This is a genomic window from Saccharothrix sp. NRRL B-16348, from assembly GCF_001280085.1.
Classification (GTDB): domain Bacteria; phylum Actinomycetota; class Actinomycetes; order Mycobacteriales; family Pseudonocardiaceae; genus Actinosynnema.
The window spans coordinates 57,032-163,057 of the sequence record NZ_LGED01000013.1; the positions used below are offsets into that span (position 1 = coordinate 57,032).

Here is a 106,026-nt window from a genome sequence, read left to right on the forward strand (position 1 = left end):
TGTGGCAGCCGAAAAACATTTCGGCAATGCCGTCGAATTGATTCCACAGTGGATGCCCACCGGGACCGGATGACCGACCCGCCGGTGGAGGCTCGTGCCACGACCGAACGGCCGAGCGGTGGAAGTACAGGGCACCGTTCAGCTTGAGCACCGGTTGCCCACGGTCGGTAGGCGTTCCTACGGGTACGGGTGGATGGCCGAGTCGCGGTAGCCGCCGTAGTCCAGGTAGCGCCGGTGCAGCCGCGCGGGCGCGCCGGGCAGGCTCAGCGGGAGCAGGTCGGGAGACCACACGCGCGGGACGTGGAAGCCGAGGTGGCGGACGTCCGGTGTGGTCAGGTCCCCGTACAGGAGCCGTTTGCCGGTCGAGCGGAACGCGGTCAGGTACCGGTGCACGAGGGTGCGCGGATCGGCTGTGACGTCCGGCGGCAGGTCCGATGCCGACGCGGTGTCGCAGTCGGCGAAGCGCTCCTCGACGACGCGGGCGTTTTCGGGCTCGGAGTAGTGCGTGACGTTGCCGTTCAGGTCGAGGAACCGGCTGAGCTCGTCGGCGGACGGCGCGGTCTCGTCCGACGGTGGGAACGGGCCGGCGCTGAACAGGGTGATCAGCGCGGTGCCCTCCAGGAGCGCCTTGTACATGGCGGTGGTGAGGGCGGTGCCCGTGCCCAGACCGACGCTGATCGCCGGGCCGCCCACCGCCGCCGCCCGGAGCAGGCACGCCACGGTGAAGCCGGGCAGGTCGGGGCTGGGCAGCAGGTGGAACTCGGGACGCGGTCCCCTGGAGTCCCAGTGCCGGTCGACCAGGTCCGCCAATGCCTGGGTGCGCTGGTCGAGGTCGATGCGCACGCTGCGGGTGGCGGTGTGCCAGTGGCCCATCGTCGCGTCGAGCTGGACCAGTTCCTGGATGGCGTTCAGCAGCGCCGTTCCGGGATCGGTGTGCGCGGCGGTGCCCGTGGACACCGCCGGGTGCGACCACGGCTCGCCCTCGCGCGGCCGGTAGCCGACCACGGTCGACTGTGCGGGCACGAACACGTCCTCGCCGCCGGTCAGCGCGGTCATCCGCCACCAGCCCAGGGTCGCGGCGGGATCGGGCCGCTCGAACGGGAAGCCGTCGCCGGCGAACTGGTCGTCGTCGAACAGGTCGTCCGGGGTCAGCGCCGGACCGGGCGGATCGGCGCTCGGCGCGAACGCGAACCGGTGGTGGACCGCGAACGCGTAGTGCGCGTACCGCTCGATCGACTCGGCCAGGCTGCGGATCACCGCGTCGGTCGCGTCGAGGCTCGCCGCGCCGATGTGGTGGGCGCCGGGCCCGGCGGGCGCGCCGCCGACCAGGTGGTGCACGCCGGCCAGGTCGCACGTCGTGAGGACCACCCGCGTGCCGCCCCGCCCGCGGGCGTAGAAGCCGACGCCGGGCACCAGACCGGTGAGAGGGCTGACCACCCGCCGCGCCAACGCCTCGACGGCCGCCCGCCTGCTGCCGCCGCGGTGCCTCGGTCGCAGGTCACCGCGCATCGAGCCACGCCCTCACGTCGAAGCACAGCGAATCGTCCTCGCGCCGGCTGACCGGACCGCACGCCGGGCAACCGGGAATCGGCAGCACCTCGTTGACCGTCGTCTCCCACGTGGGCAGGTACAGCCCGAGCACCTTGCCCGCGGTGAACGCCGCGCCGGTGTGCGCCAGGTTCAGCACGTCCAGCGCCAGGTAGGACGAGAGCAGCGAGGTCAACGCGGGGAGCAGGGGCATCCGCCCACCGGACACCGCGGCCGTCGCGAGCGCACGCTTGTACCGCAGGTACGAGTCGGCGCCGGTCAGGTTCATCAGCACCCTGGTCTCGAAGCACGCGTAGCACGCCGTCCGACCGGGCAGGAACACCGGCCCGACGAGCAGGAACGGTCCGTCGACGGCGCCGTGCACCCACGGCGCGCCCAGGTGCAGGCTCATCTTGTTGAGCACCGCGCAGCGCACCGGGTCGACCCGCGAGCCCACCCACACCAGCAGCGAGTCCCGCCAGTGCGCGAGGGGCGCCAGCCGCTCCGCCCGCCGCAGCGGGTCCTCGGCCCACGTCGTGTCGGGGTCGTCGAGCAGGTGCTGCGCGGTCTCGTCGGTGGCGTCGAGCACCGCGAGCTTCGGGTCGCTCGCGACCAGCTGCTGCGCCAGCGGGCCGACCAGGTCCGGGTCGCCGAGCAGCCGCACGGTCGGCGGCGGACCGGGGTCGCGGTCGCGCAGCACGTGCGCGTGCTCGTCCAGGTAGCGGTCCAGCGCCGACTGCGGGCCGTCCTCGACCGCGCCCAGTTCGCGCAGCCGGTCGACGACGCCGGCGACCTCGTCGGCCGAGGCGCCGCAGTGGATGGCCAGGTCGGTCTCGGTCGCGGTGCCGTCCATCGCGGTGATCAGGGAGAGCAGCCGGCCGGCGCCGGAGTCGTCGCTGATCAGGTGGGACGTGGTGTTCCACACCCCGACGCGCAGCTCCACCTCGTCGGGGCTGTGCGCCACGACGGTGAACGACCGCTTGATCCGAGGCGCCGTCTTGGACCGCATGCTTCGCTCCGTGAAGGTCGGACCGAACTGCTGTTCGTGCAGTTCGTGCTGTTGGTGCTGTTCGTCCTGCTACCGCCGATACCTTCGCCACTCGGTTAGCTGCTCGCAATTAGCTTGAACAGCGGGCCGAACGTACGGCGCTATTCTCCGGAGACGCAATCCGAAATCGACCCAGTCACCCTGAAGAATGAATCCCAGACTACTCACCGCCCGTGTTTCCGGTATTCCCGCAGAGGGTGACGGTGAACTCGTGGAGGTGATCCGGAAGCGAGTGGCGATGTCCACGGCGCACACGTCGACAGACCGCATCGAGCGAACCGACTTGATGAACAGGGGAAGCGGCTGGTGGGCCGGCGACCACGCGGCCGCCAGGTGCCGTTGAACCCCGACTCCATCCTCGGCATAAATCCGCCCCGGCACACCCGGATGAGCAGGCCGTCGCTCAAGCTGTTCAACGCTGCCCACGCGGAGCGGCTGCGAGGCCTGTTCGAACGTGGGGTACGTCGAGCGGCGGCGGACGGCGACGGCGCTGGCGACGCGGTCGATCGACGAGGTCGGCGCGGCACACGGGTTGGACGTGATCGTGTCGCCGACCAACTCGCCGGCCACGGTGAGGATGCGAAGGTGCTGCGCTTCGCGGCGGCGGTCGACCAGGCGGCGGACGCCCGGCGGCCACCGCGCTACCTGCCGGGCTGAGCCGCCGCCGGGACGTCGTCGGCCGGCTACCGCGTCTTCCACTCCGCGTTCTCGGGGATCGACTTGGCGGGCACCACGACCTGGATGAGGGAGGGGCCGCCCGAGTTCGCCAGGGCTCCCTTCACGGCCTCCTCCAGCTCGCCGTACGTGCGGGCCGTCCACCCCTGGCAGCCGAACACCTCCGCCAGCTTGGCGTAGTCCCACTGGTGCAGGTCGCACGACCGGTAGAACGGCTTTTCGCTGCCGGGGCGGAAGACCGACGCGTCGGCGAGCCACTGCTCCACGCCGTAGACCCCGTTGTCGATCACGAAGACGATCGGGTCGAGCGAGAAGCGGGTCTGCGTGGAGAGGCACTGGGCGGTCATCTGGAAGCCGCCGTCGCCCGAGAAGACCAGCACCCTCTGGTCGGGCCGCTTCGCCAGGCAGAGACCCGTCGCGGCCGGCCCGATGTAGCCGATCGCGGAGTACGACGACTGGGCGACGAACGCGCCTTGGCCGGGCACGTGGAGCAGCAGGCTCCCGAAGTAGTTCAGGCTCGCGTCGCTGCCGACGACGGTGTGCTCGTCGACGTGCTGCCGGATGAAGTCGTAGAACCCCTGGTAGGTGATCTCGTCGCCGGTGTTCAGGATCGGCGCGAGGAGAGCCGGCTTCTCCGGCAGCTTGCGCGTCTTGGCCGCGAGCTGTTTCGCCAGGATGCCGTCCACCAGGTGCTCCAGGGCGACCTGCCCGGCGAAGTAGGTGCCGGACTTGACCGCGTCGAACGACGCGAACGCGGTCTTGTCGAAGTCCGGTTGCCAGCCCAACGAGTTGATGTCGGTCAGCCACACGCCGAGCGCCAGGACGAAGTCGGACTTCGCGACCAGGTCAAGGACGGCGCTCGACGACGCCTGGCCGTCGAGCACGCCGACGAACAGCTCCTCGTCCTCGGACAGGACGGCCTTGCTCAGGAGTTCCGTGACGAACGGGACGTTCAGCTGCCGCACCAGGTTCAGGACCTTCTGCTGGAGGCCGAAGCGGTCGACCTCCACGCCGACCCAGACGAGCGGGTTCTCCGCGCTGTCGAGCCCGGCGCAGAGCCGCGCCACCGCGCCGTCCAGGCTGATCGGGTCCGACACCGCCCTGGCGGGCTTCAGCACGCCCGCGGGCGGTTCGCACTCCTGGCCGACCACGTCCTGGAGGAGCTCGACGTAGACGGGGCGTCGCTCGCTGACGCACCGGGTCAGCGCGTAGTCGATCAGCATCGGCGCCACGTCGGCGTTGTCGACCCGTGCGGTCGCGACCGTGATGTGCTCGAACGACTGGAGGTCCGTCTCACGTCCGGTGATGAAGTGGTGCGCGCTGAAGCCGGTCTGCTCGAAGGTGATGGTCTTCTTGGTGCTCGGCGTGCCGTTGATCAGCACGAGCGGCACCTTCTCGACGTAGGCGCCGGCGACCGCGTTCACGGCGCACAGAGCCCCGGCGGAGTAGGTGACGCAGAGCGCCCCGATGCCCTTGAGCCGGGCGTACCCGTCCGCCGCGTAACCGGCGTTCAGCTCGTTGACCTCCTCGACGATCTCGATGCCGCTCGGGGTGACGTAGTCGTTCAACCAGTCGATCGAGTAGTCGCCCGCGACGGAGAACAGGTGCTCCAGGCCCAGTTGCCGGAGACGGTCTACCAGGTAGTGCCCTACGGTGTACCCGTCGTTCATGGCTCGGCCGCCTCCGCAGTCAGTAGTCGCTCGCGCCGCCGAAGAGCCGGGGCAGGTAGATGTCGAAGATCCCGGGACACTTGCGCTCGGGGTACCGCTGGATCATGAAGTCCCGGAACGCCTCGTCGGTGAGCCCGTTGCCGATCGCCTCGCGCGCGGCCGTGAGGTACTCGATGTTGCGAGCCACCTCGTTCTTGTCGGCCGGCAGGCCGTGACCGGGCAGGAACAGCTCGTAGTCCTCGACCAGCATTCCTTGCAGGACTTCGATCCAGTGACCCAGGTGCTGGGTGAGGTACAGGTGGGTGCCGCTGTAGACCAGGTCCTGGGTGAAGCAGACGCCCAGGTCGGGCAGCTTGACGGTGAGGTGGAAGTCGATCTCGGTCTCGACCACCCGGTCGAAGGTGTACCTGACCCCGTCGATCGCCTCCTCGCTCGGGACGACGGGCTTCTGGGGCACGACCACCCGGTCCGGCACGAGGTCGCCGAGCTTCCAGTGGTCGCTCCTCGACTCCTCGCCGTGCTCCTGGATGAAGCCGATGGTCTCCGGCAGCGCGTAGCTCGTGACGTCGCCGAACGCGGCGCCCAGCCCGAACCAGTGGTCGGGGTGCCGGTGGGAGACGTAGAGCCTCTCGATCGGCTTGCGCAGCTCGTCCGCGTAGGCCCTGAACGCGTGCGCGTAAGGCACGAGGAACTGGCTGTCGACGAGCACCAACTGGTTCTCGGTCTCGATGATGTGCGTGGCGTTCGCGATGTTGTCGTCCGTGAAGGGCGCGACGAACGTGTGGATGCGGACGTCGTGCGTCTGCTTCACGACCAGGGCGATGGGGTCGGGCACCGTCACACACCTCCGGCGTGGGCGACGGCCAGTGGCTCCGGCTCGGAGCGGACCCGGGCGTAGCGGGCGACCTGCTCGCGCAGCTCCTCCAACGCGGCCACGGCGACGTCGTAGGCGCTGTCGACGCCGGGCACCGGGTCGTCCTCGCCGGGTCGCCAGAACCGTCGGCGGGCCATGCGCATGGAGCTGTCGAACGGTGGGATCGCGTTGAACACCTCGACCAGGTACGGGCCGCGGTAGACGGGTTCGACCTCCTTCAGGATGACGTCCCAGGGGATCCAGCTGTCGCGCACCGCGCCGCGGTCGGGTGCGGAGACGTGGATGTAGTGCAGCCGCTCCTGTCGTGCGGCTCGGGCGACGTTGTCCCGGAAGATCGACGGACCTTGGCTCTCCAGCACGACCTGTGCCGTGTCGATCGTGGCGCCGCAGTGCGCGTGCCCGAGGTCGTCGAGGAAGTCCAGCACCCGCGAGACCATGTTGGGCGGGGGCGACTCCCAGCTCTTGATGGGCTCGATGGCGAGCTTCACTCCACGGGCCGCGGCGTACGTCGCCAGCTCCTCGAAAACGGGGCGCGCCGCGCGGAAGCGGGGCTCCATCCAGTCCAGGAGGGCGTCGCTCCAGAGCTGGTCACCGGCGTCCGTGACCGGGAAGGCGCCGTAGGGGTAGAGGAACGGCCCCGACATGATCGAGTCGCCGCCCAGGACCCGGGTGATGTCGACGCGTGACTTGAGGTAGGCCAAGGCCTGGGCGCGCTGCTCCTCGTACGGCGAGGTCGGGTCGAAGGTCCGGGTCGTGCCGACGTTGGTGGTGAACTTCAGGTCGCCCAGCCCGGCCGCGTCGAACGCCTTCTTGAGGCGGACGTAGCCGTCGACTTCGAGCTGGTGGTCGACGGTCGGGGGCCGGGAGGCGATGTGCAGGTCGAAGCCGTCGTAGCCCATGTCGGCGACGGCCTTCAGGTGGTCGATCAGGACCTTGGTGTACCGCGGGTCCTCCGGCTTCAGGTCGGCGGTGAACATGAAGAAGCTGAAGAACACGTCTCGCTCGGGTATCGCGTTCATGCCGGTGTCCTCTGTGTGAGCTACCAGCCCAAGAGGCTGGTGAGGTAGGCGCGAGCCTTCTTCGCGTACGCGAGAGGGTTCGCCTTGTTCGGGTCCTGCTCGGCTTCCACGACCAGCCATCCCCGGTACTCCGCGTCGGCCAGCACTTCGAGGACGGGTCGGAAGTCGATCGCGCCGTCTCCGGGCACGGTGAAGACACCGAGCTCGATGCCCTCCTGGAACGACAGGCCTTCTTCGGTCACGGTGCTCACGAACTCCGGCCGGACGCTCTTGAGGTGGACGTGGCCGATGCGGTCGGCGTGAGCCTTGGCCAGTTCCAGCGGAGCGTGCACGTCGCCGGTGGCGAAGGCGATGTGGCCGGTGTCGAGCAGCAGGTGGACCAGGGTCGGGTCGGTCGACGCCATCAACCGGTCGACGTCCTCGCGGTACATGACGCCGGTGCCCATGTGGTGGTGGTAGCTGAGCCTCATCCCGGCCGAGTTGGCGATCTTGCCGAGCTCCTGCAGGCCCGACGTGAGCTCGTCCCACTGGGCGTCGGTGAACACCGGCCTGTTGGCGAACACGTCGATGGGGAGCAGGTGCGACGAGGCTCCGAACTCGGCCACCACCACTTCGCTCCCGCCCAGCGCCTTGATGCGGGCCAACGTGTCCTCGAAGGCGGTGATGGTCTTCCGCCGCATGTTCTTGATCGTGAAGTACGTGCTCGTCCAGGGCTCGGACACCTGCAGGCCGCGGAGGTCGAGGGCGGCCTTGAGCACGTCGTTGTCCGCGGGGTACTTGTGCCCGATGCTGCAGCCCTGGAAGCCGGCGAGCGCCATCTCGCTCACGGCCTGGCCGAACGGGATGCCGGCGTCGATGGTGGGGAAGTCGTCGTTCCACCACAGGGTGCAGCAGACGCCCAGCTTCACCTTGTCCGGGCTGAGGCGGTCACCGAGTTCTGTCATGTTCCTGCCCTTTCAGGTAGCTCCGCTCGATGCGGGGTGGTTGCGCCCAGGAGCCGTAGCCGGGCGCCTTGGCGCCGGCGGGATTCGCCCCGATGGCCCGCCACAGCAGCCCTTCCTGGTAGGAGGCGGCGGTGACGGTGGAGGTCTCGGCCGCCGCACGGGCCCCGTAGCGGTCCGTCCACTCGGGAGGCAGGCCGTACCACATCCCGGCGTACCAGAGCTTGACCACGTTGCGGGCCACCGGGCCGAGGCGCTCGTCGCTGAAGATCCGGTGGCGCAGGGCGCGATCGAGCCGCGTCCCGTCGGGGCCTCCGCCATCGGCCGACGCGTCGGCCCTCGCCGCCCGGTGGGCGGCCAGGAGGTCGGTGACGACGTCTTCACCGCAGGCGTCCCGCACCTTGGCGAAGTACTGGTGGGCCAGGCCGGTGCCGAGCAGGTCGGTCTCACCGAACGCGGTGAGGTCGACCGAGAAGGAGACGAACTCCGTGAACGAGTGGGTGGTCACCGCGTCACCGCCTCCACTGCCCCGCCGGCGGTCAGGGAGACGTCCGGAGTGGACTCGACGCCGACCGGCATCTCGAAGGTGGGCGCGGCGTGCAGGCCGTCGCTGCCCGGCAGGGGGTTGCGCACCAGCCGGTTGATCCCGTCGCGCAGGCGGAACATGTGCCAGATGGCCTCCTGCAAGAGGCTCGGCTCACCGTTGAACGCGTCGTCGAGCAGGCCGAGGAACTCCCAGTAGTCGGCGTTGAAGTCCCGGGCGACAGCGGCGAGTTCCGAGTCCACCGGGTAGTCGGACAACCGGGCGCTCACCTTCACGTCGTACACGGCCTTCCAGTCGATGCCGAGTTCCGGCCCCGTGGGGTGCTCGGGGTCGTCGTCCACTTGGTAGTAACGGCCGAGCTGCAACTGCCGGAACCGGTAGTAGTGGGCCAGCTCGCCGTCTTCGTCGTGGATGCCGTGGTCGAAGCCCTCGCCCTGATCGGCGATGAAGCGGAGCGCCCGCCGGGCCGACGCCAGGTCGGTGACGCGGATCGCGGACCCGCCGCCGGAGTAGAAGTGCTCGGGCCCCACCTGCCGGGCCGGGTCGCCGCGGAAGAGGTCCGGCTCCTTGGCCGCCACCGTCTCGAGCCCTTCGATGATCTCCGCGTAGAACTCGCCGATGCTGTAGAAGCGCAGCCCCTCGTCCACCGGGCTGGTGACCAGGGACGGCCTCGCGAGGTCCGACACGGGCAGCAGCCGTGCGCTGCCACGGGGCGCCATGGCCGGACGCTCGATCTTGCAGAACGTCTCCACCGCCCGGTGGGAGAACGGCCGCAGGTCGACGGTAAAGTCGCGCTCGCCGTCGGGCAGGTAGGTCGGGTACGACGGCACGAAGCCGTGCCGGGTCAGGCGGGGCTTGCCGCCGATGGCGTTCAGGACGTTGGCCGCGAGGGTCAGGTGCAGCATCTCCTCCACCGCGACCACCCTGATGATGTGGGCGGCGTCGGAGTTCGTGGTGGGGTGGATGGAGTAGTACGCGGTCAGGTAAGGGGGGATGGTCGCGTGCTCCAACACCATCGCCCTGTGCAGGTACTCGATCAGGTCGTGGCGGTTGTCGATGGTCGACCCGGTCACAGGGCCACCTCCTGGGGGCGGTCCTGGGTGGCGCCCGTCGCGGTGATCTTGATCGGCGCGGACTCGGAGGCGAGTTGGGCCAGCATGGCGTGGGTGCTGCGGAGGCACAGGGCGGCGATGGTGAGCGTCACGTTCGACGTGCTCACGGTCGGCATGCTGCCCCCGCCGACCAGGTAGAGGTTCCGGTGGTCCCACGATCTCTGGTTCGCGTCGACCACCGAGGTCTTCGGGTCGCCGCCCATCATGTGGGTGCCGGCGAGGTGGTTGCCGCCTCGGATCTCGTACCCCTCGCCGCCGTAGACGGCGTAGCCCCAGAAGTCCGGGTCGTACTGGGTGTGGTCCTCGGCCCCGAGGCGCGCGAAGATCTGTTTCGACAGCTGCCGGGCGTACGCCACCCCCCGCATCGTGTAGTCGGGCAGGTCGTAGCTGAGGATCGGCCGCATGTTCCCCAGGTGGTCGGTGTAGGCGGGGTCCACGGTGACCCGGTTGCTCGGGTTGGCGGGGACTTCGATCATGAACGCCAACTGCAGCTGGCGGGACACCCGGTCCACCAGTCCCTGGCGGAGGGACTCGCCGTAGCGACCGCCGGCGTCCACCAGGTCGACCAGGTCGGTCATCGGCGCGCCCCTGGCCCAGCCCCAGCCGTCGTTGTGGATGTCGATGGCGAACGCGGCCTGACGGCTGCGGAAGCCGCCACCGCGCAGGTCCGTGATGCCGCCGGTGCAGTTGGTGCCGCGGAAGGTGCCCGCGACCTCCGGGAGCAGGGCCCACGCCAGCAGGTAGGCGTGGTCCATGAAGTTCCGCCCCATCAGGCCGCTCGAGCTGTTCAGGCCGGAGGCCAGCATCAGCCGGGGGTTCTCCACCGCGTTGGCGGCCAGGACGAACAGCCGGCCACGGGCTCGCCTGGTGGTGAACCCGGTGCCGTCGGGCTGGTCGTAGTGGCGGTACTCGATCTCGGTGACCCGGCCGGTGTCGTGGTCGACGTGCACCTTGTAGGCCACGGCTTGGGCCACCATGTGGACGTGAGGGCTCTGGAGGGCCACGGCGAGGGTCTTGCCGGCGTTGTACTTGGCCTGCACCGGGCAGAGGGGCACGCAGTTGTTGTTGCCCTGGCACCGTCCGCCGACCTCGACCTGGTACGTGCTCACCGCGCCTCGCGGCACGTACCCCTGCCCGCCGTTGTAGGCCGGGTTCGGTATCCCGTTCCGCGCCTGCGGCCACGGCCGGACGTGCAGCTCCCGGCGCACCCCGTCGAGCTCGACCGGCATCCCGTCGACGTCCTTGGCGACCATCCGGTCCAGGTACGACAGGGGCAGCCCTTTCATCGGGAACACGTAGTCCTCGTCGAACGCGACCCCGAGGTACGACTGGTCCTCCACGTCGGCCGAGACGCCCAGCTCGAACTCGGCCTCGTTGTAGTAGGGGGCGAGGTCGTCGTAGGTGAGCGGCCAGTCGGCGCCCTCGCCGTAGAGCGTGCGCGTCCGGAAGTCCTCGGGCAGCATCCGCGGCGTCTTGCCCTCCCAGTGCATGGTGGTGCCGCCGAGGACCCTCGTGTAGGTGGTGTCGGTGGCGAGAGGCCCGTTCTGGACGATGTAGCCCAAGGTGTTGGGCACGCCCGGGAAGATGCGCCGTGCGTCCGTGCCGCGGGGCATCGGTGCGTTCGCCACGACCGGGTAGGGCGATTGGTTGTCCTTGCTGGTCGCCGAGTAGAAGCGGTCGAGGTAGTCCTCGTAGCCCTTCAAGGTGATGTCCTCGCCGGGGCCCGCTTCGAGGATCAGCACGCTCTTGCCGGCGGCGCCCAGCCGCGAGGCGATGATGGCGCCGGCGACACCGCCGCCGACGATGACCGCGTCGTAGAGGACGTCGGCCGCCGCCGCGGCGTCGGTGCGCTTCGCCGCACCCTCGGGGAATTTCACGTACATGAGGCAGTCACCCCTCTGCCGGGCTCCGGGCGCGGCCGGGCCGGTGTGGTGGTCGGGATTCGGATCAGTCGGCCACGGGTCACACGGCGTCGGCACGGGCACGCATGGCGGACAGGTAGGCGGCGTAGCTCCACGTCAGGTTGTGGACGCTGCGCTCGTAGCCGGTGGTGCCGTCGAACTGCTCGGAGAGCTCCAGGTTGTCGCTGTGGTGGACGACGGCCCGCGCCATGGCGTCACCGGTCGCCACCAGGGCGGTGGCCGCCGCGGCCGGCGCCGTCGACGCGTCGACGCCGGACTGGGCGAAGAAGGGCGCCGACAGGGCGTCCACGGGCACCGTGCCGCTCGACTTGATCTCGGCGGCCAGCCTGTAGTGCAGCTCGGCGACGTTGCACGTGGACAGCGCCCACGGGTGACCGCCGAGCACCGGGTGCGAGGCGTCGCCGTCGTAGACGTCGCCCGGGTAGCGACCGAACAGGGGGCCGATGCCGAAGTTCTCCCGGTCCGCCTTGTTGATCGGGTAGAACGCGATGCCGCCCTCCTCCCACTGCGCGCGCAGCTGGGCCGCCGTGGCCAGCAGCTTGGTGTCGGTGACGGGAACGGCGCCGTAGAGAGCCGACTGCACGATGTCGATGTTCGGGTCGTAGCCGCTGACGACCGGGTCGTGGGGCGAGGGCGGGGCGCCGTTGCCGGGGTCGGCCAGCACGCTCACGTACTTGCCGCCGTCCCAGTGGCCCGCGAGGGCCTGGCGCAGCCAGTCGACGGCGGGCCGCAGCCCGGCCGGCTTGTCGATGCCGGCGACGGTCGAGGCCTGGACCTCCAGGAAGCAGCGCAGCTGGGCGGACCGGGCGAAGAAGCTGTAGCCGCTGTGCTCCTCCCACAGGTTCGTGGTGGGGTCCTCGTAGACGCCGAGGAGGAAGGCCACGTTCGAGTTCACCAGGTCGACCGCCCGCTTCCGGGTGTCCGGGTCGAGCTGGTCGTAGGCGGCCAGGACGGTGATCGACTGCAAGGCCGGACCGTCGTTCTGCTCGGTCCACGGGCGGACGTCCCCCGCGATGGTGAAGCAGGCGTGACCCTTGGTCCACGGCGGCTGGGCGTTGGAGTGGCAGAGGTCGGCGAACGCCACGTAGTCGTCGAGCGTTTGCACCGCGCCGCTCGGACCGACGGGCAGGTCGGCCTTGGCCACCTCCATGGCCGTGATGGCGCCGTCGCGCACCCAGTTGTAGACGTAGTCCTGGTCGATGCCCGGCGTGTCGGCCGGGTAGGACGGGGCGGCGAGGACGCAACCCGGCTTCGAGTCCCGGGACACGTCACCCGGCGACTGCGGATCGCTGAAGACGAAGCCGTCACTGGCGATGTTGCGGAACAGGAACATGGACATCATCGGCACGAGCGACGGCAGGTCGACCGCTCCCGGGGCGAAGGAGTTCTGGACGCTCGCCCAGGCCCGGGACGTCCCGGCGGGCCGGTTCGTGCGTGCGGGCAGGTCGAGCTTCAGCGCGGACTCGAGCATTGCTGGACTCCGTTGTTCTGCGTTTGTCCTACGTTGTTTGTCCTACGTTTTTCTGCGCGCGGCTCCGCCGGATCGGACAGCGGTTTTTCCACTGCCGGTCCACGGCGGCCGAGGGCGTTCCGGTGGCGTCCACCAGAGGGACGTCGAGACTCGGTACCGAGATGTGCCGAACCGCGTCGACGGCGCGTCCGGCCTGCTCGGAGGCGGTGATCTCCGGTTGACCGCGATCGTCACGCTACGTCGACCATGACGCCTTCTCCTTCGCTGGAACGGGCGTGGCGAAAGGATCAGCGGAGCCCTGTTCCGGTGGTTTCGCGGCGGATATCGCGAGTCAGTAGAACGTATCTTTCAGCCGGGTGTCGCGGGAAGTCGCCGGCGGAACCAGCACCTCCGAGGGTGGCCCGGATTCCACGAACAGCCCAGTCACGTCACCCGCTGTGCGCTTTCGCGGGTCAGCGGTCGGACGAACGTCACCGGGAACGGTGAGGACCGTCGATCCGCTGCGCCGCGGTCGGCGGCGGACCGGCGCACAGCACAGCGGCGGACCCCCTCGACAAAGGGGATCCGCCGCTGTGTTCTGGTGGCGCTGTTTGCTGGTGGAGCTGTGCGCGAAGAACCCTTACCGGAGCTTGTACGCGCGGATCAGGGTGTGCTCGAACGTGTTGCCCTTGCTGTCCGCGCCCTTCACCCGCAGCGAGGCGTACGCGCCCGCCCCCGCGGCGTTGCGGACCATCGCGGTGCGGCCGATCACGGGAGCCTCGGACCACGTGCCGCCGTCGTCGAACGACACCTCCACGCGCACGCGCCGCACCCGCCCGTTGTCGCCGCCGTCCTGCTGGGTGATCACCAGCGGCACGGAGAGGGTCCGGCCGGCGGCGGCCGCGCCGTTCCCGTCCAGCTTCGGGGTGAAGCGGACGACGGTCAGCGGCACGGCCCGCCGTCCGTCACCGGGCGCGGTGTCGGAGCGGAACGTCCACGCCGAGCGCACCCCGGTGCTGAACTCGGAGACGTCGCTCGACCGCGTGCTCTCCGTCTCCAGCCGGTAGTCCGCCGGTCCCGGCGCCACGGGGAACGCCCCGATGCCGGGCAACGGGGTCTCGCCCACCTTCACGCCGTCGCGGTACAGCGCGGTCCGGGACGTGCCGGTCAGCGAGTCGCCGCGGTTGCCCGCGCCGTCGCCGAACAGCCACAGGTCGGCCACCACGACGTCGCCCACGCGGAACAGGTAGGGCTCCGCCGAGTGCGGCGGTGTGGGGCCGATGACCGGGAAGCCGAACGCCTCCGCGTACTTCCGGCCCGACCGGTAGGTGCGGTCGGGGCCGAGCAGCGCCGTCTCCACCGCCTCCGGCGTGCCTTGGAGCAACCGCCAGCGCCACGTCACGTTCGCGGCCAGGACGTGGTCGATCGCGCCGCCCGACGGCTCCACCGCGTTCGCGCCGCCGACGCCGTAGATGCCGTCGGTGGTCGCCGCGCTGCCGGAGTGCTCGTTGATCCGACCCGGCCTGCCCGGACCGAACGCGGTGCTGACCTCCGTCAGCTCGTGCTTCCCCGGACTGCGCGCGAAACCGGTCGGCGCCTTGCCGCGCTCTTCCCACGCGAGCCGGTAGGACACCGGTTTCCCGCCGACCGGCGCGCCGGCGAACTCCGCGCCGATCAGCACGCCGTACTCCGCCGCGGGCAGCGCCGGACCGCTGTTGCCCAGCGCCATGTCCGCGGGGAACCCCTCCGGGTACACGAGGCCCATCACGGACATCACGTCCTCGTGGCGCCGGCCGAACGCGACGTAGCCGAATCCGGGCGTGGCGGCCCGGTCCGGCGACGTGATCTTCATCGGGGCCGCGACACGCGCGTCGAAGACCACCTCGGTGTCGGCGGTGACCGTGACGTCCGGCCGGAGCAGCAACGTCATGCCGGGCTCGCCGAAGCGGTGCTCGGACACGGCGGTGTAGACGCCCTTGGGCACGCGGGTGGTGACGTCGCCGTCCGCGTCGGTGATCATGCTGAACCGGTCGTTGGACACGCCGATGAGCAGGGCGGAGTAGTTGCCCTCCGGCTTGCCGGACCGGTCGAGCTGGGTGAACCGGACGTCGTAGCTCTCCACCTCGCGGCTGATCGCCACGGGCGTGCGCAGTCGCACGTCCGCGCCGCTCTTGGCGACGACCAGGCCGGTGTACGCGCCGTCGACCGCGCCGGACTTGCCGTCGCCGGTGACCGTCACCGCCGCCTCGCCGCCCGCCGGGACGGTGACCGTGGCCGGGGTGACGGTGAACAGCCCGGCCGCGCCGGGTGTGCCGTCCGGGTTGCGTGCCTCGACGCCCAGGTCGAGCGTCACGGGCGCGGTGCCCGCGTTGCGGTAGGTGAGCGCCTTGCTCAGCGGCACGTCGTCGTCGTGGGGCCACGCCTGCACGCCCAGGCTGACGCTCGTCGGCGACGTGGTGAGCGTCGTGGTCATGGCCTTGGCGGAGTCGACGCGGCCGGAACCCTGGTCGAACACCGTCAGGTCGGGGTTGTGCTCGGCCGCCGCCGTCAACGCGGCCTTGAGCCGGTCGCCCGACCAGTCGGGGTGCTGCTGCGCGAGCAGCGCGGCCGCGCCCACGACGTGCGGTGTCGCCATCGACGTGCCGGAGGCGGCCATGTGGTCCGCCGGACCGGCGCCGGGGACGCCGCGCGACTTGGCGGCCACGATGTCGACGCCCGGCGCGGTGATGTCGGGCTTGACGCCGCCGTCGCCGGTGCGCGGGCCGCGGCTGGAGAAGTCCGCGATGCTGTCGTCCCGGTCGACCGCGCCGACGGTCAGCGCGGCCTCCGCGCTGCCCGGCGAACCCACGGTCTCGGCGGCCCCGCTGTTGCCCGCCGCGACGACGAACAGCGTGCCGTGCGCCGCGGAGAGGGTGTTGACCGCTTCCTCCAGCAGGTCGACCTCCGGCCCGTCGGTGCCGCCCAGGCTGACGTTCACCACGTCCGCGCCCTGCTCGGCGGTCCAGCGCAGGCCGTCGAGGATCGCGGACTCGGGGCAGCCCGCCTGCCCGCACACCTTCGCGTCGAGCAGTTGCGCGCCGGGCGCGACACCGCGGTACTGCGTGCCGTTGCTCGCGATCGTCGACGCGACGTGCGTGCCGTGGCCGATGGTGTCGGTGGCGTCCGGGTCGCTGGTGAAGTTGCGCTCGGCGATCTCCCGGCCCACCAGGTCGGGGTGCCCGCCGTCGACGCCCGTGTCCACGACGCCGACCTTCACGCCCGCGCCGGTGTACCCGGCGGCCCACGCGGCGGGCGCGCCGATCTGCGCGACGCTGCGGTCCAGCACGGGCCGGCGCACGCCGTCCAGCCAGACCTTCGCCACGCCGGGAGCGGTCAGCAACGCCTGCCAGTCGGCCCCGGACGCCTTGGCCGCCGTCGTGGCCACCGCGTGCACGGTCGGCAGCTCCCGCTCGACCCGGAGCGCGTCCAACGTCGCGGCCCGGTCGCCGGAGCGCTTCACGATCAGCGGCACGCGGTCGCGGCGCGCGTCGTCGTAGCCCGCCTCGACCAGTCCCGTGACGTCGAACAGCCGTGCGTCGAACCTGCCCTCGGCGAGCGGGCGTGCCGCGTCGCGCGGGACGACGTGCACGTGGCCCCGGCGTTGGAAGGTCAGGTAGCCGATGCCCTCCCGGCCCGGGCCCGCGGTGACGGAGGCGACCCGGTCCCCGTCGAGCACGACCCGGTCCCCGCTGACGAGCGTGACGACCCGCCTCGCGCCGGCCGTCCCGTCTCCCTGCGCGCCGCCGGCCGGTGCCGCCGCGGCTGACGCCAGGGGCACCGCCATCGCGGCGACGACCCCCATGGTGAGCACCGCGGCCGGCCAGGTCGTGCGCCTTCGTGATCTCGAACCCGACACGAGTTCCTCCCCATTCCTCCGGTGGGTGACCGGCGCCGCGGAGCCGTGGGCGGTGCGTCGTGCGCGGAACGTGGAGCACGGGCTCGTCGGCGCTGACCGGCTCGGACGCTAGGGGCTCCCGGGTTGTTCAGGCTCGTGATCGACGGGCTGAACAACGTTCTCCGAACAACCTTGGGCCGATCGGCGGCATCGGGGTTCCGACACCGCAACCCCCTTGGTGCGCTTGGGGATCAGGCACGCGCGCACAGGGGCGCCGGATTCGGCTCGTGCCGCGGGGACCCGGCGTGCCAAGGTGTCGTCGACCGGACCGCGCCGGACGAGGGGTGGAGGCCAGTGGCGTTGCTGCGCCAGGTTCGCGCCGACTTCGACGGCGACACCATTCGGGTGTACCAAGCCTATCCGGCCGCGATCGCGGACGCGGCGCTGGCCGCGGGCCGTTTCGTGGCACCGTTCTCGTTCACCCGCATGACGTGGATCAAACCGTCGCTGCGGTGGCTGGTGCACCGCAGCAACTGGGCCCGCAAGCCGGGGCAGGAACGCGTCCTGGCGGTCCGCGTCACCCGCGCCGGCTGGGAGCAGGCGTTGTCCCGAGCCGTGCTCACCGCGCCCGAACCGGCCATCCACGGCAGCGCGGCGGCGTGGAGCGCGGTGTTCGAGCAGGCCGACGTCCACGTGCAGTGGGACCCGGAGCGGACGTTGCGCGGAGCGGCGCTCAACCAGTACAGCATCCAGGTGGGCATCGGCCGCGCGCTGATCCGCACCTACGCCGAGGAGTGGGTCGTCGGCCTGACCGACCTCACCTCGACCGTGCACCGGATGGCGGCGCTGGTCCGGGCCGGCCGGCACGCCGACGCGCAGCGGCTGCTGCCACCGGAACGCCCCTACCCGCTACCCTCCCCCATCGCCCGGCGGATCCAAGCCGACACCTGACGCGGCCCGCTACACGGGTTGACCTGGAGCGCGCTCCAGCCGCTAGCGTCGCCGCCGTCGATGGCGGAGCAGGTGGAGAACGGAGCACGACGTGCGACTGGGTGTGCACATCAACCGGTTCAACCAGGGTGCGGCGCGGCTCGGCCCCGAGTTGGCCGCCGCCGGCGCGGCGGCCGAGGCGGCCGGGGTCGCGTGGCTGTCGGTCATGGACCACTTCTTCCAGATGGAGCACAACGGCGGCGCCGAGGACCCGATGCTGGAGAGCTACACCACGCTCGGGTTCCTCGCCGCGCACACCTCCACCATCCGGCTCGGCGCGCTCGTCACCGGCGTCACCTACCGCCACCCCGGCCTGCTGGCGAAGAACGTCACCACGCTGGACGTGCTGTCGGGCGGTCGCGCGACCCTCGGCATCGGCGCCGCCTGGTACGAGCGCGAGCACCGGGGGCTGGGCGTGCCGTTCCCGCCGTTGGGCGAGCGCTTCGAACGGCTGGAGGAAGCGCTGCGGGTCTGCCTGCAAATGTGGGACCCGGCGGACAACGGCCCGTTCGAGGGCGAGCACTACCGGCTGGCCGAGACCCTGTGCGTGCCCGCGCCGGTGAGCGCGCCGCACCCCGAGATCATGATCGGCGGCAACGGCGAGCGGAAGACCCTGCGGCTGGTCGCCCGCTACGCCGACGCCTGCAACCTCCTGCTCGCGTCACCCGCCGAGGCGCCGCACAAGCTCGACGTGCTGCGCCGGCACTGCGACGACCTGGGCCGTGACCACGACACGATCCGCAAGACCGTGGTGCACCTCGGGGACATGCCCGAAGACGCCGACGAGTGCGTCGAGGCCGTGGCGGGCTACGCGGGCCTGGGCATCGACACCGTCATCCTGCGATCGCCGGACGGCGACCAGGCCGCGTGGATCGAGCGGGTGCTCGCCCCGGCCACGGGCCGCCTGGCCGAACTCTCCTGACGGTCACGACCGGCGCGGCGCGTCGAGGGCGGCTGGTGCTTCCCCCGGCGCGTCAGCGGCGGGCTTCGATCTTCAGGTCGCCCGCGGTCACCGCGCGGACGTGGTCGCCGGCGAGCAGGTCGTGCGGGTAGCCGAGGACGATCGCGCTGGCCTGGTCGAGGCGGGCGAGCTGGTCGGCGGTGAGGTCGACCTCCAGGGCGCCCAGGTTCCCCACCAGCTGCTCGGGGGTGCGGGCGCCGAGGACGGGCGCCGTCACGGCCGGGTTCCGCAGGGTCCACGCCAGGGCGACCTGGGCGGGGGTGCGGCCCTGCTCCGCCGCGACCTCCCGCACGACGTCGGCGATGGCGAGGGTGCGTTCGGTGACCATGCCCAGGCCCGCGTTGAAGCTCTTGCGGTTGCTCTCGCCGGAGTCGGCGCCCGGCGCGGTCAGGTCGGCGCGGCGGTACTTGCCGGAGAGCACGCCGCCACCCAGCGGCGAGTACGGGGTCACCCCCAACCCCATCGCCCGTGCCATCGGGATCAGGTCACGCTCACCGTCCCGGTTGACGAGGCTGTACTCGATCTGCAGCGCGACGAGCGGCGACCAGCCGCGCAGGTCGGCGATCGCCTGCATCCGCGAGACCTCCCACGCCGGCGCGTTGGACATCGCCACGTACAGGACCTTGCCCTGCCGGACCAGGTCGTCCAGGCCGCGCAGGACTTCGTCGACCGGTGTCGTGACGTCCCACACGTGCACGAAGAGCAGGTCGACGTAGTCCGTGCCCAGCCGCCGCAGGCTCGTCTCCACCGACGCGAACAGGCTCTTGCGGTGAGCGCCGCCGGAGTTCGGGTCGCCGGGCCGGCGCAACGTCGTGTACTTCGTCGCCAGCACCAGGCCCTCGCGGCGGTCGCGGGCGAACTCGCCCAGCATCCGCTCGGAGCTGCCGTCGGTGTAGGTGTTGGCGGTGTCGATGAAGTTGCCCCCGCGCTCGACGTAGGTGTCGAACAGCTCGCGCGCGTCGTCCCGCCCGGCGCCCCAGCCCCACTCGGTGCCGAACGTCGCCGTGCCCAGGGCCAGCGGTGAGACCCGCAACCCGGAGCGGCCCAGCAGCCGGTAGCTGTCGAGGGTGAGCGGCATCAGGTCCTCCTGTGCTCGTGATCGTCGTCGAGCACCAGCCTGTGACCGCCGTGCGCCGGGGGTAAGGGACGGGAGTTCCTGGGAACAGCAGTCCTACCCGGGCGGTTGGACCAGCCGTGAGCACCGACACCGTGGACGTGACGCGGGAGCTGGCCGCGTTCCTGCGGACCCGCCGCGAACGCCTGGATCCGCGGGACTTCGACCTGCCGTCACGTCGGCAGTACCGGCGGACCCCGGGCTTGCGCCGCGAAGAGGTCGCCGAACTGGCCGGGATCAGCGTCGACTACCTCGTGCGGCTGGAACAGGCCCGCGGGCCGCGGCCCTCGGCGGAGGTGGTGGAGTCGCTGGCCCGGGCGCTGCGCCTGGCCCCCGACGAACGCGCCTACCTCTTCGGCCTGGCCCAGCAGCGACCGCGCCGGGCCGACGAGCTCGCCACCACCGCGGCGCCGTCACTGGCCGGGCTGGTCGCCGACCTGTCGCCGCTCCCGGCCCTGCTGATGAACCACCGCTACGACGTCCTGGCCTGGAACCGCGAGATGGCGCGGCTGCTCGTGGACTTCGACACCCTGCCGCCGGCACAGCGCAACGTGATGTGGTTGTGCCTGCTGCACCCCAAGATGCGCGAGCTGTACGTCGACCGCGAGCACGTCGTGCGGGAGGGGGTCGCCCACCTGCGCACCGCGTGGGCCGCGCACCCGGAGGACCGGGCGTTGACCGACCTGATCGCCGAGTTCATCACCCGTGACGAGGAGTTCGCGCGGTTATGGGGCGAACGGGCCGTCAAGGCGAACGGCCGCGGGCGCAAGGTGGTGCGACACCCCGACGTCGGCGTGATCGAGGTGCACTTCGAAACGCTCACGCCACTGCAGGACCCGGACCAACTGCTGGTGATCTACCGCGCCGCGGACGACGAGAGCCGGTCGGCGTTGGACGAGCTGTTCGCCCGGTGACAGCGAATCAGGCGGCTCACTGGCGGACGAGGATCTCCGTGAGCCGTTCCGGCGTGCGCAGCGGCAGGTAGTGGTCGGCCCCGGCCACGACCTCCAGGCGCGCGCCCGGGATGCCCTCGGCGAGCCGGCGGGCGATCACACCGATCTCCGGGTGGTCGTGGTCGCCGACGACGACGGTGGTCGGCACGTTCACCCGGTCGAGGTGCTCGACGGCGCCCTCCGCCGTGAAGCGGACGTGCCCCTTCTCCGCGGCGGCACGCACCTCGGCGTTCTCGGTGACCATGGTCACGATCGCCGGGTAGCCCGGCGCCCGGTCGCCCAGCGAGGCCCACACCGCCAGCTCCGCCCCGGCCAGGCGCTCGGCGTCGTTGCCCCGGTGCGCCGCGTCGTAGGCGTCCAGCTCGGGGAACGAAGGCCAGTCGTGGCCGCCCGCCGACGCCGCAACGAGCGTCAGCGAGGACACCCGTTCGGGGTGCTCCAACGTGAAGTCGAGCGCGACCTCGCCGCCCATGCTCAGCCCGACCAGCGCGGCGCGTTCGACGCCGAAGTGGTCGAGCACCGCGAGGAGGTCGTCCTCGTAGCCGAACGGCGCGGTCGGCGGCGTCGATCGCCCCAGACCCCGCGCGTCGTACCGGATCGCGGTGCGGCACGACGCGAGTCCGGGGAACACACCGTCCCAGAGGCGACTGTCCTGGACGGACCCGTGGAGCAGGACCACGGGCGCGCCATCACCGGACTTCTCCGTCCACAGGCGTCCCCCATCCGAGACGGGGACGTGCTCGATCGTCATGCGGCCGATTCGACCACACTCCGGCTCCGCCCCGAACACGGCGGGCCACGTGCTCGTGTCACAACTCGCGAGGGTGTCCGGTCTTAGCCGGCGGAGCCGTTCCCGAGGAGGTCTTGTCATGTCGTTCACCGTGGTACAGGAGGCGACACCGCCGTTCATCCCGGCGGGTGCCCACGCGATGACCGTCGTCATCGAGTACCCGCCGGGTGACCCCGGCACCCCGCCGCACCGGCACCCCGGACCGGCCTTCGGCTACGTGCTGGAGGGCGAGATGGTGTTCGAGCTCGAAGGCGAGCCGGCGCGTGTCGTGCGGGCAGGCGAGGCGTTCTGGGAGCCGGGTGGCGATGTCATCCACTACCAGGACGGCAACAACCGCGACGACGTCCCGGTGCGCTTCGCCGTCACCATGCTCTGCGAACCCGGCAAGCCCATGATCGACCTCGTGGACGCCGAAGAACTCGCCCGGCGCGCGGACCGCCGGGCCCCGCGCGCGAACTGACCAGAAAGGTCGGAGAAATGAAGATCGCAGTCATCGGCGGGACCGGGCTCATCGGCTCGCAGGTCGTCAAGATCCTGAACGCGAGCGGGCACGAGGCGGTGCCGCACTCGACGTCCACCGGGCTGGACCTGCTCAACGGGCAGGGCCTGCCCGAGGCGCTGGCCGGTGCCGACGTCGCCGTCAACCTCACGAACTCGCCGACGTTCGACGACGCCTCGCCCGCGTTCTTCGAGAAGACCATGGACAACCTGCTGACGGCCGCCGAGGCCGCCGGCGTCGGCCACGTGGTCATCCTCTCGATCGTGGGCGTCGACCAGGTGCCCGACCTGGCCTACTACCGCGCCAAGGTGGCGCAGGAGGACATCCTCAAGGCCGGCCCGGCGCCGTACTCGATCGTCCGCGCCACGCAGTTCTTCGAGTTCGTCGACGCGGTGCTGAGCTGGACCTCCGACGAGGACACCGTCCACCTGCCCGCCACGCCCGTCCAACCCATCGCCGCGGCCGACGTCGCCCGGGCGGTGGCCGACGTGAGCGTGGGAGCCCCGCTGCGGGGCGTCCGCGAGGTCGCCGGCCCCGAGGTGTTCGCGCTCGACGAGTTGGGCAGGATCACCCTCGCCGCCCGCGGTGACCAGCGCACCGTCGTCACCGACGACAGCGCCGGCATGTTCGCCGCCGTCCCGGGGTCCGTGCTCGTCCCGGGGGACGGCGCCGTCATCGCCGGCACCGCCTACCGCGACTGGCTCGCGCGCTGACCCGGCGGGGCCCGCACGGACGTGGTGCGGGCCCCGTCAACGGCGGTGCCAGCCGTTCAGCTTGGCCGGGTTGAGCACGATCCACACGTCGGTGACCTTGGCGCCGGCCTCCCGGAGGCCGACCACCGCGAGGGCACGGCCCGCGCGGCGCAGTGCCAGCCCGGCGCGGCCGTTGACCGACTCGATGGTCAACTCGGTGTCCGGTCGCCCGCACAGCACGCCCGTGACCACCTGCGACACGTTCTCCGCGCCGTGGACGGCGGCCGTCGGGGCGAGCACCAGCCCGCCACCGTCGCACACGGCGACGGCGTCCACGTCCAAGGCGGCCCGGACCGCGGCGACGTCGCCCCGCAGGCACGCCTCGGCCAACCCGCGCGCGACGTCGTCAGGCCGGCTGGGCATCTCAGGTCTTCCGCAGCCGCCGCCCACGACCGGGCACCACCGCGGCGTGGGACGTCGGCGACCCGGACGCGTCGGACAACGCCCCGATCTTCTCGGGGTTGAGCATCCACAGCACCCGGTCGATGCCGTCGGTGGTGGCGGTGACCGCGAGCACGCCGAACTCGGCGCCGTTGCGCCTCAGCACGGCGGAGACCTGCCCGTTCGCGCTCGCCCACCGCACGTCGAGGTCGTCCCAGAACCAGGTGGAGATCGCGTCCAGGAACTGCGTCACGGCCGGCGGCCCCACGATCCGCTTGCGGGCGACGCGCAGCCTGCCGTTGCCGTCGGACAGGCTCGTCACGTCCGCCGTGAAGAGCCGTTCCAACGCCATCAAGTCGCCGGTGCGGGCGGCCGTGATGAACGTGGTCAACAGCTCCCGCTGCGCCGCGGCGGTCGCGGGCGTGCGCCGTTCACCCGCCATGTGCTTGCGCGCCCGACTGACCAACTGCCGCACCGCCGGCTCCGTCGACTGCAGAATCTCCGCGATCTGCGCGTACGAGTAGTCGAACGCCTCCCGCAACACGTACGCCGCCCGCTCGTTCGGCGACAGCTTCTCCATCAACATCAACGCCGCGAACTCCAGCGCCTCACCCCGCTCCGCACCCAGGTACGGATCCGCGCTCGTGTCCACCGGCTCCGGCAACCACGGCCCCACGTACGTCTCACGCCGCACCCGCGCCGACTGCAACGCGTTGATCGCCAACCGCGTCGCCGTCGTCGCCAGGAACGCGGCCGGGTTGACCACCACCGAGCGGTCGCACGTCTGCCACCGCAACCAGACCTCCTGCACCAGGTCCTCGGCCTCGGTCGCACTGCTCAGCATCCGATACGCGATCCCGAACAAACGCGGCCGCACGCCCATGAAGACAGCCGCGGCCTCCTCCAGGTCGTCCACACCTTCCGGATCGAGACTCACACCGGAATCCGTCAACCCTCGCCCCTGTCTGGTCGCGCCGCTCGTGCCACCGGTTCCCGCGGCTGCGCGGACCAGGCTTCAGCGCGGGCAGCCCCCGGTGAGGAGGTACATCCTCCGGCCGACGGCCCGGCGAGTCACGCGGAGCGGAATTTCGTGTCCGCGTTCATCCGCACAGCACCGCATGTGTCCGATGTGGATCGTCTCGGCATCGACCGGTGTCCGCGATCGGCGGAGTGGTGGCTCAGCGCTGTGACGACGCGGAAGCCGGACTCGACCTCAGAGCCGCCGGGCGCGCAGCACGCCGGTCAGCATCGGCAGCGTGAACTCGCCGCGGCCGGTTTCGGGTCGGCTCGCGAGGAAAGCCCGGATCGCGCCGAGCCTGGTCTCCCGGTCCGGTGCCGGCATGACGAGCATCCCGGCGCGCGTGGCGAGGGTCGCGAGGAGCGAGTCGGCGGTCCGGCGCTGCCCGTGCGGGAACTCGGCCTGCTCCGGCGAGCCGAACCGGGCGGCCACGTCGGCGTTCGGCAGGTGCAGGCCCGCGGTCGCGGCGCGCCACCTGCTCGCCGTGTCACGGGGACCGATGGCCTCACCCCCGCTGACCTGCTCCAGACCCGCGATCCACGCGACCCGGTCGTCCAGGACGTTCCACAGGCCGGCCAGGACACCCCTGGGCGAGAGGACCCTGGCCATCTCCGGTCCCGCGACGGCCAGGTCGAACCAGTGCAGGGCATTGCCTGCCACCACGGCGTCGATGGACGCGTCCGGCAGCGGTATCGCCTCGGCGCTGCCCCGCAAGGTGCGGACGGCAGGCAGCGCACGGCGCAGTTCGGCGAGCATCGCCGGATCGGGCTCGACCGCGACGACGTCGGCGCCCAGTGCGACGAGCGCGGCGGTCAGCTTGCCGGTGCCGGCGCCGAGGTCGAGCACCCGCGGGCCCGGCGCGAGCGCCACCGCCCAGCGCACGGCGGCCCGCGCGTAGTCCGGGCGGTGTTCGGCGTACGCGGCCGCCGCCGTGCCGAACGACGAGCCGAGGCGGTCCTCCACGCCACCGACCGTACCCGCGATGATCTCCTGGTCGATCGGTCGGCGGTGTGGGGACGTGCCTCCCGAACCCGACAGTTCCGCCGACGTGGCCGTGGAGAACGACTACGACGCCTTCGCCGAGGGGTACGCGGCCGAGAACGAGACCAGCCTCGTCAACGCCTACTACGTGCGGCCCGCGATCGTCGACCTGGCCGGTCGGCGGATCCTCGACGCCGGCTGGGGTCCCGGCACCGTGGCCCTGGCGCTGCGCGACCGGGGCGCCGTCGTGGCCGGCTTCGACCGCAGCGCCAAGATGGTGGAGCCGGCCCGGCGGCGCCTGGGCGACGACGCGGACCTGCGGGTCCTGTTCTTCGTCCTGGACGCCGGCTAACCGGGCTGGAGGTAGGAGACCAGGCGCTCGGCCAGCTCGACCGGGTGGCTCACCGGGACGCAGTGCGGCCCGTCGATCTCGTCCGGTTCCAGGCCGAGCCGCTCGCGCGCGACCCGGCGCTGGAACTCCGGCGGGAAGAACCGGTCGTCCCGGCACAGCAGCACGCGGGTGGGCACGTCCGGCAGCGCGGCGAGCGGCCACGGCTCGCCCGACTCGGCGCTGACGTGCGGGCGGCCGTGCGCGGCGGCCCGTGCCACGACGTCGGCCGGGACGCCGTTGTAGAAGACCTCGGTGTCGTCGAGCCCCACTGGGCTCTCGAAGCCGGTGTTGCCCCACCAGTCGCCCGGCTGCTCCCCCGGCGCGGGCACCATCCCAGCGAGGAACACCAAGAGCCGCACGGGCAGCCGGGCGCACACCAGCGGTGCGGTGAACCCCCCGTAGGAGTGCCCCACGACGACGAGGTCCCGGCGGTCGCCGACGGCGGCCACGACGGTGTCGGTGAAGTCGGCGAGCCCGGCCGCGGGGTCGTCGATGGGCAGGTCGGGCGCCACGACGTCGTGGCCGCGCCCGCGCAGCTCCGGTTCGAGGAGTTCGAAGTCCCGCCCGCTGCCGCCCCCGCCGTGGATCAGCACGAAGGTGCTCATGCCGACACCCCGTTGCCCAGGGACGCCATCCTCCGGAGCAGGCCGGCGCACCAGTGGAAGTGGCCGTCGCTGCCGTCCGGCGAGAACAGGTCGTAGGTGGTGAGGGCGTAGCCGGCCTGGTAGAGCGCGAGGGTTTCGGCCGGGTAGCCGAACTCGTCGGCGAAGAGGCCGGTGAGGGTGCTGGTGTGGGATTCGGCGTGCGGCCCGTACATGTCCCAGACGGCGGCGGTGACGGCGGCGTCGAACGCGGGATCGCCTGCGGTGGTGAAGAAGCCGAAGTCGAGGACGGCGGTGGGACGGCCGGTGTCGTCCACGTGGAGGTTGGGTGGGACGAGGTCGCCGTGGATGACGGTGACCGGTGCGTCCGGCAGGGCCGTGAGGGAGGCGACGACCCGGTCCACCGCGGCCGACAGACCCGGAACGTGGGCGGCGAGCACGTCACCGTGACGGCGTGCGGCGCGCCGCACGAGGGCGGCGAGCGCGTCGGGGAAGCGCGTGTGGCCTCGCCAGAGGGGGCGGTCGTCGCCCTGGACGGTGAGGGCGCGCATGGCGTCGGTGCCCGGCACGGTGGCGAGGGCGCGCAGGACCGTCAGGAGGGCGGTGGTCTCGGCGGCGGGCAGGTCCCGTTCGGCGGAGGTCGTCACCGGCTCGGCGCGGAAGGGCGCTCCGGTCAGCTCGCGCTCGTAGGTGACGAGAACGCCGTCGTGGACCTCGGTGTCGAGGATCTCCGGCGTGGCGAAGGACAGCGGGTGGCGGGCGATGTCCGCGTAGACCCGGCGGGAGAGGTCGAGGTCGGCCGGCGGGCGGCCGCTCCACACCTTGGCCACGAGGCCTTGGTCGAGTCGGTAGACGGCACCCTCGACGCCGGCGGCGAGAGGACGCGCGGAGCGGTGGCCGCGACGAGCGAAGTGCGCGAGCCACTCGTCGGTATGGCGCTGGCGGTATTCGACCATGGGGGTGAGTACACCCTCCCTCCCCCGTGCCCGCACGTGGATTTCGCGGAAACAGGCGTTGCGTCACTCGCGTGCGGCGAGATGAGCCAGTAGCAGGTCGTGCCGGAACTGGTAGGCGGCGCTGACTTGGCGGAGGACGCCGCGACGGTGCGCGTCGGCGAGGAACGTCATCAGCCGCAAGGGCAACTGCCGGGGTGAACGACCAGTAGAGCCGCATCAGCACGAAACGCCCCCACGAAGAACATCCCGAGCCCGGCGCAGACCACGATGCCGACCGCGAAGAGCACGAACCGCCGCCGCCACGGCCGCTGGTATCGGTTCGCGCACCCGAGTATCGCGTCCACCCATTCCCGCCGGGTTCAGGACCAGGCGATCTCGCCGGTCCGGTCCACGAAGCGCCCGGACCCGGCGCCGGGTTCCTCGGTGGCGAGGCGGACGATCGCGTCCGTGCCCTCGGTGACGGTCTGGGGTCCGCTGTGGCCGTTGAGGTCGGTCGCCGTGTAGCCGGGGTCGGCGGCGTTGACGCGGATGTCGACCAGCGCCTTGGCGTACTGCGTGGTCAGCATGGTCAGCGCCGCCTTCGACGCGGTGTAGAGCGGTGCGACGACCGCGGACTCGGGTCGTGCCGGGTCGTGGGTGTGGGCGAGCGAGCCCATGCCGCTGCTGACGTTGACGATGACCGGGTCGGACGATCGGCGCAGCAGCGGCAGGAACGCGGTGGTCGTGCGGACCACGCCGGCGACGTTGACGTCGAGGACACCGAGGGCCTCGGGCCCGGTCAGGGCGCTGGGATCACCGGCGGGCCCGTGGACACCGGCGTTGTTGACCAGCACGTCGATCAGGCCCTCGTGCGCGGCGACGTCCGCGGCCGCGGCGGCGACGGACGCGTCGTCGGTCACGTCGATGGGCACGAACCGCGCGCCCAGTGCGGCGGCGGCCTCCGCGCCCCGTTCGGGATCGCGGGCCCCGATCAGCACGGTGTGGCCCAGTTCGACGAGGCGTCGGGCGGTCTCGCGGCCGAGCCCCTTGTTCGCCCCGGTGATGAAGGTGATCGTCATGCGGCCAGCATTCGTCGCCGCCGCGGCCCCGGCCAGGGACGCGTCGACGGTAGGAACGGCAGTACCCCTCCCGGTCGCCGGGGTTGCGGGAGGATGGGGTCATGACCACGACGCCCGGCGCCGGTCTGGGTGCGATGATCCGCACGTGGCGGGACCGGTTGCCGCCCTCGGCCGTCGCGCTGCCGGTGGGTCCGGCACGCCGTGCGGCCGGGCTGCGCCGCGAGGAGCTCGCCGACCTCGCCGGCGTGTCGGTCGACTACGTCGTGCGCCTGGAGCAGGGACGGGCCACCACACCGTCGGCGCAGGTGGTGGCGTCCCTGGCCCGTGCCCTGCAGCTGTCCGCCGCCGAACGGGACCACCTGTACCGGCTCGCCCACCTCGTCCCGCCGGCGGTGGGCACGATCTCCGACCACATCCCACCCGGCGTGCACCGCGTGCTCACCCGGCTCGGGGACGTCGCGGTCGCCGTGTTCGCGGCGGACTGGCAGCTGGTCTGGTGCAACCGCGGGTGGGCCGCGCTGCTGGGTGATCCCTCGTCCTCGCCACCGCGCCTGCGCAACTTCGCCCGTGACAGGTTCCCGGTCGACGCCGGTCCCGCCCACCTCGCGCGGTGGCCCGTGACCGAACTGGACACCGGCACCACCGACGCGGCCGTCGTGTCCGACCTGCGCCGCGCCACCGGCCGCTTCCCGCACGACCCGCGCCTGGCGGCGCTGATCCGCGACCTGAGCGCGGGCAACCGGCGGTTCGCCGAGCTGTGGGCGACCGGCACGGTGGCCGTCCACCGCGAGGACCACAAGACGATCGAGCACCCGGCCGTGGGGCCGGTCGCGGTGGACTGCGACGTGCTGACCGACGGCGACTCCGAACTCAAGATCGTGGTCATGACCGCCGAGCCGGGCAGCGACGACGAGACCAGGCTGCGGCTCGCCGAGATCGTCGGCCACCCGGCAACCGGCAACGGCCTGGAGCTGCCGTCGGACGTCCGCCGGTAGCCTCCGTCTCGCTCCGGGGGGGAACCACCGTTCGTCGCCGCTGGAGGGCGCTCACCAGTGGGTCAGTGCGAGTGGCGGCTCAGCCGGTCGCGAATCCCGTCGACCAGGCCGTAGTCGAGCGCCTCGGTGGCGGAGAACCACGTTCCCGCGGCGGAGTCCGCGGCGATCCGCTCGACCGGTTGGCCGGTCTGCGCCGCGATGATGGCCGTCATCTCCCGGTTGGTCCGGTCGAGGAGGTCGAGTTGGATCCGGTCCGGGTGGGGTGGGCCGGTCGGCTGACGCATCATGATCTTGGCGTGGGGCAGTGCGTACCTCTTGCCCCGCGCGCCCTCCGACAGCAGGACCTGGGCGATGCCGGCGGCCAGACCGGCGGCCCACGTGACCACGTCGGGGCGGATGAGCCGCATCGTGTCGAAGATCGCCATGCCCGCGGTGACGAGGCCGCCCGGCGAGTTGATGTAGAGGTGGATGTCCGCGGTCGGGTCGGCCTGTTCCAGGAGCAGGAGTTGGGCGGTGATCCGGTTGGCTTCGGCGTCGTCGACCTCGGATCGCAGCATGATCACGCGTTCCCGCAGCATTCGGCCACGCTAGGGCGCGAAGGATCACCGGCAGGGTCCTGTGACCTGAAGCTGCCAGTCCCGGTCGGCGCACGGGAGGGCTGCGGGAACGTCGCCCCGCAGCCCTCCGCCTTCACCGTCAGCGGGCGGCGTGCCGGTCCGCCACCTCCGCGTCGGTCAGGGCGCGGTCCACGGCGTGGACCTCGTCGATCGCGCCGTGCCAGAAGTCGCCACGCACACCGGCGTACTTGGCGCGGCCGATGGCCAACGGCCCGGTGCTCACCTCGTCCGGCCCGATCGGGATCGCGGCGGCACGCACCCCGTCGACGTACAGGCGCGTCTCCCCCGCCGCCTCGTCACGGACGCCGACCAGGTGGTACCAGCGGCCGGGTTCCGGTGTGGCGGCCAGCGTGGCCCGCCTGCCGCCCGGGACGCTGAACGCCCACCTGCCCTGCCCGTACTGGAGGTAGAACGGGTTCTCCACGCGCCGGCCGTCCTGGCTGACCGCGGTCGCGTAGTTGCCGGGCAGCGAGTCCATCCGCACCCACGCCGACACCGAGTACGAGCCGGTGGTGTCGAGCACCGGTCCGGTGGTCTGGGCGTAGTCGCCGTTCCCGTCGAACGCCAGCGCCTGCCCGCGCACGCCGGTCGTCCACGCCGCGTCCCCGGTGAGCGACACCGGGTTCGCCGCGCCGCTCGTGTCGTCGCCGTTGCCGTCCAACGACCACGAGCCCTTGCCGTCGTACGTGCGCTCGGCCGCCGCGGCGCCCGCCGCGACGACCCTCCGGTTGATCTCACGCACGGGACCGGGGTCGACCTTGATCTCACGCCGGTCGTAGGTCCACAGGCCGTTCAGCTCGGTCTCCACGTCGGTGATCTGCGTGTAGACCGAGCCGGACAGCTCCGCGCCGGCCGCGTCGAGGTAGAACGTCTCGGTGTTCGACACGTATTTGGCGGTCAGCGCGGCCTTGTCGGCCACGCCGCTGTAGATCACGGCCGGCGCGCCGGGCCACTGGTGGCCGGGGGTGCGCAGGGTGAACCCGCCGTGCTCGCCGTCCATCGCGACGCGGGTGGCGTCCGGCCACGCCGGGTCGGTGTTGTTGTAGTCGTGGTGGTCGATCACGTCACCCTTGCCCGAGTCGCCCTTCGACGCGCAGCAGTTGACGCCGCTGTGCGCGTTGACGACCCGGGACGGGTCCGCGGCCTTGACCGACTCGGTGATGCGGCCGGTCTCCTCCCGGTTCCACTCGCCCCAGCCCTCGTTGAACACGACCCAGCCGATGATCGCCGGCGAGTCGTGCAGCTGCTGCATGGCGCGCCTGCCCTCGGTGAGGAACGCCTGCTGCCCGGTCTCGTCGGTGACGTTGACGTTCACGAAGTCCTGCCACACCAGCATCCCGAGCTTGTCGGCGTGGTAGTACCAGCGGGCGGGCTCGATCTTGATGTGCTTGCGCAGCGCGTTGAACCCGAGGTCCTTCTGCGCCTTGATGTCCCACGCCAACGCCTCGTCGCTGGGCGCGGTGTTCAGGCCGTCCGGCCAGAAGCCCTGGTCGAGCATGGCCAGCGAGAACACCGGTTCGCCGTTGAGGACGAGCTTCGGGAAGCCCGCGACGTTCCGCACGCCGATGGACCGCATGCCGAAGTAGCTCTCGACCTCGTCCTTGCTGCGACCGTCTTCCAGGGACACGTCCAAGTCGTACAGGTACGGGTCGTCGGGGCTCCACAGGCGCGGGTTCGGCACCGGCAGGGTCAGGTCGGTGTTCGGCGCGCCGGTGACCGTGCCGACCGCGTTGCCCCGCTGGTCGCGCGCGGTGGCGGTGACCTTGGCGTCCGGCGACGCCGTCGACGACGACACGTGCACGGCGAGCGTGCCCGCGGTGATGTCCGGCGTGGTCTTCACGTCGTCGATCGCCTTGTCGGGCACGGGTTCCAGCCACACGGTCTGCCAGATGCCCGAGGACGGCGTGTAGACGATGCCGCCGGGGTTGCGGGACTGCTTGCCGATCGGCTGGTTGTCGCCGGTGGTGTCGGTGACCGCGACGATCAGCTCGTGCCGGACGCCGTCGCGCAGGGCGTCGGTGATGTCGGCGGTGAACGCGGTGTAGCCGCCGGTGTGCTCGGCGACGAGCGTGCCGTCCACCCACACCCTGGCGTGGTGGTCGACCGCGCCGAAGTTGAGCTTGAGCCGCTCGCCGCGGCCGATCCGCCAGTCGCGCGGCACCTCGAACTGGCGCCGGTAGAACATGTGGTCCTCGTGGCGTTCCAGCCCGGACAGCTGGGACTCCACCGGGAACGGCACGGTGATCCGCTCGGGGAGCCGGCGGCCGAACGCGGGCGGCTGCCCCTCGGCGGCGGCGGAGAACTCCCACTGGCCGTTGAGGTTCAGCCACTCGTGGCGCTCCTGCTGCGGGCGCGGGTACTCGGGCAGCGGGTGGTCCCGGTCGACGTGCTCGCCCCACTCGGTCCGGAGCCGCTGGGTGGAGGTGTTGGTCGCGGAGCGGATGATCCGCGGCACGGTCTCCGCACCGACGACCAGGCCGCCCTCGCCGTCGTAGGTGACCCGGACGCGCTGGGGTTGCTGGATGGTCGCGCCGAGCCGCACCACGACCTTCGTGCGGTCGCGGCGGTCGACGGCGGCGGAGTCGACCGGGAACGGCACGGTGTCGACCTCGACCTTGAGGTGCGACTTCAGGTCCCCGAGGTGGTGCACCCGCTGGTCGAAGGCGGCCTCCAGCCTCCTGCCGTCCGGCGACACGGTGAGGCCGACCGGGTAGACCGGGAAGTCCGCCGGCGGCAGGAACGCCGTCTCCGGCACGGGCTGCTTGGCCAGCGTCGGCGTGGACCAGCGCAGGCGCAGGTTCGCGCCGCCGACGTCCTGGAACAGCTCCATCCGGAAGTCGTGCCGCTCGCCCGCGACGAGGTGGACCGGCGCGCTGTGCTGCTCGACGTCCCAGTCGCCGACCCAGTGGTCGATGACCGGCGCGCCGTCGAGGAACAGGCGGAAGCCGTTGTCGCCGACGGCGTGGAAGGTGTAGTCGCCGGTGGCGGGTGCGGTGAGGCTGCCGGTCCAGCGGGCCGTGGTGTGCTCGGTGCGGCCGGTGAGCTGCTGGAACGTGCCGGTCAGGTCGGCGAAGTCGATGTTCGGGTCGAGGGTGGCGCCGCCGGGTTCGGCGAAGTCGCGGGCGCCGGGCGCGGACATCCGGAAGTACTCGCCCTTGAGGCCGTGCGCGGGTGGCGCGGCGGCGGTCGCGGCGCCGGCGAGGACGGGGGTGAGCAGCAAGGCCAAGAGCAGGGCGGACAGCCGTCTGGCGGCAGGGGGCATGGAACTCTCCTCCGGGGCTCGACTATGAGGCCCATCACAACTCCGTTCATCTATCCACAGACCTTCGCAGAAGACAACAAGAAGCCTCACCATGGGAGCGCTCCCGCACCGTCAACGCTCAAGTCCGCACAAAGGTCCGGACCAAGGGACCGCAGGCGGACGAGCACGTCGCGCTCAGAGGCCGAGAATCCGGCCGGACGCCTGTTATCCGGGGCGACCCCGGACCGTCTCCGAGCTGAAGGCAGGATGACGGGCGAGGAGCGACGCGTGGGCAACGGACAACCAGGGACCGCCGCGGTGGTGGCGGCGCAGGCGGGCGACCAGCACGCGCTCGACGAGGTGGTGGCGGCCTACCTGCCGCTGGTCTACAACGTCGTCGGGCGGGCGTTGGCCGGTCACAGCGATGTGGACGACGTCGTGCAGGAGACGATGCTGCGCGTCGTCGACAACCTGCCCAAGCTGCGTGAGCCGGAGAGCTTCCGGTCCTGGCTGGTGTCGATCGCGCTGCGCCAGGTGCAGGAGCGCGGGCGGCGCGTGGCGCGGATCCCGGACGGCGAGCCGGCGCACGACGTCGCCGACCCCGGCGCGGACTTCGTGGACCTGACGCTGCTGCGGTTGGAGCTGTCCGGCCAGCGGCGCGAGGTCGCGGAGGCCACGCGGTGGCTGGACGACGGCGACCGCGAGCTGCTGTCGCTGTGGTGGCTGGAGGTGTCCGGCAAGCTGACCAGGGCGGAGCTGGCGTCGGCGTCGGGCATCACGACGGCGCACGCGGCCGTGCGGGTGCAGCGGGTGAAGGCGGCGCTTGCCGCCGCACGGGCGGTCGTGCGGGCGTTGCGGGCGGAGCCGCGCTGCCCCGACCTGAACGTGGTCGCGCGGGGCTGGGACGGCCGCCCCGACGCCACCTGGCGCAGGCGGATCGCCCGGCACACCCGGGACTGCGAGTGGTGCCTGGCGTCGTGGCGGGACCAGGTGCCCGCGGAACGCCTCCTCGCCGGGTTGGCGCTGGTCCCGCTGCCGGTCGCGCTGCTGCCTGGTGTGCTCGGCGCGGTCCGGCCGGCCACGTCGTCGCGCGGCGGCCTCGGGCAGGCGCTCGGCAGGTCGGCGATCGCGAAGCCGGTGGCGGTCGGCGTGGCGGTGGTGGTCGCGGTGGCGGGCGCGGTCGCCGTGTACGCCGCCGTTCCGACGCCACCGGCACCTCGGGCGGACGTCGCACGGCCGGCCACCACGTCGACCACCGTGACCACGACCGCGGCGTCGTCATCAGCGGCGTCGTCCTCGGCGACCACCACCACGACCACCACGACCTCGACCACCACGACGCGCGCTCCGGAGCCCGTTCCGGCCGGGCCGCGGTACGGCAGCGTGGTCGACACCGTGGACGCCGAACCCGACCCGCGCACCCCGCCCGCTCCCCTGCCCGTCCGACCCGCGGGCGAGGTCACCGCCGTCGGCGGCGCGTACGAGAACGCCAAGCGCGGCTACATCGGCGGCAAGTACGTGATGATGCGCCGCGGCGAGCACGTGGTGCTGAGCGGACGCGGGTACGTCCGGGTCCGCTACGAGATCGCCTGGTTCAACCGGCCGGGCGGCATGGTGATGCCGACGTGGACGGGCTTGAAGGGCAAGCTGTTCCACGTCGCGTCCGGCGGTGGGCACCGGATGGACGACTCGGCGCCCGGCAACCCGCCGGAGTACACCTGGATGGGCAACCCGACGGTCGGCCCCAACGGTCCGGCGTCCGGCTACGTCGTGCTGCCGCCGGGCGCGCAGCAGATGTGGCAGAACGAATTCCTCTACCTCGACGGTGAGGTCACGCTCGGCAACAACGAGCGGGGCGCGGACTACAACATCACCGCGACACCGGTGACGTGGGACGAGGTCAACTCCGACATCAACTCCCCGCCGCCGTCCGAACCGGGCGGCCGGGGCGCGATCCGCTACGGGCTGACCCGCGACACCGGTGACGACGGCGCGCCCGTTCCGCAGTACCTCACGCGTGAGACGCCGGCCGATCGTGCCACGGTCCCCCAGCAGTCCGCGGTGAGCTGAACGCGCGCACGAGCGGAACGGCTACAGTGGGTTTGACAATCGTTTTCACTGTGCGCGTTCCTTGGGGGTCACCGTGGCGACATCTCCGGACCCGGTCGTCGACGCACGCCGTTCGATGATCGAGCTGATCTTCGGCTCCATGGCCTCGCAGGTCGTGGCGGCCTGCGTGAAGCTCGGCGTTCCCGACGCCATCGGCGACGACCGCCGGTCCGCCGAGGAGGTGGCCGCGGCGTGCGGGACGCCCACGCACACCATGCGCCGGTTGCTGCGCGCGGCGACGGCGCTGGGCCTGCTGGCCGAGGACGGCGGCCGGTTCGGCGTGACCCCGGTCGGGGCCCTGCTGCGGTCGGACCTGCCCGGTTCGATGGACGCCTTGGCGCGGGTGTTCACCGACCCGGTCATGGTGCGCGGCTGGCACGGGCTCGACGACAGCGTCCGCACCGGCCGCACCGCGTTCGACGAGGTGTTCGGCGTGCCGTTCTTCGAGCACCTCGCCTCGGCGCCGGACCTGGCCGCGGCGTTCAACACCGCCATGAGCCAGGGCACGCACGTGGTGTCCGGGTTGTTGCCCGACGCCTACGACTTCGGCCGGTTCCGGTCGGTCACGGACGTGGGCGGCGGGGACGGCACGCTGCTCGCGGCGATCCTCCGCAGGCACACCGGGTTGCACGGCGTGCTGTTCGACACCGCCGAGGGCTCCACCGGCACCCGTGACGTGCTCGACGGCGCGGGCGTCGCACCGCGGTGCGAGGTCGCGGTCGGCGACTTCTTCGCCGCTGTCCCGTCCGGTTCCGACGTGGTGCTGCTCAAGAGCATCCTGCACGACTGGGACGACGAGCGCGCCGCGACGATCCTGGGGCACTGCCGACGAGCGCTCCCGGACGACGGCCGCCTGCTGGTGGTCGAACCGGTCCTGCCCGATGCCGTCGACGGCACGATCCTGCCCGTGATGTACCTGAGCGACCTCAACATGATGGTCAACCTCGGCGGGCAGGAACGCGCCCGGGCCGAGTTCGAGACCTTGCTCGGCGACAGCGGGTTCGCCCTCACCCGGATCACCCCACTGCCGCCCTCCGGCTTCTGCCTGCTCGAAGCCGTGCCGAGCTGACCGCACCCGGACAGCGAGAGGTCCCGCACCGGGCGGGACCTCTCGGTTTCACGTCCGTTCGACGGTCACAGCAGTCCGCGGCGGTAGGCGGCGACGAGCCGGCGGGGCACGGTCAGCTTGCGGCCGTCGAGCGTGGTGACCGGCACCAGGGCGGGCACCTCGGCCTTCCACTGGGAGCGGCGGTGGCGGGTGTTGCTGCGCGACATCTTGCGCTTCGGGACGGCCATGTCAGCGGTTCCTCTTGCCGTAGCGGCGGTTGAACTTCTCCACGCGGCCGGCGGTGTCCATGACGCGCTGGGCGCCGGTCCAGAACGGGTGGGAGTCGGAGGTGATGTCGACGGTGATGAGCGGGTAGGTGTTGCCGTCCTCCCAGTCGATCGTGCGGGTCGAGGTGGCCGTGGACCGGGTCAGGAACGCCTTGCCCGTCGCCTGGTCCTGGAAGACCACCGGGTGGTAGTCGGGGTGGATGCCCTGCTTCACAACTCCTCCATCTGGTCGTGCCACTCGGCGAAGGGGTCGACGAACTCCAGCTCGTCGACCAGCGCCAGTTCCTCGTCGGTCACCAGCGCCTCGCGCAGTGCCGCCGTGATCTCGTCCGGCGCCGCGGAACTGGTGATGACCACCAACTCCTGCGACCGGTCGCCGTAGTAGGGGTCCCACATCGCCGACGCGGCCGCCCGGCGCTCGGCGGGCACCTCGGACCAGTCCTCGACGGCCGTGAGCCACGGGCCGAGGTTGCCCACGCTCAGGCCGCCGCCGGCCGATTCCAGCCAGAGGGCGACGTCGGGTTGGCTCGCCACCCACACCCGGCCGCGGGTGCGCACGACGCCGTCGAGCAGGACGTCGATGGCCTGGTGCAGCCGCATGGGGTGGAAGGGCCGGCGCTCGCTGAAGTGGACGACCGCCGCGCCGTGGGCGGGTTCCAACGGCGGCTGACCGTGCAGCAGCGGGCCGAAGCCGTCGTCGAAACGGCCGCGGCGGGCGCCCTCGGGGATCGCGGCCAGCAGTTCCGGCACGTCGAGGACGTCCCGGCGGCGGCGCGGCGCGAGCGGGTTCAGCCGGTCCAGCACGGCGTCCAGGGCGGGGTCCCCGACGCCGGTCAGCACGATCGCGTCGGCGAACTCGGCCTGCCCCACGACCACCTGCGCCACGGTGCGCTCGTCGCCGTCCCCCGCGCCCAGGCCGCGGTCGTGCAGGGTGTCGTCAGCGGTCGCGTCGGCGAGCCAGGTCGCCACGTCCACGACGGTGACCACGGCTTCGACCCGCACGTCCACCTCCCGCAGGGCGAAGCAGACGGCCTCCGGCTCCAAAGCCGGGTCCAGCTGCACGACCACGCGACCGCCCAGGCGTGCCAGCAGCGGCAGCAGGTCCAGGCGCAACGTGCACGAGACGCAGCCGTGCGCGAGTTCCAGCACCGTCAGCTCGCCGTCGACCCAGCGGCGCACCACGCCCTCGGAGAGGTCGCGCAGGTCGTGGCGGACCAGCACCGATCCCGGCGACGCGCGCCAGACCTCGTCGGCCACGTCGTGGCGTGCGAGTCCGGCCACCAGTACGACCTCGGTTCCCATGTGGGCTAGCCTAACGGAAACGATTGTCGTTTTACAAAGGAGGTTGGCACCGTGTCGTCACGGCACTGCCAGGTCACCGGGCGCAAGCCCGGCTTCGGCAAACAGGTCTCCCACTCGCAACGGCGCACCTCGCGGCGCTGGCTGCCCAACACCCAGCGCCGCCGGTTCTGGCTGCCCTCGGAGAACCGGCACGTCGTGCTGATCCTGTCGACCAAGGGCATCAAGACCGTCGACCGCCGCGGCATCGAGTCCGTGGTCGCCGACCTGCGCCGCCAGGGGGTGAAGGTCTGATGGCCAAGTCCACCGACGTCCGGCCGATCATCAAGATGAGGTCGACCGCGGGCACCGGCTACACCTACGTCACCCGCAAGAACCGGCGCAACGACCCCGACCGCCTGGTGCTGCGCAAGTTCGACCCCGTCGTGCGCCGCCACGTCGACTTCAAGGAGGAGCGCTGATGGCCAAGAAGTCCAAGATCGCCAAGGACCGGCAGCGGCGCGAGGTCGTCGCCCGGCACGCCGAGCGACGCCACGAGCTGAAGGAGATCATCCGCCTCGACCCGGAACGCCGCGACGAGGCACTGCGGGCGCTCCAGAAGCTGCCCCGCGACGCCAGCCCCACCAGGCTCCGCAACCGCGACGCCGTCGACGGCCGCCCCCGCGCCTTCAACCGCGCGTTCGGCCTGTCCCGCATCCGACTCCGCGAGATGGCCCACCGCGGCGAGTTGCCCGGCGTCCACAAGTCGAGCTGGTGAGCCGCATGCCCAAGATCGAACGCGCCCCGAAGCGCCGCGTGAACCTGCTGCGCAAGGAAGGCATCACCGAGGTGGACTGGAAGGACGCCACGCTGCTGCGGAAGTTCATCTCCGACCGCGGCAAGATCCGCTCCCGCCGCGTCACCGGCCTGACGCCGCAACAACAGCGCCAGGTCGCCACCGCCATCAAGAACGCGCGCGAGATGGCCCTGCTGCCCTACCCGAGCCAGGGCCGCTGACCGGTCGGTGTGCCCCGCCCGCCGGGGCACACCGACCTCCACCCGCAAGACCACCTGACCGGAAGAAACCCATGACCACCGATCCACGCGTCCCCGTCACCGTCCTGTCCGGCTTCCTCGGCGCGGGCAAGACCACCCTGCTCAACCACGTCCTCGCCAACCGCGAGGGCCGCCGGGTGGCGGTGGTGGTCAACGACATGAGCGAGGTCAACATCGACGCCTCGCTCGTCTCCGGCCGCGGCGGCGAGCGCCTGGTCGAGCTGACCAACGGCTGCATCTGCTGCACCCTGCGCGAAGACCTGCTGGAGAGCGTCGGCGCGTTGGCCCGCGAGGGCCGCTTCGACACGATCCTGATCGAGTCCACCGGCATCTCCGAACCGATGCCGGTCGCCGCGACGTTCGAGTGGACGTTCGAGGACGGCACCAGCCTGTCCGACCACGCGAGGTTGGACACCATGGTCACCGTGGTCGACGCCGCCGGGTTCCTCGCCGAGCTGGCACGCGGCGACCGGCTGGACGAACGCGGGCTGGAGGCGGCCGAGGGCGACGAGCGCGGCATCTCCGACCTGCTCGTCGACCAGGTCGAGTTCGCCGACGTGCTGGTGCTCAACAAGACCGACCTCGCCGCGCCCGAACGGTTGGCCGCCACCGAAGGGCTGCTGCGCAAGCTCAACCCGAACGCCCGGCTCGTGCGCGCCCGCCGCGGCGTGGTCGACCTGGCCGACGTGCTCGACACCGGCCGCTACGACCCGGTCACCGCGGCCACCTCACCCGGCTGGGCCGAGGAACTGGCCGGCTCGCACACCCCCGAGACCGAGGAGTACGGCATCCGCTCGGTCACCTACCGCGCCGACCGCCCGTTCCACCCGGCCCGGCTCGCCGCCGCGCTGGAGGACTGGCAAGGCGTCCTGCGCAGCAAGGGCTTCTGCCACATCGCCAGCCGCCCGCACACCCTCGCCGTGTGGTCCCAGGCCGGGCCGAACCTGACCATCGAGCCGGGCGAGCTGCTCGCCGGCCACACCGCCGGCCAGGAGCTGGTCTTCATCGGCGTCGACCTCGACCGCGACGAACCCCGTCGCCGCCTCGACCCCGCCCTGCTCACCGACCCCGAACTGGCCGCCGGTCCGACCGCGTGGCGACGGTTCGACGACCCCCTGCCCGCGTGGGACGACCTCGAAGCCCACGAGCACGTCCTCCCGCTCCCGAGGCGCCTGCTGGAGCTCTGAACGCCGGGCGACACTTCACTTGAACTGAAAATCATTGTCGTTTACGGTGTGGGCATGGAGACCTCCGTCATCCTCGTGGCCGGGCTGGGCGAGCACGTCGTGGCCGAGGAGGTGTGGCGGGCGTTGCCGGGCGCGGTCCTGGTGCGGCACGACCTGGGCGGCCTGGCCGACGGCGTGGTGCGGCGGTGGGTCGACGGGCTGCTGACCGAGCTGCGGCTGGAGCACGGCTGCGTGTCGTGCACGATGCGGTTGGACCTGCTGCCGCTGCTGCGGCAGTTGCGCGGAACCGTGGTGCTGCACCTGGACCCGGCGCTGGAACCCGAGGCGGTGTGCTTCGCGCTGATGGACGAGCCGGTCCGCGTCGAGGCCGTGGTCACGGTCGTGGACCGGGCCACCTGGCTGGCCGACGCGACCGGCGGCGACCTGCTGGCCGACCGCGGCCTGAGCGCGGCGCCCGGCGACGACCGCGCCGTCGCACAACTGGTCGTCGGCCAGGCCGAGTTCGCCGACGCGCTGGTCCTGACCGGGCCGGAGGACGCGCGGGTCGCCGCGGTCCTCGACCGGCTCAACCCCGTCGCCGCCCGGCAGGAGTTGGCCCACCTGGACGTGCCGGCGCTGCTGGCCGCGATCCCCGCCGACGCGCGCCGCGGCGAGGTCGACGACACGTTCGGCCCGGTGCTGATCGGCCGACCGCCGCGGGAACCCGCCCACGGCGTGCACCTCGTGCACTTCACCGCTCGACGCGCCTTCCACCCCGTGCGGCTGCACCGCGTGCTCACCGCCCTGTGCCGCGGTGTCGTGCGGGTCCGGGGCCGGGTGTGGTTGGCCAGCCGCCACGACACGGTCCTGTGGTTGGAGGCCACCGGCCGGTCCCTGCGGATCGGCGAAGCGGGACCGTGGCTCGCCGCCGTGGACGACTGGTCCGATGTGGACGCGAGCTGGCTGGACGCGGCACTGGCGACGTGGGACGTCCGAACGGGCGACCGGGCGCAGGAACTGGTGGTCATCGCGCACCGCTCGTCACCCGAGGTCGTCACGTCGGCCCTGCGTGAAGCGCTGCTCACCGACGAGGAGTCGGCACTGGCCGCCGAACTGCGGTTCGTCGACCCGTTCCCCGGGTCGAGCGAACAGCTCACCTGACGATCGCGGCGAGTGCGGCCTGACGCTTCCGGGACCGTCCCGGTTCTGGGCAGAATTCCGGCATGGGCACCGGTTCGTTCGCGGAGTACCTCGGTCGGGTGGACCGGGCGGAGCTGGGTGAGCTGCGGCGGTTCCGGCCGGAGGTGGAGGTGGCGCCGGTGCCGGACGGTCCCGAGGCGCTCGCGGCGCGGTTGAGCGGTCGCAGGTCGTTGGCCGCGCTGCGGTTGGTGAGCCGGGACGCGGTGGCTGCGGGTCAGGCGGCGGCCGAGCTGGGGTCCGCGGCCACCGTCGACTCCGTGGCGGCGTTGACCGGAGGGGACCGGGAGGCGGTCCGGTCGGCGTTGCGCGAGTTGCGGCGGGTCGGGGTGGCCTGGCCGGAGGGAGCGGTGGTGCGTCTGGTGCCGCCCGTCCTGGAGCGGTGGAGGCAGGCGAAGGACCGGTCGAAGGTGACCGGGCCGCCCGCGGTCGAGCGTGGACGGGGCGGTTCGGACGGCGAGCTGCGTTCTTCGGTGCAGCACCTGTTGCGCTCGGCTTACGCGTTGGCGGACACGAGTCGGCCGATCGTGGCGTTGCGGAAGGGCGGGGTGGGCAAGAAGGAGCGGGACCGGCTGGGTGCGGCGCTCGGGTTGGGCGACGACTACCTCGTGCTGGTGTTGGATTTGCTGTTCGCGGCCGGGTTGTCGGCGCAGGTCGGCACGACTTTCCAGACGACCGCGCGGTACGGGCGGTGGCGGGAGGCCGAGCCTGCCCGGCAGTGGGCGGAGTTGGCGTTGGCCTGGTTCCGCTTGCCCCACTCCCCCACCGCGCGGCGGAACGCGGCCGTGTCGAAGGTCGAGTCGTCACACGCCCGGGCGGCGCGGTGGGCCGTGTTGCGGGCGGGGCGGGACGGGTTGTCGGTCGAGGGGATCGCCGCTGCCGCCCACTGGTTCTGCCCGGCGGTGCACCAGTACGTCGACGGGGTCGTCCGCGAGGCGGAGATGGTGGGGGTGGTGGCGGGGGACGTGCTGAGCGTGTGCGGGGAGGCGTTGTTGTCCGCCGACGACGCGGAGTCGCTGGCCGCGTCGGTGGCCGAGGTGGTGGTGCCGATGCGGTGCGAGGTGCAGGTGCTCGACGACCTGAAGGCCGTGGTGTTCGGGCAGCTGACGGTGGAGGCCGCGCGGGTGTTGGAGGAGGCCGCGGAGAGCCTGGTGGAGGACGGGGCGCGGGTGTGGCGGTTCACCCCGGCCAGTGTGCGTTCGGCGTTCGCCCGAGGGTGGACCGGGGAGTCCTTGCTGGCCGCGTTGGAAGGGCTGACCCGGCAGGACGTGCCGTGGGCGCTGCGGTCGCTGTTGGGCGAGCGCGGACGGGGGCAGGTGCGGGTGCGGGAGGTGGGGTGTTGCGTGGTGGCCGAGGCGGGCGTCATCGCGGAGGTGGTGCGGTTACCGGGTTTCGTCGCGTTGGCGCCGACCGTGGCGGGGAGCGCGGTGGCGGCTCCGGAGGCGGTCGCGCGGTTGCGGGAGGAAGGGTTCGCGGTGGTCGAGGACCCGTCGTCGGGGAGTGTGGTGGTTCGGCGGCGGAAGGCTCCGGCCGTCGCTCCGGTGGTCGCGGTGGACCTCTCCGATCTGGCCGCGGACGAGCCGTCCACGGCGCAGATCGTGCGCAGGCTGAACCGGGGGTTGCCGCAGAAGTCGGTGGCGCTGTTGGCCGAGGCCATCGACGCCCGGTCGGACGTGCGCATCGACTACGTCGACCGGGAGGGTGAGTCCTCACAACGCACCATCACGCCGATCGAGTGGGACGGGCCGTTCCTGTCGGCGTGGTGCCACCTGCGGGAGGCCGACAGGCAGTTCAGGGTGGCGCGGATCAGGTCGGTGTCACCGGTCCGGCCGTGAGGGCCGAGCCTGCCTTCGCCGGAGTTCGCCCTCAGGCGAGGACTTGGTCCGCCACCACGAACTCCGTCCCGCACGACGGACAGGTCGCGCCGCCGAACACGTGCACCAGCACCCGTGCCACCTTCGCCTGGCCGTGCGCGGTCGCCAAGCCGTGCAGCCGCCCACCGACGCCGTCCAGTGTGGTCGGATCGGCCGGGCGCAACGACGTCGAGCCACCGCCGTCCTCCGCACACGTCCCCTGCGCGGTGGAGATCGCGAGGTTCGCCCCGCACTCCTCGCACTCCACCTCGTACTCCTCCTCCGTCACACCCCAGGCCAACGCGTCCTGCCAGTACGCGACCCCCTCGAAGGCCAGCACGCACTCCAGCAGGTAGGCGTAGGTGTCCTCGTCCGCGTCGGGCAACAACCCGTTCGCCACCGCCAGCAGACGACCGGCGGCCTCGGCGTGCTCCTCGAGCACGGCCTCTCCCCCGCCCGCCACGATCGCACCCGCGAGCGTCACGGCCTGCGTCGCGTGCGGCTCGTCGAGGTCACGCGCCAGGTCCGCGAGACGAGGCAGGGCCGCGTAGCTCGCCGAGTACGTCGAACCTTGGTGGCACAGCGACGACCACAGCTCGCTCCACGTCCCGTCGTCGGGGTCGGTGGCCAGCCGGTCGAGCAGCGGCGGGACGTCCTCCGCCGTGCCGTAGGCGTGGGTGAGCCGGGACCAGTCCGTCATGCCGATGATCACACCACAGGCTTGCGCGGCACCTCGACCAGGGCCGCGGGTCGGGGTTCGGATGGGAAGAAGGAACGGGGTTGCGGCGAAGTGTGGGTGGAAGCTGGTCACCGACTGGAAGGCCCCCACATGGCAGAGGCGGACACGTGACGGCGGGAACGGGCGAGCGGGTGACCGACGCCGAGCTCGCCGCGCGGTTACAGCGGGACCCGGAACTGTTCACGGAGGTGCACGATCGGTACTTCACGGCCATCTACCGGTACGTGACCGGGCGCCTGGACGCGCAGACGGCGGAGGACATCGCGGCGGAGACGTTCCTGGTCGCGTTCGACCGGCGGGACGCGTTCGACGCCGAACGCGGTGACGTGCGGGTGTGGTTGTTCGGCATCGCCACGAACCTGGTGGCACGGCATCGCCGCAAGGAGGCCCGCCACTACCGGGCGCTGGCGCGGATGGACGTCGAACCGGCCGTCGAAGGGCACGAGAGCACGGTGGTCGCGTCGGTGGCCGCACGGCGGCTGCGGCCCCAGCTCGCGACCGCGCTGGCGCGGTTGTCGCCGGGCGAACGGGACGTGTTGCTGCTCGTGGCGCTCGGCCAGCTCGGCTACGACGAAGTGGCCGCGGCGCTCGGCATCTCGTCCGGCACGGTGGGCTCCCGCCTCAGCCGTGCCCGCAAGAAGCTCAACCCCGCCCTCATCGCCCCGGAGGCACTCGATGGATGACCTGCAGACGCTGCGCGCCGCGCTGACCGCGGACGAACCCTCCCAGGACGTGGTCGACCGCAGCCGCCACCGGCTCCAGCACCGGATGCTCGGCGGCCGGGCCTCGCGGAAGCGGACCGGGTGGGTGACCGCGGGCATCGGGCTCACGGTGGCCGCCGCCGCTGCCGCCGTGGCGTTCTCGACGCTGCCGGGTGCGCCGGCCGACGGGATCACCGCGGACGACGCGACCACCAGCCCGTCGGCGCGGGCGGCCAGCGGACCGGAGGTGCTGCTCGCCGCGGCCACGGCGGCCCAGGGTTCACCCGAGGAGTCGGGCGCCTACTGGTACGTCGCGGTGACGTTCCCGGACGAGCGGGTGGACGAGTACTGGATCAAGCGGGACGACGGCGGGGGGTGGTTCCGGGGCGTGAAGACGCGCGGCGAGGCGATCCCGCTGCGCGTGCACCGGCCGAAACCGTTCTCGCTGGTCGCCGTCGACCTGACGCTCGACGAACTGCGCGCCCTGCCGACGGACCCGGAGGCGTTGCGGACCTGGATCGCCGAGGCGCTCGAGCACAGCGACGCGAAGACGAGCGCGGGCCCGTTCACCGCGGCCGATCGGGAACGGGCCACGTTCGAGTCGTTGATCGCGCTCGTGTCCACCGTGCCGGCGCCGCCCGAGGTCCGCGCCGCCGCGTTCCGCGCGATCGCCTCGTACCCGGAGGTCGAGTCCGTCGGCGCGGTGCCGGGCGGGCAGGGCCTGGTGCTGCCGGGCGGCCGGCGGCTCGTCGTCGACCCGGCGACCGGCCGGGTGAACGGGACGTCGGTCTTCGTCACGATGGACGGCGCGGTGTACTCGGTCGCCGACCCCGCGGGCGCCAGGATCGACGCCGAGTGGACCGACACCATGCCCGGGTGACGGCCCGCACCACGCCTCCCGGTCAGGCCGCGCACTCGTGCTGGTCCGGGGCGAGGGCGGCGCGCACCTCGCGGCTCAGCTCGCCGCCGCGGACGAGGTCGGTCGCCTTCTCCAGGTCCGGGGTCAGGTAGCGGTCGTCGGCGAGGGGTTCGATGTGCCGCCGGACGGCTTGGTGCAGTCGGTCCGTGCCCTGGCCCAGCGGGAACGCGGCCATCCTGTCCTTGATCAGGTCGATGCCCTGTGCCGCCATCAAGACGTGCACGGCGAGCACCGTCTCCAGGCGGTCGAGGTTGGCGTGCAGGGCACGGACCGAGGCCATCGCCATGGTGTTGTGGTCCTCCTGGCCGAACTTCGCCGGGCGGGACAGCGTGCCCGCGGGGGTGGCCAGCTGCTGCATCTCCGGCACGAGCGCCACCGCGACGGTCTGCACCTGCACCATGCCCGAGTTCAGGCCGATCTCTCCCCCGGCGAGGTTGGCCGGCAGGTGGTAGCTCCACTTGTCGGCCAGCAGCCGGGCGGACAGCTCCTGCGACAGCACGCCGAGGTCGGCGACCTGGGCGTTGAGCGAGTCGATCTCGTGGCCGAGCAGCGCGGCGTCCCAGTTGCCGCCCATGACGAACTCGTGGCCGCCGCCCGGCTTGGGGAACACCAGCGGGTTGGACGTGGAGGCGTTGGCCTCGCGCTCGATGTGGCCGCGGGCGTCGGTGAGGCGTTGCCGCAGCGCTCCGACGATGTGCGGGGTGGCGCGGATCGACACGGCGTCCTGGATGCGCGGGTGCTCGTCGCCGCTCGCCTTGCGCCCCTCGTCGGTCATCCAGCCGGTGCCGCAGATCAACGCCCTGGTGACGCGGGCGGCCTCGACTTCGGCGGGGATGCGCCGCTCGTCGTGGGTGCGGGCGTCGAACGCGCCCTGTTCGGCCCTGGTCGCTTCCAGGAACAACGCGAACGCGCCGTCGTAGGTGTCGAGCAGCCGTTCGGCGCGCACCACGGCGTCGACGTACCGGGCGGTGACCACGCTGCTGCCGCTGATCAGCGGCAGCGCCTCGCCCTGCTCCAACTGGAACGCCGGCGCGACGCCGGCCGCCGCGAGGATTTCCGGCGCGGGTGCTTCCCGGCCTTCGAAACGCGCGGGCGCGGGTTCGCCGGTGAGCACCAGACCGGCTGCCGCCATCGGCTGGAGGTCACCGGTACCCAGCGACCCGATCTCCGGCATCCGGGGCGTGACGCCGGCGTTGACCAGCTCCAGGATCCGGTCCACGAACTCCGGCCGCACCCCCATCGCGCCGCGGGCCATCGTGTTGGCCCGCAGCACCAGCGCCAACCGCGCCACCCGGTCCGGGAGCGCGGGGCCGACGCCGGCGGCGTGCGAGCGCAGCACCCGGCGCTGGAACTCCACCCGGTCGGCTTCCGGCAACGGCTGGTCCTTCAACGGGCCCAACGCCTGGTTCCACCCGTACACGCGTTGGCCGGCCGCGAGGGCCGCCTCGGCGCCCTGCCTGGTCTTGATCATCTCCTGGCGGGACTTCAGGCCGAGGCGGATGGTGACGCGGTCGGCTTCGAGCACGTCCACCAGCTGCGACCAGGTCAGCGAGTCGCCGTCCAGCTCCAGCGCGGGCGACTGCTGCCGGGTGACGAGGTCGGCGGGCGCGGCGGCCGTGCTCGACACCGTGACGGCGCCGACGGCGAGGACGACCAGGAACCGCCACGGGACCCGCATTCGCGCTCCTCCGTCGTTCATGGACCGACTTCCCGCTGGGGATCCTGGCACCGCCGGCGTGCCCGGGCCGGACGTGAGCGGGCGAACCGAGCCATCGGGTGACGGACGGCGAGGTTCCCGGTGGGACGTCGGACCTCGGTCCACCGTCCCACCGGGAGCCTCATTCCCCCTACGCGGTCACGGCGCCCACAACGTCCACCGCTGGTGGTTCAGCCCGTTGCAGCCGAACGTGCGGACGCCGTACACGCTGTTGTCCAGGCAGTGGTTGTTCCACGCGCTCAGGATCTCGTACGTGCCGTTGCCCCAGTGGTTCACGCGCCACCGCTGCCAGGAGCCGTCGTTGCAGCCGAAGCCGCGCACGCCGTGCTCGCTGTTGTCCAGGCACATCTTCGTGGCGACGTTCATGAACCGGTACGTGCCGTCGGCGTACCGCTTCACCTCCCAGTTCTGGTAGGGCCCCGCGTTGGACGGGCGCGTGTGCACGCCGTCGGTGAAGTTGTGGTCCAACATCCCGCTGTCCCACTCGCTCTTCAACTTCCACTGCTCCGGAGCCGCCGACGCCGCCGGGACCACCCCCAGGAGTCCCACCAGCACGGCGACCAGCACCGCCACGACACGTCCGAACTTCATCCGTTCCCCCTCTTGGAGTGTGGGTCTTCGGTCCGGAGGGGACCTTGCCGGCGGAACCTGGCACGGACCTGGCACGGCCTGGTGGATACTGACCGGTCATGGGGGGAGTGCGGTTTCGGCTGCTGGGCGAGGTCCGGGTGCTGACGCCCGGCACGCCGGTGGTGATCAGGCACGCGCGGGTCCGGTGCGTGCTGGCGGCGCTGCTGGTGGACGTGAACCGGGTCGTCCCGGCCGACACGCTGGCCGACCGGGTGTGGGGCGAGCAACTGCCGCTGAAGCCTCGTGACGCGATCTACAACTACGTGTCCCGGCTGCGGCAGGCGCTCGTGGACGTGCCGGGAGCCACGCTCGGCAAGCGGTCCGGCGGTTACGTGGTCGACCTCGACCCGCGGGCCGTCGACCTGCACCGGTTCCGCGACCTGGTGACACCGGACGGCGACGACGAGGCGCGGGCGGAACGGCTGGGTGCGGCGCTCGGCCTCGTGACCGGTGAACCGCTGACCGGTGTCGACTCGCCGTGGGCGGCACGGGTGCGGGAGTCTCTGGAGACCGAACTGCTCGCCGCCCGCCTCGACGAGCACGAGGTGCGGTTGCGGCTCGGGCAGCACGTCCGGCTGGTGCCGTCGTTGACCGCGCTGGCCGCCGCGCACCCGTTGGACGAGCGGATCGCGCGGCTGCTGCTGCTCGCGCTGGCGGAGAGCGGTCTGCACGCCGAAGCGCTCGCCCACTACGACGTGCTACGCCGACGCCTCGCCGACGAGCTGGGCGTCGATCCCGACCCGGACGTGCGCGAGGTCTACCAGCGACTGCTCGAGGACAGGCCCGCCCCGGCGCGGCGCCCGGCAGGCCCCGTGCCGCGCCAGTTGCCGGCGGCGCCGGGGCCGTTCGTCGGCCGGCACGACGAGCTGGACCGGCTCGACGCCGCGCTGCGGGCCGGGGCGGCCACGGTGGTGATCTCCGCGATCGCGGGCACCGGCGGCATCGGCAAGTCCTGGCTGGCGTTGCACTGGGCCCACCGCAACGCCGACCGGTTCCCCGACGGGCAGTTGTTCGTGGACCTGCGCGGTTTCAGCCCCGACAGCGATCCGATGGAGCCGGCCGTCGCGGTGCGCGGGTTCCTCGACGCGTTGGGGGTCGAGCCCGGCCGCGTGCCCGCCGAGCCGCACGCGCAGGTGGCGTTGTTCCGCAGCCTGGTGGCCGGCAAGAGGATGTTGCTGGTGCTGGACAACGCGGCGAGCACGGCCCAGATCACGTCCCTGTTGCCGGGCAGCGACACGTGCGCGGTGGTGGTCACCAGCCGCAGCAGGCTCGCGGGCCTGGTCACCGGTCACGGCGCGCGGCACGTGCCCGTCGACACCCTCGCCGACGCGGACGCCCGCGGCCTGCTCACCGCCCGGCTCGGCGCCGCGCGCGTCGACGCCGAACCCGCGGCGACCGACGAGCTGATCCGGCTGTGCGCCGGGTTCCCGTTGGCGTTGAGCATCATCGCCGGCCGGGCGCACACCCACCCGCACCTGTCCCTGGCCGCGCTCGCGGGCGAACTGCGCGACAGCGCGCTCGACGCGCTCGACGACACCGACCCCGCCGCGAGCCTGCCCGCCGTGCTGTCGTCATCGCACCGCGCGTTGACGGACGAGCAGGCCGAGGTGTTCGGACTGCTGGCGATGGCGCCCGGACCGGACAGCTGCCTCGCCGCGGCGAGCAGCCTCATCGGCGTCCCCCCGAGTCGCGCCCGGACCGTGCTGCGAGGGCTGGAACAGGCGTCGCTGGTCAACCAGGACGTCAACGGGCGCTACCGCATGCACGACCTGGTCCGCCGCTACGCCACCGACCGCGAACTGCCCGCCGACACCAGGCAGGCGGCGCTGCGGCGCGTGCTCGACTTCTACGTCCACACCGCGTACGCCGCCGACCTGCTCCTGGAACAGCACCGCCCGGCCATCGAGCTCGACCCGCCCGCCGACGGCGTCCGACCCGAACCGCTGCCCGACCTGCCGGCGGCGATGGCCTGGTTCGACGCCGAGCACGTCACCCTGCGCGCCGCCCAGCGCACGGCCGCCGACCACGGCCTGCACCGCACCGCGTGGCAGCTGGCTTGGACGTTGAACACCTTCCAGTACCGGCGGGGACACCGCCACGACCAGCTCGCCGTGTGGCAGGTGGCGGTCGCCGCCGCCGGCCACCTGACCGATCCCGTCTCGCACGTCCTGGCCCACCGCTTGTTCGGGCGCGCCCACGCCGAACTCGGCCGCCACGAGGAGGCGATCGGGCACACGCGCCAAGCCCTCGCCCTGGCCGAACGGCACCAGGATCCCGTTCAGCAGGCCCACGCGCACTACACGCTCGCGTCCGCTTTGGAGCGTCAGGGGGACGACCGGCGGGCGTTGGAGCACGCGTGCCGGGCCCTGGCGTTCTACCGCACGCTCGACCAGCCGGTGTGGACGGGCAACGCGCTCAACGCGGTGGGCTGGTACACCGCGCGCCTCGGCGACCACGACGGCGGACGCGCGCACTGCGAGGCGGCCCTGACCTTGTACCGGGAGCACCAGGACGTGGGCGGCGTGGCGCAGACCCTGGACAGCCTCGGCTACATCGACCACCACAGCGGCCACCACCGCCGGGCCGTCGAGCGCTACCGCGAAGCCGTCCGCCTCTACCACGACCTCGGCAACACCTACGAGACCGCCGAGACCCTCGACCGGCTCGGCCACGCCCACACCGCCCTCGGCGAGCGGGAGCGGGCCGGCGCGGTGTGGCGGGACGCCGTGGAGCTGTACCGGCGGCTCGGGCACGGGCAGAAGGCCGACGAGGTCGTGAAGAACATCAGACGAGAGGCAGGAGCAGGGTGAGCGCCAAGGCCAGCGACAGGGTTCCGTTCGCCGACGCGTCCCGCGAGGAAGTCCTCGCCTGGAACGCGGCCGTCCTGGAGGAGTACCGGGCCGAGGGTGGCCGGGTCGGCGGTGTGATGACCGGCATGGACCTGCTGCTGCTGACCACGACCGGGGCGCGGTCGGGCAAGCCCAGGAGCATCCTCACGCTCTACTTCCGCGACGGCGACCGCTACCTGGTGGTGGCGAGCAACTTCGGCAAGCCGCACCACCCGGCCTGGTTCCACAACCTGGTGGCCACGCCCGAGGTCACCGTGGAGGTGGAGGGCGACGAGTTCCCCGCCGAGGCGGTGGTCCTCGACGCCGCCGAGCGTTATCGCGCGTTCGACGCGGTGGTGGGCCGGTACCCGTTCTACGCGGGTTACCAGGACGGCGTGACCAGGACGATCCCGGTCGTCGCGCTGACCCGGGCCGATCGGGCGTGAGCACCTGAACGACCGGCACTTCTCGCTCGACGACCACCGGCTCGTCACCGGTCTGCCCTGCCGCTGGACTGGTGAGGGCCGCTACGGGCGGAAGACGGTCAGCGTGGTCGGGCCCGTGAGGCTGGAGATGCCGGCGCCCCCGCACTGCAGGACGTCCGGCGTCACGAGCACGGCCACCTGCTCCGCGCTCGCGCCGGCGAACGTGCCGCCGGTGATCAGGCCCGTGTTGGTGATCACGGCCTGGCCGCCGACGTCGCTGACCGTCCAGTTGTAGGCGAACGTCGTGGGCGCGGCCAACGGGTTGCTCCACGTGTACGTGCGCGACGCCGCTCCCGCGCTGAGCAGCGTCGCGCACGACACGGTGTCGGTGAACGCCTGGCCGTACGACCCGCTGGGCGCGACCAGGTTCGTGCAGGCGGGGAAGACGCCGGTGAGGTTGCCGTGCACGAGCCGCGGTGTGTTGGTGATGGGCGGGTCGTACGTGACCGCCCACGTGCCGACGCAGACCTGCTCCACGGTCGCCGCCGAGGCGGCGCCGGTCGCGCCCGCCAAGCTGCCGGCCGTGATCAGCACCAACGCCAGGAACGAACCGAACCTCCGTGCCATGACACCCAGCCCTTCGTCGACGTCCTGTTGTGGGTAGCCCCTTCACCACTCCCGGGGACACCGCTGTTCGGGGCGAGCTCGCTCCACGTTCCCGGCTGAGTCGTGCCGATCCACCCGGCGCGGGTCGGGCGACGTCCGGCCCTCGCGGCCGAGCGTTGGTTACAGCCGGAATCCGGCAGGTCCGCGCACCGCGGCGGCGGCGAGATCCTTGACCCGGGCGGCGGACAGGGGTGTGCCGGGTGCGTTCTGGATCCAGGCCACGAAGTCCGGCCCGGTGAGGCCCGCCGGCGGCTGTCCCACGTACGGGATGGCGTACAGCGGGGTGTTGGGCTCGCTGCGCCAGCTCTCCGCCAGCGTGCCGAGGTCCACCGCGTCGAAACCGAGGACGTCCAGCAGTTCGGCCACCTCGTCCTTGGCGGCCAGGTCGTCGCCGGACAGCGGCAGCGCCGTGCGGTCAGGGGCGCCGGCCGGGCGGAACAGGTTCAGCAGCTGCTTGGGGCCGATGCAGTGCAACGCTTTCACCACCGGTGCGCCGTCGAGGTGGCGTTGCACGAGTTCGCTGGAGGTCAGCTCGTCGCGGTCGAGTTCCGGGACGCTCCAGTCCGGCTTCGGCGCGTAGTTCATCGGGTCGATCACGGTCTTGCCGGCGAGTTCCGCGCGGGGCAGGCGCTCGTGGGCGGCCAACGGCACGGCCGCGACGACCAGGTCGGCGGCACGTGCCACCTCGGCCGGGGTGGCCGCGCGGGCCCGTCCACCGAGTTCGGCGACGAGATCGGTCAGCGTCCCGGGGCCGCGCGAGTTGCCCAGGACGACGTCGAGGCCCGCGTCGACGGCGCGGCGGGCGACCCCCACGCCGACCATCCCCGCGCCGATGATGCCGAGCGTTGCTGTGCTCACCGCTGTTCTCCGTTCGGGTATCGCCACGCGTCGCGACAACCGGTGTCCGCTTCGTGGTTCGCACTCATCACAGCCGCGGCGGCCCGCGCCGACAATGATCAAAGATCACCGGCAGCGATCACATCGTGTGATAGATAGGGAGGGGTGGAGCTGAGGGCGTTGAAGTACTTCGTGACCGTCGCCGAGGAGTTGCACTTCGGCCGCGCGGCGGAACGGCTGCGGATCGTGCAGCCGGCGGTGAGCCAGCAGATCAGCCGGCTGGAACGTGAACTCGGCGTGCGCCTGCTCGACCGCACCTCACGCCGGGTGCGGGTCACCCCGGCCGGCGAACGGGTGCTCGCCGCGGCACGGGAGGCCCTGGCCGCGGCGGCCCGCGTGCGGGTGGTCGCCGGGGAACCGGCAGCCGCACTGCGCGTCGGCGTGGCGTCCTGCGTCACCCCGCGGCTCGACCGCGCGCTGGCCCGCCTGCGCGACCGCGAACGCCCCGCCGAGCCGGAACTGGTCGACCTGCCGGTGACCGCGCGCCTCGACGCCGTCCGCGACGGCGGGCTGGACCTGGCGCTGGTCCGCGGCGCCGTCCGGTCCACGGCGTTGACGGTGACGCGCGCCTGGTCCGAACCCCTGCACGCGGTGCTGTCCCGCGAGCACCCCGCCGCCGGCAAGCCCGCGGTCAGCCTGCACGACCTCGACCCGCACGGCCTGCGGCTCCCCGCCCGCGACGGCGACCCGCCGCTGCACGACGCGATCCTCGCCGCCCTGCCCGCGGCGCCGCCCCGACCGCCCGCCGGTGACGTGCTGAACGTGCTGTTCGACGTGGGCCGGGACCCGGAGGGCTGGACGCTGATGCCGGCCGAGCAGCTCGCCGGATCCCGCTCCGCACGGGTGCTGCCCGTGCCGCTCGACCCTCCGGTGACGGTCGACGGCCACGTCGTGACGTCGCTCGTCACGCCGGCGTCGTGCGTGGCGTCGTACGTGGCCGCGTTCGCGGATTGAGCGTTCCCGACGCTCCGACGACCGCCTACTCGCAGCCGACGCCGTCGTTGTCGGAGTCCAGGCCGTACTCGTCCGGGCCGATGACCTTGATCGGGCCGGTCACGTACGCGGGGCCGTTGCCCTTGCCGGGTTTGCAGTCGACGTCGCTCGCGATCGGCACGCACGGCGTGTAGCTGGCGTGGCAGCCCTGGTTCGGCGCGGGCGGCGGTGGGGCCTGGGTCGCCGGGTTCGGCTGCGGATTGGGCTGCGGTTGGGGTTCGGGCTGCGGTTGGGGTTGTGGTTCGGGATTCGGGGCGGGTTCGGCGGCGGGCGTCGTGGTGGTGGTCGTCGTGGTCGTAGTCGTGGTCGTAGTCGTGGTGGTGGTTGTTGTAGTCGTGGTCGTCGTCGGCGCGGCGGTTGTGGTCGGTGCGGTGGTCGTCGTGCGGGACGAGGTCGTGGAGAGCGGGGCAGCCGAGTCCTCAATGGACGATCCGACCTCCGCCAGTGCCCTGATCGCGATGAGCAAGAACACCAGCACCCCGGCGACGATCCACATCGGATGAGGTGATTTCCGCCGCGCCGGCGGGGCGAAGACGGCAGTCTGCGGCGGCACGACCCCGGACGTGTCACGGGGCAGGAGGAGGACGATCTCCAGCCCGCGGCCGCCGACCTGGATCACCGCCTCGCAGCCCGGCGTGCCACCGGCTTCGATCACCCTGCCCATGGTGTCGGCGTAGCGCCGGGACATCAGGTACGTCAGCTCACCGACCCGCTGCCCGTCCAACCTGACCTCGATCGCGTACTGGCCGCGGTGCGCGCCCGAGCCGATGGTGCACCACGCCAAGCCGACCGCGACGCGCCGCCGCCCGCCCGGTGCGACGGGGTACCTCGCCAACCACGCCTGGTGGTCCTCCTCGCCCGTCACGACGACCGGGACCCCGGCCTCCAGCATGACGAGGCCTAACGCCGAGTTCTCCACCACCACGCACTTCCTTTGCGCCGAACGGCTGTACGCAGCTCATCGGAACGGTCCTACGGGCCGTTACCAGACCAGGCAGAGTGACTGAACACTCACGAGGCCTAACACGCCCTCTTCTCATCGTCACTTGACAGGGCATACCTCGGCACGGTGAGCTACGAGCAGTAGTGAGTGACTAATCAATCACAAACCTTGGAGTCATCGTGAGCGCCCCTGCAGTCGAACGCCGAACGTCCTCGCCGACCACCGCCCTGGCCGCGTCCCTGGTGCTGGCCGTGGCGAACGCGGTCGCCTTCCTGGTCCTGGCCGGCCAACCCAACCCGGGCATGGCGGCCGTCTCCGCCCTCCCCCTGGCGGCAGCCGCGCTGCTGTGGCGACGTGCCCGGATCGCACCGGTCGTGACGATCGCGGTAGCGGCCCTGGTGGTGTTCTTCCGGCCGGTCGACCTCGCGTTCGACCTGGTCCGCCCCGGTGACGTGCTGCCGTTCGCGGTCGCGGCGGCACTCGTGCTCGCCGCCGGGGTGGCGATCGTGTCGTCGCTGGTCCTGGCGCTGCGCCCGAGCACCGGGAACGGTGAACGGCTCGTCGGTCTGGGCGGTGGCGCGGCCGTCGGCGTGGCGTTGGCGGCGACCTTGCTGGTGGTGTGGCCGCAGTCCGACGACACCGGGTCGCTGACCGACGAGCAGCTCTCCGCGCTGCCGACCGTGGACCTGACGAACTTCAAGTTCTCCCCGGCCCAGCTGCGCGTCGGCCCTGGTCAGCCGGTGGCGTTCAAGTTCACCAACGACACCGACGACAACCACACGTTCACGATCACCGAGCTGGGCGTGGACATCGAGGTGCCCAGTGGCCGCACGCGGATCGCGGTGGTGAACGCCCGGCCCGGTCGGTACGCGGTGCACTGCGCGGCCGGTGACCACGAGGAGAAGGGCATGGTCGGCCGGTTGACCGTCACCGAGGACGCCCTGGCGCCCGACACCACCGCCGTGCCCGAGACGTCCGGGGCGCACCACCATGACTGAGCGGAAGGTGTCCCGCCGGACCGCCCTGATCGCGGGCGGCCTGACCGCCGGAGGGCTGGTCGCGGGTGGTGTGCCGCTGCTGCGCGCCGCCCTCGCCGGAGCCGGACCCGCCGACGGCCCGGCACTGCCCCGGCCGGCCGCGTTGCCGTTGCACGCGGGCGCGGACGGCGTGCTGCGGGGCGAGCTGGTCGCCGCCCCGGCCGGCAACTCCTTGCGCTACAACGGTTCCGCGCCCGGACCGCTGGTCAAGCTCCGCGAAGGCGACCGGGTCCGGCTGGAGTTCCGCAACGACCTCGACGCCGACAGCAGCCTCCACCTGCACGGCCTGCCGCTCGCACCGGCCGTGGACGCACCGCTGGCCCACCTGTCGCCCGGCGCGACGAGCACGCAGGAATTCGCCGTGCCCGAAGGCGTGGCCGGCACCTTCTGGTACCACCCGCACGCGCACGGCGACGTCGAACGACAACTGCTCGCGGGTCTCGCCGGACCGATCGTCGTCACCGGCGCCGCCGACGAGCTGCTGAAGTCGTGCGACGACCGGCTGTTGATGTTCACCCGCGCCGGCCAGGACATCGGCGTCAACGGCGTGGTCCGCCCCGTGCTCACGCCCACCGCCGGCCGGACCCGCCTGCGCCTGCTCAACGCCACCGCGGGCGATCACCTGCTGGTGGGCGTGCTGCGATCCGGCGACCGCGCTCCCCTGCACCTGGTCGCGACCGACGGCGGTTTCGTGGCCGAGCCGGTCGAGATCACCGAGGTCCTGCTGGCGCCCGGTGAACGCGCCGAGGTGCTGGTGGACACCAGCGTCGCCGGTCGGCTGGAACTCACCGCGCTGCCGTACTCGGTCTACGGCACGGGCGGCGCGGCGAGCACCGCGTTCCGGCTGGCCGCGCTGGACGTCCCGCCGGGCCTGGCCCCCGTCGCGCTGCCCGCACGGCTGCGCGACGTGGAGGTGCTGGACGAAGCCGACGCCGTGCGCCGCCGGCGGATCGTGTTCGGCGGCACCGGGACCGACCACTTCACGCTGGACGGCAGGACGTTCGACCACCACCGCGTGGACCTGGAGGCACACCTGGACACCCTGGAGGTCTGGGACGTCGTCAACGACCACACCACCGACCACCCGTTCCACCTGCACAGCTACTCGTTCCAAATCCTGTCCCGCGACGGCGTCCCGGAACCGCTGCGGGCCTGGCGCGACACCGTCAACGTCCCACCGGGCGGCACCGTCACGATCGCCGTCCCGTTCCGCGGCGAACCGGGCCGCACGGTCTACCACTGCCACATCGCCTCCCACGAGGACCTGGGCATGATGGGCGTGCTGGAGGTGCGTCCGCCGTCCGCGCCTTGAACGGCACGGGCCGCGCGGTGGATCAGGTGCTTCTGCGTCATGTGAACCCGGGCGAGGTGGTCTTCGACGCGCAGGGCGCGACGTCGACCTCGATCACCACCACGTTCCGGTTCCTGGACCTCCCCGCCCTCAAGGCCGCGCTCCGCGGTTCGCCGGGCGTGCTCGCCCTGGTCGTGTCGCCGTGGATCTTCGACGAGGTGGTGCGCCACTCGACGGTGGTCGACCCGCGCACGTTCCGCCGGGTGGACGTCGAGGTGAAGGAGCTGTCCGGCGCCGCCTGGATCTCCTTGCCCGACCGGCCGTTCGACGCGGATCCCGGTGACCCGTCGCCCGCACCGGCGGCAGTGGAGGGTGTGGGCGCCAAGTACCACCTGGAGTTGCGGGACAACAAGGGCGTGCAGATCGGCGATCACGGCCGGCAGACCAACACGTTCACTTGACTGGACCACGACCCGGGCGGACCGGCCGCGCGGACCGACCTGCGCACGGCTCAGGGCGTCGTGGTCGGCGACCACGCGCGGCAGCGCAACACGTTCCGGGTCGACCTGCCGCGCCACGTCCGCGTTCCGCTGTTGTTGCTGCTGGTGCTCGCGCTCGGCGCCGGGCTGGTGGTGGTCGGGGTGACGTGGGTGGTGCCGCTGTTCGCGCCGACGTACAAGACGCAGTTCCTGGTCGACGCCGCCCTCGGTGACGGCGGGGCCGACGAGGTGGCGAGCGTCTCCGAAGCGCTCGCCACGGTGGTCGGCAACTCCGGCGACGACGACTCGCAGTCCTTGCGGACGTTCGGCGGCGAGTGCGGCGCCGAGGGGAACACCGCCCAGCTCGTCGGCTTCGGCACCGGCAACCACCAGGACATCACCGCGGCGGCCCGGTCGGTCCGGCGCGGCGGCCGGGCGACGTTGCAGCGCGGCATCGTCGAAGCCGTCGCCGACTTCTCCGGACCGTTCTCGCTCAAGGCCACGCAGGTGAGCCGGATCATCGTGGTGACCCGGCACGCGGCCGACGCCTGCGACCCCGACGAGGAGTTCGTGCGCGCCCAGATCCGCGACCGCGTCACGTCGGCGGGCCTCGGCATCGAGTTCCGGTTCATCGGGCACCGGATCGAGCAGGAGGACCGGCCCGACCTGGCCGAGCTGACGTCCGAGCTGAAAGCGCCCCAGCCGACCTACACCCGGTCGCAGGAGGAGTTGAACGCCGCGCTGCACTGGTTCGCCACCGCCGAGCCGGTGCTGCGGTCGTCCCAATCGGTCCTCGACGTGCTGAACCCGACGGTGGACCGGCTCGACGCGGCGACCGAGGCGACCGAGGCGACCGAGGCGACCGTGGACGGCCGGTTCGACCTGGCCGGGACCGCGCTCGCCGAAGCGCGGTCCGCCGACGTGGACGACGCGATCGAGGACCTTGAAAGCCGTGGCCGGTCACCGGACGCGGCCCGGCCGCTCGACCACGCCGTCCGGCTGCGGGACCTGCGGGGACGGGTGCTCGACGCGGCCGACGGCCTGTTCGCCGTCGCACGGTCCGGGCAGGACCCGAAGGCGGCGCAGGACGAGTACCGGCGGGCCGCCGAGGACTACAACCGCGAGGCCAGGACCATGACCGACGAGCTCGCGCGGCTGCGCGCGAAGGGGCCAGGAGGTGCGGGGTGAAGCGCTGATGGGTGGCGATCGGGGTCGTCGTCATGCTCGGCCTGGTCGCGGCGGGGTTGGTCGTCCTCCTGCCGCCGGACCACCGCTTGACGTTCCTGATCGACGCCTCGGCGTCGGACGCGGACTTCCGCGAGGTGGCGGACGCGGTCGGCGCGGCGGCCCGCAACGTGAGCGACGACGACGCGGTGGCCCTGCGCCGGTTGGGCGGTGACTGCGACCGGCCGGACAACACGGCCGAGGTCGTGCCGGTCGGCGCCGGCCAGGGCGGGCGGATCGACGAGGCCGCGCACGCGATCGCGCCGGGCGGCCGCGCCACGCTGCTCAGCGGCATCCTCGCCGCCATCGACGACTACTACCCGTTCCGGGGCGAGAAGAGCAACCGCGTCGTCGTGGTGGCCCGCAACGGCGTCGAGGCGTGCGAGAAGGACGCCGCCGCCGTCCGGGCGCTGGTCGAGGAGCACTCGACATGCTCATGCTGTTCGAGTTCACCGGAGACACCTGGGCGCTCAAGCAGTCCGGGACGTTCCTGTCCTGCGCGGAGGCGCCGGCCGAGGCGTGGCGGGAGTGGGCGATGCCGTGCGACTTCGACGACGTCGAGTGCCGTGGCGGCGACTCCCGCGTGACGGTGATCGAGGGCTTCCTCGACTGCGCCGACGCCCTGGACATCGCGGACCGGTACCTGGCCGGCGTCGACGCCGGCGAGGCCCAGGGGCAGGGCCTGTTCTGGAACTCCGGGGAGTGGCAGTGCTTCTGGCCGTACCTGGAGGGCAGGCCCCACTCGGAGTCACCGCTCTCCTGCGTGCGGTCCAGCGACGAGTCGCAGATCTACATCGGCGACTTCCAGGTCCACCGACGGCCGCGGTGCACGTCGAGCGAGCCGTCCGCATCGCCCTGCTCCGGCGCCGATCGCGGATGACCGGGTCGGCGGATGGCGGGTCCCCGGCGAGGGAGGGAACGTTGCGGTCACGCAACCTGGGGAGGTTCTCGTCCATGGGACGAACAAGATCCATCGCGGCCACGCTCACCGCACTGCTCGTCGGCGCCGCGCTCGCGGCCGTCGCACCGCTGCCCGCCGCCGCCGCGCCCACCGACGACGTCGTGATCAACCAGAAGCTGCAGGCCCTGGTCCAGCCGGTGCTGACCGCGTCGGCCGACAGCCGGCTCCGAGCGCTCGTGCGCCACCTGGCCCGCACCCGGTCGCACGGCGACACCGACGCGTTGCTGCGGGAGGTGGTCGAAGCCGCCGAGGACTCCTACGTCGTCAACCCGTACGAGCCGTGGTGGGTCGAGCTGAAGACCGCGGTCGCGGGCTTGCGCAGCGTCAACGGCTTCGCCTACGAACCGCGGATCCACATCCCGAACGCCGACGAGGGCGTCACCACCCGTGACGAGGTCGTGGTGACCGTGGCGCCCGCCGACGAACGGGCCACCAGCGCTCCGGGTCACGTCCTCTCGCCCACCGGAGGCGTCCGACAACTGCCTAACGCGATCGACGAGGCCTACGCCACCACGAACGAGGTGTGGGTGCTCGCGGTCCACGAACCCACGTCCTCCCTCCCGACCCTCCAGGCGGAGGAGGTGAGCGGCCAGGCGCTGTGCGACCCGAACGGGCTGCGCGAGGACAAGGGCCTTGAGCACCTGCACCAGTGGCGGGTGCCGGACCGTGCCGCGTTCGGCAGTTGGTTCGAGGGCGGGTTGGAGATGCGGGTGCTGGTCATCACCAGCACGGGCGCCGTCCTGCGCCGGATCGTGCTGCCCGGCGTGAAGCAGCGGAACATCGACTCGTGGCAGGCGTCCGGGGTCTTCGTCACCACGTGGGACCGCTCGGTGCACGGCGACGTGCTCGCCTACCAGTGGTACGAGGAGGACGGCGGCCCGCAGGTCGACGTGGCCCTGTCCATCCCGACCACCGGCGGCTCGATCACCACGAACGTCAGGTGGCACAAGCGCGACGACAACGCGGGCAACGCCGTGGTGCGGTTCGCCGACTCCACGCACCGGGAGCACGACACCGGTTCCGTCCGGTTCACCACGTGCAGCCAGGGCGGTGACAGCGTCACGGGCAACCTGGCGTGCGCGAGCATCGCGTCGGCGTCCAGCACGCACGTCGGGTACTCCCCCGATCGCGTCAACGACTGCGTCCGCGACACCCGTCTCGGCGGCGCGCACAGTTGGGCCAACGCACCCGGCACGTGGCCGCCGGGCAGCCCGGAGTGGGTGCAGGTCGACTTCGGCAGCGCGAAATCGGTCCGCCGGGTCGTCGTCCACACCAGCGAGGGCTACCCGATCCGGGCGTTCCAGGTACAGGTCTGGGACGGCACGGCGTTCGTGACCGTCGCGAACGTGACCGACAACACAGCCCTCGCGGTCTCCGTCACGTTCCCAGCCCGGACCTCGCGCGTGGTCCGGATCAGCGCCTCCCAGGGGCCCATCCACCAGCCCGGCTACGTGCGGGTCAACGAGCTGGAGGTCTACGCGACCTGACCCGATTGCGATCGAAAGCACAAACCACTTGTTCGAACGCACATGATTTGCGACCGTTGCTCACGTGAAGAGCGCCGACCGCCACCGGGTGATCATCGAACGGCTCCGCTCCGGCGCGCAGGTCGCCGTGGCGGAGCTGGCGGCCGCCACCGGCGCGTCGGAGATGACCATCCGCCGTGACCTCGACCTGCTCGCGGCGGGCGGTGCGCTGCGCCGGGTGCACGGCGGGGCGGTGCCGCTCAGCCCGGCGGGCGTCGAGCCGCCGTTCACCGCGCGCACGGCGACCGCGAACGACGCGAAGCGCGCCATCGCCGCGGCCGCGGTCGGGCTGATCCGGGACGGCGAGACGATCGTGCTGGACAGCGGCACGACGGCGGTCGAGGTGGCCAAGCTGCTGCGTGGTCGCCCGGTCACCGTGATGCCGCTGTCCCTGCACGCGGTGCGCGAGCTGCTCGACGCGCCCGAGGTGCGGTTGCTGCTGCCCGGCGGCGAGCCGAGACCCGGCGAGCTGGCCATGGTGGGTCCGCTGGCGCTGGCGTCGCTGCGCGCCCTGCGGTTCGACGTCGCCGTGCTCAGCCCGTGCGCGTTCGACCTGGACGCCGGGCTCACCGCGCACAACCTGGCCGACGCCGAGGTCAAGCAGCAGGCGATGGCCGTGTCCCGCCGCACGATCGTGCTCGCCGACGCCACCAAGTTCGAGCGCACCGCGCTCGCGCACGTCTGCACCGCCGACCGGCCGGACGTGCTGGTCACCGATTCCGACTCCCCCGCCGACGTGCGCCGCGAGCTGGCCGCACGCGGGGTGCTCGTGCACGTAGCCGAACGACTGGAGACCCTGTGACGACCGCCCTGCCGCGTGCCGCACGCGTCGCGACGTGGATCTACTTCACCATCAACGGGTTCGCCGTCGGCCTGTGGGTGGTGCACATCCCGAACGTCGAACGCGCGACCGGCATCTCGCACAGCGCCCTCGGCGGGCTGCTGCTCGTGCTGGGCGCGGCGGCGTTCCTCGGCATGCAGGTGGCCGGTCCGCTCGCCGACCGGTTGGGCCAGCGCAAGCTGCTGCCCGCGGCCGGGGTGCTGCTCGGCGTCGCCCTGTTCTTCCCGGGCCTGGCCACGTCGTGGTGGACGTTGGGGCTGGCCCTGGCGTGCTTCGGCTTCGGCAACGGCACGATCGACGTCGCGATGAACTCGCACGCCGTGGTCGTGGAACGGGCCTACCCGCGGCCGATCATGGCGTCGTTCCACGCGATGTGGTCGATCGGCGGCGCGATCGCGGCGGTCGTGGGCGCGGCCACGCTGGGCGCCGACGTGCCCACGGCGGTGACGTTGAGCGCGTGCGGCGTGTTCACCATCGTGGTGTCGCTGGTGACCGGCCGGTTCCTGATGGACGGCCGTCCCGAGCCGGACGAGGCCGCGGCGGAGGCGCCGGCGGCCAAGCCGTCGACCAGGCTGGTGTGGCTGCTGGGCGCGATCGCGTTCGCCATGATGCTCGCCGAGGGCGTCGCCAACGACTGGGCCGCGCTGCACGCCGAGGATGTCCTGGGCACGTCCACCAGCACGGCGGCGTTCGCGTACGGGTCGTTCGCGGTGGCGATGACGGTGGGCCGGTTCGCCACCGACCGGGTGGCCGCGCTCGTCGGGCCGGTCGCGATCGTGCGGTACGGGGCGGCGCTGGCCGCGTTCGGGCTCACGCTCGTGGTGTTCTCGCCGTGGGTGTGGTTGGCGTTCGCGGGCTGGGCGTTGTTCGGCCTGGGCTTGTCGGGCAGCGTGCCGCAGCTGTTCTCGGCCGCGGGCAACCTGGACAAGCGGTCGTCGGGCGCGTTGATGGCCCGGGTCGTCGGCCTGGGCTACGTGGGCCTGCTCGCGGGTCCGGCGTTGATCGGCGGTCTGGCGCACTGGATCCCGCTGAACGTGGCGTTCCTCGTGCCGGTGGTGTTGTGCCTGCTGGCCGTGGGTTTCGCGAACGTGCTCGCGCCGCGTGCGGCACCGGCGGAGGAGCCCATCGGGTCGCGTTGACCCGTGTCGTCCGAAAAATGCGGAGCACGTGCTCCGTGCGATGCTGATCGACGTGGACCGAGCGCGACCGCCTCGACGGGTGTTCATCAGCCACACGTCGGAGCTGCGCGGGTTGCCGTCGGGCCGGTCGTTCGTGGACGCGGTGGAGTCCGCGATCAGCCGCGCGGGCGACGCGGTGATCGACATGGCGTACTTCGCCGCGCGGGACGAGAAGCCCGCGCAGGTGTGCCGCGAGGCGGTGCTGAAGGCCGACGTCTACGTGCTGCTGGCCGGGTTCCGGTACGGGTCGCCGGTGCGGGACCGGCCCGAGGTGTCCTACACCGAGCTGGAGTTCGAGGTCGCGGGCGAGGCCGGCATCCCGCGGCTGGTGTTCCTGCTCGGGCCGGACGCGGAGGGGCCGGCGGGGCTGTTCCTGGACCGCGAGCACGGCCCCCGTCAGGACAGGTTCCGGGCTCGGCTGGCGGAGTTCGGCACCGTCGTGACGGTGTCGTCCCCGGCGGAGGCGGAGACCGCGGTGCACCACGCGCTCGCGGAGCTGGCCGCCGACCGTCCCGCCGGCGCGACCACGCGGCTGTGGAACCTGCCCGCGCCGCTGTCCCGCTTCACCGGCCGTGACGACCTGTTGGCGGGGTTGCGGCGGGAGCTGACCCGGCACGGGTGCGTCGCCCTGCTCGGCATGAGCGGGGTGGGGAAGACGACGACCGTACTGGAGTACGCGCAGCGGTTCGCCGGCGAGTACGACGTCGCCTGGTGGGTGCCCGCTGGCGCGCCGGAGCTGGTCGTGAACCACCTGGCGGAGCTGGCGCGGGCGTTGCGACTGGCCGGGCCGTCGGACAGCGCCGGCGCGGCGGTGGCCCGGTTATCGGGCGCTCTCCGCGCGCAGGGTCGTTGGCTGCTGGTGTTCGACAGCGCGGAGGACCCGGCGGCGTTACGCGGGTTGCTGCCCGGTGGCGCCGGGCACGTGGTGATCACCACCCGCAACCCGGACTGGCACGACCTCGCGACGTCGGTGCCGGTCGCGCCGTTCGCCCGGGCCGAGTCGGTCGAGCTGCTGTGCTCCATGGCCTACCACTTGGACGAGGCGAACGCGGGGCGGGTCGCGGAGGCGCTGGGCGACTTGCCGTTGGCGGTCGACCAGGCGGCGGCGTTGCTGGCCGACACCACGTTGGACGCGGACGGCTACCTGTCGCGGCTGCGGGTCGAGGCCGACAAGGCGTTGGGCGGGAACAAGGGTGTCGGCGGCTACCCGACGTCGGTCGCCGTGTCGTGGTCGGAGGCGTTCGACCGGCTGGCGGACAAGGACGTTGCGGCGTTCCAACTGCTGTCGCTGATCGCGTGGTTGGCGCCGGTGCCCGTGCCGCTGACGTTGTTCGCCCGCCACCACGAGCTGCTCCCCGCGCCGTTGGCGGAGATCGCGGCGGATCCGGTGATGTTGCAGGCCACCCTGGCGGAACTGCGGCGTCAGGCGATGGTGCAGCCCGGCCGGGACAGCGTGCGGCTGCACACGGTGCCCGCCACCCTGCTGCGGGCGCGGGCGGACGGCACGGCCGGGCCGTTGCTGGGGTGGCCGACCACCGCGGTGCTGCTCCTGTGCGCGGCGGTGCCCCAGGGGCAGGGTGACGATCCGGCGGTGTGGTCGACGTGGCGGCAGTTGCTGCCGCACGTGCTGGCGGTCACCGGACCCGACCGGGACCTGCGGCTCGTCGGCCACGACATCGCGTGGCTGCTGGACCGGACCGCGACCTACCTCAACCGGTCCGGTGAGCCTGCGCAGGCGGTGCCGCTGCGGCGTCGTGCGCACGACCTGTGCCGGGAACTGCTGTCCGATCAGCACCCGAACACCCTGGTGGTGGCCAACAACCTCGCGGCGGACCTGCGCGGTGTCGGCGACCAAGCCGGCGCGCGTGCGTTGGACGAGGAGACGTTGGCGCACCGCCGTCACGTGCTCGGCCACGACCACCCGGACACGCTGGTCTCGGCGGTCAACCTGGCCCGCAGCCTGTGGGAGGCCGGCGAGCGGTGGCGGGCGCGTGAGCTGGACGAGGACACGCTGGCCAGGTGCCTGCGGGTGCTCGGTCCGGACCACGTGACGACCCGGTTGGTCAAGAACAACCTCATCGGGTGAACAGGCGGGCGAGGCCTCTGTGCTGGTTATGGTCGCCCCAGTCCGAATTCATCACGGGGGAGAAATCCGATGTCGAATCGCACCGACCCGAAGGCCTTGCCACCTCACTACCGGCTCACTAGCCTGAGCCGTCGAAGCGCTTCGACACCGCATTTCCGACGACTGACGCAGCGCAGCCGCCCGCACTTCGCACCCCTCGAACACGGTTACCCGCGATCTCGTTCGCGTCGCAGGAGGAACGGCATGTCCGCACGCTACTTCGAGGTCTTCTCGCCCGGTCACGGCAAGGTCGCGCCACGCGCCGCGGTCGACTCGGACGCACCGAGGCTGGACCTGGACGGCGACTGGGCGTTCCGGTTCTCGGCGACGGTGCTCGACGAGCCGGACGGGTTCGAGCTGCCCGGTTTCGACGACACGGGGTGGGATCGGCTCCCGGTCCCGTCGCACTGGCAGCTGCACGGCTACGGCCGCCCGGGGTACGTGAACATCTCGTACCCGATCCCGGTCGACCCGCCGTTCGTCCCCGACGAGAACCAGACCGGCGACTACCGGCGTGCCTTCGACCTCCCGCCGTCCTGGGCGGGCACACCCGCGGTGGTGCGCTTCGAAGGCGTGGACTCGTGCGCGCGGGTCTTCCTCAACGGCGTCGAACTGGGCGTGACCTTCGGCAGCCGCCTGCCGACGGAGTTCGACGCCTCGGCGGCGCTGCGGCCGGGGCGCAACGTCCTCGCGGTCCGGGTGCACCAGTACTCCTCGGGCACGTACCTGGAGGACCAGGACACCTGGCGCATGTCCGGGATCTTCCGGGCCGTCACCCTGCTGGCCCGTCCGGCGGGCGGCATCCGCGACGTGTTCGTCCACGCCGACTACGACGCGGCCACCGGCGGCGGGCGGCTGCGGGTCGACGTGGACGCGGACGCACCCGTGGAGATCACCGTCCCCCAGCTCGGGGTGGCCGACGCGCCGGCCGACCGCGTGTTCTCGTTCGACGCGGTGCGGCCGTGGAGCGCGGAGGACCCCTTCCTCTACGACGCCGTGCTGGCCACCGGGAGCGAGCGGGTGCGCGTGCGGCTCGGGTTCCGCACCGTCGCGATCGACGAGTCCGGTGTGCTCACGGTCAACGGCCGCCGCGTCGTGCTGCGGGGCGTGAACCGCCACGAGTTCGACCCGGAGCGCGGACGGGCGGTCACGCTCGAGACCATGCGCCGGGACGTGGAGCTGATGAAGCGGCACAACGTCAACGCCGTGCGCACCTCGCACTACCCGCCGCACCCGGACTTCCTCGACCTGTGCGACGAGCTGGGCCTGTGGGTCATGCTCGAGTGCGACCTCGAGACGCACGGGTTCGAGTACAGCGGGCCCGAGTACTGGTCGGGCAACCCGTCCGGTGATCCGCGCTGGCGCTCGGCGTACCTCGACCGCGTCGAGCGGACCGTGGAGCGGGACAAGAACCACCCCAGCGTCATCTCGTGGTCGCTGGGCAACGAGGCGGGCGACGGGCCGAACCTCGAAGCGATGGCCGCGTGGGTGCGCGAACGCGACTCGTCCCGGCCGATCCACTACGAGGGCGACCGGATGGCCCGGTACGTGGACCTCCACGCGGTCATGTACCGCACGCCGGCCGATGTCGCGCGGATCGGTCGTGGCCTGCTGCGGCCGGGCGAGAACTTCTACCCCCTCACCGAAGGCGAGGGGGACCCGGAGGACGACCCGCGCAACCGCATGCCGTTCCTGCTGACCGAGTTCGCCCACGCGATGGGCAACGGACCCGGCGGCCTGGCCGAGTACATGGCGCTGTGCGAGCGGTACCCGCGGGTGCAGGGCGGGTTCGTGTGGGAGTGGATGGACCAGGGCCTGCGCACCACCGACCGCGAAGGGCGCGAGTTCTTCGCCTACGGCGGCGACTTCGGCGAAGACCTGCACGACGGGAACTTCATCTGCGACGGGCTGGTGTTCCCCGACCGGACGCCGTCCCCGGGGCTGCTGGAGTACCAGAAGGTCGTCGAGCCCGTGCGCATCGAGGCCGGCGACGGCCCCGACAGCATCCGCGTGCACAACCGCTACGACTTCCTCGACCTGTCCCACCTGCGGTTCACGTGGTCGGTCACCCGGGACGGCATCCCGATCGCCGACGGCGTGCTCCCGACGCCGCGGCTCGGCCCCGGCGAGCGGACCGAACTTCCCGTCCCCTCGACCGCTTTGCGCATCGACGGCGACGGCGAACGGTGGCTGACCGTCGAGGCCGAGTCGGTCGAGCCCACCGCTTGGGCGCCCCGAGGGCACGTGGTCGCCTGGGGCCAGCTCGCGCTGCCGTCCACCGACAACGCCGTTCCGGCCGTGTCGAGCAGCGCGCCGGTGCCCGCGGAACCCGTCGACGCGCACATCGTGCTCGGTTCGGCGCGCTTCGACCGGCGCACCGGCACGCTCGTCAGCCTCGACGGGCAGCACGTGAACGGTCCTCAACTGGCGCTGTGGCGCGCGCCGACCGACAACGACCTCTCGTGGACCCAAGGCGACGCGCGCTACTGGGAGGCACGCGGCCTGCACAGGCTGCGGCACCGGACCGTGTCCGTCACCCCCGACCGCGACGGCCTGACCGTCGTCGTGCGCAGCGCCGCCGCCGCGGTGACGTGCGGCTACCTCACCACCTATCGCTGGGCCAGCGACGGGGACCGGCTCCGCCTGCGCGTCCACACCGAACCGGTCGGCCACTGGCCGGAACGGGAGGACCGCTTCGCCGAGGCGATGGTGGACGCCGACCTGCCGGCCGAGCGTTACGAGGAACTCGTGCGGCGGGACAAGGCGCCTTCCCTGGGGCGCATCGGCCTGCGGTGGACGGTGCCCGAGGAGTGGTCCCGCGTCCAGTGGCTCGGCGCCGGCCCCGGCGAGGCCTACCCCGACTCCCGCCAGGCGGTGCGCATCGGCCGCTTCCAGAGCACGGTCGACCAACTGCAGACGCCCTACGTGCGACCGCAGGAGAACGGCAACCGGCTGGACGTGCGCTGGGCCGAGGTGGCCGCCCCGGCGGGCCCGGGCATCCGCATCGAAGGAGATCCCGTGTTCAACCTGGCCGTTCGGCGGTGGACCGACCAACACCTGGCCGCCGCACGGCACCAGACCGACCTGACCCCCGACCCCAGCACCTACCTCTACACCGATCACGCCGTGCAGGGCCTCGGCTCCGGCGCCGTGGGCCCGGGCGTGCTGCCGGAACACCGACTCGAAGTCCGCCCCGCCGACTTCACCTTCACCCTCACCGCCCTACCGCCCCCAGTCCCCCGCTGACGTCCCGCCGCGCACCTCTAGGAAACGACCTAGGGCGTGTCCGCCGGGTCATGATCGGGTTTGTCTGGAGCAGCTCGGATCCAGTCGATGGTCTCGACGATGTCGTTGGTGGCCTGCCAGTGCAGGGCGAGCTTGTCGAACGACGGGGGCCGCCCGCCGGCCGATCCCTTGCACAGCCGGTTGGCGACCTGGTCCCGCCGCCGGGGATCACCGCCCTGATCTCCCCGACATCGCAGCGAGGTCCGGTTCGCCCCGCTGCCGTGGGCCTTGTCCGCGGTCAGCGAGTCCGGACGCTTCCGCGGCCGGCCGCGCCACCGGGCCGGGGCACAGCGATGCCCTCCAGCAGCGCCTCCAACCGCTTCGTGTCCGCAGTCTGGCCGGGCGTGACGTGGATGGACAGCGAGCGGCCCCGGCCGTCCGCGATAGTGTGGATCTTGGACATAAGCCCGCCCCGGGACCGGCCCAAGCCTTGGGCTGCCCGCGACTCCTCCGGACACAACCCCTTTTCGGGCACCGGCCGCGTGCTGGTGGGCGCGCACGATCGTGGAGTCGGCCTGCGCGTCCCAGTCGATGTCGCCCTCGGCCTCGGCACGGCCCTGGACCTGCCGCTTCAGCCGCGCCCACGTCCCGTCGACCGCCCACCGGCGATAGCCCGTCCTCATCCGCCACAGAATCCCGTTGACCACCCCGCCCGGACTTCGGGCCCGGAAGCAACGGCTCCAGAATCGCCCACTCCGCATCCGTCAGATCACCACGCGCCACACGACATTTGATCAAACCCCATGATCAACCTTCCGGCGGACACGACCTAACGCGCCGGCTTGCGGGCCTCGATCAGGAAGCGGCGGGAGTGGGCGGTGAACGGGCCGTCGGCCTGGATCCGTTCGTGCAGCGCTGCCAGGCGGTCGCGGTACTTCCCGACGGTGAAGTCCGGGACGAACCAGATGACCTTGCGCAGGAAGTAGACCATCGCGCCGACGTCGAAGAACTCCATCTTCAGCTCGGCGGTCCGCAGGTCGACGACGTCGAGGCCGGCCGCTTCCGCTTGGGCCTTGGCCAGTTCCGGCTCGCGATCGCTGTGCCCCAACGGTTTCGGGCCGAGGAAGAAGTCGTAGACCTCGTGGCCGCTGTCCGGGCCGACCTGCTGGGAGAAGTAGGTGCCGCCCGGCCTGAGGACGCGGGCGATATCGGCCCAGTGGACCGTCACCGGGTGGCGGCTGGTGACCAGGTCGAAGGTGCCGTCGGCGAACGGCAGCGGCGGCTGGTCCTCGTCGGCGACCACGACGACGCCCTTGGCCCGCAGGTTCTCCTGCGCCCGCGCGATGTTCGGCGGCCAGGACTCCGTCGCGACCATCGCCTTGGCCGCGCGCTGCGGAATCCCGGCCAGCACCTCGCCACCGCCGGTCTGGACGTCCAGGCTCATCGACGCGCGACCGACCCGTTCGCCCATCAGCTTCTGGTAGCCCCAGGGCGGTCGCTCCTCGGTGGCCCGGCCGTCGAGCCACGAGAAGTCCCAGCCGGTGACGTCGACCGCGGCGGCCTCCGCGACCAGCGGGTCGAATCCCTTGTCCATGAACGCCTCCCGTGCGTGAGGGTACCGGAACATTACTTTCGTCAAGGCAGACCCACGACGAAGGTGATGGTGAAGTCCTGGCTATCGTGCACTGCGGGCGGTGGCGGGATTTGCCTATGTTTTCGGTGTCGCTTTCGAATTGTGCTGATGGGTGGTCTGACGGCAGTGTGGTTTGTGGAGAACAACATCGTGGACGTGCCGGACGTCAGCGCGGGCTGGTACCTCGACGTGGTGCGTTTCGCGGAAAGCACGCCGGGGTGGTTCCGGTCGTTCGCCGGATTCTTCACCGAGGCCGCGATCGTGCTGCTGCTCGCCTTCATGGCGGCGTGCTGGTGGCGTGCCCGCGGCTCGTCCGCGCGCTCGATGGCGTTCGCACTCCTCGCCCCGGCCGGGGTGGCGGTCGCCTACTCGGTGAGCGAAGTGATCAAGACCGTCTACGAGGTGGAACGACCGTGCCGCACGCTCGGTGGCGTGGTCACGATCGCGGAGTGCCCACCACCGGGTGACTGGTCGTTCCCCAGCAACCACTCGGTGATCGCCGGCGCCGCCGCGATCGGCATCCTCCTGACCTGGCGCGCACTCGGCCTGGCCGCCCTCGCACTGGCCACGGGAGCCGCCGCCTCACGCGTGTTCGTCGGCGCGCACTACCCGCACGACGCCATGGTGGGCCTCACCCTGGGTGCCCTGATCGCCGTCACCGCCATCCCCCTCCTGTCCCACCCGACCACCGCGCTCGTGGACAAGCTGCGCAGCCGAGGCGCTACGGCGATTCGTCCACGAGGTTCGCGTGGTGGGCGATGATGGCCACTTCGACGCGGTTGCGGACGTTGAGGTGTTTGAACAGGTTGCTCGCGTAAGCCTTGACGGTTCCCTCGACCACGTGCAGGCGTGCGGCGATTTCGGCGTTGGACAGGCCCGCGCCGATCAGGCTCAGCACTTCCCGCTCGCGTTCGCTCAGTCCCGCGATCCGGTTCCGCGATTCCACGGCCTTGGTGGCGCGTGAGCCCGGGCGGGTGGCGCGGAAAGCGCTGATCACGCGTTTCGTCACGGTAGGCGAGAGGTAGGCGCCGCCCGCTTCCACGGCACGCACGGCGGCCAGCAGTTCACGCGGGTCGCCGGTCTTGAGCAGGAAGCCGCCGGCGCCCACTTCGAGCGCCTGGGCGATGTAGTGGTCGTCGGAGAACGTCGTCAGCATCAGCACACCCGTGCCGGGTGCGACCTTCAGGATCTCGCCGGTGGCCGTGATCCCGTCCGACCCGGGCATCCGGATGTCCATCAGCACGACGTCCGGTCGTCGCGCGCGCACCACCTCGACCGCTTCCGCACCGTCACCCGCCTCGCCGACCACCTCGACGCCCGGGTCGCTGTCCAGGATGGCGCGGACGCCGGCCCGGACCAGCGTCTCGTCGTCGACCAGCACGATCCTGATCACCTGGGATCCCCCTCCGGCACTCACTTCCCCGCATCCTCCCCCGTGCGCACCAGCACGTCCTTGCCCACCAACCGGTCGTCGCGGAAGCACAAGCGGTACACGTCGAAGACCTCCGGCAGGAACCCCGCGTCCGACCGGTAGTACTCGCAGGTGGAGCTCGGCGGTGACGGTGGTTCGGGGCCGAAACCGCGTTCGGGCACCTGCCGATCGGGGATCACGTCCGCGATGGTCGACCGCGCGGCTCCCACCTCCAGTCGCTGGAACGACTCCGGCCGCAGCATCGAGTGGAACGTGTCGTAGGCGTAGACGCCCATCAGCACGACCACGAGCACCGCACCGAGCGCCACGGGCGTCAGCACCGCCGCCACCAGACGTCTGCGGACGCCGTCCCGCGCGCGGTCGAGTTCGGCGGCGACGGCGGACGTTCCGTCCGGCTCATCCGGCTCGACGGCGAGCGCGCCGTCCGCTCGTGGCAGCCGCACCACCACCTGGTAACCACCCTCGTGCGGCCCGGCGCGCAGCGTGCCGCCGACCAGCCTGACCCGTTCCCGCAGTCCGACCAGCCCCCGGCCACCGCGTGAGTCGGGCCCGGGCTCGGCCGGCGGGCCGTTGGTCACGACGACCCGCGTCTCGTCGTCCAGACCGTGCAGCCGCACGGACACCCGGGCGCCCGGCGCGTGCTTGGTCGCGTTGGTGATCGCCTCCTGCACCGTCCGGTACGCGGCCCGGTACCGCATGGGCTCCACGGCCTCGACGTCACCGGTCACCTCCAACTCCACCGTCACGCCCGCGGCCACGGCCCGCGCGACCAGGTCGCCGATCCGCTCGCCGCCGGCGGCCATCGGCGCCGGGTCGTCCTCGTCCCGCAGCACGTCGATGATGTCGCGCATCCGCTCGGTCGCCATCGCGATGCTCTCGCGCACCGCGGTCGCCGTGGCCCGGTGCCGCTCGTCCAGGTCGGCGGCGACCTCCAGCGAACCCGCCGTGAGCGCGGCCAGGCTGAGCTGGTGCCCCAGCGAGTCGTGCATGTCGTTGGCGATGCGGGCCCGTTCGCGCAACCGCGCCTGCTCGGCCACGATCCGCTGCCGTTCCTCCAGCTGCGCGGCCCGCTCCCAGCCCGACTCGACCAGCGCCACCTGCTGCCGCCGGTACCGGCCGACCAGCCACGGGAACACGCCGAACACGACCAGCCCGCCGACGCGCACCAGCCACATGTACACGTCGGCCGACAACGCCAACACCGCCGCCGAGCCGAGCACGACCACCACGGGGAACACCGCCGCCGACGCCCGTCCGCCCGGCAGCCTGCGCCCGGCCAGGTAGCCGGTCGCGAGCACGGCGGGCAGGTACCGCCACTCGACGACCGCCGCCACCGCCGCGACGACCAGCGCCACGAGCGGCAGCCGTCTGGAGAGCAGGACCACGAGCGCGGTCGCCACGACCCCGATCGCCAACGTCGGCACGTCGAGGTCGACCAAGAACGGGACCGCCAGCACCAGCCACAGGCCCGTGTCGACCAGGAACCGGCGTACGGTGACCGGGCCGGCGGGCAGGGGCGTGACGATCGTCCGCGGCGCCGGTTCCCTCACGAGGCCCAGGTTACGCAAGGCCGACCGTCACCCGGTGTCCACAGTCGACCGCACGCGAGAAGTGCGGTGCGAAGTGTGCCGAGCGGAGCCGAACGGTCCGGTAGCGTGGTCATCCACTCGCTTCGGGCACGTCGGACGGGGAGCTGCGTGGTGCGACAGGACGACCAGCCGGTGACCTCCAACCACGTCGGCGGGAACGTCCTCGGGCCGAGCGTGCAGGCCGGCGTGATCGCGGGCGACGTCCACATCCACCTGGGCACGCCGCCGGACGCCGCGCCGGGTGAGCTGCCGGTCGGCGTGCTGTCGCTGATGCGGGCCCAGGTGCGGGCGGCGCACGAGCTGCCGTACCGGTTGCCGGGCGCGCGGCGGCCGTCGCTGGCCACGGTGTACGTGCGGCAGGACTTGAGCACCGGCACGGAGGAGCCGCACGCCGAGGCGTCCCGACCGACCCCGATCCTCGACGGTCACGGTCGGCTGGTGGAGGTGCCGCGCCCGCCGACGCCGCGAGTGGCCGTGCGGCCTCCCGCGCGGGCCGTGGAAGAGGCGTTGGACGGTGACGAGCACCTGCTGATCACGGGCGGGGCCGGGCAGGGCAAGTCGACGCTGTCGCTGCGGTTGGCCGCCGACCTCGCCGCCGGGTGGTGCGGTGAGTCGGGTGGCGTGCCGATGAGCGAGCCGGTGGTGCCGTTGCGGCTGACCGCCCGTGAGTTGGCGGCCAGGCTGGACCTGCCGTTCTCGCAGGCGTTGGCGGACAGCGCGCAGGCCGAGTACGGGGCGTTGCTGCGCGGGCCGATCGGCGCGGACGTGCTGGGCGAGCGGGTGGCGGGTCGGCGGTGGCTGTTGCTGGTGGACGCGTTGGACGAGGTCGCGGCGGGCGCCGATCGGGACCGGTTGGCGTCGGTGCTGGGCGCGTGGGCCAAGGACGGGCCGTACCGGATCGTGGTGACGACCCGGCCGGTGGAGGGCGCGGCGTTGGCGCCGCTGTACCGGATCGGGGCGGCGCGGTACGAGCTGCTGCCGTTCGACGGCGAGGCGCTGCGGTCGTTCGCGCGCAACTGGTTCGCCGAGGAGGGCGAGGAGACCGCGGACCGGTTCCTGCGCCAGATCCGCGAGGCGCACCTGGACGAGCTGGTCCGCGTGCCGCTGCTGGCGACCATCGCCGCGATCGTGTTCGCCGGGCAGGGCGACCGGCCGTTGCCGGACAACCAGTACGAGCTGTACGAGGCGTACCTGGCGTTCCTGCGGTCCGCCCGCACGTCGACCGGCCCGTTCGAGGCGTTCCGCGACGACCTGCTGGAACACCTGGGGCGCACGCGTTCGGAGACCGACACGTCGCTGGTGTCGGCGGCCCGGTCGTGGGTGGTCGACCACGTGCCGCCGGGCTCGCTGCCCGTCGACTGGCGCGAGGTGCTGACGACGTTCCTGGTCTCGGTGGGTCCGCTGGTGATCCGGGGTGACGACCTGCGGTTCCTGCACCACAGCTTCGCCGAGCACCTGGCCGCGACCTCGCTGGCCCGCGAGTTCCCCGCGCGGTTCACGCCGGAGCACGACGGTTTCGTGCGCACCGTCCACGCCGCCAGGCCGAAGGAACGCGGCCGGTTCGCCCGTTCGGTGCTGCTGCACTACACCCGCCTGCGGCCGACCGAGGCCGACCCGCTGGTCCGGTGGCTGCACGAGGGCGACTCCGAAACCCACCTCCTGGCCGCCCGACTGCTCGCCAAGCGGGTGCCGGCGAGCCGCGAGGTGGTGGACGCGTTCCTGGCCACGGTGTGGGGCTGGGCGATGACCACGCAGTACCCCGGCTCCGACATCCTCGCCCAGACGAGCCGGGCGACCCACCACCCGGGGTTGGCGCACTGGCTGGTCGCGCTCATGCGCACCGCCAACGCGCCCGCCGACTCGCGGACCGAGGCGGCGTCCGCGCTGGCGACACGGCTGCGCGGCGGGCACGAGACGGAGGCTCTCGGCTACCTGACCGCGTTGGTGGACTCCTCGTCGGCGTCGGTGTCCGAGCGCTTGGCGGCCGGTGAGGCGTTGGCGGAGTGCGGCTCGGGTGAACGTGAGGCCTCCGCGCGCGGCCTGCGTGCCGTTCTGTCCAACCTGTTGGCGTCCGGGTACGCGTGCCGCACGGCGGCTGTCGTGCTGGCCACGTTCGGGCCGGATGATCGGGCGTTCGCCGTTGAAGCGCTGATGGCGTTGACCTCCAGCGACGAGACGCCGACGGACGACCTGGTGGAAGCCGCGACCGGGTTGATCGAGATCGGTGCGGAGTTCTACGAGCACGGAGCCGAGGTGTTCCGGGCGGTGCTGCGCGACCCGGTCGACAGCACGACCGGCCGCCGTGACGCCGCACTGGGCTTGGCGTCCTTGGGCCCGGACCTCGCCGCCGAAGCCGCCGAAACCCTCACCTCGCTGCTCACCGACCGCCGCCGTTCGTCCGGTGACCGGGTGCGGATGGCCCAGACGCTCGGCGAACTCGGACCACAACACCGCACCGCGGCGGCCGGTCACCTGGTGGCGATGCTGGCCGAGCCGGGTCTCGAAGTCGCCTACCGGATGCACTGCGCCGCAGTGCTGGGCGAGTTCGGGCCGGAGGCCGCCGGGATCGCGGCCACGCACCTGCGGCAGGTGATCGCGGACCGCCACTCGACGGCGAACAACGCCCTGTGGGCCGCCAAGTACCTGGCCGACCTCGGCCCGGAGCACCGCCCGGAGGCCGCTCACGAACTGTGGCGGGTGGCCACCGACCCCGACGGCACCGGGTTGGACCGCGCCGTGGCGCTGGCGCACCTCGCAGATCTGGGCGAACCGCACCGCGAGAAGGCGGTGGCGCTGCTGCGCGAGCGACTCACCGATCCGTGCCTGTCACCGCAGGACCGGTGCGATGCCGCCGAACGGCTCGTGCGATCGGGACCGCAGTTCCACGACGAGGCGAAGGCCGTCCTGCTGTCACTCGCCCGGAGGCAGTCCGACACGGGGGTGGCTGTGCGCGCGTGGCGCGCCCTGCTCGACCTCGACACGGCGTGCCACGACGAGGCGCTGGACGCGTTGCTGAACTCCATGCGGTCCGTCGACCAACACCTCACCAGCGTGTTCAGCAGTGCCGGGCGGTACGCGACTTCGGACGCGGACCACCACCGAATCGCCCAAGCGCTGCTGCCCGTACTGACCTCCGTGCGGCACAGCTACCGGGCACGGTTCGCCGCCGCGGAGGGCTTGGCCCAGCTCGGCCGGCCGTTCCACCGCGCCGTCGTGGAAAGCCTGTGCGACCTGGCGCGCTCGGCCACCGTCGCGGAGTTCGACTTCCCGTACGTGGTCATGGTGTGCCTGAACTTCGGCGTCGGCCATCGAGCGGCGCTGGCACGCGTGCTGCGGGAGGTGTTGTCCCGGGAACACCGGTCGGCGGGCCGCATCTCGCGTGTGGTGCAAGCCCTCGACCGGCTCGGAGTCGGTGGCGGGGAGGACGTCGTGGCGGCTCTCAGGTCCGTGGTCTTCTGCGGCACGGCCGAGTCACGCCTCCGCGGCAAGGCTGCCGTCATGCTGGCCCGCCTCTCCGCCGACGACCGGGCGCGCATCGTCGTGGAGCTGCCGCCGGCACTCGACGCGGTGCTGACGCTCGCCGGCGATGGAGTCGACGTCCTGCCACGGCTTCTGGCAGTTGTGGCGGACCGCGATCGGCTCGGCCGTGAGCGTGAGACAGCCGCCGCCTTGGTGCACGATCTCGCGCCGGCCGAACGGGGCCGCGCGCTCGACGTGCTCCGGAGTCGGGCGGACGACGCGTTCCTCAGTGTCGTGGCGCGCGGCGACGCGTACCGGGCCTTGGCCGAACGTGACCGCGAGGTCGTGGACGCCGCCATCGCGTTCCACCGGGGCGTGGTCGAATCCGACGAGGAAGCGTTCACGCGACGGCATGCCGCTGCCCACGGGCTTGCCAAGTTCGACCGACGCTTCACCCGCACGGCACTCGCCTTCCTACGACGGTGCGGCACCGACCCGGCCGCTACGGCGGAGGAACGCGCCTACAGCGTGAAATGGCTGATGGGGGTCAAGCCGTCTGCGGGGGAAGGGGTCTTCCACCATGTGGATTCGCTGATCCGGCAGCACAGGCCAAGCTCCAGCCGGCAACTGGTGTCCCGGCTGCCGAGGCGCGAGCGGACGGCGATGGAACGCGTCCTGCTCGCCGATCGATCCCTGCCACTGGAGCTGCGCGTGCCCGTGGCAGACGGCTGGGACGACCTCCCGCTGTCCGCCGAGGCGGAGGCCGAGGTCAGGGACGCGCTCACCGCGCCAGAGTCGTCGTCCAGGCAACGGGTCGTGGCGGCGGTGGCGTTGGCCGTGCTGTCGACCGAGTTGGTGCCCGAGGCGATGCGGGCGCTGGAGGCCATGCCGTCGTCCCGCGCACGGAGGGCGTCAGCCGAGTTGACGCCCGCGTCGTGGGGTCGGGTGTTGAACGAGGCACTGAATACCGTGGCCGACACCGCCCTCCCGACCCGGGAACGCGTGCAAGCGGCGAGGCTCGTCTCCGAGATCACCACGACGCTGCCGGACCCGGTGGCGGAGTTCCTGCGCACGGTGATCCGCGAACCGCGCACGTCGGAACGGGACCGGCTGGAGTTCCGGTACGCGTTGCGTGAGCACGACGGCCTCGATCCCGTGCGCGCGATGCGGGACGACCGGCGGTTGTCCCCCGCGATCCGGCTGCTGGCGGCCGTCAAGCTGGTCCCGTACGACGTTGACGACCGCGCCGCAGCCGCCCGGATTTTGCACGCGATCGCGACCGATCCGGCGGTGCGGCCGGTGCTGCGGCGGCGGGCGGGCTACGAATTGGCGCAGCTCGGGACGGCGGGACGTGAGCACGCCACCGAGGTGCTGCGGTCGCTCATGGCCGACGAGACCGTGCCGACGACGGTGCGAATCCGGTCGGCGTACACGCTCATCGAGAACGCGCCTGCGGCGAGGCGTGCGGCGATGGCGACACTGCGCGGCCTGTCCGAGACGCCGAACCCGTTGCTCCGCCGGAAAGTACTGAAAGCGATCGGGCTGCTGGAAACCACCGAAGCGGCACTCGAACTCGTCGCCATCGCACGGGACGCAAAGATTCCGGCAGTGGCGCGGACACGGTGTGCGGAAGCGGCGGTCGAGTTGTCGTCGGACGTCCGGGAGAAGGCGGCGGTGGCGGTGCGGGCGGTGGCGGTGGACGAGTCCGTGCCACGGCACGTTCGCCGGCGCGCGGCCGCGAACCTCGCCCGGTGGAGTGAGCTGTGCCGGGAAGAGGCCCGGTCACTCCTCGCGAGGTAGCCTCGTGGTCGGCACAGTGAACGGAGTGGGGATGATGAGCGGGGACCAGGAACCGGTGATCGACGCCGAGATCGTGGAGTACGAGGCGGCCCCGGTCGTGGTGCCGCCCGCCGACTACACCGAGGACGGCGTGCCCACGTTCGAGCACGTCCGCGATCGGATCGAGAACCGGTTCGCCACCGGTATCGGCGCGGAGGAACTCGCCGAGGCCACGCCGGAGGCGAAGGCGGTCGAGGACCAGTTCGAGGCACGCCGACAGGCCGGGCTCGACAAACTCGAAGAAATCCGCCGCTCTATGCGCGGAGACTCCTGACCGGTATTCCCGCGCGCCGGATAGAACAACCGGTTACCGGCTGGAACCTGACCACGGCGGCGGCCCGGGACGCCGCGCTCCAGGCGGTCGGGTTCTGCGGCACGGGTCAGCAGGTCACGTCGCGGGCGGGTGCGGTGGCGAGCAGGTAGGAGTCCGCGGCGGTCCGGGTGCACGCGTTGGCGTGGTAGACGCCGTGGCCCGGACCGTCGAACGTGACCAGGTGCGAGCCCTTCGCCTGCCGGTGCACGGTCTGCGCCCACCGGTAGGGCGTGGCCACGTCGTAGCGACTGGTCAGCACGAGCAGCGGCGGCGCCTGGTCGACGTCGAGGCGGTGCGGCGGGTTGGCCGGGCGGTCGGTGAACCCGATGCACGTCGCGGCTTCCTGGTGCCCGAGGAACGTGCCGCGCAGGGTGGGCGACGCGCGCAGCTCGGCCTCCCGCGACGCCCGGTACTCGGCGAAGTCCGCGAACCGCAACGCGAAGTCCTGGCACACGACGGCGTAGCGCAGGGAGTCGTAGTTCGGCTCGAACGCCAGGCGCGCGCCGCCGACGTCCGCGATGAGCGACGCCAAGCCGTCCCAGTCGCCGCCGCGGAGGTCGTAGTACGCCGACACGATCAGGTTCTCCCGCCCCCAGCCGATCTCGTCGGCCTTGACCAGGGCGTGCTCCCAGGCCGCGCGGACGTCCTGGCCGTGCAGCGCGCACGTGGCGTTGTCCGCGCACCACGCGACGAACACGCCGAACGCCTCCTCCACGGCCCGCGCCCGGTCCAGCAGCAGCCGGGGCAGCTCGGCGCTGTGGTCGATCACGCCGTCCAGCACCATGGCGCGCACGCGTGAGCCGAACAGCTCCGCGTACTGCTGGCCGAGCAGCGTGCCGTAGGAGATGCCGTAGAAGCTGATCCGCTTCTCGCCCAACGCCTTGCGCACCGCCTCCAGGTCCCGCGCCGACCGGGCCGTGTCCACGTGGTCGAACACCGGGTGGCGGGCACGGCAGTCGTCGCGCACCGCGACGTTGTGCGCGGCCAGCGCGGCGAACGCGGCCTCGTCCGCCGGGTCGTCGCCGGGGTTGCGCGCCATCAGCTCGTCCGAGCAGCGGATCGCCGAGCTGTTGTTCGTGCCCAGCTGGTCGAAGCCGACGACGTCGAACCTGGCCCGCACGTCGGCGCTCAGGTACGGGGCGCGGGCGAACTCCGCGGCGGACCCGCCGGGACCGCCCGCGTCCACGAACACCACGCCGATCCGACGGGCCGGGTCGGTGGCGCGGACCCGTGAGACAGCCAAGTCCGTCCGCGGGCCGCGCGGGTCGGACCAGTCCAGCGGAACGGACACCGTGCCGCACTCGGCCGCGGGCTGGTCCGGGCAGGGCTGCCAGGCGATCGTCGCCGCCTCGGCCTCGGGTGCGACCACGAGCAGGCTCGCGGCCAGCGCGGTGACGAGCAACGTCCGCATGGAGTCCCCCAACCGTGAGCGGAGGCGTGCAGTCTCGCGAGGCCGGCGCTGCACACGCAACCCCTGCATACGCCGACCGTGGGCACCGGGGCCGAATTCACATATCTGTTCATCGAACGCGCAAATGCACGCCGCCGGTTCACGAGTATGACCGGACCGGACCGCTTTGTTCACAAGCATGACCAGCCCGCATTTCTGCCGCACGCCCGTTGACCTGCCGTTGCGGACCTCATAGCATCCGAAGGGAAAGTGGTTTCCCGTCCTACGGCGCAATGAAGCACCAGGGGGCATCGTGTCTTCCACTGCGTCGGAATCGATTATTCCCTACGCCACGGAGACGTATTATGCGCGTGAAACCCATGATTGCCTGCGTCGGCCTGTTAGCCGGCGCGCTGGTCGCGGTGGCGTCGTCCACCGCGCAGGCCGCGCCCACGCGGTACGAGGCGGAGTCCTCGCCGGCGGTCTGCTCCGGCTCCGTCGACACCAACTGGACCGGGTACTCCGGTAGCGGGTTCTGCAACGGCACCAACTCCACCAGCGGCTACCTCCAGTTCACCGTCAACGCCGCCGCCGCGGGCACGGCGACGGTCGGCGTCCGGTTCGCCAACGGCACCACCACGGCCCGGCCGGCCAACCTGCTCGTGAACGGGTCCGCGTTCCAGTCGCCGTCGTTCGAGGGCACGGGCGCGTGGTCGACCTGGGTGACGAAGACGTTCAGCGTGCCGGTCACCGCGGGCGGCAACACGATCCGGCTGAACCCGACCACCTCGGGCGGCCTACCGAACGTCGACTACCTGGACGTCGAGGTCGGTGGCGGGGACCCGCAGCCGCAACCGCCCGGCGGGCTCGTCGGCTGGGCGGCGCAGGCCGGTGGCACCACCGGCGGCGCGGGCGGCTCCACGGTCACCGTGAGCACGTTCGCCGACTTCCGCACGCAGGCCCAGTCCGCGGGCGCCAAGACGATCCTGGTCAACGGCATGCTCAGCGGCACGGGCACCGTCGAGATCAGCGCGGACAAGACGATCCGGGGCGTCGGCTCCAGCTCGGGCATCTCCGGGACCACCCTCAACATCGAGGACATGAGCCCCGCCAACGTGATCATCCAGAACCTGAACATCCGCGGGAAGGTCGGCGGCGACGCGATCGCGATCGAGAGCGCCACGCACGTCTGGATCGACCACAACACCATGTCCAGCACCATCGAGGACAACCCCGACTACTACGACGGCATGCTGGACATCACCCACGCCGCGGACTACATCACCGTGTCGTGGAACGTCATCCGAAACCACTGGAAGACCTCGCTGGTCGGCCACTCGGACGGCAACGGCGGCGAGGACCGCGGCCACCTGCGGGTCACGTACCACCACAACTGGTTCGACCGCACCTTCGAACGCAGCCCGCGGGTGCGCTTCGGCGAGACGGTCCACGTGTTCAACAACTACTACACCAACGTCAACAACAACGCCGACTCGTACGCCATCGCCTCGCTCATGGACGCCGGGCTCCTGGTGGAGGGCAACGTCTTCGAAAACGTGCAGCAGGCGTGCTGGTCGGCAAGCGGTTACGCGGACTCCGACCCCGGACGGCTGGTGGCGCGCGACAACTCCCTGACCAACTCCGGGCCGTGCGAGGTCAACGGCACGGTGGCCGCCCTCCCGTACAGCTACACCGCCGAGAACGTCGGCACGGTGAAGGCGTCCGTCACGGCGGGTTCCGGCGCGGGCAAGCTCTGACCGTCGCCCCCGGGCGGCGACCGGCACCCGGCCGGTCGCCGCCTCTGCCTGTGGACACCGCTTCTACGACTGGGCTCGCGCCAGGCACAGGTCGCGTTGGTGGCGCAGCTCGGCGACGTCGGCGTCGGGCAGCGCCAGGGCCCGGTCGAAGTCCCGCACCGCCGCTTCCGGATCGTCCAGGGCGGCGTGCGCGATGCCCCTGTTCAGCAGGACGTCCGGGTCGTCGCCGACGATGTCCAGCGCCCGGGTCAGGTCGTCAACGGCGACGTCGGGCCGGCCGGCGCGGAAGTGGGCGACGGCCCGGTTCACCAGCGCCGCCGGGAACCGCGGATCGACGGCCAGCGCGGCGTCCAGGTGCGTCAACGCCTCGTCCAGGCGGTCGCGTTCCAGGGCGACGGTGCCGCGCAGGGCACGCAGGCGCGGCTCGTCCGGCCGCAGCCGCAGCCCCGCTTCGGCGTCCGCGTCGGCGGCGTCCGGGTCGCCCAGGGCCAGCGCGAGTTCCGCCCGGCTGAGCCGCGTGTCCACGTCGTCGGGCTCCATCTCCAGCACGTGGTCGAAGTCGGCCGACGCGCCGTCGACGTCGCCGACCTCCAGCCGGGCCGTGCCGCGGTTGTAGTACAGCTCCGGGAACGGCGGGCCGAGGCGCACCGCGCGGTCGTAGTCGGCCAGGGCCGCCTCGTAGTCGCCGCGCTTGCGGTGCAGCTTGGCCCGCTCGCTGAGGTAGTCGGTGTAGTGCGGGTCCAGCTCGATCAGGCGGGTGAAGCCCTCGCGGGCCTCGTCGACGCGGCCGAGCGCGGCCAGCAGGCGGGTGCGGTTGTAGAGCAGCTGCGACCGGTGCAGCACCCAGTCGCCGTCGCCCAGTTCGTCGTCCAGCCGCGCCATGCCGTCCTCGACCAGCCGCAACGCGCGGTCGAGGTTGCCTCGGTGCAGCTCCACCAAGGCCAGACCGTTGGCCTGGAACACCTCGTAGGTGCGGCGCTCGGCCGGGTCGGGCAGCTGGGAGGCCAGCGCGTGCGCGTTGTTCTGCCAGCCGATCGCGGCGTCGTGGTCGCGCGGCTCGAAGAACCTCGTGTGCAGCATGGCGATGCTGTAGCTGGCGATCATGTGCACCTTGGGGTCCAGGAAGCGGGACCGCAGGTCCAGGTACAGCGCCAGCGACTCCTCGTGCCGCCCGAGCGCCACCAGCGCCGACGCCGCGTGCTGCGCGAACCGCAGGTACTGCTTGGGGTGCGCGTCCGGGTCGGTGACCGCGCGGCCCCGTTCGCCGAGGTCGACCACGGCGGCCGAGAACCCGGTCTCGACGCACGCGCGGAACGCCCGGTCCAGCGCCTCCCGGCCCGCGCCGCCCGGGTCGCCGCCCCGTTCCCGGTGGAACGTGAGCGCGCCGATCACGGTGCCCTGACCCGCGCCCGGCTCCAGTTCGTCGGCGCGCTCGTCGTGCAGCCGGCGCACCACGGCGGGGTCGGCGTCGCGGTAGGCGGAGAGCTCGGCCGGGTCGTCGCTCGTGCCGTCGGCCCGCACGTAGGCGCGCACCAGCTCGTCCGGCGTGCGCGAGTCGGGTTCGGGCCCGTATCCCCGGCACGTCAACGCTTCCGGCAGCACGTCGGTCAGCTCGGCGCCCAGCTCGCCGTCGGCGGCGGACACGACGACGCGGGCCAGTTCGGGCGGGCAGCGGCGGGCCAGCAGCGCGATGAACTCCAGCGTCGTCGGCTCGACGGCGTGCACGTCCTCGAACACCAGGCACAGCGGCGGCAGCCCGGCGTCCGCGCGAGCCCTGGCGTGCGCGACCAGAAACGTCACCACGCCCTGGCTCATGCAGCGGACCATCTGCGCGCCGTAGAAGCGGGTGCGCTGGTCGAACGGCGACTCGTCGGCGAGGGTCGGCGGCGGCGGCCCGATCAGGTCGGCCAGCTCGGGGATGCCGTAGAGCAGCTCGCCCCGGTGCGCCTCGACCAGTTCGGGGTGGCGGGCCGACGCGTCGGGCAGCAGGGCGCGCAGCAGGTCGTCCACGCCGGTGTACGGGCCGCGCAGCCGGCGGTGGCAGCCCGCCACGACCGGTTCCGCGCCGTCGAGGAGGGGCGCCAGCAGGCGTTGCCGGTCGGCACGCCGACCGCCGCGGACGAGGAGGTGGCTGGTCATGCTCGTGCTCCTTCCGGGAGCGGCGCGGGGACGGGTGCGCGGCGCTTGCGCCGGGCCAGGTGCGCCACCAGCACGAGCTGGCCGACGTTGATCGCCAGCGAGACGACCGCGTCCCAGAAGTACAGGTCATATCGCCCGCCGGTCAGGTTGCGGGCGACGATCTCCACGTAGGTCACGACGATCGGCAGCGAGCCGAAGACCGTCAGGGCGAGCATGACCGCCACGCCGAGCACGACGAACGGCCCGTACCAGCGACCGGCGCGGCGGTCCTGCTCGGTCCAGCGGTCCTCGTCCACCAGCCGGTCGGGGCGGCCGAGCAGCCGCCACACCCGGTTGCGCAGCAGGCCCACGCTCGCGTCGTGCAGGTCGTGGCAGCGCAGGGCGGTGGCGAACACGTAGTACAGGTCGGTGCGCAGGTAGAACTGGAACTGCCAGACCAGCCGCATCACCACGGTGAACCCGAGTGCCACGCAGACCGCGCCGAACCACGACAGCGCGCCGCCGGTGGCACGGGTGGTGTGGGCGAGCAGGCCGAGGGCGGCGAGCACCACGACGTCGATCGCCATGCCCGACAGGAACGGCAGGTAGCGCTTGGCGGCCGGGACGCTGAACAGGCCGTTCATGCTGGTCTCGAAAACCACGTACATGTACCGGTTGCTCATGCCGAGCCTGCTGGGCAGACCCAGCCTGCGCCCGGCGAGGGTGTGGTAGCCCTCGTGCAGGAAGATCAGCGGCAGTTGGCCGAACGTGATCACCAACTGCACCACGAGGGTGCTGCCGGTGAAGAAGAACTGGCCGGGGTCCGGCACCACGTCGGCGTGCTCGGCGCCCACGACCAGCCACGCCACCGTGACGCCCGCGTAGAGCAGCCACGCCAACGGCGAGAACACCGCCCGGCCGAGCCACCCGAAGCGCACCGGCCGTGCCGCGACGACCTGCTCGCCCTCGCGCACGAAGCCCAGTTCGCGCATGGCGTCGAGGAAGTCGGCCACGTCCACGGCTTCGCCGAACTCGGCCTCGTACCAGTCCGCCGCCTCGGTGGGGCTGTGCCCCTCGGTCATCCGGCGCAGCAGCGCGGCGCCGTCCTCGGGCAGCACGGCGTACGCGCCGGTGTCCAACCTGCCGACCACGACCTCCTCGCCCTCGGGGACGAAGCTCAGGTCGTGGAACAGCACGGGCGTCTCGCCCATCTCGCCCCCTCCCCACGGGATGGGCCGCGCGCACCCGGCGCGCGGCCCCGCTCCGTCAGACCTCGACGCTGTACGGGCACTTGCAGGTGGCCGTGGTCAGGCGCACGTCGCCCGTCCGCCGGACGGTGATCTTCTTCATCTTCGTGGTCGTCTTCACGAGTTCCTCCTCGGCGTGGTGGCGCCGTCCCGGCCGGGGCGGCAGGGGAATTCGTAACACCCGGCAGGTCCGTCCCGAGCCGCTCAGAACGACTCCAGAACAACCGCAGAACAGCGGTGACGACCATTCGGCAAATTGTCCGTACGCCAGCCGGACGACCGCGCGACTGAACGGCTCAAACGGGTCGGCGGACGCAATCCTCCGTTCGCCGGCGCGCTTTTTCGCGGACACCCGTTCAGCCGATGCACCCCTTCGGCCACCGTGTCAGGATCTGTTCCTTTGTTCCGCCGGTTGATGGAGGACCCCTCGTGCCGAACCTCTACAGACCGAACGCGGGCGGCGACCCCGCGACCCTGCTCGGCAGGGAGCTGCTGCGCCTGCGCACCGCGCGCGGCCTGTCGCTCAGGCGTCTGGCCAGGCTCCTCGGCATGACCGCGCACAGCGGTCTGGTCGACTACGAGCGCGGCCTGCGGATCCCACCGCGAGACCTGATGTCCGCCTACGTCCGGATCCTGTCACCGCAGGACGACCGGCTGCTCACGGTCTACCGCGCGGCCCTCGACAACCGCGCCGCCCGCCGCCTGGCCGCCGTCCGCCCGCTGGCGCCCGTGCCGTCACCCGGCCGGCCCGCGTTGGACCCGACCACCGCGGACCGACTCCTGCTCGTCGGCTTCGCCCAAACCCTGGCGAACATCGCCGACCAGTTGCGCGCGGTGGCCGAGACCTGGGTGACGCCCGGGTCCGAAGTGACCGAAGGAACCGGTTCGTGAACTTCGTGACGATTTCGCCGCAAAAGCACGGCGCGCGACCGTGCGCCACGCTCCGAAATCATTCGGCGTCGACGAGCCCGGCAGCGGGTTTCGCACGCGTTACGAACATATTTTCGGCCCGACCCGAGGGTTGGTCACAATTCCGCGCGACTGGGGAATGTTCCCCATAAGACTTCTTCCAGCAGTTCCCACCGGCGACCGCGGCGCGCCTGCTCAGTCCAGGAGCGAGGCGAAGCGGGAGAGGCCGAACTCGGCGACGCGCCGGCCGAGGACGACACCCGCCTCGTCCGCCGTGCGCGTGTGGATGCCGGACCAGATCCGCGCGTCCACGTTGTCCTTCGTGAGGTCGGCCCACCGCTGGTACGTCGGGGTGAGGCCGGGCGCGGTCGGGCTGGTCACCGTGAACGGCCGCCGCGCGGACGGCCCGGCGAACGCCGTCAGCACGGCCTCCGCGGCGCCGGAGTAGGTGTTGTGGCCGCTCGGGTAGTCCGGGTGCGCGGGCGTGGCGTGCAGCGGTGTCCACTGTGGATCGGCGCCGGCCCGGATGGCGGTGATCGGCCGCCAGCGCAGGTAGGCGTACTTCGTGTCCGAGGTCGCGATCTGGGTGTCGACCAGGATCACGTGGAACGCGGCGACCAGCGCGGCCCGGCGGGCGGGTGACCCGGTGGTCTGGGTGACGGCCGCGCGCAGCGGTTCGGTGTAGCCGGCCAGCGAGCTCTGGAGCCAGAACTGCGCGGTCTCGGTCTGCGCCGCCGTGCGCACCGTGCTGTTCGCGGCCCCGTAGGCACGCACCTCCGCCGCGTCCGCCCGGTCGCGTGGCGAGTCGAGGGCGGGCGGCGGCGGCAGCCGGAACCGGTCGGCGTGGCCCAGCAGGAACGGCGTGGCCAGGCGGTTGCCCGCCTGCTGCGGCGGGGTGAGCGACGGCGGCGTCGGCTGCCACACGCCCGGCGCCGGGGCAGGCACTTCGAACGGCGCGTTGACGGAGGTCGGGTCGAGGCCGTCGCCCTGGCGCTCGGCCAGCAGCTCCCCCGCCTCCCGCGCCCCGTCGGCCACGCCGCGGTCTCGCTCTCCACCAGCGGTGAGGCGGTCCAGCGTCGTGCGCAGCGCGGCGTCCAACTCCGTGCGGCGGGCGGGCGCCAGCGTTACCAGGGCGCTGTGCACCGCCGAGGCCACCGCCGCGTCGACGCGGTCGCGCCGGGCGGCGGGGACGTCGTGCGCGGCCCGTGCGGCGGCGAGCCAGCCGATCGCCCACGTCCGGCTGTTGGTCGACTGCGTGGGCGCGCCTGCCGCGGCCACCGTCGCCGCGGTCACGTCGAACCACTCCGCCACCACGTCCACCCGGCGTTGCGGCGCCCCGGCGGCCGGAGCCGCGCCCACCACCGCGAAGATCCCCGCGAGCACCAAGACCAGAACTCTGTTCATGCCGCAGAGCTTTGGGATACAACGGATGCACTGTCCACAACGCCCACATGGCGGGAGCGACCCGCACCGCTCCGCTACGGTAGGCGTTGGCACGACCCGAAATGTCGGTGTCAGATCATCGCGGAACGGCAGGTTCCTGCCTCGTCGGCCTGGTGCGCGCGTCACGCGGCGCACGCTGGTGGCACCAGCCCGGACGAGAGGACCCCTGACGATCATGGCCGCCGACCTCGCACCCGACCGCCGCGTGGGCGGCGTCGACCTCCACACCGCCGACCTCCGCACCGCCGACCCCGGCCGGGACGCGGCCGGGTGGCAGACCTACCAGCGCGGGCTGCACGAGGTGTACTCCGGGATCGGCGTGGCGGACCTGGCCATCGAGCCCGACGTGCCCGCCCGCGTCACGGCGATCGTGCTGGCCACCGTGGACGACGAGGTCGTCGGCGGCATCCTGCTGCGCGACCACACCGTGATCGGGGAGCGGACCGGGCTGCCGCGCCTCGCCGCCGCCATCGCCGAACGCGGGCCGGAGGGGGTGAACGAGCTCGGCGGGTGCTGGCTCCGCCCCGGCCACCGGGGCGCCGGGATCGGGACCGCGCTCGTGGAGGCGGCGTTGAGCGCCGCGGCCGGCGGTGGTCGGTGGACGGTCGCGCTGGCCAACCAGTTCAGCGTCGGCGTCAGCGTGCGCACCGGGTTCGTGCCGGACGAGCGGTTCCGCGACCTCCCGTTCCCCGACCGCCGGTTCCGCAGCACGCTCTGCTGGTTCGACCACCGCGGGGAGGGGCGATGACGGTGTGGCGTCCCGAGGTCTTCGACCCGTCCGACGAGGGCGACCGCCACCGGCTCGACGGGCTCGTGGCGTCCGGGCGGGTGTGGGAGACCAGCGACACGTTGCGGGCGCAGCTGCGTGACCTGGCGAAGGCCCGCCGGCCCGGCGAACGTGAGGTCGACGTGGACGCGATCCTGGCCGGGACACCGCTGTCCGAGTACGGCCGGTGGGTCCACTACCCGTGGTCGGGCCGGCTCGTGCGGCTGCTGCCGCCCGCCGAGTTCCGCGAAGTGCGCCTGGACCGCAACCGGCCCAAGGTCTCGTCGGACGAGCTGGCGCGGCTCGCCGGGTTCACCGTGGGCGTCGCGGGACTGTCCGTGGGGAACGCCGTCGCGCTCACCCTCGCGCTGGAAGGCACGGTGGGGCACCTGCGGCTCGCCGACTTCGACACGCTCGACCTGTCCAACATGAACCGCGTCCGGGCCGGCGTGCACGACATCGGTCAGGCGAAGACCGTGCTCGCCGCGCGGCAGATCGCCGAGTTCGACCCGTACCTCGGCATTTCGCTGCTGGCCGGCGTCGGTCCGGGGAACGTCGAGGAGTTCCTGCTCGGCGGACCGGACCTGGGGCCGCCGCTGGACGCGGTGGTCGAGGAGTGCGACTCGCTGAGCGTGAAGTTCCTCCTGCGGCGGCGGGCGCGGGCGCACGGCCTGCCGGTGCTGATGGAGACCAGCGATCGGGGCATGCTCGACGTGGAGCGCTTCGACCTCGAACCGGGGCGTCCGCTGTTCCACGGGCTCGTCGGGGAGGCGGAGGACGTCGCCGACACCGGAGGTGACGCGGCGCGGGCGCGGATCGTGCTGCGCCTGGTCGACGGGCAGCGGATCTCGGCGAACCTGGCGGCGTCGTTCGTGGAGCTGGGGTCGACGATCTCCACCTGGCCGCAGCTGGCCTCCGACGTGACCCTCGGCGGCGCGAGCATGACCGCCGCGATCCGCAACCTGGCCCTGGGCGCGCCGATGCCGTCCGGACGCCGCTACCTGGACCTCGACACCGCCGTCCGCGAACCCGCCGTCCGCGAACCCGTGCCGCACCCCGAACCGGCCGCGCCCGACACCCAGCCGGCCCCACCCGTACCCCACCCGTCACACACCCCGCAGGTGCCCGATTCCTCCCACACCCCACCAGTTCCACCGGTGCCCGATCTGGTGCGGTACCTGGTGGACCACGCGGTCCTCGCGCCGTCGGCCGGGAACGCCCAGCCGTGGCACTTCTACTGGGCCGACGACCGGCTCTGGGTGGCGCACGACCGTGAGCGCGGCCGCAACCTCATGGACCCGCGCTCCCGCACGGCACTCCTGGCGCTGGGCGCGGCGGTGGAGAACGTGGTCGTCGCGGCCGCCGCCCGCGGACTGGCCGCCACCGTCGAGCCGTTCCCGTTCGGCGACGTCGTCGCCGCGATCACCACCCGACCCGGCGCGGCGGAGCCGGACGGCCTCCTGACCGCCTTGCGCCACCGCCGCACCCACCGCGCCCAAGGCGAGCGGTCACCCCTGGCCCCGGACGAGATCGCCGCGCTCACGGCCGCCGCCGCACACCACGGCGCCCGGCTGGACCTGTGCCTGCGCCCCGACGACCTGGCCGAACTCGGCCGGATCATCGGCGCCTGCGACCGGATCCGGTTCCTGAACCCCCACCTCCACGCGGAACTGTTCGGCGAACTGCGGTTCGGGCCCGACGAGGCCCCGGACGGTGTCGCCATCGACACGCTGGCGTTGCCGCCTGGCGCCGACGAGATCCTCCGGCTCGTCGCCCGTCCGGAAGTCGCCGCCCGGCTCCGGCAGCTCGGTGGCGGCGCCCGCCTCGCGGAAGCAGCACGGGACGCGGTGGACGGCGCGTCCGCCGTGGCGCTGCTGTCGGTCCGCGACGACACGCCGGAGAGCTGGCTCGCCGGTGGCCGTGCGATGCAACGGACCTGGCTGCGTGCCGGACAACTCGGCCTCGGAACGCACCCGATGACCACGGCGATCTACCTGTTCGACCTGCTGGACGGCCCGTCATCGGCGATCCTCGACGCCGCCGAAACCGCCGAGCTGCACGCCTTGCGCACCCGCTTCCACCAAGTGACCCCGAAGCCGGGCGGCCCGCCGGCCCTGCTGTCACACCTCACCCGGACCACGGACCCCGCCGTGCCGTCCCGACGCCTGCCGGTCGACTCCGTGCTGATCGCCGGCCTCCCACCGGGACTCAGGACGCCGGGGTGACGATGGCGGGCGCTGCCGCCGGACGCATCCGCGACGCGACGATCAGCGTGAGGACGACGACCGCGGCCATGGCGAGGAACACGTCGGAGTACGCGGCGCCCTCGTGCCCGTTGTAGAAGGGGTTGACCGCGGCGGCGCCGCTCTGCTGCCGCGCGGACACCAGGACGCCGAACACGGCCGGCCCGGTGCCGGCGCCCAGGAACTGGACTCCTTGGAGGATGCCGAGGCCGACACCGACCTGTTCCCCGGGCAGTTCACCCGCCGCGGCGCCGATGAGGGTCGTCATCACCAGGATGAAGCCGATGCCGATCCCGAGGATGCCGACGCCCGCCGGGATCGGCGAGGAGCCGCCGGTGAAGGTGGACAGGAACAGGGAGAACAGCCCGATGAGGGTGAGTCCGGTGAGCACCAGCGGTCGGGCGCCGACGCGGTCGGCGAGTCGGCCGATCAGCGGCGAGAGGGCGGCGACGGCGATCCCGGCCGGGATCATCACCAGCGCGCCCTGGCCCGGGGTGAGGCCGTTGACCTCGACCACCAGCAGCGAGACGAACACCAGGCCACCGAGGTTGACGATCATGGCCAGGAACGCGACCAGGATGCTGGTGCGGTAGACGCGGTTCTTGAACAGCGAGGGCGGGACGAACGGCTGGTCGACCCGGGCGGTGCGCCACCCGAACAGGACCAGCGCCACGATCGCGACCAGGAGGCTGCCCCAGGCCGACGGCGCGGGGAAACCGGAGACCTGCGCCTGGGTCATGCCGAACAGGACGAGGCCCGCGCCGAGACCGAGGAGGATGCCGCCGGGGACGTCGATCCGGCCGACGCCCACCGGCGCCTCGTCCGGGAGCACGCGCAGCGCCGCGGGCAGCAGCACCAGCGAGATCACCACCATGATCCAGAAGAGCGCGGGCCAGCCGAGCAGCTGACCGACCCCGCCGCCCACCGCCGGACCGGCCGCGGTGCCGATGCCCGCGCCCGCGGAGACCACGCCGATGCCGACGCCGCGCCTCTCGGCGGGCAGCAGGCGGGTGACGGCGATGATCGAGAGCACCGGGATGGCGGCGGCGCCGATGCCCGTGACGATCCGGCCGGCCACCAGCACGTACAGGCTCGGGGCGAGCGCGCAGACCAAGCTGCCGGCGGCGTAGACCAGCAGCGCGAAGACGAACAGGCGCCGCAGGCTCACCCGGTCGGAGACGCGTCCGTAGAGCGGGATGCCGACCGAGAACATCAGCAGGAACCCGGTGACCACCCACGCGAGTTCCGCCTCGGTGGCGCCGAACTCGGCCCCGATGGCCGGGAGCATCAGGTTGACCATGTCGCCTGCGGTGACCGTGACCAGGATCGCGGCCATCAGCAGCGACAGCAACGCCACTCCCGCTCCGGTCCGCTCGGTCGTGGTCGACGGTGAAGTCATGCGCGACGTCCTCCGGACAGATAACTGCAACCGTTGTGGTTACATTTTGGGCGAAAAGAAGGCGGAGGCAGTGCCTCCGCGGTCGGCCGGCTAGTGCGCCCGCTGCGCCAGGTCGCGCTCGCTCGCCAGCACCTGGCGGACCAGGTCGGCGATCGTCGTCCGACCGAGCCGCTCGGCCATGGCCCGCTCCGCGTCCCGGAACTCCACTTCGAGCAGGCGCTCCATGTTGCGCCCCACCTCGCACTCGGCGCTCGGCGGGTGTGGGTGCGAGGCCAGCAGCGGCCCCTCCTCCAAGGCGGCGTAGGCGTCGTGGAGCGTGATCCCGCCGGCGGGCCGCGCCAGCGACCAGCCGCCGTTGCGCCCCTCCGTGGACACGACCAGGCCGGCGACCCGCAGGCTCCCGAGAATCCGTCGCACCAGCACCGGGTTGCTCCTGAGGCTGTCGGCGATCTCCGCCGACGTCAACGACTTGTCGTCCCAGCGCGCCAACATCGTGAGCGCGTGGATCGCGACCGCGCTCTTGCTGCTGACAGCCACCACTGCACCTCGCCTGGACCGGAACGGGGTCGAACTGCAACGAAGTTAGTGACAGTTCGCCGGGCGTGTCAACCCGCGCGTCAGGTCGCCGCGTTGGGGTGGAACTCCACGTAGGTCCGGATGGTGTCCACGGCGGAGATGCCGTAGATCTCCTCCACCGCGTTCGCCGCCGCGTGGCAGGTGCGGAACCGCTGGAACGGGGTCAGGCCCAGCCGGTTGACCTGGAGGTAGGTGCAGTTGAGGAGGAACCGGTAGCGGAGGAAGTCCGGGTTGCGGAAGACGGCCTCGCGGTAGGCGCGGTTGCCGAACATCAGCTCGTGCATCGGGGCGACGGGTCGGCTGGCGGGCCGGTCGGGCGGCTCGGCTGGCGCCGGCGGGAAGACGAGGTCCTGCTCGATCAGCGGTTCGACGCGTCGGCCGTACTCGTGGCACCGGGTGGCCCACCGACGGGCGTACGGCGTGGTGTTCGCGCCGCCCTGCAGGGTGGCGAGCACGGCCCGCGTCCGGGCGACGACGGTCTCGCGGTGCGCCTCGTAGTGCGCGTCGAACGACGCCCGCACGGCGTCCGGGTCGGCGCACGAGTGCAGGAACCCCTCGGCGTGCGAGCGGTACGACGCGAAGCCGGCCGTGATGGGCGGGCACGCGGCCACCGTCGTGGCCAGCATCAACTCCAACGCGATGAGCTCCTTGGCGTCGGCGCCCGCGCGGGCCCGGTCGAGCATCCGGAACAGCAGGTTCGTGCTCTCGGACGCGAATGAGGCCATCAGCTCGCCGGTCTCCGCGCTGCGGATCACGTGCGGCCGGGTGTCGTAGGGCTGCTCGTGGATGGAGTTGTCCGGGAACCACGGCACGAGCGGCCCGTGCTCCTTCTCGCGGCGGGCCAGGAGCCGGTGCTGGGCCAGTTCGTGCTCGAGGTCGGGCACGGTCGTGGACGGGTGCGCGGCCAGGTAGCCGCCGACCACGGCCTCGACGCGCGGCCGGACCACGCGGGCCCACGTGTCCGGGTCGGTCTTGGCGAACAGGCGCAGGTGGGGACCTTGCCGCCAGTGCCGGGCGAGGTAGAGGCCCGCCACCCGGGAACGCAGCTGCTGGAAGACGGGGCGGATCGCGTCGAGGATGAGCCGGTCCTTGTCCGGGTCGTAGTAGTAGACGTGCAGGCAGTGCCAGGTGGTGCGGGTGTCCAGGTGGGTGGGTTCGGTCTCGACGGTCACAGCGGTGCCACCTCGTCGCGGAGTTCGGGCAGTTCGGACAGCGTTCGGGCGGTGAGCGAGGCCAGACGCGCCTCGGTGGCCGCCGAGAGGCCGAGGCGGTTGCACAGCAGGTGCGCGCAGCGCAGGACCACGTACGGGACCACCGGGTCGTCGGGTCGCAGCGCCCGCGCCAGCCCCGCGAACGGCGACAGCGCGTCCACGGGCGCGAAGTCGCCACGCGCCCGCAGGCCCGACAGGGTCGCGTGCAGGGCCCGGATCGACAGCCACCACGCCGCGAGGACGTCGGTGTGCGCGAGGTCGGCGGGGTCGGACGACGCGTGCTCCCACAGCCGCCGGGTCTGGTCGCGCAGGTCGTCACGGCGGTCCGGGCGCACCGGTGACGGCTGTCGCGTCCGCACGGCGGCGAAGCGCGCGGCGGCCCGTTCCAGGTCGGGTTCGCACACCGCGAGGGCGATCGTGAGCATGGCCAGCGCCGCGCCCGCCCGTCGGTCGGGTGGCGCGGCGAGGAGGTGGACGGCGATGCGGCTGGAGTCGGTGAAGTGCCGTTCGACCGCGCACAACGCCCGGCCGTCGCCGTAGGCGTGGTGTTCGGGCTCGTAGGCGATGAACTCCACCGTGTCGACCGCCCTCAGCCGCCGGTCCCACCGGGCCAGCCGCTCGCCCTCGGCACGGCGGCGGGCGACGGCCTCGTACTCGTCCTGGGACCAGCCGCCGGGCGGCGAGGGGTGGTCGGCCAGGTGCCGCGCGCACGTCCGCGCGACCGCCGCCCGGACGTCGGCCGCCGGACCTTTGGTGAGCAGGCGCAGCCGCACGTGCGGTCCGCCCTCCCAGTAGCGGAGGAAGAACCAGCCGCCCACCCGGCCGGCGCGGGCCAGCTCCTCGCACAGCGGCGCCACCGCGCGCGTGACGAGCAGGTCCTGGTCGCCGCGGTGGAAGACGTGCGCGCCGACCCAGTCGCGAACCGGCTCAGCCATGCGGGTCCGTCGCGGACAGCTCGAAGACGTACTCGGTGACGCGGCGCGCGTGCGTGCCGTGGCGCGGCGCGTCCGCCGGGTCGGGCAGCGCTTCCTCGAACACCACGGTGGCGTCCGACCCGCGCGGCAGAAACGGCAGCGGGAACCAGCCGGCGAAGTCGACGTAGACCGGCTTGCGCGACGCGTCACGACGGCCGGTCGTGCGGACGAAGCACCGCCGCGGGATGCCGTGGGCGTCGCGCCGGCGGGCGAGCGCCGGCAGGAAGTCCGCGTCCGACCGGCCCTTCAGCCGGGCGGGCAGGTCCGCGGCGGGCACCCGCCACCCGGCTCGGGCGAGCACGACCCGGCCGACCGCCAGCCACGGCCTGCGCCGGACGCCGTCGACCGGCGCGCGCCAGCCCACGTCGTCCCAGTGCGGGTGGGGCGCGAACGCGGTCTGCGGTTCGCCGAACACCGCCACCATGAACCGCAACGCGGGCGGCAGCGCGCCTTCGACGAGCATGCCGAGGGCGAGCGGGCACACCTCCCGACCGTGGTCGTCGCACAGCAGCAGCCAGCCGGAGGCCGCGTCGTGCCGGACCCACAGGTCGGTCGGCGGCAGCCCGCCCGGCTCACCGCCGGGGTAGTCGATGACGTGGGGCACGGCCGCCGCCCGCTGGTTGAGCTGCGAGCCGAACGCCGCCCGGCACTCGGCCAACGCCACGTCCCGGCTCGGCACGGGCGCGCGGACCGGGGTGGCGACGCCGGCGGCGGCGAGGAGGTGCTCGATCCGGGTGATGCCCCAGCCGTAGCCGGTGCGCACGGTGTTGAGCACGAACCCCGGCCCGTCCGGGCCCGGCAGTTCCTGGCCGTAGCAGCACACCGACCGCGGCGCGCGGACGTGCGCGGGCCAGGACGCGGCGAGCTTCGCGAGCACCTGCGGGTCCACCGACACGGTCTCCCGGACGCCGTCGTCGTCGCCGTACAGCCCGGCGGCGACGGACCGCCACGGCCTGGACGTGGTGCGCGGACCGGGATCGGCGCGGTACGCCCGGTACAGCTGCGGGAACGGCACCCGCGCCGAGGAGCCGAACGTGGCGCGGAAGAACTCGGCGAGCCGCAGCTTCAGCGGCAGGGAACGGTCCATCACGCCGAGGAAACCGCGGATCGCCTCCAAGTCCTCGAACACCGGCTGCCACCGCTCGCGCGAGCGGACGACCACCGGCCGGGGCAGGACCGCGTTCTCCAGCACCACGGACCGGTCCGGCGGCCACGGCGCCCGGCCGAGGCCGGTGAGCAGCCCGTCGAGCAGGTCGCGCACCTGCCGCAGGCCTTCGACGCGGTGCGCGGCCGTGGTCAGGGTCCGGTAGCCGGCCACCGCCGCGCCCAGGTCCCGCAGCCGCTGTGGCCAGGGTGATCCGGCGGCGTGGGCGTCGGCACAGCGCGCGAAGTGGTCCAGCGGGTCGGGCGACTGGTCCGGGAACGGCCGCTTCGGCTCCAGCAAACCCAGCGACACCAGCTCGTCCACGTAGTCGCGCGCGCGTTCGTCAGTCGGCGTCGCCAAGTGGCGGCCGAGCGACCCGACGGTGGGTTCCGGTGCGGTGCGGACGAAGTCCAGCACGTCGCGCACGGTGTCCGTCGCGGCGACAGAGACGATCGGCTCGCCGTCGCCGGCGCCGAGGAACCAGCACCGGCCGCCGTCCCGCTCGACCGACGGGTTCACCCGGAGGCCGACGTGCTCGCGCAGCTCCGGACGCTCGGCCAGGGCGGACCACAGCGCGAGCACCGCGGACCGGTCCAGCTCCACCACACCGCACCAGCCGAGGTCGCCCGAGAGCTGCACCGCCGGGCCGCCACCCGCCCACTCGCCCAGCCCGCTCAACGTGAACGACGCGTACGGGCTCGGTTTCGCCACCGCACGGGCGAGGTACTTCGCCAGGCTCGCCACCGCGCGGGGACGCGGGGACGCCCGGTCGTCGAGCCACCGGGACGCCGACCGCGTGAGGTCTGGGCTGCCCAGCACGAGCGCGAACCGGAACGCGTCCCGTCCGGCCGCGACCCGCAACGCCTCCCGTGCCGCGGCCCGGTCGGCGGCGAGCAGCGCCGGCACCGTCCCCGCCGGCCCACCGGCGCACGCCACCGCGTCGGCCCAGCGCTCCACCCGTTCCCCGATGCCGCCGGGCAACGACCGCCGCGCCGACCACACCCGTCCCGTCGGCCGCCTGCCCTGGAACACCGCCCGCCGCAACGCGACCAGGAACGGCCGGTCCTCATCCGCGCACCGTCCGATCACCGGGTGCAGCAGGTCGGACAACGCCGCGCCCTCGTCCCGCAGCCACCGTTGAAGCGCGACGACGTCCTCCGCGACCGCCCACGCGCGCTCGCACCGCACGGCTGCGAGATCGGCCACGGGCGCGCCGCCCACCCGCACGCCGAACACGCCGCCCGACCGGAACCCGGCCGCCGCAGGTCCGGGCGTGCGGCCGGTGCATGCCTTGCGCGGCAACGGTTCCCTCCAGACGTCGTACCGACGCGGAGGTGCGGCAACCCCCGAGGCTCCCGCACCCCCGCCCGCCGATCGGCTCGCGCGGACCCGCTCCCTCGGTCAGGCAATGGCCTCACAGCTGCCGGTGCAATCGCAGTCGCAGTCGCATTCGCCGCCGCAGTCGCAAGACGCGCCGAGCTCCGTCACCCCGTGCCCCTGCGTGAGCTCTTCCGGACCCGGCGCGGGCACGACACCGATCGTCTCGACCAGGAGGTCGTCGAGGTTCAGCACAGGCTTGGAGACAGACATGAGATCACTTCCAGGACTCTGGATCATCGTTGGGCCCGAACGGATCGCGGGCACGTCGTCCAGTGCAGCACGGCCGGTCCGGTATCCGGGGTCAAACCACCCGTGCGGGTTGCCCGGCGCCGATCTTCCGGCCGCACGCCTCGTGGTCGGCGCCGTTGGGCCACTACGGTGGTCCGTCACCTGGCCGTGGTCGGGTCGGCCCGCCCGGTGCGTCACGGGCAGTCAGCCGAGCGGTCCGGTCACCGTGCTTCCGGGCCGGGCGATCCCCAATAGCAGGAAGGACAGCGCGTGCAGCGGACCGGTCAGGCCGAGCACCGCGTCGGTGGTCGGGTTCGTGCCGTCGGAGTGGATGCGGGCGGTGAGACCGCACGCGGCCGCGGCGAGGGCGGCGCGGTGCACGACCAGTCCCGCCTCGGCCTGCTGCAACCGGTACCAGCGGTCGCCGAACGTGGCGCTGCCCGTCGTCTGGTCGCCGACGGGCACCACGACGGCCGCGGCTTCCGGCAACGCCAGGCGGGTGTTGGGCCGGAGCGGGCCGGCCAGGACGTCGCCGGCGCCGTCGGCCGCGACCAACGCGCACGTGAGCCGGTCGTACCGGTAGGCGCCGGCCGGGACGCCGGTGACCCGCCGCACCAGGACGTGCGGCGCGCACGTGACGGGCGCGTCGTGGCAGCCGGGCAGGTCGCCCGGGTAGCCGGCCGCCGCGTGCGCCAGCACGGTCGCCAAGGTCTCCGCGGTGATGTGGCGCGGCAGGAACCCGGCTTCCGGCGAACACCGCAGCGGCACCGCGTCGGCCACGCGCACCGCACGTGCCGCGGGCAGGCGCACGACCTCGCCGGGTGACGGCGGTGGCGGCAAGGGCAGGACACCGGGGAGCGGCGCGGCCGACGCCGCGTGCAGCGCGGTGAGGCACGGCAGCCGGTCGACCACGCTGGGCGGCGGGTGTTCCTCGGCGGCGGCGGGCAGGCGCGGCGGCGGTCCCGGCGGCACGGCGCGGCCCGACGCGCACGTGAACGCGGCCAGCACGCCTTCCCGCGTCGGGTCCAGGCCCAGCAGCCACTGGCAGGCCGCGTCGTCGAACCGCAGGTGGACCGCCGTGTCGAGGCCCAGCGACTCGCCCAGCGCCAAGGCCTGGGCGCTGAGCACGCCGACTTCCTGGCACTGCAGGCGATACGCGAACTCCCGGTACTTGAAGCCGTTGCGCCAGAACACCGCGGCGAGCACGACGACCACGTCGGGCACCCCGGCCGACACGCGGGTCAGCGACGCGTGCAGCAGCGGCCGGTGGTCTCCGGGCCGGATCAGGTCGAGGGCGTGGTGCGCGGCGTCGTAGTGGTACAGCCCGGCGGGTTCGCCGAGCGCGACGTAGGCCTCGATCGGGTACAGCGCGCCACCGGACGGCGCGGGTCGCTTGAGCCGCACGCCGCGGTGGGTCCACTCGGCGCGGGTCACGCCGAGCAGGCCGCGCAGCAGGTCGCCGTGCGGCTCCCGCGCGGGCAGCACGAGGCGGCCCGCGTACCGGTAGCGCTTGTACGTCGGCGGCACGGCCGTCCGGTCGGCCGGCTCGCGCCCGCGTTCGGCCAAGGCGCGCAGGTAGCGGCGGGTCGCCTCGCCCGGCACGGCGGCGGGCGGCGAACCCGGTGCGATCACTCGGGAACCGGACACGGCGCCTCCCGGCACGTCGGGGGAACGGGTGGGGGTGCGGGTTGACGTCCTCGGCCGGCAGGTCCGTCGAGCGGTGGCCGAGCAGGCGGGGCACGGTGGCCAGGCGCGGGAGCCCGTGCGTGCGGCGGAACCGGTGGCCGAAGGTCATCGGCAACGTCCCCGGCACGACGACCTCGGCGCCCGCGAAGCCGCCCGCCCGTTGTTCCGGTGCCGTCGTGTCGACCGCGACGACGTCCAGCCCGGTGTCCAGGTGGCGCCGGACCAGCTCGGCCAGGTCGTCGCCGAGGTCGTGGTGGCGTGGGCAGGCGGTCCGCGCGGCGAGGTCGGCCAACGGCACGGGCGGGCGGCCGGTGTCGAGGAAGTCCCACCGCCCGGCGGTGTCCCGGTGCCCGTGGAGCAGGGCGTGGTCGGGCATCTCGCGGACCTCGTCGGGGTCGGCGACCAGCCGCGCCGCCCGGTCGGCGTCGAAGCGGCCCAGGCGGCTGCCGATGCCCGCGGCGGCGTCGGTCAGGGCAGTGCGCAACGCGTGTTCCGGGTCGGGGTGGGCGGCCGAGCTGCACCCGTGCAACGGCACGTCCGGCCGTCCGAGAGCGTCGACGGCCGGCACCAGCGCCACGGGCACGCGCTGCTCCAAGGTGATCGAGCAGGCCGACACCTCGTACCCGCGGCGGCGCACGAACTCGGCGAGCACCGGGATGCGCCGGTCGCGCGCCGAGTCGAGGTCGAGCCGGGGCGCGGCGAGCCTGGCGCACCAGGTCATCAGGAACGCGTCGCGCTCGGCGATCTCCAGCAGGCCGTGGAAGACGGCTTCCTCCAGGCACCCGCCCAGCGCGCAGCCGTTGGAGCACTCGTAGACGAGGCGGGCGTCCTGCTCGGCGGTCCGGCCGCCGTAGTACGCGCAGCTCTCCGGCACGAGCACCGGTTCGGCCCGCCCGAAGGAGTAGCCCCAGACCCAGGCCGGCGGCCGGGCCGGGTCGAAGCGGGCGAACGCGAACCCGGGCCGGTCGTACCGGTCGTCGGGGTACAGGCCCAGGTCGCGCGGGTCGATCGCCCGGTCGGCGACCTCGTCGTGCGGTGCGCGGACCGCGGTGCGGCGGCCCAGTGGGCGGAGGCTGCCGTACCGCTCCAACGCCTCGGTGACGGCGGTGAGGCGCGCGGTGCGGAAGTCGCCGCCGCGGCCGTAGCCGTGCCGGTCCGCGGCCTCCGGGCGGGGTGGGCCGAGCCGGGCCGTCGCGGTCGGGATGCCGAACGGCGATCCGGCGGCGACCGTGCCGATCAGACCGGCCTGTCCGTCCACATAGGACCGCACCAGCTCGTCCCACCGACCGGCCGGCGTGCGGGTGCGGAACGTGCCGGTGTCCGGTTTGGGCAGCGGTCGGCGGCGGATCCCCGCGGCCGACGGGGTGTCGTCGGGCGGGTCGGCGCAGTCGGGGCACCGCGGGTCCGGCAGGACCACGTGCCGGGTGATCAGGCCGGTGAGCAGGGCGAACCGCAGCAGCGCGCCCCGCGTGCGCGCTCGGCCGTCGGCACGGGCCAGGCGGTCGAGTTCGTCGGCCACCACCTCGGCGACCGCGTGCGCGGACACCGGCGTGACCAGCGGGTGGGGCGCGTCCCCCGGGTCGTCGCCGAACTCGGCGCGCAGCGCGGCCCGGCCCAGCCGGTCGGTGCGGTTGCCGTCGCGCCTGCGCTCGGCGCAGGTGGGGCAGCCGGGCTCGGCCGGCACGACCACGGGCCCGATCAGCACCAACGGCCCGTCCACCCGGACCGGGAGCCACCGGCCGGCGGGCGTGCCCGCGGTCACGCGGTCGCCCAGCACGGCCGCCGGCGTCGCGCGCAGTCGGTCCGGGCCGGCCGACACGGACACCACGACATGGCCGACGTCCGGGCGCGGCGCGGCGACCAGGAGATCAGTCACCGTCGGCCACCACCCGGACCAGGCACGGCACCACGCCGTGCACCTCCTCGTCCACCACCAACGGGACGGCGACCGGCACCCGGCCGGCGCGGCGCAACGCGGCGACCAGCGCCCGGCAGCGCGGGTCGTCGGCGGGCGCGGACCCGTCGCCCTCGCCCGTCCACCTCGTGATCGCGGCGTGCTCCGGCAGACCGCACTGCCAGTACAGCACCGCGCGTTCCAGCCCGTCGCGCAGCGCTTCGGCGACCGTGGCCGCGCAGGTGGTGATCGTGGTCCCGGTCAGCCTCATCGTGAAGGCGGGCACGCCGAGCGCGCCGCCGAGATCGCCCACCTCGACGTCCACGGCCGCGGCGCGGAAAAATCCCAGCAGCTCGACCGCCCGCTCGTCGCCCGTTTCCCGGACCACGGCGGCGAGATCGCACCGCACGCCCTCGCGTTCGGCGAGCGCAGCCTCGCAGTGCGCACGAAGCCCGGCCGCGACCGCGTCACCCCACGTCCGGCCCGCCGCCACCCCGACGGGCGCCCAATACGGGACGCGAGCGTCGACCGGCGCGACCGCGCACGGCCGACCCGTGAGCAGGTCGGGCCGGTCACCGCCGCGCGCGTCGACCAGGCTGCCGTACGTCGCCAAGCCCGCCAGCGCGGCACGCCACCGGGCCTCGTCCCGGTCGGCGCCCCACCCCGCCACCTCCGGCGCCGCGGCCCAGCCGGGCAACACCGCCTCGGGGTCGGACACCGACGCGCGGCACACCGCCAGCGGCACCTGCGGCAGGTCGTCCTCGTCCAGCCGGCCCAGCACGCCGACCCGGTCGTCGACGAGCCGCCGGATCCGCTCGGGGAACCCGTCCGCCTCGACCACGGCGTCGAGCCGGACCTGCCCGGTCACCGCGTACGGGCGTGGCCGGTGCGTGCGGGCGCTCAGGTTCCGGAGGTCGATCCGCGTCAACGCCGGCTCGACCGGGTCCGCGGCCAAGCCCGTCAGGTGCCGGAAGCACGCCGACACCAGGTGCGCCGCGATCACGCCCGGCACCGGCCCGGTCAGCAGACCCTCGTCCACGCCCTCGCCGCGCCACGCGCCCAGCCGACGCCAGCACGACTCCGCCGCGACCCGCTCCGGTGGACCGACCGCGGTCACCCACGCCTCGCCGCCGCCCACCGACACCTGCCCGATCGCCACACCCGACCGCGCGCGGGCCCGTGCTGCGTCCAGCAGGTCGGCACGGCGGTCGGACACGCACAGCAGGAGATCGGTGTCGTCCGGCGGCGCGAGTCCTCTTTCGACGGTCACGTCCTGCGCGCGGTCGCGCACCGCACCGCGGGCCACCGCACGCACGCCGGCCGCGTCGTCGCCGGTCCGCACCACCACGCGCCGCCACCCCGAGCGCAGCCCCGCGGCCAACAGCGCCGCCAACACCGGTCCGCCACCGAGGAGCGTGACGCGCGCCGAGCGCAATCGCTCGAACCGGTGCTCGGCGGAGTCCACCGCGTAGCGGATGAACGCGATCTCCGGCTCGTAGATCCGCTGTTCCGCCTCGGTGAGCGCGTGCGGCGCGTCGTCCAGCGCGTCGACCAGCAGCCGATGTTCGTGCAACGACCGGACGAGGTGCTTCACCACTTCCCGCTGCCCGCTCGTGAGCGGCGCCACCAGGTCGTCCAGGGTGTGCTCGCCGGTGAGGAACGGCGCGAGCCGGTCGAGCCACTCGTAGCCGGCGTCTCCGGTCAGCGTGCAGGCGCCGGCGGAGCCGCTCACGTACGCCCCGTCCGGGCTCTTCACGTACCGCACGTCGGCACGCAGTCGTGGACGCATCTTCCGGACCTCCGCGCAGTGGCTGGTCGGCTTCCGACGCTAATCGAGGGCACCGGGCGCGGACGGGTGTCGAAGCGTGACGTGCCGCCCCGGTTGAGTGGTGACTCCTCGTCACCACCCGGCGCGGCGCAGGATCCGCCGGCACAGGTAGACGCAGACGCCCAGCGCGGGAGCGCCGCCGAGCAGCGTGGCGGCGATGCCGAGCGCGGTGAGGCGGTCGGCGAGGTAGAGCGGCACAAGGACGGCCGTGGCGATGGCGCACTTGACCACGAACACGGCCGTGCAGCGCTGGTAGAGCCGCCGGCGCGGGCGGTCCTGCCGCCACCGCGACCGCTCGCCGCGCGCCGCGCCGAGCACCAGCCCGACCACCGGCCATCCGGCCACTGTGGACAGTCCGAACACGACAGCCATCACGGCCTGGGTGACCACGGCGGGTAGGTAGAAGTCGACCGCGTGGCCGCTGCCGCCCGCCAGTGCCGCCGACGTGCCGACCAGGGCCAGCCCGATGGCCGCCGACCAGTACTTGCGGTCGGCCCACACGCGCACGGCGGTGAGCACCACCACCGCGCCGACCGCGATCAGCGCGGACGTCGGCACCTCGCCGGTCAGCAGGTAGGCGACCAGGAAGACCACCCGGGACGCGACGCCTTCCGCGACCGTGCGCCAACCGCCCACGGCGTCGAACGCGGACAGCGACTTCCGCGTCAGCGCGGTGAACGTCATGCGCCGGGCTCCGCACCGGCCGGGACCGCGAGGCCGGTGAAGCTGTCCCGGCGCATCCCGTCCTCGTAGCCGCCGATCGCGGCGAGCAGGTCGGTTCCGCCCCGGGCGGCGTGGACGAGGGCGTCCCGGAGGCGGTGCGCGTCCCGCATGGCCAGGTTGCCGCCGAACCCCGGCGCGACGTGGACGGCGTCACCGATCAGCGTCACGGTGGTGGCGGGCCACGCGGGCATCGGCGGGATCATCCCGACGCGGAGCGCGACGGTCAGGTCCGGCCACGCCCGGTCCACCACCCGGCCCAACGTCGGGTGCAGGTCCGCGGCCAGTTCCCGAGCCCGCCGCCAGTCCCCGGCGCCCGGGCGTTCCCGCGCGACGGGCAGCGCCCACATCACGTAGTCCTCGGCGTCTGTGACGGCGCGGTCGCGCAACGCGGGCAGCCACCGGTCACGCGCGGGCGCCGGCGGTTGGGCGAACCGCAGCACGCCCAGCGCCATCGTCGTGCCGCGTCCCCGTGCGACCGCGGCGTTGTCGCCGATCAACGCGGGCAGGCCGGTGTCCACGGCGCGCAGCGGGGTCGCGCCCATCAGCACCCGCTTCCCCGTGTCGACCACCCGCACGTGCGGCAGGTGTTGCCGGCGGACCGCCGAACCGACGCCGTCCGCGCCGACCAGGACATCCGCGGTGTCGGTCCGGCCATCGGCGAACCACGCCCGGACCGTGCCGTCGGGCCGCTGCTCGAACCGGGTGAACGGCGCGTCGAACCGCACCACGTCCTCCAGCCCGGTCAGCAACACCGCCCGCAGCAACGGGCGGTGCGCCTGCCGTCCGGGTCGCGCCTTGTCCTCCGTGCCGACGGCCGCCAGCTCTCCGTCCACTTCGGACAGCTGCAGGGTGCTCCCACGAGGGCCGCCCATGGTGGCCTCCACCATCCCGGCGTGCGCCGGCGGCAGGCACGCGCGCAGCGCCGCCGTGCCCCGGTCGTCGACGTGCAGGCTGATGCCCTGCGGCCGTCCCCGCGCGCCGTCGCGCTCGTGGACCACGACGTCGATCCCCGCTCCGCGCAAGCCCTGGGCCAGCGTCAACCCACCGAGCCCGGCGCCGATCACGATCACCCGCATCCCCCGCCACCCTTTCTTCATCACCTGGTGAAGTTCACCGTACCCGAAACTCCACCGGGTGATGAAGAAAGCTCCGTTAGACTGCCCGCGACATGGCAGAGCAGAGTCCTTCGAGTCGCCCCGGGCGGTGGCGCTCCGGCGCGGAGAGCAAGCAGCGGATCCTGGAAACGGCCCGCGCGCTGTTCCGCCGGCACGGCTACGACGGCACCACGGTGCGCGCGGTCGCCGCCGAGGCGGGGGTCGACCCGGCCATGGTGTTCTACTTCTTCCGCACCAAGCAGGGTCTGTTCGGCGCGGCCGTGGAGATGCCCGACGCCGTGCCGCCCGCCATCGAGTCGATCTTCACCGGCGGTCTGGACGGCATCGGCGAGCGCGTCGTCCGGACGTTGCTGGAGAACATGGAGAAGTCCGACCGCACCCCGTTCGCCCTGCTCACCCGGTCTGCCCCGACGCACGACCGGTCCGAGGCGCTGCTCCGCGAGTTCATCGACCGGGAGATCACCGACCGGCTGACCGCGCTGCTCGACGCGCCGGACGCCGCGCTGCGGGCCGGCATGGTGAACGTCCAACTGCTCGGCCTCACCGTGGCGCGGTACATCGTGCGGATCGAGCCGATCGCGTCCGCGCCCGTCGACGAGCTGGTGGCCCGGTTCGGCCCGCTCGTGCAGCACTGCCTGACCGTGCCGGACCACCGCCCTTGAGGCGGGCTCAGGGCACGTTGACCCGGTCGCTGTCGAACGTGATCGGGTCCTCGGGGCGGACGCGCCACGCCTCCAGGCCGCCGTCGGCCAGGATCTCGTCCACCAGGTCCTCGGACCCGCCGACGAACGTGCAGTGCAGGTCGATCTCGCCGCCGACGCACCAGGCGCGATCCGCCAGCCAGAGCAGGTTCGGCGACTGGTGCGTCGTCGTGCTGCCGGACAGCCGCCACCCCGGCTCGCCCACCGCCGACAACGGTCCCGTGAACAGCAGGTAGTCGCGCCCGGGCAGGCGCACCTCGCCACCGCGCTCCGCGGCGTCGAGCCACCCGTAGCCGTTCCAGAGGCCGAACCAGCACCGGTCGGGCGTGTCGGTGTGCCGGGTGAGCACGGCGCAGAGCCGGCGGAACTCGTCGGCGGGCAGGTTGCCGATCTCCGGTGGCCGGTCGGGCCAGGCGTCGGCCGTGATGGCTCCGAACTGCGCCAGGGCGTGCACGCGGCGGCCGGTCGACGCGGCGATCTCCGCCCAGCTCACCGCCCGTCCGTCGGCGTCGAAGGCCGGGTGCAGGATCCGGGCGTAGGCGGCGAAACCGTCCGGCACGACGGCCGCGACCCCCGAGCCGAACCGGCGGAGCCGGCGCCGGACCCAGTCGGCCGCCTTGGGGTCGTCGGAGCGCCGGAGGCGGGCTCCCTCACCTGACGTCATGCGTCGTCCGATCCGGGCTGTCGGTCACGGGACGGGGGCGGGTCACGGGACTGGGGGCGGGTCGCGGGGGC

90 protein-coding genes and 1 pseudogene are annotated in these 106,026 nt (G+C 72.6%); 41 read left to right on the forward strand and 50 right to left on the reverse strand.

Annotated elements, in window-relative coordinates; genetic code table 11:
- Positions 1-177: 177 nt before the first annotated feature.
- The gene (locus ADK67_RS04115) at positions 178-1,509 is read right to left on the reverse strand and encodes a YcaO-like family protein (protein ID WP_053715033.1); all 1,332 of its coding nucleotides are present in this window, start codon (positions 1,507-1,509) and stop codon (positions 178-180) included.
- Positions 1,499-2,536 carry a TOMM precursor leader peptide-binding protein gene (locus ADK67_RS04120; protein WP_053715034.1) on the reverse strand — a complete coding sequence of 346 codons (1,038 nt, stop codon included), beginning with the start codon at positions 2,534-2,536 and terminating at the stop codon, positions 1,499-1,501. The genes ADK67_RS04115 and ADK67_RS04120 overlap by 11 nt, the downstream gene beginning before the upstream one ends.
- A gap of 378 nt (positions 2,537-2,914) precedes the next feature.
- Here ADK67_RS04120 and ADK67_RS04125 point away from each other — a divergent pair, with 378 nt between their 5' ends.
- A complete protein-coding gene (locus ADK67_RS04125) occupies positions 2,915-3,232 on the forward strand; it encodes a hypothetical protein (protein ID WP_157619905.1) in 318 nt (105 codons plus the stop codon).
- Positions 3,233-3,258: 26 nt separating this feature from the next.
- On the opposite strand, the gene ADK67_RS04130 is transcribed toward ADK67_RS04125, so the two are convergent.
- The 9 genes from ADK67_RS04130 to ADK67_RS04170 form a co-directional block, all read right to left on the reverse strand.
- Complete coding sequence (locus tag ADK67_RS04130; protein WP_053715036.1) at positions 3,259-4,920, reverse strand: alpha-keto acid decarboxylase family protein; 1,662 nt, start codon at positions 4,918-4,920, stop codon at positions 3,259-3,261.
- A 19-nt stretch (positions 4,921-4,939) separates the two neighbouring features.
- Positions 4,940-5,755, reverse strand: coding sequence for an MBL fold metallo-hydrolase (locus ADK67_RS04135; protein WP_197289273.1), 816 nt, complete (start codon positions 5,753-5,755; stop codon positions 4,940-4,942).
- Positions 5,756-5,757: 2 nt separating this feature from the next.
- Positions 5,758-6,813, reverse strand: coding sequence for a sugar phosphate isomerase/epimerase family protein (locus ADK67_RS04140; protein ID WP_053715038.1), 1,056 nt, complete (start codon positions 6,811-6,813; stop codon positions 5,758-5,760).
- A 20-nt stretch (positions 6,814-6,833) separates the two neighbouring features.
- Positions 6,834-7,757, reverse strand: coding sequence for a myo-inosose-2 dehydratase (iolE, locus tag ADK67_RS04145; RefSeq protein ID WP_053715039.1), 924 nt, complete (start codon positions 7,755-7,757; stop codon positions 6,834-6,836).
- Positions 7,741-8,262, reverse strand: coding sequence for a hypothetical protein (locus ADK67_RS04150; protein WP_053715040.1), 522 nt, complete (start codon positions 8,260-8,262; stop codon positions 7,741-7,743). The genes iolE and ADK67_RS04150 overlap by 17 nt, the downstream gene beginning before the upstream one ends.
- Entirely contained in the window at positions 8,259-9,371 is a 1,113-nt protein-coding gene (locus ADK67_RS04155; RefSeq protein ID WP_053715041.1) for a ferritin-like domain-containing protein, read from the reverse strand. The genes ADK67_RS04150 and ADK67_RS04155 overlap by 4 nt, the downstream gene beginning before the upstream one ends.
- Positions 9,368-11,293 (reverse strand): GMC family oxidoreductase, encoded by a 1,926-nt coding sequence (locus tag ADK67_RS04160; protein WP_157619906.1) that lies wholly within the window; start codon positions 11,291-11,293, stop codon positions 9,368-9,370. The genes ADK67_RS04155 and ADK67_RS04160 overlap by 4 nt, the downstream gene beginning before the upstream one ends.
- 79 nt (positions 11,294-11,372) lie before the next feature.
- Positions 11,373-12,803 carry a glycoside hydrolase family 15 protein gene (locus ADK67_RS04165; protein WP_157619907.1) on the reverse strand — a complete coding sequence of 477 codons (1,431 nt, stop codon included), beginning with the start codon at positions 12,801-12,803 and terminating at the stop codon, positions 11,373-11,375.
- 619 nt (positions 12,804-13,422) lie between these two features.
- Entirely contained in the window at positions 13,423-16,623 is a 3,201-nt protein-coding gene (locus ADK67_RS04170) for a S8 family peptidase (protein WP_082403216.1), read from the reverse strand.
- Between the two features lie 387 nt (positions 16,624-17,010).
- Between ADK67_RS04170 and ADK67_RS04175 the strand changes: the two genes are divergently transcribed.
- Both ADK67_RS04175 and ADK67_RS04180 read left to right on the forward strand, forming a co-directional pair.
- Entirely contained in the window at positions 17,011-17,607 is a 597-nt protein-coding gene (locus tag ADK67_RS04175; RefSeq protein ID WP_053715043.1) for a DUF4291 domain-containing protein, read from the forward strand.
- 91 nt (positions 17,608-17,698) lie between these two features.
- Positions 17,699-18,568: an LLM class F420-dependent oxidoreductase gene (locus ADK67_RS04180; protein ID WP_053715044.1), complete on the forward strand. Its 870-nt coding sequence runs from the start codon at positions 17,699-17,701 to the stop codon at positions 18,566-18,568.
- A 52-nt stretch (positions 18,569-18,620) separates the two neighbouring features.
- Here ADK67_RS04180 and ADK67_RS04185 read toward each other — a convergent pair whose 3' ends face one another.
- Positions 18,621-19,685, reverse strand: a complete 1,065-nt coding sequence (locus ADK67_RS04185) for an aldo/keto reductase (protein WP_053715045.1) — start codon at positions 19,683-19,685, stop codon at positions 18,621-18,623.
- A 116-nt stretch (positions 19,686-19,801) separates the two neighbouring features.
- Between ADK67_RS04185 and ADK67_RS04190 the strand changes: the two genes are divergently transcribed.
- A complete protein-coding gene (locus ADK67_RS04190) occupies positions 19,802-20,635 on the forward strand; it encodes a helix-turn-helix transcriptional regulator (protein ID WP_053715046.1) in 834 nt (277 codons plus the stop codon).
- 16 nt (positions 20,636-20,651) lie between these two features.
- Here the strand turns inward: ADK67_RS04190 and ADK67_RS04195 are convergent, their stop codons facing one another.
- Positions 20,652-21,425, reverse strand: a complete 774-nt coding sequence (locus ADK67_RS04195; protein ID WP_053715047.1) for an alpha/beta fold hydrolase — start codon at positions 21,423-21,425, stop codon at positions 20,652-20,654.
- A gap of 118 nt (positions 21,426-21,543) precedes the next feature.
- On the opposite strand from ADK67_RS04195, the gene ADK67_RS04200 reads away from it, so the two are divergent.
- The gene (locus tag ADK67_RS04200; RefSeq protein WP_157619909.1) at positions 21,544-21,924 is read left to right on the forward strand and encodes a cupin domain-containing protein; all 381 of its coding nucleotides are present in this window, start codon (positions 21,544-21,546) and stop codon (positions 21,922-21,924) included.
- A 17-nt stretch (positions 21,925-21,941) separates the two neighbouring features.
- Positions 21,942-22,676 (forward strand): SDR family oxidoreductase, encoded by a 735-nt coding sequence (locus tag ADK67_RS04205; protein ID WP_053715048.1) that lies wholly within the window; start codon positions 21,942-21,944, stop codon positions 22,674-22,676.
- Positions 22,677-22,712: 36 nt separating this feature from the next.
- Here ADK67_RS04205 and ADK67_RS04210 read toward each other — a convergent pair whose 3' ends face one another.
- The 3 genes from ADK67_RS04210 to ADK67_RS04220 all read right to left on the reverse strand — a co-directional run bounded on the left by ADK67_RS04210 (position 22,713) and on the right by ADK67_RS04220 (position 25,077).
- Positions 22,713-23,078, reverse strand: a complete 366-nt coding sequence (locus ADK67_RS04210) for a hypothetical protein (protein ID WP_053715049.1) — start codon at positions 23,076-23,078, stop codon at positions 22,713-22,715.
- Position 23,079: 1 nt separating this feature from the next.
- Positions 23,080-24,033 (reverse strand): sigma-70 family RNA polymerase sigma factor, encoded by a 954-nt coding sequence (locus ADK67_RS04215; protein WP_231648006.1) that lies wholly within the window; start codon positions 24,031-24,033, stop codon positions 23,080-23,082.
- Positions 24,034-24,309: 276 nt separating this feature from the next.
- Positions 24,310-25,077, reverse strand: a complete 768-nt coding sequence (locus tag ADK67_RS04220) for a class I SAM-dependent methyltransferase (protein WP_053715050.1) — start codon at positions 25,075-25,077, stop codon at positions 24,310-24,312.
- A gap of 19 nt (positions 25,078-25,096) precedes the next feature.
- Between ADK67_RS04220 and ADK67_RS04225 the strand changes: the two genes are divergently transcribed.
- Positions 25,097-25,447 (forward strand): class I SAM-dependent methyltransferase, encoded by a 351-nt coding sequence (locus ADK67_RS04225; RefSeq protein WP_157619910.1) that lies wholly within the window; start codon positions 25,097-25,099, stop codon positions 25,445-25,447.
- Here ADK67_RS04225 and ADK67_RS04230 read toward each other — a convergent pair.
- From ADK67_RS04230 to ADK67_RS04240, 3 genes are all read right to left on the reverse strand, one after another.
- The gene (locus tag ADK67_RS04230) at positions 25,444-26,091 is read right to left on the reverse strand and encodes an alpha/beta fold hydrolase (RefSeq protein WP_053715051.1); all 648 of its coding nucleotides are present in this window, start codon (positions 26,089-26,091) and stop codon (positions 25,444-25,446) included. The two genes, ADK67_RS04225 and ADK67_RS04230, sit on opposite strands and share 4 nt — an antisense overlap.
- Positions 26,088-27,044 carry a phosphotransferase family protein gene (locus tag ADK67_RS04235; RefSeq protein ID WP_053715052.1) on the reverse strand — a complete coding sequence of 319 codons (957 nt, stop codon included), beginning with the start codon at positions 27,042-27,044 and terminating at the stop codon, positions 26,088-26,090. Before ADK67_RS04235 ends, ADK67_RS04230 begins: the two co-directional genes overlap by 4 nt.
- Before the next feature lie 359 nt (positions 27,045-27,403).
- Complete coding sequence (locus tag ADK67_RS04240) at positions 27,404-28,102, reverse strand: SDR family NAD(P)-dependent oxidoreductase (protein WP_053715053.1); 699 nt, start codon at positions 28,100-28,102, stop codon at positions 27,404-27,406.
- Between the two features lie 101 nt (positions 28,103-28,203).
- Here ADK67_RS04240 and ADK67_RS04245 point away from each other — a divergent pair, with 101 nt between their 5' ends.
- Entirely contained in the window at positions 28,204-29,097 is an 894-nt protein-coding gene (locus tag ADK67_RS04245) for a helix-turn-helix transcriptional regulator (RefSeq protein ID WP_053715054.1), read from the forward strand.
- Positions 29,098-29,159: 62 nt separating this feature from the next.
- Here the strand turns inward: ADK67_RS04245 and ADK67_RS04250 are convergent, their stop codons facing one another.
- Together ADK67_RS04250 and ADK67_RS04255 are read right to left on the reverse strand one after the other, a co-directional pair.
- Complete coding sequence (locus ADK67_RS04250) at positions 29,160-29,675, reverse strand: ClpP family protease (RefSeq protein ID WP_053715055.1); 516 nt, start codon at positions 29,673-29,675, stop codon at positions 29,160-29,162.
- Positions 29,676-29,793: 118 nt separating this feature from the next.
- Positions 29,794-32,976, reverse strand: a complete 3,183-nt coding sequence (locus tag ADK67_RS04255; protein WP_053715056.1) for a LamG-like jellyroll fold domain-containing protein — start codon at positions 32,974-32,976, stop codon at positions 29,794-29,796.
- A 267-nt stretch (positions 32,977-33,243) separates the two neighbouring features.
- Here ADK67_RS04255 and ADK67_RS04260 point away from each other — a divergent pair, with 267 nt between their 5' ends.
- Together ADK67_RS04260 and ADK67_RS04265 are read left to right on the forward strand one after the other, a co-directional pair.
- On the forward strand, positions 33,244-35,025 hold the full coding sequence (locus ADK67_RS04260; protein ID WP_197289275.1) for an RNA polymerase sigma factor: 1,782 nt from the start codon (positions 33,244-33,246) through the stop codon (positions 35,023-35,025).
- 73 nt (positions 35,026-35,098) lie between these two features.
- A complete protein-coding gene (locus ADK67_RS04265) occupies positions 35,099-36,133 on the forward strand; it encodes an acetylserotonin O-methyltransferase (RefSeq protein ID WP_231648007.1) in 1,035 nt (344 codons plus the stop codon).
- A gap of 65 nt (positions 36,134-36,198) precedes the next feature.
- On the opposite strand, the gene rpmF is transcribed toward ADK67_RS04265, so the two are convergent.
- From rpmF to mrf, 3 genes are read right to left on the reverse strand one after another with little or no spacing between them, the layout of a single operon-like run.
- Complete coding sequence (rpmF, locus tag ADK67_RS04270) at positions 36,199-36,360, reverse strand: 50S ribosomal protein L32 (protein WP_053715059.1); 162 nt, start codon at positions 36,358-36,360, stop codon at positions 36,199-36,201.
- Between the two features lies 1 nt (position 36,361).
- Positions 36,362-36,613, reverse strand: coding sequence for a type B 50S ribosomal protein L31 (locus ADK67_RS04275; protein WP_053715060.1), 252 nt, complete (start codon positions 36,611-36,613; stop codon positions 36,362-36,364).
- Entirely contained in the window at positions 36,610-37,701 is a 1,092-nt protein-coding gene (mrf, locus tag ADK67_RS04280) for a ribosome hibernation factor-recruiting GTPase MRF (protein WP_053715061.1), read from the reverse strand. The genes ADK67_RS04275 and mrf overlap by 4 nt, the downstream gene beginning before the upstream one ends.
- Before the next feature lie 51 nt (positions 37,702-37,752).
- On the opposite strand from mrf, the gene rpmB reads away from it, so the two are divergent.
- From rpmB to ADK67_RS04315, 7 genes are all read left to right on the forward strand, one after another.
- Complete coding sequence (gene rpmB / locus ADK67_RS04285; RefSeq protein WP_053715062.1) at positions 37,753-37,992, forward strand: 50S ribosomal protein L28; 240 nt, start codon at positions 37,753-37,755, stop codon at positions 37,990-37,992.
- The gene (gene rpmG / locus ADK67_RS04290) at positions 37,992-38,159 is read left to right on the forward strand and encodes a 50S ribosomal protein L33 (protein WP_053715063.1); all 168 of its coding nucleotides are present in this window, start codon (positions 37,992-37,994) and stop codon (positions 38,157-38,159) included. The genes rpmB and rpmG overlap by 1 nt, the downstream gene beginning before the upstream one ends.
- Entirely contained in the window at positions 38,159-38,455 is a 297-nt protein-coding gene (rpsN, locus tag ADK67_RS04295) for a 30S ribosomal protein S14 (protein WP_053715064.1), read from the forward strand. The genes rpmG and rpsN overlap by 1 nt, the downstream gene beginning before the upstream one ends.
- Before the next feature lie 5 nt (positions 38,456-38,460).
- Positions 38,461-38,694, forward strand: a complete 234-nt coding sequence (gene rpsR / locus ADK67_RS04300; RefSeq protein WP_157619911.1) for a 30S ribosomal protein S18 — start codon at positions 38,461-38,463, stop codon at positions 38,692-38,694.
- A 71-nt stretch (positions 38,695-38,765) separates the two neighbouring features.
- Complete coding sequence (locus tag ADK67_RS04305) at positions 38,766-39,920, forward strand: GTP-binding protein (RefSeq protein ID WP_053715066.1); 1,155 nt, start codon at positions 38,766-38,768, stop codon at positions 39,918-39,920.
- 54 nt (positions 39,921-39,974) lie between these two features.
- Entirely contained in the window at positions 39,975-41,060 is a 1,086-nt protein-coding gene (locus ADK67_RS04310; protein WP_053715121.1) for a GTP-binding protein, read from the forward strand.
- Positions 41,061-41,122: 62 nt separating this feature from the next.
- Positions 41,123-42,931, forward strand: coding sequence for a helicase-associated domain-containing protein (locus tag ADK67_RS04315; protein ID WP_053715067.1), 1,809 nt, complete (start codon positions 41,123-41,125; stop codon positions 42,929-42,931).
- Positions 42,932-42,962: 31 nt separating this feature from the next.
- On the opposite strand, the gene ADK67_RS04320 is transcribed toward ADK67_RS04315, so the two are convergent.
- Positions 42,963-43,649 carry a hypothetical protein gene (locus ADK67_RS04320; protein ID WP_063797501.1) on the reverse strand — a complete coding sequence of 229 codons (687 nt, stop codon included), beginning with the start codon at positions 43,647-43,649 and terminating at the stop codon, positions 42,963-42,965.
- A 146-nt stretch (positions 43,650-43,795) separates the two neighbouring features.
- Between ADK67_RS04320 and ADK67_RS04325 the strand changes: the two genes are divergently transcribed.
- Positions 43,796-44,371 carry an RNA polymerase sigma factor gene (locus ADK67_RS04325; RefSeq protein WP_082403205.1) on the forward strand — a complete coding sequence of 192 codons (576 nt, stop codon included), beginning with the start codon at positions 43,796-43,798 and terminating at the stop codon, positions 44,369-44,371.
- Positions 44,364-45,269, forward strand: a complete 906-nt coding sequence (locus tag ADK67_RS04330; RefSeq protein ID WP_053715069.1) for a CU044_5270 family protein — start codon at positions 44,364-44,366, stop codon at positions 45,267-45,269. Before ADK67_RS04325 ends, ADK67_RS04330 begins: the two co-directional genes overlap by 8 nt.
- A gap of 22 nt (positions 45,270-45,291) precedes the next feature.
- Here ADK67_RS04330 and ADK67_RS04335 read toward each other — a convergent pair whose 3' ends face one another.
- Together ADK67_RS04335 and ADK67_RS04340 are read right to left on the reverse strand one after the other, a co-directional pair.
- Positions 45,292-46,986, reverse strand: coding sequence for an HAL/PAL/TAL family ammonia-lyase (locus ADK67_RS04335; protein ID WP_053715070.1), 1,695 nt, complete (start codon positions 46,984-46,986; stop codon positions 45,292-45,294).
- 177 nt (positions 46,987-47,163) lie between these two features.
- A complete protein-coding gene (locus ADK67_RS04340; protein WP_053715071.1) occupies positions 47,164-47,616 on the reverse strand; it encodes an RICIN domain-containing protein in 453 nt (150 codons plus the stop codon).
- 98 nt (positions 47,617-47,714) lie between these two features.
- On the opposite strand from ADK67_RS04340, the gene ADK67_RS04345 reads away from it, so the two are divergent.
- Positions 47,715-50,465, forward strand: coding sequence for an AfsR/SARP family transcriptional regulator (locus ADK67_RS04345; protein ID WP_053715072.1), 2,751 nt, complete (start codon positions 47,715-47,717; stop codon positions 50,463-50,465).
- On the forward strand, positions 50,462-50,929 hold the full coding sequence (locus ADK67_RS04350; RefSeq protein WP_053715073.1) for a nitroreductase family deazaflavin-dependent oxidoreductase: 468 nt from the start codon (positions 50,462-50,464) through the stop codon (positions 50,927-50,929). Before ADK67_RS04345 ends, ADK67_RS04350 begins: the two co-directional genes overlap by 4 nt.
- A gap of 81 nt (positions 50,930-51,010) precedes the next feature.
- Here ADK67_RS04350 and ADK67_RS04355 read toward each other — a convergent pair whose 3' ends face one another.
- Both ADK67_RS04355 and ADK67_RS04360 read right to left on the reverse strand, forming a co-directional pair.
- Positions 51,011-51,535: a hypothetical protein gene (locus tag ADK67_RS04355; protein ID WP_053715074.1), complete on the reverse strand. Its 525-nt coding sequence runs from the start codon at positions 51,533-51,535 to the stop codon at positions 51,011-51,013.
- A gap of 159 nt (positions 51,536-51,694) precedes the next feature.
- Positions 51,695-52,432: an NADPH-dependent F420 reductase gene (locus tag ADK67_RS04360; protein ID WP_082403206.1), complete on the reverse strand. Its 738-nt coding sequence runs from the start codon at positions 52,430-52,432 to the stop codon at positions 51,695-51,697.
- Positions 52,433-52,576: 144 nt separating this feature from the next.
- Here ADK67_RS04360 and ADK67_RS04365 point away from each other — a divergent pair, with 144 nt between their 5' ends.
- Complete coding sequence (locus tag ADK67_RS04365) at positions 52,577-53,425, forward strand: LysR family transcriptional regulator (protein ID WP_053715076.1); 849 nt, start codon at positions 52,577-52,579, stop codon at positions 53,423-53,425.
- Between the two features lie 25 nt (positions 53,426-53,450).
- On the opposite strand, the gene ADK67_RS04370 is transcribed toward ADK67_RS04365, so the two are convergent.
- Positions 53,451-54,386: a hypothetical protein gene (locus tag ADK67_RS04370; protein ID WP_157619912.1), complete on the reverse strand. Its 936-nt coding sequence runs from the start codon at positions 54,384-54,386 to the stop codon at positions 53,451-53,453.
- Between the two features lie 200 nt (positions 54,387-54,586).
- Between ADK67_RS04370 and ADK67_RS04375 the strand changes: the two genes are divergently transcribed.
- The 11 genes from ADK67_RS04375 to ADK67_RS04425 all read left to right on the forward strand — a co-directional run bounded on the left by ADK67_RS04375 (position 54,587) and on the right by ADK67_RS04425 (position 68,315).
- The gene (locus tag ADK67_RS04375; RefSeq protein WP_157619913.1) at positions 54,587-55,405 is read left to right on the forward strand and encodes a cupredoxin domain-containing protein; all 819 of its coding nucleotides are present in this window, start codon (positions 54,587-54,589) and stop codon (positions 55,403-55,405) included.
- A complete protein-coding gene (locus ADK67_RS04380; protein WP_053715079.1) occupies positions 55,398-56,756 on the forward strand; it encodes a multicopper oxidase family protein in 1,359 nt (452 codons plus the stop codon). The genes ADK67_RS04375 and ADK67_RS04380 overlap by 8 nt, the downstream gene beginning before the upstream one ends.
- A gap of 26 nt (positions 56,757-56,782) precedes the next feature.
- Complete coding sequence (locus ADK67_RS04385; RefSeq protein WP_157619914.1) at positions 56,783-57,196, forward strand: hypothetical protein; 414 nt, start codon at positions 56,783-56,785, stop codon at positions 57,194-57,196.
- Positions 57,197-57,256: 60 nt separating this feature from the next.
- On the forward strand, positions 57,257-58,402 hold the full coding sequence (locus tag ADK67_RS04390) for a hypothetical protein (RefSeq protein WP_053715081.1): 1,146 nt from the start codon (positions 57,257-57,259) through the stop codon (positions 58,400-58,402).
- Between the two features lie 11 nt (positions 58,403-58,413).
- Positions 58,414-59,025 carry a hypothetical protein gene (locus ADK67_RS04395; protein WP_053715082.1) on the forward strand — a complete coding sequence of 204 codons (612 nt, stop codon included), beginning with the start codon at positions 58,414-58,416 and terminating at the stop codon, positions 59,023-59,025.
- Positions 59,022-59,318 (forward strand): hypothetical protein, encoded by a 297-nt coding sequence (locus ADK67_RS04400; RefSeq protein WP_157619915.1) that lies wholly within the window; start codon positions 59,022-59,024, stop codon positions 59,316-59,318. The genes ADK67_RS04395 and ADK67_RS04400 overlap by 4 nt, the downstream gene beginning before the upstream one ends.
- Positions 59,319-59,392: 74 nt before the next feature.
- Positions 59,393-60,886, forward strand: a complete 1,494-nt coding sequence (locus tag ADK67_RS04405; protein ID WP_053715084.1) for a discoidin domain-containing protein — start codon at positions 59,393-59,395, stop codon at positions 60,884-60,886.
- A gap of 64 nt (positions 60,887-60,950) precedes the next feature.
- Complete coding sequence (locus tag ADK67_RS04410; protein ID WP_053715085.1) at positions 60,951-61,727, forward strand: DeoR/GlpR family DNA-binding transcription regulator; 777 nt, start codon at positions 60,951-60,953, stop codon at positions 61,725-61,727.
- Positions 61,724-62,905 carry an MFS transporter gene (locus tag ADK67_RS04415; RefSeq protein ID WP_053715086.1) on the forward strand — a complete coding sequence of 394 codons (1,182 nt, stop codon included), beginning with the start codon at positions 61,724-61,726 and terminating at the stop codon, positions 62,903-62,905. The genes ADK67_RS04410 and ADK67_RS04415 overlap by 4 nt, the downstream gene beginning before the upstream one ends.
- 52 nt (positions 62,906-62,957) lie before the next feature.
- Positions 62,958-65,030 (forward strand): FxSxx-COOH system tetratricopeptide repeat protein, encoded by a 2,073-nt coding sequence (gene fxsT / locus ADK67_RS04420; RefSeq protein WP_197289276.1) that lies wholly within the window; start codon positions 62,958-62,960, stop codon positions 65,028-65,030.
- Positions 65,031-65,273: 243 nt separating this feature from the next.
- Positions 65,274-68,315: a glycoside hydrolase family 2 TIM barrel-domain containing protein gene (locus ADK67_RS04425; protein ID WP_053715088.1), complete on the forward strand. Its 3,042-nt coding sequence runs from the start codon at positions 65,274-65,276 to the stop codon at positions 68,313-68,315.
- A 277-nt stretch (positions 68,316-68,592) separates the two neighbouring features.
- Here the strand turns inward: ADK67_RS04425 and ADK67_RS55255 are convergent, their stop codons facing one another.
- Both ADK67_RS55255 and ADK67_RS04435 read right to left on the reverse strand, forming a co-directional pair.
- Positions 68,593-68,907, reverse strand: coding sequence for a transposase (locus tag ADK67_RS55255; protein WP_442974103.1), 315 nt, complete (start codon positions 68,905-68,907; stop codon positions 68,593-68,595).
- Between the two features lie 216 nt (positions 68,908-69,123).
- Positions 69,124-69,888, reverse strand: coding sequence for a class I SAM-dependent methyltransferase (locus tag ADK67_RS04435; RefSeq protein WP_157619917.1), 765 nt, complete (start codon positions 69,886-69,888; stop codon positions 69,124-69,126).
- Between the two features lie 174 nt (positions 69,889-70,062).
- Between ADK67_RS04435 and ADK67_RS04440 the strand changes: the two genes are divergently transcribed.
- A complete protein-coding gene (locus ADK67_RS04440) occupies positions 70,063-70,689 on the forward strand; it encodes a phosphatase PAP2 family protein (RefSeq protein ID WP_231648008.1) in 627 nt (208 codons plus the stop codon).
- On the opposite strand, the gene ADK67_RS04445 is transcribed toward ADK67_RS04440, so the two are convergent.
- Together ADK67_RS04445 and ADK67_RS04450 are read right to left on the reverse strand one after the other, a co-directional pair.
- Positions 70,649-71,320, reverse strand: coding sequence for a response regulator (locus ADK67_RS04445; RefSeq protein WP_053715091.1), 672 nt, complete (start codon positions 71,318-71,320; stop codon positions 70,649-70,651). The genes ADK67_RS04440 and ADK67_RS04445 overlap by 41 nt on opposite strands.
- A gap of 20 nt (positions 71,321-71,340) precedes the next feature.
- Entirely contained in the window at positions 71,341-72,909 is a 1,569-nt protein-coding gene (locus ADK67_RS04450) for a sensor histidine kinase (RefSeq protein WP_082403209.1), read from the reverse strand.
- A 147-nt stretch (positions 72,910-73,056) separates the two neighbouring features.
- Here ADK67_RS04450 and ADK67_RS04455 point away from each other — a divergent pair, with 147 nt between their 5' ends.
- Entirely contained in the window at positions 73,057-78,207 is a 5,151-nt protein-coding gene (locus tag ADK67_RS04455; RefSeq protein WP_053715092.1) for an NACHT domain-containing protein, read from the forward strand.
- Positions 78,208-78,241: 34 nt separating this feature from the next.
- Complete coding sequence (locus ADK67_RS04460; RefSeq protein WP_063797502.1) at positions 78,242-78,520, forward strand: hypothetical protein; 279 nt, start codon at positions 78,242-78,244, stop codon at positions 78,518-78,520.
- Between the two features lie 106 nt (positions 78,521-78,626).
- On the opposite strand, the gene ADK67_RS04465 is transcribed toward ADK67_RS04460, so the two are convergent.
- A complete protein-coding gene (locus tag ADK67_RS04465; RefSeq protein WP_157619918.1) occupies positions 78,627-79,970 on the reverse strand; it encodes an alpha/beta hydrolase in 1,344 nt (447 codons plus the stop codon).
- 359 nt (positions 79,971-80,329) lie between these two features.
- Between ADK67_RS04465 and ADK67_RS04470 the strand changes: the two genes are divergently transcribed.
- On the forward strand, positions 80,330-81,706 hold the full coding sequence (locus ADK67_RS04470) for a pectate lyase family protein (RefSeq protein WP_053715094.1): 1,377 nt from the start codon (positions 80,330-80,332) through the stop codon (positions 81,704-81,706).
- Between the two features lie 63 nt (positions 81,707-81,769).
- On the opposite strand, the gene ADK67_RS04475 is transcribed toward ADK67_RS04470, so the two are convergent.
- Together ADK67_RS04475 and ADK67_RS04480 are read right to left on the reverse strand one after the other, a co-directional pair.
- Entirely contained in the window at positions 81,770-83,845 is a 2,076-nt protein-coding gene (locus tag ADK67_RS04475) for a tetratricopeptide repeat protein (protein WP_053715095.1), read from the reverse strand.
- A complete protein-coding gene (locus tag ADK67_RS04480) occupies positions 83,842-85,035 on the reverse strand; it encodes a PqqD family protein (protein WP_053715096.1) in 1,194 nt (397 codons plus the stop codon). The genes ADK67_RS04475 and ADK67_RS04480 overlap by 4 nt, the downstream gene beginning before the upstream one ends.
- 465 nt (positions 85,036-85,500) lie before the next feature.
- On the opposite strand from ADK67_RS04480, the gene ADK67_RS04485 reads away from it, so the two are divergent.
- Positions 85,501-85,962, forward strand: a complete 462-nt coding sequence (locus tag ADK67_RS04485) for a helix-turn-helix domain-containing protein (protein WP_053715097.1) — start codon at positions 85,501-85,503, stop codon at positions 85,960-85,962.
- 213 nt (positions 85,963-86,175) lie between these two features.
- On the opposite strand, the gene ADK67_RS04490 is transcribed toward ADK67_RS04485, so the two are convergent.
- On the reverse strand, positions 86,176-87,384 hold the full coding sequence (locus ADK67_RS04490) for a vanadium-dependent haloperoxidase (protein WP_053715098.1): 1,209 nt from the start codon (positions 87,382-87,384) through the stop codon (positions 86,176-86,178).
- 214 nt (positions 87,385-87,598) lie between these two features.
- Here ADK67_RS04490 and ADK67_RS04495 point away from each other — a divergent pair, with 214 nt between their 5' ends.
- Together ADK67_RS04495 and ADK67_RS04500 are read left to right on the forward strand one after the other, a co-directional pair.
- A complete protein-coding gene (locus ADK67_RS04495) occupies positions 87,599-88,171 on the forward strand; it encodes a GNAT family N-acetyltransferase (RefSeq protein ID WP_053715099.1) in 573 nt (190 codons plus the stop codon).
- Positions 88,168-90,414, forward strand: a complete 2,247-nt coding sequence (locus ADK67_RS04500) for an Rv1355c family protein (protein WP_053715100.1) — start codon at positions 88,168-88,170, stop codon at positions 90,412-90,414. Before ADK67_RS04495 ends, ADK67_RS04500 begins: the two co-directional genes overlap by 4 nt.
- Here ADK67_RS04500 and ADK67_RS04505 read toward each other — a convergent pair.
- From ADK67_RS04505 to ADK67_RS04555, 11 genes and pseudogenes are all read right to left on the reverse strand, one after another.
- Positions 90,398-91,831, reverse strand: coding sequence for an MFS transporter (locus ADK67_RS04505; RefSeq protein ID WP_053715101.1), 1,434 nt, complete (start codon positions 91,829-91,831; stop codon positions 90,398-90,400). The two genes, ADK67_RS04500 and ADK67_RS04505, sit on opposite strands and share 17 nt — an antisense overlap.
- Positions 91,832-91,921: 90 nt before the next feature.
- Positions 91,922-92,368 carry an Rrf2 family transcriptional regulator gene (locus ADK67_RS04510; protein WP_231648009.1) on the reverse strand — a complete coding sequence of 149 codons (447 nt, stop codon included), beginning with the start codon at positions 92,366-92,368 and terminating at the stop codon, positions 91,922-91,924.
- An 80-nt stretch (positions 92,369-92,448) separates the two neighbouring features.
- The gene (locus tag ADK67_RS04515; protein WP_053715102.1) at positions 92,449-93,579 is read right to left on the reverse strand and encodes a thiopeptide maturation pyridine synthase; all 1,131 of its coding nucleotides are present in this window, start codon (positions 93,577-93,579) and stop codon (positions 92,449-92,451) included.
- Entirely contained in the window at positions 93,576-94,553 is a 978-nt protein-coding gene (locus ADK67_RS04520; RefSeq protein WP_053715103.1) for a thiopeptide-type bacteriocin biosynthesis protein, read from the reverse strand. Before ADK67_RS04520 ends, ADK67_RS04515 begins: the two co-directional genes overlap by 4 nt.
- Positions 94,546-97,038, reverse strand: a complete 2,493-nt coding sequence (locus ADK67_RS04525; RefSeq protein ID WP_053715104.1) for a lantibiotic dehydratase — start codon at positions 97,036-97,038, stop codon at positions 94,546-94,548. The genes ADK67_RS04520 and ADK67_RS04525 overlap by 8 nt, the downstream gene beginning before the upstream one ends.
- 99 nt (positions 97,039-97,137) lie before the next feature.
- Positions 97,138-97,326: a thiomuracin/GE37468 family thiazolyl RiPP peptide gene (locus ADK67_RS04530; RefSeq protein WP_157619921.1), complete on the reverse strand. Its 189-nt coding sequence runs from the start codon at positions 97,324-97,326 to the stop codon at positions 97,138-97,140.
- Between the two features lie 222 nt (positions 97,327-97,548).
- Positions 97,549-98,991, reverse strand: a complete 1,443-nt coding sequence (locus tag ADK67_RS04535) for a SagB/ThcOx family dehydrogenase (RefSeq protein ID WP_197289279.1) — start codon at positions 98,989-98,991, stop codon at positions 97,549-97,551.
- Positions 98,992-99,070: 79 nt separating this feature from the next.
- Positions 99,071-100,906 (reverse strand): annotated as a pseudogene (locus tag ADK67_RS55260) (TOMM precursor leader peptide-binding protein); the annotation flags it as partial.
- On the reverse strand, positions 100,899-102,713 hold the full coding sequence (locus ADK67_RS04545) for a hypothetical protein (RefSeq protein WP_157619922.1): 1,815 nt from the start codon (positions 102,711-102,713) through the stop codon (positions 100,899-100,901). The gene ADK67_RS04545 and the pseudogene ADK67_RS55260, both read right to left, overlap by 8 nt.
- Before the next feature lie 111 nt (positions 102,714-102,824).
- Positions 102,825-103,436 carry a DUF3159 domain-containing protein gene (locus ADK67_RS04550; RefSeq protein WP_053715109.1) on the reverse strand — a complete coding sequence of 204 codons (612 nt, stop codon included), beginning with the start codon at positions 103,434-103,436 and terminating at the stop codon, positions 102,825-102,827.
- Positions 103,433-104,551, reverse strand: a complete 1,119-nt coding sequence (locus ADK67_RS04555; RefSeq protein ID WP_053715110.1) for an FAD-dependent oxidoreductase — start codon at positions 104,549-104,551, stop codon at positions 103,433-103,435. Before ADK67_RS04555 ends, ADK67_RS04550 begins: the two co-directional genes overlap by 4 nt.
- 92 nt (positions 104,552-104,643) lie before the next feature.
- Between ADK67_RS04555 and ADK67_RS04560 the strand changes: the two genes are divergently transcribed.
- Positions 104,644-105,252: a TetR/AcrR family transcriptional regulator gene (locus ADK67_RS04560; RefSeq protein ID WP_053715111.1), complete on the forward strand. Its 609-nt coding sequence runs from the start codon at positions 104,644-104,646 to the stop codon at positions 105,250-105,252.
- A gap of 7 nt (positions 105,253-105,259) precedes the next feature.
- Here the strand turns inward: ADK67_RS04560 and ADK67_RS04565 are convergent, their stop codons facing one another.
- On the reverse strand, positions 105,260-105,955 hold the full coding sequence (locus ADK67_RS04565) for a hypothetical protein (protein WP_053715112.1): 696 nt from the start codon (positions 105,953-105,955) through the stop codon (positions 105,260-105,262).
- Between the last annotated feature and the right edge of the window lie 71 nt (positions 105,956-106,026).

Bases quoted from the DNA above. Each gene is read 5' to 3' on its own strand.
- ADK67_RS04115 (WP_053715033.1), bottom strand. From the start codon at position 1,509: ATGCGCGGTGACCTGCGACCGAGGCACCGCGGCGGCAGCAGGCGGGCG.
- ADK67_RS04120 (WP_053715034.1), bottom strand. From the start codon at position 2,536: ATGCGGTCCAAGACGGCGCCTCGGATCAAGCGGTCGTTCACCGTCGTG.
- ADK67_RS04130 (WP_053715036.1), bottom strand. From the start codon at position 4,920: ATGAACGACGGGTACACCGTAGGGCACTACCTGGTAGACCGTCTCCGG.
- ADK67_RS04140 (WP_053715038.1), bottom strand. From the start codon at position 6,813: ATGAACGCGATACCCGAGCGAGACGTGTTCTTCAGCTTCTTCATGTTC.
- iolE (WP_053715039.1), bottom strand. From the start codon at position 7,757: ATGACAGAACTCGGTGACCGCCTCAGCCCGGACAAGGTGAAGCTGGGC.
- ADK67_RS04160 (WP_157619906.1), bottom strand. From the start codon at position 11,293: ATGTACGTGAAATTCCCCGAGGGTGCGGCGAAGCGCACCGACGCCGCG.
- ADK67_RS04165 (WP_157619907.1), bottom strand. From the start codon at position 12,803: ATGCTCGAGTCCGCGCTGAAGCTCGACCTGCCCGCACGCACGAACCGG.
- ADK67_RS04170 (WP_082403216.1), bottom strand. From the start codon at position 16,623: ATGGGGGTCGTCGCCGCGATGGCGGTGCCCCTGGCGTCAGCCGCGGCG.
- ADK67_RS04185 (WP_053715045.1), bottom strand. From the start codon at position 19,685: ATGCCGCTCACCCTCGACAGCTACCGGCTGCTGGGCCGCTCCGGGTTG.
- ADK67_RS04195 (WP_053715047.1), bottom strand. From the start codon at position 21,425: ATGACGATCGAGCACGTCCCCGTCTCGGATGGGGGACGCCTGTGGACG.
- ADK67_RS04200 (WP_157619909.1), top strand. From the start codon at position 21,544: ATGTCGTTCACCGTGGTACAGGAGGCGACACCGCCGTTCATCCCGGCG.
- ADK67_RS04205 (WP_053715048.1), top strand. From the start codon at position 21,942: ATGAAGATCGCAGTCATCGGCGGGACCGGGCTCATCGGCTCGCAGGTC.
- ADK67_RS04210 (WP_053715049.1), bottom strand. From the start codon at position 23,078: ATGCCCAGCCGGCCTGACGACGTCGCGCGCGGGTTGGCCGAGGCGTGC.
- ADK67_RS04225 (WP_157619910.1), top strand. From the start codon at position 25,097: ATGATCTCCTGGTCGATCGGTCGGCGGTGTGGGGACGTGCCTCCCGAA.
- ADK67_RS04230 (WP_053715051.1), bottom strand. From the start codon at position 26,091: ATGAGCACCTTCGTGCTGATCCACGGCGGGGGCGGCAGCGGGCGGGAC.
- ADK67_RS04235 (WP_053715052.1), bottom strand. From the start codon at position 27,044: ATGGTCGAATACCGCCAGCGCCATACCGACGAGTGGCTCGCGCACTTC.
- ADK67_RS04240 (WP_053715053.1), bottom strand. From the start codon at position 28,102: ATGACGATCACCTTCATCACCGGGGCGAACAAGGGGCTCGGCCGCGAG.
- ADK67_RS04245 (WP_053715054.1), top strand. From the start codon at position 28,204: ATGACCACGACGCCCGGCGCCGGTCTGGGTGCGATGATCCGCACGTGG.
- ADK67_RS04250 (WP_053715055.1), bottom strand. From the start codon at position 29,675: ATGCTGCGGGAACGCGTGATCATGCTGCGATCCGAGGTCGACGACGCC.
- ADK67_RS04255 (WP_053715056.1), bottom strand. From the start codon at position 32,976: ATGCCCCCTGCCGCCAGACGGCTGTCCGCCCTGCTCTTGGCCTTGCTG.
- rpmF (WP_053715059.1), bottom strand. From the start codon at position 36,360: ATGGCCGTCCCGAAGCGCAAGATGTCGCGCAGCAACACCCGCCACCGC.
- mrf (WP_053715061.1), bottom strand. From the start codon at position 37,701: ATGGGAACCGAGGTCGTACTGGTGGCCGGACTCGCACGCCACGACGTG.
- rpmG (WP_053715063.1), top strand. From the start codon at position 37,992: ATGGCCAAGTCCACCGACGTCCGGCCGATCATCAAGATGAGGTCGACC.
- rpsN (WP_053715064.1), top strand. From the start codon at position 38,159: ATGGCCAAGAAGTCCAAGATCGCCAAGGACCGGCAGCGGCGCGAGGTC.
- rpsR (WP_157619911.1), top strand. From the start codon at position 38,461: ATGCCCAAGATCGAACGCGCCCCGAAGCGCCGCGTGAACCTGCTGCGC.
- ADK67_RS04305 (WP_053715066.1), top strand. From the start codon at position 38,766: ATGACCACCGATCCACGCGTCCCCGTCACCGTCCTGTCCGGCTTCCTC.
- ADK67_RS04310 (WP_053715121.1), top strand. From the start codon at position 39,975: ATGGAGACCTCCGTCATCCTCGTGGCCGGGCTGGGCGAGCACGTCGTG.
- ADK67_RS04315 (WP_053715067.1), top strand. From the start codon at position 41,123: ATGGGCACCGGTTCGTTCGCGGAGTACCTCGGTCGGGTGGACCGGGCG.
- ADK67_RS04320 (WP_063797501.1), bottom strand. From the start codon at position 43,649: ATGACGGACTGGTCCCGGCTCACCCACGCCTACGGCACGGCGGAGGAC.
- ADK67_RS04330 (WP_053715069.1), top strand. From the start codon at position 44,364: ATGGATGACCTGCAGACGCTGCGCGCCGCGCTGACCGCGGACGAACCC.
- ADK67_RS04335 (WP_053715070.1), bottom strand. From the start codon at position 46,986: ATGCGGGTCCCGTGGCGGTTCCTGGTCGTCCTCGCCGTCGGCGCCGTC.
- ADK67_RS04340 (WP_053715071.1), bottom strand. From the start codon at position 47,616: ATGAAGTTCGGACGTGTCGTGGCGGTGCTGGTCGCCGTGCTGGTGGGA.
- ADK67_RS04345 (WP_053715072.1), top strand. From the start codon at position 47,715: ATGGGGGGAGTGCGGTTTCGGCTGCTGGGCGAGGTCCGGGTGCTGACG.
- ADK67_RS04355 (WP_053715074.1), bottom strand. From the start codon at position 51,535: ATGGCACGGAGGTTCGGTTCGTTCCTGGCGTTGGTGCTGATCACGGCC.
- ADK67_RS04380 (WP_053715079.1), top strand. From the start codon at position 55,398: ATGACTGAGCGGAAGGTGTCCCGCCGGACCGCCCTGATCGCGGGCGGC.
- ADK67_RS04405 (WP_053715084.1), top strand. From the start codon at position 59,393: ATGGGACGAACAAGATCCATCGCGGCCACGCTCACCGCACTGCTCGTC.
- ADK67_RS04425 (WP_053715088.1), top strand. From the start codon at position 65,274: ATGTCCGCACGCTACTTCGAGGTCTTCTCGCCCGGTCACGGCAAGGTC.
- ADK67_RS04435 (WP_157619917.1), bottom strand. From the start codon at position 69,888: ATGGACAAGGGATTCGACCCGCTGGTCGCGGAGGCCGCCGCGGTCGAC.
- ADK67_RS04460 (WP_063797502.1), top strand. From the start codon at position 78,242: ATGAGCGGGGACCAGGAACCGGTGATCGACGCCGAGATCGTGGAGTAC.
- ADK67_RS04465 (WP_157619918.1), bottom strand. From the start codon at position 79,970: ATGCGGACGTTGCTCGTCACCGCGCTGGCCGCGAGCCTGCTCGTGGTC.
- ADK67_RS04470 (WP_053715094.1), top strand. From the start codon at position 80,330: ATGATTGCCTGCGTCGGCCTGTTAGCCGGCGCGCTGGTCGCGGTGGCG.
- ADK67_RS04475 (WP_053715095.1), bottom strand. From the start codon at position 83,845: ATGACCAGCCACCTCCTCGTCCGCGGCGGTCGGCGTGCCGACCGGCAA.
- ADK67_RS04480 (WP_053715096.1), bottom strand. From the start codon at position 85,035: ATGGGCGAGACGCCCGTGCTGTTCCACGACCTGAGCTTCGTCCCCGAG.
- ADK67_RS04490 (WP_053715098.1), bottom strand. From the start codon at position 87,384: ATGAACAGAGTTCTGGTCTTGGTGCTCGCGGGGATCTTCGCGGTGGTG.
- ADK67_RS04495 (WP_053715099.1), top strand. From the start codon at position 87,599: ATGGCCGCCGACCTCGCACCCGACCGCCGCGTGGGCGGCGTCGACCTC.
- ADK67_RS04500 (WP_053715100.1), top strand. From the start codon at position 88,168: ATGACGGTGTGGCGTCCCGAGGTCTTCGACCCGTCCGACGAGGGCGAC.
- ADK67_RS04505 (WP_053715101.1), bottom strand. From the start codon at position 91,831: ATGACTTCACCGTCGACCACGACCGAGCGGACCGGAGCGGGAGTGGCG.
- ADK67_RS04520 (WP_053715103.1), bottom strand. From the start codon at position 94,553: ATGGCTGAGCCGGTTCGCGACTGGGTCGGCGCGCACGTCTTCCACCGC.
- ADK67_RS04530 (WP_157619921.1), bottom strand. From the start codon at position 97,326: ATGTCTGTCTCCAAGCCTGTGCTGAACCTCGACGACCTCCTGGTCGAG.
- ADK67_RS04545 (WP_157619922.1), bottom strand. From the start codon at position 102,713: ATGCGTCCACGACTGCGTGCCGACGTGCGGTACGTGAAGAGCCCGGAC.
- ADK67_RS04550 (WP_053715109.1), bottom strand. From the start codon at position 103,436: ATGACGTTCACCGCGCTGACGCGGAAGTCGCTGTCCGCGTTCGACGCC.
- ADK67_RS04555 (WP_053715110.1), bottom strand. From the start codon at position 104,551: ATGCGGGTGATCGTGATCGGCGCCGGGCTCGGTGGGTTGACGCTGGCC.
- ADK67_RS04560 (WP_053715111.1), top strand. From the start codon at position 104,644: ATGGCAGAGCAGAGTCCTTCGAGTCGCCCCGGGCGGTGGCGCTCCGGC.
- ADK67_RS04565 (WP_053715112.1), bottom strand. From the start codon at position 105,955: ATGACGTCAGGTGAGGGAGCCCGCCTCCGGCGCTCCGACGACCCCAAG.